Below are 115,343 nucleotides of genomic sequence, written 5' to 3'. Positions count from 1 at the left end.
ACCATTGGGGTTTTCATCCGAAATAGGTTTATAAATATCAATTTCTTGACCTATTTTATCTCCAGAAGTATAGAAGTATTTCAATCTAAAATAGGTATTATCGTCGCGCGTATCGTTAGCATCTTCAGCTATGAGCCCCAATAGATAACGGTTGGGCAATACTCTTGAAAACCCTCGGCCGCCTTGATTTATGTCCTCTTCAATTCCTGGTATTTGGAAATATTGCGTTATATAGTTGGCATTAATCATTGTAACGTCTCCACCGCCTAAAGCATCATCTTTGGATTGAATAACAAACAATTGTTCTGAATGGTCTCTATTTCCTTTAAAAACATCTGCAGTACTTGAAACTAAACTATGTGGCCCTTCATTTATTAACGAAACGGCCTGCGATTTGGCTTCTTCCCAATTACCTTGCCACATCGCCACTTTTGCCTTTACATGCTTTGCCGTGCCTTTTGATATACGTCCAAATGTAACATCCCAATTTAAATGTGCTACAGCAAAATCTAAATCATTATTTAATAGTGCGAATATTTCTTCTTCGGATGATTTATTATTAATCACATCAAATGCATTATCAACCGTAACAGATTCTGTGGTTACATAAATATTATTAAACATTCTGTACAGATAGAAATAAGAGTGTGCTCTGAAAAACTTCGCCTCTGCAATAATTTCATTTCTAACATCTTCATCTACGTCTTGTACAACCTCAGCGGCATTAATAATGTCTGTTGCTTTACTGGCAATATTGTAGTAATGCTTCCAGAATAGCGCAGATACAAATCTAGCACCCAGGTCTTCTGGAGAAATGCCTCTTTGGTATCTACCCATTAAGCCTGTATATCCTGTTCTGCTAAAAGCCAAATCACTTCTGGACGACATTAAAACTGCGCCCATATAATCTTCTGTACTTCTGTCATAACGATCTCTCTCGAACTTATATAAACTAACTACGCCAGATTTTAAACCTTCTTCTGTTGTGTATATATAGTTTGAATCTATGACGGTACTTGGTTGCTCTTCCAAAAATTCTTCACAAGACACTATGAATAAAAGTGCCATTATCAAGAGCAAACTACTTTTTGTTGTAATCAAATATTTTTTTGTCTTCATAATTTATTTTTTTGAAAATTATAATTTAACTTTTACTCCAAACGTAAAACTTGTTGCATCTGGATAACCCGTATCTGCATTAGAGAATGTGTTTCTAATATTTACCTCGGGACTATAGCCTATGTAATCTGTATCTGTAAATAAATTGGTTCCTGTTACATATAACTTAACCTCATTGATATTAAGTTTTGAGAATACGGATTCTGGTAATGTATAACCTAAGCTTAAAGTTCTTAACCTAATATACGACGCATCTTTAACCGCCAATGAATTTAGGTACAGCGGCGCAGAATCAAAGTTAGGCCTTGGATATGTGGTTGATGGATTTTCGGGCGTATAGTAGGGCACTTTTACACCGTTTAGCTTACTGGAAAGCGTGCCTCCGTTATTAAAATCTGATAAAAACGGATTTACTTTGGTTGCCCCTTCTACAGCGTAAAAGTCAATAAATAATTCGAACCCTTTGTATGATAACGTTGAAGATATCGACCCAAACCAATCTGGGTTACTATCGGTAAATACGCGATCTTCAGGTGTTATTTTTCCGTCTGGAACCCCTGTTACATTACCTTCATCATCCACACCATTGGTATCTTTAATCTTTATATCTCCTGGTGCTAAATTATCTTGAGGGATTGATGAATCTGGATTTGCCTGTGGTGCATTTGCAAAGTCATCTCCTTCTTGCCAAATACCATCGAACGCATATTGTCTGATAACGCTTGTAGATTGACCTACAAAATAACCATAGGTATCATCATCTAAAATAGGATTACCCTCTCCATCATTATATAGCTCAATTAGTTTGTTTTTATTATTTGACCAATTTGTAGATACCGACCATTTAAAATCGTCGGTATTAATTAGATTTGCGGTTATGCTTAATTCTATACCTGTATTCTGTAGTTCACCTGCATTAAAGAATGTATACTGATAACCGGTTATTGAAGGCACCCCGCGTCTTAATAATAAGTTTTTAGTTCTGGCATCATAATAATTGATGTCACCAGTTAAAAATCTTTTAAATAATGAAAAATCCAGACCCACATTTAAAGTGGTTATTTTTTCATGCTCTAAACCAGGGTTTGGTAATATTACAGATGGGGCATACCCTGAGGCTGTTATTCCATCATCAAATATGTAATTTTGTCCTTCTGCTGTAAACAGTGATGCGTATGGGACTTTAAGGGCATTAGCCAACGACCCATAACTCAATCTTAACTTTAATTCTTGAATGGCATCGACATTTTCTAAAAAGCTTTCTTTATGCATTTTCCATGCAAAAGCACCTGCCGGATTATCAGTCCATTTAAAGTCCTTTGCATTTACTGATGCTCCGTCTCTCCTAAATGTACCAGTAAATAAATATTTATCAAATAGATTATAACGTAATCTACCCATAAAAGAAGCAGTTCTGATAGTCGATTTATTACGCTCTGCCGTAATATTTCCTATCGCATTAGTAATGCCATCATACCCTAAGCTTTCATTTGGAAACCCAGTACCCACAGTAAATGTTTGTGTAAATTTATTTTCATCTACCGCTTGCACCAGTGTTAGGTTAAATTTGTGGTCGGCATTGAATTCTTTATCATAAGTTAATATGTTTTCAATAAAAAAGGCTTCCCTTAATTGATTATTAATACTTGCGATACCTCTATCTGTTTGTCCGCTAGAGTGTAATGAAGATAAATATCGGCCTCTTTCAGAATTTTTTCTGGTAACTGATGTTGTTAATTGATATTTTAAATTTTTTGTTATTTGATATGATGGTATAAAATTCACCACAAAATCGTTGCCTCTTTCATCATCATCAGATTCTCTTAAATTCCACAATGGATTAATGGCCGTACCGTCTTCTCCACTTGGATATTGTGTTAAGTTACCCTCGTCATCGTAAGCTCTACCTAATGGCGAAAAAGTAATGACATTGATATTTGCCGCACGTTCAGTTTTATCGTTAACTAAGTTAATATCAAATCGAGCTGAAATTTTATCGCTTATCTTTTGATCTACGTTTAACCGTAAATTCTTTCTAACATAGCTTGATGTTGGAATGATTCCATCTTGTCTAAAATAATTAATACTACCGAATACTTGTGTTGATTCGGTACCTCCATTCACACTAATAGATTGGCTGTTTATTGTTCCGTTTTTTTGCAATTCATCTTCCCAATCTGTAAACTCATTGTTTTCAATGGATTCCAATTCAATTGCTGAAAAGATATCCTCATCATCAAGATACTCTGTACCATCTCCATTGTTTGTTCTTCTGGCTTCCCTTCTTAATTGAGCAAATTCCTGACCACTGTATACATCAAAATTCCTTTCAATGGATTGTGTTGTAACATAGCCGTGATAAGCCACATTAACTTTATCGGTTTTTCCTCTTTTAGTAGTGATTAAAACCACCCCATTTACCGCTCTAGAACCGTAAATAGCCTGAGCTGAGGCATCTTTAAGAAACTCAACCGATTCTATGTCGTCTGGATTTATATCTTCAATACCGCCGTCTCTAACAACACCATCTACAACGTAAATACCACTTACATTACCTTCTATTGAACCACGACCTCTAAATATAATTTCGGAAGTACCTCCTGGTCTCAAACTACCACCGCCTACATCTACTTGTAAACCGGAAATCCTACCTCTAAGCATTTCGTTTACGTCGGATGTTGGTGTTTGTGTCGCCTTTCTTAAGTCTGTTGTCGCAACCGCACTAACCAAATCGCTTTTCTTTTGTGTACCGTAACCCACCACGACAACTTCGTCCAGCACATTTTGATCGATATTCAATAAAATGGTTAACGCTCCAGTGGTTATGGCAACCTCTTTTGTTTGGTAGCCTAAGTAAGAAACCATTAGTATGGTCGCATTATTACTTACAGAAAACGAGAATTTACCATCAAAATCCGTCGATGTCCCGTTTGTGGTTCCTTTAACAATTACCGATGCTCCTGGCAACGGCATATTATCTTCTGCTGAAAGTACTGTACCTGTAATTGTCTTTTCAGATTGTGCCCACGCAACTGCTGTGGCAAACAAAAATAATGACAAGAACAGCACTTTATTTTTTTGATTAAAAAGTTTCAATTTCATTCGAGTGTAGTTTAATGTTAGTTTCAAAAAAATAGTTTATACTGATTTTATGATCAGTTCAAAAAATCAATTAATGTAAACTTAACCTCAAATGCTGAGAAATCTGCAATATAAATGCCGATAAAAAACGAACACTGCAATAAAAACAACTAAAACCCATTATTTTATTAGCGTAAAACCCTATAAACACTGAATAATCAGAATTTCATATTTTTTATACAAAAGCTTAAAAAACAGGTGGTTTTAGTTGCTTGTCGTGGTAATGTCGTGGTAAAATAGCAACTTGTCGTGTTGCTAAAATTTTAAGATGTAATCAACAAGGCCATCATCGTGCTCTAAACCTAGTTTTTTTCTTAATCTGTAACGTTTGGTTTCAACACTTTTTATAGATATATTAAGCAATGGCGCCATTTCTTTTGAGGATAAATTCAACCGTAAATAGGCGCAAAAACGCAGGTCGTTTGGAGTTAAATCGGGATGGGAATTCTTGATCTTTTCTAAAAAATCTTTGTCGGCATTGTTAAAAGCCTGTTCGAAAAAAGACCAATCTTTTGTGTCATTCAAATTACTATTTATAAGTTCAATGGCCGTATTATTATCAATGTGTTTGGTTTTTTTAAGCTCCTTTTTAATCTTGTTTAAAACCCTATTCTTTTTAATAATACTCATGGTAGATATGGCCAACTCCCTGTTTTTATTGTCTATATCCTGATTTAGTTTTTCGTTTTTAATCTGCATTATCATTTGTTCATTCTCCATTTGCTCGTGCTTAAATTTTTCTGAATAATAACGTTTATATGCTTTATGCGTAATTAAAATAATGATTAAAAGCAACAGAAAATATAGCGACAAAGCCGTGTTTGACAGGTACCACGGCCTGTTAACCTTAAAGCTGTAGAACACCGTGTTTTTAGACAGCGTGTTCCCAACTTTAGCACGAACCATAAAGGTGTAATCGCCAAACGAGAGGTTTTCGAATGTTACTTGGGCATTTTCGGTCCACTTGCTCCATTTATTCGAATGCCCTTCAAGCATATATTGGTATTTAACATTTAAATATTTTTGGTACTCGGGCACTGAATACTTAAAAGACAACAAACCCTGCTTGTAATTAAACTCTCCATTGGCATGTAGCGCATAAACGCTACTGTTATCGTCAACATCTTGTATGGAAATTGAATTGAGATGAATATGATAATCTACGTCGTCATTAAATTTAGACAAGTCCAATGTCATGTAACCATTTGCCGTACCCAAAACATAAGTGCTGCGATTGATGAGCGAAATATTCTCGTAACCCAAAACGCCTTTTCTTAGTTTTGAAGGAATAGGAATATTGTTGATAACGGGTTTGTTTGTAACATCATCGTTTTCAATAAAGCTTATGTTGTCTTTTGAAAACGCCCAAAGTTTTTCGTTTTTATCGACCACTAATTTGCCCGAAATATAGTCGTCATTTTTAATGATTTTACTTAAAATTGAATCTCTTTGAAATACATTTTCGGTTTTATTATAAATAAAAAGCCCTTCTTCGGATGCGTAATGAATCTCGTTTTTATATTTAATTAAACTTGAATTTTTTCCTAAGGGCAAACTTGTTTCCATGTCCAGTTTTTGCACTTTGTTCAAACTGTCGTTAAGTTTTAATTTAAACACTCCTTTGTATTCATGGCTTACCCAAATTTGATTGGAATCATCGATTTCTAAATATCTCGATGAGTTTTTAAAGCCTTCAACCTTATTTTTTATGCGCCAAAGATTATCTGTTTTTTCAAGAATAAACAAACCATTATAATTTCCCTGAAGCAAAAGGTTGTCATGCTCTGGAATGCGTTTAAAAGTCCAGGCACCCAATTCGCTGCTTATTTTGTTTGCCTTGTTTTCTTCAATTAAAAACGTGCCTAAATGATGTCCGCAAAACAAGTATTCATCATTGTAATTAAACAAATCCCAAACCTGTCCTGCAGTTCCTTCAATAAATTTAAAGGTATCGTTAACAGCATTTAAATGTCTGTAAAACAAGCCTTGATTAGAGCCTATATACAACGCACCATTAAACACTTGCGTGGTATACACGGTACCCAAAACACCATCGTAATCAAAAAAGGTTTTTACGGCCGATTTTACGTTTATGCAGTTAATGCCGTTATCCAAACCCGCCCAAACGTTGTTTGCATTATCTTCAAATAGCGATAAAACGGTGTTGTTGCTCAGACCTTTTTTTTGGGTGATTTGGTAATCGATAATTCCATTTTCAGAAATATGCAACACGCCATCTGAGATGGTGCCTATCATAAAACTTCCGTCTTTTAACTGAATACTACTAAAAACACTTATGGTATTTAAAACGGTATCGGCTTTTATGTTCCACGGTATTAATTGGTTGTTTTGAATCTTAAAAAACCCTGCATTTCGCGTAATAATGATTAAACTTTCTTTATCGCTGAACATATTGATTACACGTCCCGATTTTACAACTTCATCGTTAATAATGAGTTTCGGTTTACCTTCTTCAATAGTAAAAATACCTTCATTGGCAACGTGATAATAGATTTGGTTTTTGACCTTGAAAATTTTGTAAATGATGTTAGTTGCCTTAACAATTTTAAAGGTTTCGGTTTGTGAATTATAAAAATAAATTTTGGCGTTAGACTGAAAAACCACCCATTCGTTGTGCTCAATTATATTCCAAATCTGTTCGTCTTCCAACATCTGTTTATCGAGTTTAGAAGACAACGACACATAGTTTAGGGCACCAAATTCGTTTTTTTCCCAATAGCCAAACTCGGCATAACAACCTGTGTATATTTTATTTTCAACAACATTCACAGCTCTTATTATGGTATTGTTTGGAGACGTGTACGTTGTCCATTCCGCGCCATTATATTCCAACAACCCTTTGTTATTTGCCACATAGATGAAATTGTTTGGGGCTTGCGAAAGCATCCAGTTTTGATTGTCTCCCAAATAATTTTCAGTCGTAAATTTTTCAATAGGAGGCAATTCCTGACCAAAAGACATCAGGCTTAGCAAGATTAAAAAAACGCTGTTTAAAATTTTCATTTTTTAATTAGAATTGAAACCAATGAACGATTTGCACGTTCTTTTGAATAAAGATAGTTTTAGAAAACGATTAAACAAAATAACCCGCTAAAGTTCTGAAACAGGCCGGATTCATTTGAAGATTTTAAGCCAAGGCCAACATCAATAAAGAAGCTAAACATGCGCCAATAATAGGGCCCAAAATAGGAATCCAAGCATAGCTCCAATCGCTTGCTGCCTTGTTTTTTATAGGAAGTAAGGCATGCATAATTCGTGGCCCTAAATCACGTGCCGGATTAATGGCATAACCAGTTGTGCCGCCTAACGACAACCCTATAGACCAAACCAAAAAGGCCACCGGCAACGCCCCCAAAGAGCCTAAGCCTATTACGGTTTCCGTCTCGTTTATAGTAGCATTGGTAAAATACAAAATAGTAAATATGAGTACAAAAGTGCCCAAGGCTTCACTAAAAAAATTGGAAAACGTATGCCTAATAGCTGGTGCTGTACAGAACACTGCTTTTTTGGAATCGGCATCTTCGGTTTCATCAAAATGATTTTTATAAAACACCCAAACTGCAGAAGACCCCAACATAGCACCAAGCATTTGTGCCAAAATATATAGAGGCACATCGCTCCAAGGAAATTTTCCTGCGACTGCCAAACTAATACTCACAGCCGGATTAATATGCGCACCACTATAAGGCCCTGCTATAACCACGGCAACGTAAACCGCCAAAGCCCAACCCGTAGTTATCACTATCCAACCGCTATTATTGCCAATGGTTTTGTTTAATACCACGTTTGCCACAACGCCACCGCCCAATAAAATAAGTATGGCTGTTCCTATAATTTCTGAGATAAATGGTGTCATAGATTTTTATTTTAGTTATAATTTTTCTTTTGTCCAATATTCCAAAGCATCAATAGCTTTGTACCATCCTTTTATGTTTTCATCAATAGCAGCTCTTTTATCGGTAGGTTTAAAATGGGTATCGGTTTGCCAAATCTCTTGAATTTCTTCAGGGTTATCCCAATAGCCAACAGCTAATCCCGCTAAAAAAGCAGCACCCATTGCCGTAGTCTCAACTATTTTAGGGCGTACCGTTTCGGTATTCAACACATCGGCCTGAAATTGCATAAGTGTATTATTTACCGTAGCACCGCCATCAACTCTTAATTCTTGTATCGAAATTCCAGAATCGGCTTCCATGGCTTTTAACACATCCATGGTTTGATAGGCGATGGATTCCAATGCTGCCCTAGCAATATGCGCATCGGTACTGCCTCGCGTCAATCCGAAAATGGTGCCTTGAGCTTGCTGATTCCAATGCGGTGCGCCCAAACCTGCGAAAGCGGGCACAAAATATACGCCTTCTGAACTCGACACCGAACTCGCCAGTGTTTCAACCTCTGATGAATTTCTAATAATTTTCAAACTATCCCTTAGCCATTGCACCACGGCGCCAGCAATAAAGATACTGCCTTCTAGAGCATAGGTTGTTTTTCCGTCTATTTTCCATGCTACCGTAGTGAGTAAGTTGTTTTTAGAAACGGTTGGTTTGTCGCCAATATTCATCAACATAAAACAACCCGTTCCGTAAGTGTTTTTTACCATACCCGGTTTAGTGCACATTTGCCCAAATAGGGCCGCTTGTTGATCGCCAGCAATTCCAGAAATGGGAATATTTGCATCGTAAAACGTAGATTTCGTATGACCATAAACCTCACTAGATTGTTTTACTTCCGGAAGCATGCTTTTAGGAATGGTTAATAACTCTAATAAATCATCATCCCAATCCATGGTATTTATATTGAACAATAAGGTTCGTGATGCATTGGTAACGTCGGTAATATGCTGATTGCCTTTTGTGAAATTCCATATCAACCAGGTATCAATGGTGCCCAAAAGAAGTTCGCCGTCTTCGGCTTTTTGTCTTGCACCTTTAACGTTATCTAAAATCCATTTTACTTTTGTTCCCGAAAAATACGAATCGATAACCAATCCTGTTTTTTCCCTTATTGTTTTTTCGTGTCCTTGTTTTTTAAGTTCATCGCAATAATTAGAGGTTCTTTTATCTTGCCAAACTATAGCATTGTAGATAGGTTTCCCTGTGTTTTTATCCCAAACAACCACGGTTTCGCGTTGATTGGTAATACCAATTGCGGCAATGTTTTCTACATTCAATCCCTGTTTGGCAATTGCTTCGGCCGCAACACCAGCTTGCGATGACCAGATTTCCAATGGGTCGTGCTCTACCCAACCCGGTTTAGGAAAGTATTGGGTAAACTCTTTTTGAGCTAACGAAATGATGCTTCCTTTTCTATCAAAAACTATGGCTCTGGAACTTGTTGTTCCCTGGTCTAATGCTAGTATGTATTTTTCCATAATAGGCCCCCTCTAGCTCCCCCATTGGGGGGAGAAACTCACTCGGGTGGAGTTTTTATTGGTTATAATTTAATTCTTAATAACGTAGCTTTCAGCAATTTCAATAAAATCAGAAATTTGTTGCTGTCTCCATTCATCGTTTTTATGTAATTCTTTTGACAAAATAGTGGCTATCATTGGAGCAATTTCAATGGCGGCTTTGGCGTCTAAAAATAGAATCCTTACACGTCTTGCCAAAACATCTTCAATAGTTCTGGCCATTTCATTTCGTATCGCCCAAACAACCTCTGCCTTTGTAAACTCCAATCTTTGATGCAGCTTTTCGCCTAATTCCGGATACTCACCAATGAGTTTCTTGATTTCTTTTTGGTCGCTTCCGTAAATATATAAATGCTGTGATTTATTCACGGTACCATCCGCGCCATGGATTAATAAATCTTTGGTTCGGCATTTGGCGTTTGCCAGTTTTCCTAAGGCTATGGCTTTATTTAAAACATCTTGTGCCATACGTCTGTAGGTCGTCCATTTACCTCCTGTTATGGTAATCAGCTCAGAATCTGATACTATAATTTTATGGCTTCGTGAGATTTCCTTTGTTTTTTCAGATTTATCTTTTGGTGCTGCTAATGGTCGTAATCCAGCAAATATGCTCAACACATCTTTTTTGGTGACTTTTTTTGTTAAATACCTGTTGGCGGTTTGCAAAATGAAATCGATTTCCTTGTCGAGTGCTTTGGGCTCCAAACTGTGGCTATCCAATAAAGTATCGGTTGTTCCAACCACCACACGATTATGCCATGGCACTAAAAACAACACGCGTCCGTCATCCGTTTTAGGAATCATAATCGCATCGTTTCCGGGTAAATAGGATTGATCTAAAACCAAGTGAATGCCTTGACTTGGGCGAATGCTGTTTTTAGCCAACGCATTATCCATTTTTAAAACTTCATCTGTAAAAACACCCGTGGCATTAATAACCACTTTAGCGTTTAAAGCATATGTTAAGTTGGTTTCTGCATCTGTGGCTTCAACACCATTAACCAGACCATCATTGTTTTTCAACAGTTTTTCAACCTTAAAATGATTAAGTAGGGTTGCCCCTTTTTCAATGGCCGTTTGCGCTATGTTTATGGCAAGTCTAGCGTCGTCAAATTGCCCATCGTGATAAACAACACTGCCTTTTAATTTATCGGATTTTAAGGTTGATAATCTTAAAATAGTTTTCCTTTTATTAATGCCGATAGATTTTCCAAAACTCAATTTACCTGCTAAAAAATCATATAATTTTAATCCGATTGTATATTTCAACATGTCCCAATGTTTATAATTAGGAATGATAAAGGATTGATTACTTACTAAATGCGATGCGTTTTTAAGCATTAAACCTCTTTCGTACAGCGCTTCTTTAACCAAATCGATGTTCCCTTGCGCCAAATACCTTACGCCGCCGTGAACCAATTTCGTGCTTCGGCTTGAAGTGCCTTTTGCAAAATCAACCTGTTCTAAAAGCAAGGTTTTAAATCCGCGTGTTGCACTATCTAAAGCAATGCCTAAGCCCGTTGCACCACCGCCAATAATGATGACATCCCAATGGGAAGATGTTTGTAGTTGACGAATTAAGGTTGGTCTATCAAACAAATTGATTTATTTTTGTTTTGATTGTTTATATTTAATTTCAAATGTATCAAAATTAATTTTAAAACGAAAGAAAACGAAAGTAAATTGTAAAAATAATTAACAAAATGTAAAATATTCACTTCGTTTATCTTCATTTACTTATATTTGATTTTATGCAACGACACGAAACCATATTAAACCTTTTAGCTAAAGAAAAACACGTTGAAGTTTTAGACTTATGCAAGCAGCTAAATGTTTCTGCGGTTACCATTAGAAAAGATTTAAAGCTATTGGAAGAAAAAGGCTTGTTGTTTAGAACCCATGGCGGTGCATCTTTGGAAAACCCATACATTAAAGAGAAAGCCGTAATTGAAAAAGAAAAAATTTCGGTTGAAGAAAAAAACGGTATTGCACAAGCCGCGGCAGCACAAATTGACGAAAACGACTCGATAATGATTGCTTCGGGAACCACTGTTCAAGCGCTTTCAAAATTCATAAAACCTAAAAACAAGCTTACCGTAATCACCTCATCCTTATATGCTGTTTTGCATTTAATCCACGATAAAAACATAGAGATTTTACAACTTGGTGGCTACATTCGGCATAGTTCCGCTTCGGTAATTGGCACTTATGCGTCCCAGATTTTAGATAGCGTTTCGTGCAGTAAACTTTTTTTAGGTGTTGATGGCATTGATTTTGACTATGGCTTATCTACCACGAGTTTAGAAGAAGCGCAACTCAACCAGAAAATGTTGGCATCGGCCCAAAAGACCATTGTTTTAGCTGACTCTTCAAAATTTGGAAAAAAGAGTTTCGCAAAGATTTGCAATTTAAACGCCATTGATGAAATTATTACAGACAGCGGTATTTCATCAACAATCAAAAAGAAATTAGAAGAAAAAGGCGTTAAAGTTACGGTTGTTTAGTGGCTGTTTTATTTTCTAACATTTAAATCAATCCAGTTTTTATAAGCCGCTTCCAAAGCTTTTACTTTTTCTGGATGTTGTGCCGCTAAATCCATACGCTCTCCCGGATCTTTAGCGATATTGAATAATTTCAACTCCATATTATCGACTATAGGTGCAATGTATTGCGCCGAAGGCTCACTTTTCCAATGGTTCTCTTTAGCATTGGTAAGTTTCCAATCGCCCTTGCGCACCGCCCAGGTTTTTTGCCATTTCCACACTAATAGTCGGTTGGCTTCCGGCTTTAAAAGATTGATGCCATCAATTGCATTATCGGTAAGCGCAATGCCAGCAATATTGGTTAAGGTTGGCAAAATATCGGTTGCCGAAACATAATTGGTTTCCACTCTTCCAGCATCAATTTCATTGGGCCAACTAATTGCCAAAGGCACGCGAATACCACCTTCCCAAAGTGAGTATTTGCCCCCTGTTAACGGTGTGTTATTGGCACCCGTAAGTGGCGAGCCACCATTATCTGAAATAAACACAACCACAGTATTTTCAACAAGTTTTTGTGTTTTCAAAGCATCTAAAACGCGCCCGATATTATCATCTAAACAATTAAGGTTAGCCAAATAATACTTGCGTAAATCTTCATGCTGAATGGCCCCAACACGCGAATATTTATCGTAGTAAGCCGAATAAGACCCGGGCTTGTGTTTTTTGAATGCCACCAAACTATCTGGATCGTAATTTGGTATTTCTTTTACATTGTATTTATCCAAATACTTTTTGGGCACCTGGTGAATTAAATGATGCACCGCATTGTAAGACAAGGTTAAAAAGAAAGGTTTGTCCCGTTTTCGTTTAATATAATCAACAGATTCATCTGTCAAAATATCCGTAAGGTAGCCTTGGTCATAACTTTTTTCGCCCATGTTGTGCATTAATGGCCCTAAAAGCGCGCTTGTACCGTAAGGATCTGGCGTGCGGTCTTTAATCTCTTGGGAATTCAACCAATAATCGTGCGCATGTGCACTAAAACCTAGAAACTCATCGTAACCGTGATTTAAAGGGTATTCGCGTACATTGTTTTTATGAAAATTGCGCCCCAAATCATTCTTGCCAATACGTGCCGTTTCGTAGCCAGCATCCTTTAAATACTCTGCAATGGTTTTTACATTATCTGGCAAACCCGGGCCCCAACTCGCCGGTTTATCCCATCTGAATTGATTTTTCCCTGTTAATATCCCTGCTCTCGACGGACTGCAAACCGGCGCCGTAACATAAGCTTGTGTAAAAACCGTACCGGAATTCCCAAGGCGCGTTATGTTTGGTGTTGAAATGCTTTTGTCGTGATTTTTAAAAGGCGAAAAATCTGCATAGCCTTGATCGTCTACAACAATTAAAAGAATATTGGGTTTTTTGTTTTCTTCTTTTTTAGATTTTGTTTGGCACGAAACCATACAAATCAACAGAAATAACACGACGATATTCTTCATGATTGGTTTTATTAAATTTTGTTTAGTTTCAAATTTACTAAAAAATATTTAAAACGAAACAAAGTGAAACCAATTTTGTTGTTTGCTGTTGCCAAATCTTGAATTGTGCACAAATAAGAAAGCTTCAAAAGTTAAACCTTTTGAAGCTTTTCTGTTACCGTGGAGAAGATCGGATTCGAACCGACGACCTCTTGACTGCCAGTCAAGCGCTCTAGCCAACTGAGCTACATCCCCAAACTTTATTTTGTGCTAAAAAACCATGTGTTTTTTAACAGATTCCAAAATTACATTTTTTTACGAACATTTCTCACTTTGTTTAAACAAAAAAATTAAATGTGTTTAATTCATTCTCGTTTTTGAAATTATTATAACCAACAATGCCACATTTTCTCGGAAGCAATTGAGAAAATCAACAAGGTTTAAAAGACTAAATTTGCAAAGTTATTTATGAAAAAAAGTTATAAAAATGATTCGAAAGGCAACGCTTAAGGATATAGACCGAATTATAGAGATTACAAAAGCATGCGCCGTCTTTATGATTGGCAAAGATATTTATCAGTGGAACGAGCATTACCCCAATGAAGCAGCTTTTGAAAATGATGTTTCAAGAAACGAGTTATACGTTATCGAAGAAAACAAAACAGTTATTGGCTGCGTAGTCGTTTCAACTTTTATGGACGAAGAATATATTCCAATCACTTGGTTAACCGAGAACAATCGTAATATTTACATCCATCGTTTAGCCATTCACCCAGAATATCAAGGCAAAGGTTATGCACAAAAGCTAATGGATTTTGCCGAAATTTTTGCCATAGAAAACAACTATACCTCTATAAGATTAGACACCTTCTCTCAAAACAAAAGAAACCAGAAGTTTTACGAACTTCGCGGCTATAAAAAATTGGGCAATATTTATTTCCCTAAACAAAGCGATTATCCTTTTTACTGTTACGAATTAGTATGGTGAGCACAAACATAAGTTTAAAGCATATAAATAAATTGGCGGTTCCTGCTTTAATAGCTGGCGTATCCGAACCCATACTATCGTTAACCGATGCTGCCATTGTTGGAAATATAGCATTTAACGCCACCGAGTCTTTGGCCGCGGTTGGCATTGTAACCACTTTTTTATCAATGTTAATTTGGGTGTTGGGGCAAACCCGAAGCGCCATTTCATCCATTGTGTCGCAATATGTTGGCGCCAATAAACTCGATAAAATCAAAAACCTACCTGCCCAAGCTATATTTATTATTACCTCGTTAAGTGTTTTAATAATATTGGGCACATATCCTTTTGCGAACTTCATTTTCAAACTTTATAATGCCTCTGGCTTAATTTTAGACTACAGTGTAGATTATTACAGAATCCGCGTTTTCGGATTTCCTTTTACGCTTTTTACCATAGCTGTTTTTGGTGCCTTTCGCGGTTTACAAAACACCTATTACCCCATGTTAATTGCAATTATTGGCACCATTACAAATGTTGTTTTAGATGTGGTTTTGGTTTACGGCATTGAGGGTTACATCGCGCCCATGAACCTTAAAGGAGCCGCCTACGCCAGCGTTATTGCACAATTGCTCATGGCCGTTTTCTCTGCCTATTATTTACTAAAAAAAACCGTAATTCCATTAAAATTAAGTTTTCCTTTTAATAAAGAAATCAACCGGTTTATAATAATGATTCTTAACCTGTTTGTACGCACTATTGCTTTAAACGTTACGCTTTATTACGCCAGTGCATTCGCCACCAGTTACGGCGCAACCTATATTGCGGCGTATACCATTGCTATTAATTTATGGTTTCTTGGGGCTTTTATTGTTGATGGTTATGCTAGCGCCGGCAATATTTTATCGGGAAAGTTATACGGCGGAAAAGAATACCTTTTACTTATTACGTTAAGCAACAAATTAATAAAATACGGCATTGTAATAGGTGTGTTAATTGCTGTAGTAGGCGGTGTTTTATACTATCCTTTAGGCAAAATATTCACCAACGACCCCAAGGTTTTAGAACAGTTTTACAACGTATTTTGGATTGTTTTGGCCATGCAACCGCTTTGTACAATCGCTTTTATTTTCGATGGTATTTTTAAGGGGTTAGGCAAAATGAAGGCCTTGCGCAACGTGCTTTTGGCCGCTACCTTTTTAGTGTTTGTACCTGTTTTGTTTTGGTTAGATTCGCTCGATTATAAATTACAAGCCATTTTTATAGCATTAACACTATGGATTATCGCACGCGGTTTTCCGTTAATTCTAATTTTTAGAAAAATATTTATACCGCTGTCAAAAATAAATTAACTTTGAGTGCATAATGCACATTTAATTAATACTAATTTTTATGACATTTTTAATGGCATTACAAGAATCAAACGCCCACGATGCCGGGTACAATATAGGATACGCCATTGGAAAATACCTGCCTTTGGTAGCCACTATTGCCATAGCGTATATAATTTTCAGATTAATCAAAAAAAATCCTAAAAAGTAAAAACTATGGATATCATGTCTTTTATTAGCGGAAGCGGATTATTTTTAATTCTAGGCTTAGCCTTAATAATCGTTTACTTTATAAACAGAAAAAAAAGAAGGTAGTATCTTTGCGCAGCAAATAGCATTACAACATGAGCAACATTCGCATAACAAAACAATTTTCTTTCGAAACCGGACACGCCCTTTACGGTTACGATGGCAAGTGCAAAAACGTACACGGTCACAGCTACAAACTTTCGGTAACCGTTTTTGGCAAGCCTATAACCGACACCAATCATGTGAAATTCGGTATGGTCATCGATTTCGGCGATTTAAAAAAAATCGTAAAAGAAGAAATTGTAAACGTCTTCGACCACGCCACGGTGTTCAACAAAAACACTCCCCATGTCGAGCTCGCCAAAGAACTTGAAAACCGCGGCCACAATGTGCTTTTGGTAAACTACCAGCCCACCAGTGAAATGATGGTTATCGACTTTGCGGAAAAAATAAAAAAACGCTTACCTAACCACATTATGTTGCATTCCTTAAAACTCCAGGAAACCGATACCTCATTTGCAGAGTGGTATGCCTCCGATAATATTTAGGGCGTTACCTTGCCCTTCGACTACGCTCAGGGTGGCAGGTCGGGCTTTCGGTAGTCGCTTTTTTGTGTTGCATAGGTGCAACAACACAAAAAGAGCTTCAACAATACCTCAATCCCTAACGCACATATCTGCTTACTTCAAGAAATATACCATGGTGTTTTTTCTCTGTAAAGCCCTGTGCTGTCACTTTAAAACTTTGTAAAATAACAATAAAGGCGCACATTCTTATTCGCGATAATTCGTGAAATTCGTGTCAAAAAACTATATTTACAACATGCAAATTCCCAAAGGAAAAAAAATATATTTCGCATCCGATAACCATTTAGGCGCACCCACACAAGAAGCCTCCCGCCCGCGCGAAAAAAAATTCGTAGCTTGGTTAGATGCTGTAAAACACGATGCCGCAGCCATATTTTTATTGGGCGATTTATTCGATTTTTGGATGGAATATAAAAAAGTAGTCCCAAAAGGGTTTACACGAACTTTGGGCAAACTCGCCGAAATATCCGATTCCGGAATTCCAATCTACTACTTTGTTGGCAACCACGACCTTTGGATGAACGGCTATTTTGAAGAAGAGCTCAACATTCCCGTTTACCACAAACCCAAAGAATTTACCTTTAACAATAAAACTTTTTTTATAGGCCACGGCGATGGTTTGGGCCCTCACGACAAAGGCTATAAACGCATGAAAAAGGTGTTTACAAATCCGTTTTGTAAATGGCTTTTTAGGTGGTTGCACCCCGATTTGGGCGTGCGGTTGGCGCAACACTTATCGGTAAAAAACAAATTGATTTCGGGCGACGAGGATGCCAAGTTTTTAGGTGAAGACAACGAATGGCTCGTGCAATATTGCAAACGCAAGCTAGAGGACAAACACCGCGATTACTTTGTTTTTGGGCACAGGCACTTGCCTTTAAATATCGACCTCAACGAAACATCAAAATATATTAATTTAGGCGATTGGATTTCGCATTACACCTACGCTGTTTTTGATGGGGAAACGATGGAGTTAAAAACATTTCAGGCCTAAAACTTTGATGGCAAGTACACCCCGCGAGAAGGATTGCAACGGCATCCTTTTTTGTGCGTGCTAAATCTTTAATTGATGTAAAAATTAGAGGGCTTACCATAGGCTTAATGGGATACTAAAACCACTTTGCACAAAAAAGATACAGTGGAAAGCCTGTTTGCCATTTTTATGGCAACTCGCCCAAAAAATCAATCTTCGTCTTCGTGCGCATCAATATCTTTTTGCAAGTCAAGTTCGCGTAACGGTTTGTTTTTTAAACCTATTACCCCAACAACGATAAGGGTTACTGTGCCGCCAAGAACCACGGCCAATGGTGCTCCAAAAATACGTGCGGCTATCCCGCTTTCCAGCGCGCCGAGTTCGTTGGATGACCCAACAAACATGGAGTTGACCGCACCTACGCGCCCGCGCATGGCATCTGGTGTTTTAAGTTGTAGTATGGTTTGACGCACGACCATTGAAATGCCATCGAAAACCCCCGAGAAGAATAGCGCCAAAATACTTAACCACAATAATTTTGAAGCTCCGAATACAATCATACAAGCTCCAAATCCGAACACCGAAAAGAGTAATTTTTTCCCAGTGTTTTTGGTTATTGGGATATAGGTTGTGGCCAGCATGGTAATAATGCTGCCCGAGGAAAGTGCGGCGTTTAATAAACCGAATCCTTTGGGGCCGGCATCTAAAATGTCTTTTGCGAATACGGCGAAAATGGCAACGGCTCCACCAAACAAAACGGCAATCATATCTAAGGTTAATGCGCCTAATATAACTTTGTCGTTAAACACAAAACGAAGTCCTGCTCTTAGGCTTTCTTTTACCGATTCGTTGGTGCCTTTATTTAAAACAGGTTTTTTAGTTATTTTAAACACTAACAATAGAGCCAGCATAACCAGCAAAAATATAATACCAAGCGTGTAGTGCACACCTATCCAAGCAATTAAAAATCCACCAACCAAAGCTCCAAAAACATTGGCGCCTTTCCAGGTGCTGCTGCTCCAGGTTGCGGCATTGGGATATATTTTTTTAGGCACAAGCAATGCGATAAGCGAAAAAATAGTTGGACCAAAAAAAGCTCTTAAAACACCACCAAAAAACACTAAAGCATAAATGCCGTATAAAATGGCGTTGGTTTCCCATGTGGCCTCAATTTGGTCGGAGGTTAGCCAAAACAACCCAAAACTAATTAACGAAAACAGGGCAATGCAAAGCGTGAATAGATTTCGCTTTTCTTTTTTATCTACGATATGTCCGGCAAAAGGTGCTAATAAAAATGCAGGTAAAAATTCGCAAAGCCCAATAATACCGAGTGACAGTGGGTCTTTAGTTAATGAGTATACTTGCCATTCTATAACGACAAATTGCATAGACCACCCAAAAACCAAAGCAAATCGCACCAATAAAAAAATATTGAATTCTTTAATACGCAATGCGGCATACGGATCGTTTTTTGCCATACTTTAATTTCCTGCGAAGGCAAGAGTCTTATTAATTAATACCTACAAGGTTTTTGAAACCTTGCAGGATTTAGTTGAAGATTATTTTAGATTACGCTTCAAATTTAAAATAAAGCCAGTTACTATTTTAGTTTTTTGTTAAATTCTAAAATAAGAAATGTTTATGTTTTTATATCTCTTAATTTAAGTTGTAGCGATACATTTCCCCTAAACTCATTTTCATCAATGGAATAGACTGCTTTGAATGGTTTTTTATCGGAAATCAATTCATACTTATCGCCCATGCCAAACCCAATACAAACAATACTTTTGGTAGAATTTGGTTGTTTTGCAGTTAAACGCAAGTGGGTTTTATCGGCGCCAACACATTTGCCGTAACCTGTATCGGTTAAATTTTCAGTCATAAAAACAGGCGTCATATTGGACGGTCCGTAAGGGGCAAACTGCTTTAAAATTCTATAAAACTTTGGTGTTATCTCTTTTAAATCGATTTTGGCATCAATTTTAATTTCGGGGATTAACAAACTCCTGTCGATTGTTTTTGATACTTCATCTTCAAAAGCTTGTTTAAAAGCTTCGTAATTTTCTTCTTTAAGCGTTAATCCTGCTGCATATTTATGTCCTCCAAATTGCTCGATATGCGCACTGCATGCTTCTATGGCATTGTACACATCGAACCCACGAACAGAACGTGCCGAAGCAGCTAAAAATTCACCACTGCGCGTAAATACAAGTGTTGGCCTGTAATAAGTTTCTGTTAATCGGGAAGCCACAATACCTATAACGCCTTTGTGCCAATCTTGGTGGTAAACCACTGTGGTAAGTCGGTCGTGTTCGTTGTTGGCTTCAATTTGTTGAAGTGCTTCTTCGGTAATTTGCTTGTCGGTTTCGCGCCTGTCTAAATTATACTCGTCGATTTCAGAGGCATACTGACGTGCTTTATCATCCTCTTCTTCGGCTAATAAAGTAACCGCATAATTACCGTGTTTCATGCGTCCCGCCGCATTAATCCTTGGGGCGACAATAAATACAACGTCGGTAATGGTGAGCTCGGTTTTTTCAACCTGGTCCAAAATCGCTTTTATTCCGGGGCGCGGATTGGTGTTAATAACCATGAGCCCGAAATAAGCCAAGGTTCGGTTTTCACCATCAATGGGAACGATATCCGCACCAATAGCTGTGGCCACCAAATCTAAATACTCGGTTAAATCTTCAACCGTTTCGCCGTCTTTTGATGCTAAGGCTTGTACCAGTTTAAAGCCAACGCCACAACCGCACAATTCTTTATACGGATAATTACAATCTTCTCGTTTGGGGTCTAAAACAGCTGCTGCTTTTGGGATTTCGCTTCCGGGTCTGTGGTGGTCGCAGATAATAAAATCAATGCCCAGTTTTTTTGCATGGGCTACTTTTTCAACCGATTTAATGCCGCAATCTAAAGCAATAATTAGCGAGAAATCGTTCTCTAAAGCAAAGTTTATGCCTTTATATGAAATGCCATAACCTTCATCATATCTATTCGGGATATAGGTATGAACCAACGGATATTTGGTTTTTAAATAAGTGGACATTAACGCGACTGCCGTAGTGCCATCCACATCGTAATCGCCATAAACCAAAATGTTTTCTTTGTTGGCTATGGCTTTTTCTATACGGGCAACAGCCAGATCCATGTCTTTCATTAAAAACGGATCGTGCAAATCGTTTAAACTGGGCCTGAAAAACGTTTTAGCCTCTTCAAAAGTTTCAATGCCACGCTGTAATAACAAGGTTGCAATAGGTGTATTTACTTTTAGTGCCTCCTTTAAAACTGCTAATTTACCGGCTTCGGGTTTGGGCTTTAGTGTCCAACGCATAAATTTCTTTTCAGAAAAAATTATAATTTCTTATTTATTGTGATAATGGATATCTATTTTAATTTCGGCAAAATGACGAAACATTTCCATAACCCCGCAATACTTTTCAACCGAAAGATCTACGGCACTCTTTATTTTATTTTCATTCAAATCCTTACCATAAAAATGATAATCGACCGATACTTTATGATAGTATTTTGGATGCTCATCGGTAAGCTCGCCTTCAACAATCATTTTAAAATCGTCAATTTTAATCCGCATTTTTTTTAAAACCGAAACAACATCCAAACCCGAACAACCGGCCAATGAGGATAGCATCATAGCCTTGGGTGCCATTCCGGAATTGGTGCCTCCAAATTCTTCTGAGGCATCCATCATTATGGAATCCCAACGTGGGTTATCCGATTCAAATACCATATCGCCTTTCCACTGTGTGGTAACTTTATCTGCCATTTTATAACTATTTTTGTTTCTTGTAGTTTCAAAAGTACTATTTATATACTTAAAACAATAATCCTGCTATTAATATGAAATCTTTTTTTAAGCTGATATTGCTGTTTATAACCGTATCTGTGGCTAGCCAAACCAACGATTTTACTTCTAAAATTTACGAAAATTACGAGACGTACAAAGAAACCAGCTTGGATAAAAGGCGCATAAAACATCAAGATATTCAGCCTATAATCAACGCGCTTAAAAACAAACCTGGTTTCACCGTAAACAAAGTGGGGCAATCTATTGAAGGGCGGGATTTAACCTTAATCAGTATTGGTTCTGGTAAAAACAAGGTGTTTTTATGGTCGCAAATGCATGGTGACGAACCCACGGCAACACAAGCTATTTTTGATATTTTTAATTTGTTGATTAGCAATGATTTTACCAGTGAAAAAGAAACCATACTAAATAGCGTAACGCTTCATTTTTTGCCGATGTTAAATCCTGATGGCGCCGAAAAATATACACGTCGGAATACGTTGGGCATTGATATTAACCGTGATGCGTTGCGCCTACAATCGCCTGAAGGCCGGACTTTAAAGCGTGTTAGGGACAGCCTAAATGCCGATTTTGGGTTTAATCTACACGACCAAAACATTTATTACAATGCCGAACGCACCGACAAACCTGCCACCATTTCGTATTTAGCACCGGCTTATAATTACGAAAAAGACATTAACCAAGTGCGCGGAGACGCCATGAAAATTATTGTTTTTATGAATGATATTATCCAAAAGTACGCGCCGGGGCAAGTGGGCAGATACAATGATGCTTTCGAACCCAGAGCTTTTGGCGACAACATACAAAAATGGGGCACCAGCACGATTTTAATTGAGTCCGGAGGCTATAAAAATGATGTTGAAAAACAGGAAATACGAAAACTGAATTACGTCTCTATTCTATCGGCAATTTATACCATTGCCAATGGGCGGTACAAAAATATCCCAATTGCTGATTACGAAAACATCCCGAGAAACGACAGCAAATTATTCGATTTAAAAATTGAAGGTGCCACCTATAATTTATTGGGCAAGCCTTATACCGTTGATATTGGCGTGAAGCGTTATGAGGTTGATAATGCCGATAATTCCGATTTTTATAACGTGGGCAGAATTGCAGATCTTGGCGATTTATCAACCTTTTATGGATACAACACTTTTAATGCTGACGGGTACACTATTGTTGAAGGAAAAATTTATTCAGAGGTGTTTAATGCTGTGGATGATATTTCAGATTTAGATGTTTTCAAGCTTTTAAAATCGGGGTTTACCTATTTACAACTGGAAACATTGCCTGAAAACAACTTAGAAGCCTCAAAGCCAATTCATTTGGTTAAAGCTGGACACCAAATACCTGAACTTATATTAAGACCCGGCGTTAATCCTACCTTTTTATTGCAGAAAAACGGGGTTAACGAATATGCCGTAATTAATGGGTTTTTAATTGATTTGAAAACTAAAAAGAATGTGCTTAAAAATGCTTTGGTTTATAGATGATTTTTTTGCAGCTAGTTAATAATTATCGCGAAGCCACTCAAAAATCAATTGCATGCGTTTTTTAACATCGGTTGTAGATTTCCGGTAATGGTTATTCATAAAACTAAAAATCAAGGTTCTTCCCGATTTTGTAATTAGGTAACCACTTAGCGAATAGTTATTCCCTAAAGTGCCCGATTTTGCATAAATATAAGGTTTCTCTCCGCCCGAATAATAGTTTTTTAAAGTCCCCGAATTGCCGCCTACAGGAAACAAATTAAACAAGCGCTCTTGCGGAATTTGGTTGTGCAATTTTGTGAGCACCTCAACAAATGAGGTTGGTGTAAATAAATTGTAGCGGCTTAACCCAGAGCCATCTACCCAGCGCGGTTTTTGTTTTAAGTCTTTTAATTGATTGTTTAAAATACTGTCTCGAATTCGTTTTGAACTCAATGTATCTGAAAGTGTTGATGATGCCAAAATTAACATCTGTTCGGCTAAAAAATTATCGCTAACCAACATCATCCGTTTGTATAACGAATCCGATGGCACACTATAGGCTGTATGTGTTAACGTTTTATCGGTAGGCTTGGAAATAGATACTTTGTTTGGGAGAATATCATCCCACAACTGCTTTATTAATGTAGTATCGATAACCATAGGAACTTCAATGGTGTCCCTGCGCTTTGGGTTGTAATAAAATGTGTTATCGTTAAATTGTCTTCTTTTATTGGATTCGGATAAATGAATTTCATCTTTTAATACATTCGGAATGCTTTGTAAACTATCTTGGTTACTAATGGTAACCACATTGCCATACATTGGAAAACTGCTTTTTTCGGGGCTAAAATAAGTGTCGTAGTCTTCCCAAGCCCAACCGGGGCCGAATTTATCATCTTCTAAATTATTTAAAACCAAATTAACATTTTTATAATGTTTTGCCATTTTTAACGCAGTACTGTCATTAAAAAACGGATGTAAGAAAGTGGGGTTTCCAACACCTTGAATGGTAATGGTGTCGTTTTCCACACCATATTTAAACGCAGGGATTTGTGCAGGCAACACTTGTAAAGCCGTATATAAAGTAAATATTTTGGTGTTGCTTGCCGGCGTAAAATATTTGTCGGCATTATACTTAAATACGGTGTCTTTTGTTTTTGGGTTGTAAACCAACAACCCTGTAAATTGGTTGTTATAAAAGGAATTATCTAAGTTTTTTGAAATGTAGTTTGATTTACAGCTAAGAAAAAGCAAAGCCAATAAACATAAATAAATCAGTTTGTTTTTAATAGCTGTCAACATTCTTAAAATGGTATTATTTTATTTCTTCCGGAAGGTATTCAAAATTCATTTCAAATAAAATTAGAATCATTGTTGATTAAATAATGACCGAATTAATGCCATTAAAATCTTCAAAAACAGGATCGGATGGGTCAATATCGGTAATGATGGCATCAATATCATTAATAGGAACAACGGTATGCCTTTTAACCGACATAAGTTTGCTGCTTATACACATAACCGTGACGTGGTTTGAAGCTTCAATCATCCTTCTTTTTATTCGAGAAACATCCCAATCTTGTTCCGTTAAACCTCTGTTGACGTTTATTCCGTCCACGCCCATAAAACAAATATCGGCACTGATATTATAGATTGAAGTTACCAAATCTATACCCACGGTAACTTGTGCGGCCTTATTTAATTTTCCGCCTAAAAAAATTACCTCAATTAAAGGGTGATACGACAGTTGTGTGGCAATGGGCAAACTATAAGTGTAAACGGTGGCGTTAATATCTGGTGGTATAATTTTAGCCAACTCCAAATTGGTTGAACTTCCGCTCATAATAATGGCTTGTCCATCATGTATTAAATTAACGGCTTTTTTCGCAATTTTCTTTTTCTTATCAATATCGGCAATACTTCGTTCGTCATAAGATAATATTCTGCTTTCTTTCAGCAAAGCGCCACCGTGTACTTTATATACTAGGTTTTTAGATTCGAGTTCTTTTAAATCCCTTCGGATGGTATCTTCAGAAACCAACAGCTCTCGGCTCAATTTTGTTGAGAGTACTTTTTTATTGGCCTTTAGCTTGTCTAAAATGGCATGTTGTCTTTCTTGCTTTAGCATAGTGTATATTAAAAACGCACTAAATATGCAATAAACATATTAATATTGCAAAAAAATGCATAAAAAACACTCATAAAAACGCAAACATTACTATATTTGAGAGACTATTAATTCAAACTCTTAATTTATGAACAAAAAAGCAACCCTCTCTTTTCTTGTTTTTTTTGCCGCTACATGCAGTTTTTTGTTTGCTCAAAACATAACGGTAAGTGGTGAAGTAACCGATGCGTCAAGCGTTCCGTTACCAGGTGTAAACATTCAAGTAAAAGGTACAAACAAAGGAACATCTACTGATTTTGATGGAAATTATTCTATTTCCGCAAATCAAGGCGATGTACTGATTTTTTCTTTTGTTGGTTTTAGAACAAAAGAGGTTTCCGTAACGGGAACAAAACTAGATGTGACTCTAGAAGAAGATGCAAGCAAACTGGATGAAGTGGTAATTACGGCGTTTGGTGTTGCTAAAAAACAGAAATCTTTGGGATATTCTGTAACCCAAGTGGATGCCAATGATGTTAATTTAACGGGGCAAACTAACGCTCTTGAAGCGCTTCAAGGACAGGTTGCCGGTGTGCAAATTAACCGAACCTCTGGATCTGCTGGTGGTGGTGTCGATATTCTGATTAGAGGTATTACCTCGGTTAATCCTTCCAGAAGTAATCAACCCTTAATTATTGTTGATGGTTTAGCGCTTAATAATGATACGTTTTCTGGTGAAGTAAGACCAAGTTCAGGTTCAAATTCACCAAATAGTGCAGAACAATTCGCGTTTTCTAACAGAGCGGGAGATATAAACCCTGAAGATATAGAAAGCTATAATGTTTTAAAAGGTGCAGCTGCAACCGCGCTTTATGGCGTTAGAGCATCAAATGGTGCCATTATTATCACTACTAAAAAAGGTAAATTAGGAAAGGCTAAAATAAATTTAACAGCCTCTACTTCTTTTAGGGAAGTTAAAACAACGCCTGATGATCAAACCGAATATCGCGAAGGTTTTAACAACCTGCCTAGAACCTTGTATACACCAGAAACCGATATTGGGTTTACAAGATTAGGAGGAACTTCTTTCTATTCTTGGGGACCAAGATTTAGCGATGATTCTGCAACTTTGGGCAATGGCGATGTTGTAGACCTTTCAAACGATGCCTATTATAGTCCTTATGATATTTTTAGAACTGGCGTTAACACACAAATAAACTTAAGTGTTAGTGGTGCTACCGGTGTTATGGATTATTTCTTATCTGTTGGTAATAGTAGCGACGAAGGTATTTTACCAAACACAGATTACGAAAAAACGAATCTTAGATTAAAAGCGGGTTATAAGGTGACCGACAATTTCACTATTAATAGCTCAATTGCCTTTACCAATTCTGGTGGTAGGCGTGCAAATGGTGGAGATAAATCGGTAATGAGTGCCCTGTCTTATTTTTCAGGAACATTCCCAATTAATGATTACCAAAATCCCGATGGGTCCGAGCGTGATTATTCCTTTGGAATTATTGATAACCCAAGATATTTAATGGAAACCAGCAGTCTTGTTGACGATGTTAACCGTTGGGTAGGTAATGCGACCTTTAATTGGCAACCAAAAGAATGGGTAAATATTACCTATGCTGCCCAAATTGATAATTATTCAGACAGACGTAATCGTTATGTAGGCCCCGATTTAGATGGTGGTTCGCAAGTTGGTGGTTTTATTTTAAATCAAAATATAAACTTCACAGCTTTAGAATCTAACTTATTGGTTGCATTTACCAAAGATTGGTCTGATGATTTTACTACAGATTTAACTTTAGGACATCAAGTTTCAGATACTAAAAGAGATTATGATGAAGCACGTGGTGAAGGTTTAAATATTGCAGGCGTTAACGAAATAGGTAACACAACCAATTTCTTTATAGACAATTCGTTAGTGCAGTTGCGCAACATGGGTGTTTTTGGCGAGCTTAAATTGGCTTACAAAGACAAACTGTTTTTAACCTTAACAGGCCGTAACGACTGGTTGTCAACCCTACCAAAAGAAAACCGGTCGTTCTTTTACCCATCGGCTAGTTTAGCCTACGATATCACTAGTCTTTTTGGAGATAGCGACATTTTCTCTTTTGGAAAACTTAGAGCCTCTTGGGCAGAAGTAGGTAAAGGTCCGGGGTTTGGCGATGTTGGACAATATTTTGTAGTTGATGGCGATTTTCCATTTGCTGGCTCTGGCGGATACAGAAGAAGCACGAGACTAGGAGATTTGGCAATTCAACCAGAAAGCAACAAGTCTACTGAATTTGGTGCTGATTTACGATTTTTCGATAGTCGCATTCGTGTAGATTACGCTTATTTTAAAACCAAGGTTCAAGATCAAATTTTCAATGTGGGCACAGCGTATTCCTCTGGATTATCTGCTATTACAAGAAATGCAGGAGATTACGAGGTTTTTGGACATGAGCTCTTATTAAGTTTGGATATTATTAGAAAAACAGACTTTAAGTGGAATATGATTTTAAACTGGTCTACAAGCGAAGGCAACGTACTTGATATTCCTGATGATATTGAGGCCATTATATTTGCCGATGCCGGTTTTGCTGGTGTAACTTCCGAGGTTAGAGAAGGCGACAAAATGGGTAACTTATATGGTTACAAGTGGCGCTACGAAAACGGACAGCGTTATATTGGAAGCGACGGTTTGCCCCGTGTTAACCTAGACGAAAGAGTTATGGTTGGTAATGCATTTCCAGATTTTATATCTTCCGTTAATAACAGTTTTAAATGGAAAGGTATCGGATTCAATTTTGTATTAGAATACAAAAAAGGAGGCGATCTTTACGATTCCGGAATGCGTAACTCTATTAGAAACGGTGTTCGTGGCATTACAGCCTATCGTAATGTAGATACTGTTTTAGATGGCGTTATGGACGATGGCAGTGGCGGTTTTACTCCCAATACCATCGAAACAACAATCGATCAAAACTACTACAGAAGTTCGACACGTTACAACAGGGCTTCAGAGATTTTAGTGCAAGATGCTTCTTGGGTAAAACTAAGAAACATAGGGCTGTCTTACGATTTTGGATCTAGTCTTACTGAAAAATTAAAAGTAGACAAACTTAGCTTTAACGTAAGTGCCAATAACATTTTGTTATGGACACCGTTTGATGGATTCGACCCTGAAGGAAATCAATATAGCGCAGGAAGTAATGTTTATGGATTTACCGGGTTAAGTATACCGTTAAGCCAGAGTTATTCATTTGGTCTTAATATTATATTTTAAAAAAAGAAATTATGAAAAAATTTAATATAACAACTACAATTTTAGCATTGTTCGTTATTGCGCTCGTAGGGTGTAGTGATGAATATTTTGATGTGAACACACCATCCAATACCGCTGCATTAGAGGAATTGGGGATGAAGGACTTAATAGCGCCTGTGATCCATAGTACCATGGAAGGGCAACGTTCGGCAGAATTAGCTTTTGGAAACTATACCCAGTATTTTGTTTCAACCGGTGGAGGTGCTGCAGGACAAACCTCAGCAAGTGGTCTTTGGACGCAAGTATATCTTTATATCTTGCCAAACTTAAAAGTGGTAAAAGAAAAGGCTATTGAAAACAATGCGCCACATATTGGTGCTATTTCAGATATTTTAGTAGCCATCAATTTAGGAATAGCAACAGACACTTGGGATAATATCCCATATTCTGAAGCAACCCAAGGACCAGACTCTAACTTTCCTGCATTTGATACGCAAGAGCAAATCTATACCGAGATTTTCAATCTGTTAGATAGTGCCATAGCGGCTTTAAGTGCTGCCGATACTTCTGGTTTCAATTTAGGCTCTGCAGATTTAATTTACGGAGGCGATTCAGATTCTTGGTTAAGAGCAGCCTATACCATTAAGGCGCGTTACCAACTACATGTAATGGGCAAAGGCGTTACATCGGCCAACGATGTTTTAACCACCATCGCCAACGGGTTTACATCTAACGCTGATAATTTCGCCATGTATTATGACGAAAAAAACATAAACCCTTGGTATTCGGCAGAGGTATTGTCTCGTGAAACCGGTAACCTAAGCAACGATATTGCCAGTCAAATTGTAAGTTCTACGAATGGCGATTATTACCCATTTAATGGGGCCATTACCATAGACCCGAGGTTACCCGAAATTGCAGAAATACCAGATGGCGATACCGAATATAGAGGTTTTATAAGTGGTGGCGCTGGTAAATCCCCAAGTGGTTTGGTAGATGCAAATACCCGATTTAAAAGCGATGGTTTTTACACAAGTATAGACTCGCCTTTAATTTTAATATCGTATGCCGAGGCTATGTTTATTAAGGCTGAAGCTGCATTTTTAGCAAACGGAGGCACCACAACCAGCGTAGGAACCAATGCCACAGCTTATACAGCCTATATGGATGGAATTGCTGCAAGCATGGACATGTGGGGTGTTGACGGGACAGATTATATCGCCGATACTTCTATAGACGTTGGTGAAGGTAGTTTAGCCTTGCATCACATTATGAAAGAGAAATACATCCACAACTATTTAAACCCTGAAACATTTGTAGATTTTAGAAGATACGATTTTTCAGATGATGTATTTACTGGTTTAACCATTAGAGAGGAAGAAGATAGCGATGGTGATTATTTCGGACAATGGTTTAGACGTGCCAATTATCCATCAACGGAATTAAACAGAAATGAAACCAATGTTTTAGCGAATCAGCAAGAACCAATAACACCGGTTTGGTGGGATCAATAGAGTAGTCTAATTTTTAAATAGAATTAAAACCGTTCTTCAATTTAATAGAAGAGCGGTTTTTTTATGCGCTTTATTATAGATTTTTCACAAAGAAACCAAGGCCTCTTTCAACCTTGTTAAATCTGCTTTAGTGTGGTTTGCAGTTATTACAATCCTATTCATGTCATCTATATAATTGGGGTATTTAAAGTTTGAAATGATGATGTCTTTTTTAAATAACTTATCATATATATCTTTAGAATTACAATATATAACAGGGTAGTTTTCATTAAACTTAAAAGCATCGCTCAAACTTAAATCTTTAAACAAAAACCTCAAATTGGCTTTAAGTTTTTCTTGTTGGTTTTTAATCAGGTTTTGCGATACCATATAACTTTCTAAATAAGCCGCATTGGCACAAGATGATGACACAAAAAGCACTTCGTTTTTAATAGCGTTAATAAAGTTTTCATCTGAAGCAATAACACCTCCCGAAAGCCCTAAAGCTTTTCCCAAAGAAGCTATCATTATTTTCCTTTTTAGGTTTTTATTTTGGATGGTTTTAAAAACACCTTCACCCTGTTTTCCCAAAACGCCCAAGCTATGCGATTCATCGACTAAAAGCGTTATCTGTTTTTCAGATGAAATTTCTTTTAAAAAACGAAATGATGTGGGCTCAACTTCCAAAGCTAAAATAGCATCGACTGTAATAACAACCGATTCCTTTGTGTTATTAAGAAGGTTTTTATGCAGTTTTCCGTTTTCAAATAAAGGCAAACTTTTGCTGTGTAAAATCGCCGGATGCGTTTTTGGGTAGTGATAAAATGTGCTTTCCGTTTTAGATAAAAACTCTAAAACCAATTTCCCCGCTAAAGTTCCAGAAGATGTTGTGAGCGATTTTTCAGTGCCTATTTGTGTGGCGAACAACTGTTCTGCTCTATCAAAAATCGATAATTTTATATTGGAATTTCTTGAGCTTCCGTAAAACGTGCCCCATTTCGCTATACTTTTTATGAGGGTGTTTTTATATTCGGCATGCGTTGGAAGCCCTAAATAAGCCGTACCGCCAAAGTATAAATATTCCTTTTTATCAATTGATATCGTTCTGTCCGGAAAGCTTTCAACAATCATTAAAACCTTAAATTAAAGAAACTCCCGTTCCGTTTAAATCGCTATATTCTACCTTCCCATTTTTAATCGTTACGCCCTGTGCAATATCTTCGGCCAACAACAACGGACCATCCATATCTACATAATCCAATAAGGGCAATAAATGTGCTATGGCCGAAATACCAACCGAAGATTCCGTCATGCAGCCCACCATGGTTTTCATACCCAATGTTCGGGCTTTGGTAAGCATTCGTCTTGCCGGAGTTAGTCCGCCACATTTTACCAGCTTCACATTAACCCCGTGAAAATGATTGTGGCATCTATCGATATCGGCTTCAATCTGGCAGCTTTCGTCGGCAACAATGGGCAACACCGATTTTTTAAACACTTCGTTATGCGCATCCCAATCATCGGCCTTTAAAGGTTGCTCTAAAAACTCAACACCTAGCGCCTTTAAGGCCACGGCGTTTTTAATGGTTTCATCAACCGTCCATCCGCAGTTGGCATCAATTCTAAAAACAGCATCGGTGTGTTGTCGCAAAGCTTTAACTATGGCGATATCTTCTTTTGTGCCCAGTTTTATTTTGTAAATAGGCCAGGGCAACTCTTTCATTTTAGCAACCATTTTATCAATGGTATCAATCCCAATGGTGTAATCTGTTAAGGGATTATTATCGGTAGTGTAGTCCCAAAGTTCAAAAAGCTTTTTACCTTTTTTCCGTGCGTACAAATCGTTATAAGCCAGATCCAAGGCACATAACGCAAACATGTTGTGTTTTAAATGCGGATACAAGGCGTCCCAAAATGCTTCGGGCGTTTTGTCGTTATTCGCTTTAATTACATGTTTTATGCGTAATATATCATCAGTCATTTTTTGAATGGTGATGCCGTAATATGGGTTTGAGGTGGCTTCGCCAAAACCAGAAAAACCGGCATCGTTCAACTCTACAATCAATGTGTTTTGTGTGTTGTGCGACTCTCTGGAAATGGTAAATGTGTGCTTTAATTTGAGTTCGAATGGTCTTAATATGAGATCCATAAATATGTTTTTATTTATATGGGAAAGTTAATAAAATTATATCTTTGAAGATACCGAAAAATCAAATTTATGCCATTAGTTACACCATTATCTGCAGACCACGATTTAGAAACGAAAGCGCTTGCCGAATTCTTTAACGAAACCTTGGGATTTTGTCCAAATTCTGTTTTAACCATGCAACGCAGACCAGCCATTAGTAAAGCTTTTATTAATTTGAACAAAGCCGTTATGGCGAATGAAGGTAGGGTAACTTCGGCGTTAAAGCGTATGATTGCCTGGGTTTCGAGTAACTCTACGGGTTGCAGGTACTGTCAAGCGCACGCCATTCGAGCTGCCGAACGTTACGGCGCAGAGCAAGAACAATTGGATAATATTTGGGAGTACCGCACGCATCCTGCTTTTAACGAAGCGGAACGCGTAGCATTGGATTTTAGTTTAGCGGCTTCTCAAGTGCCAAATGCTGTTGATGAAACCCTAAAAAAACGCTTATATGAATATTGGGACGAAGGCGAGATTATTGAAATGCTCGGTGTTATTTCGCTATTTGGATATTTGAACAGATGGAACGATAGCATGGGAACATCCATTGAAGATGGCGCCGTTGAAAGTGGAAATCAATATTTAGGGAAACATGGTTGGGAGAAGGGAAAACATGTTTAATTCCTGCGCAGGCAGGAATCTCATTATTTAAAGTTTTTCTCTTTAAAAGAACGAAATTAATGTCCCATTTATAATGAAAACAATATTTCTTACTCATTTTGTCTTGATACAAAACGAGCCAAAAAATCAAAACGATTATTAGGAAATTGCTAAAGCACCATTCGCTAATAACTTAATACTGAGGGATTTCATTTAATATTGTCGTTTCCAATCCTAAATATTAGCTTTAAATAAGCAGTATCGCTCATTATTTCTGAAAATCGTCGATTCCGACGTTGTCAGAACTTCAAGTTATTTTGAACTTTTAGTTTTAAGAAATAGAATTGGGTTAAGTTTAAAGATAAAAACTCTGAAACTCCCTGTAAACAATGACATAAAAAAAATTTGAATAGTTTTGTCCCGTAAAACAAGCTTAAACACTAGGATTTTAAGAGGCTAAACATCAACTTTTTTTGTAAAAATCTTATAATCAATTATTTATGTTTTCAGCAAAGTGTCCTTTTAAAATAGATCATTCCATTGTAAATTTAATTTAAATATTAAATTATGGAAACATATCTAGGTTATATAGCATTCGCAGCAATATTGAAATCAATAAACGCTGGAAAAGTTTTGCAAATTTTCTTTCTACGAATTCTTTATCCAAAAGCAGGAATTAAAGATATCGAAAGTTTTATAAAGAATACTAAAACAAAATTCAAGCTTCCTAAACTATGGAAGTAAATTTTTAACTCTCTCGCTCAACTCCGGCAACACCTCAACCTCAAACCAAGGAGGTTACGTTAAATTCTATTCCTCTGAAAACCACATTATCTCCAACAGTTTTTCCCATTAACAATTGCCCAATGGGTGTGTTTGGAGAAATGGCGTAAAACAAATGGTTTTCAACTTTTAACTGTCCTGCACTTACAGCCATATAATAGTTAGCACCCGACGTATAAACGACGCTGCCTAAACCAACCGTTTTGGATTTCTTTTCCGTATCGATTTTAGAAAGTGCTTTTTTGATTTTAACAATTTCAGCAAGCTGATGTCCTGCTTTTTCGCGTTCCAATTGTAACATAGCTCGCCCCGTTTCGTGCTTATCGCCTGCACTACTTTTGGTTTCAGAGAGCAAAGATTCTTGGATTTCGCTTATAGCGTGCTGAACGGTTTGATAACGTTTTTCTACAAACTGAACACATTGGTTGTAAAGTTCTTCTTTTATATTCAATTTATTATTATTAAAAGTGGATTCCGCATCAAGTGCGGAATGACAGATACGTTAAATTAAATCTGCTAATTCTTTTCCAATTACACTACCAATGGCAACGCCCATACCACCAAGTCTTACACCACAAAACACATTGTTACCAAGTTGTTTTACAATGGCTTTTTTTTGATTTCCAACACCCATAATCCCACTCCAACGGTGGTCAACTTCAAATGGGATTTCCGGTAAAATGGTCGTTTTAAGTAACATTTCAAGTTTGTTTTGAACAAGATCGGTTTGATTTAATTCGGTGGTTTCCTCTGCTTTAAAATCAAGATTGCGTCCACCACCAAGTAAAATTCTGTCATCAATATTTCTGAAATAATAATACCCTTTATCCAAATGAAAAGTGCCTTTTATATGCAGGTTTTTAATGGGCTTTGTTATCAATACTTGGGCGCGTGCCGGTTTTACCTTTTCGTTAATTAACTCCGAGGAAAACCCATTTGTAGCAATGAGCAATTTAGTGCTTGAAAACTCGAACAAATTGGTTTTTATTTTAACCGAATGAGTGCCTTCTGAAAAAGCTTCAACCTTTATATTATTCAATATTTTTACGCCACTTTTCAATACCAAATGCATCAATGAATCCATCATTTTTCCAGTGTCAATTTGCCCTTCAAACGCATTAAAAATATATTGGCCTTGTATATTCTTAAAGTTGAAACTATTGCCTTTTAAGCTGAAAACCTCCTGATTAAAAACGGGTTTCAACAACTTATTTATATGTTCTTTTTTCGAAAGACAGTCTTCAAATAAATCTGAATCTGTTTCTGTAAACAACTCAAAACCGCCCAATTGCTGATAATCAATGTTTGCATCTCCTAATGTGTGGCGTAAAAGTTTTAAGCCGTTGGCCCGCTTTTTTACCAAATTAACAACGGCTTCTTCGGAGTGTGATTTTAAATCGTCAAGAATCTCACTTAAACTCCCAAAACACGCAAATCCTGCATTTTTGGTACTTGCGCCTTGTGGCAATATGCCCTTTTCCAAAACGAGGATATGGGCTTTTGGGAAACGCCGTTTTAGTTGTAGCGCGCAATTTAAACCCACAATGCCGCTACCCACAATAGTAAAATCTACATGGGTTAGCCACGATTTAATTTCCCAATAGGATAAGTTCAAAATATTATTGTTTTTCTAGCTCTAAAGCCTGTATTAAAGCCTCTAATTTTTCGGGATGCGTTTCTGCTAAATTATGTTGTTGCGCCCGGTCTTCTTTTAGATTATAAAGCTGATAAACAGTGTCTCTCCCTGTTTCAATATTTACCCATTTGTTTGTCATTTTATTGCCTTTATGCGGTGGAATTAAAACCCAATCACCATGTCGGTAAGCCATAATATTATTCTGTCCCAAAATAAGTCCTTCACGTCCTTTATCGGATTTTCCTAAAAAGGCATCTAATATATTTTTACTGTCTGGCGTCGTATTATCCTGTCCCGTTAAAGCGGCAAACGAAGCTGTGAAATCCATTTGGGAAACCAACGCATCGGATACGCCTGGTTTTATGGCGCCTTTCCATCTAATCATAAATGGCACGTGGGTTCCGGCATCAAAAAGACTGTACTTTCCGCCTCTAAGTCCACCTGCTGGTGTATGTTTTCCGTTTTTTTCTAAGGCATCATCTTTATAGCCATCATCTAAAACGGGGCCATTATCACTTGAAAATATAACGATGGTATTTTCAGAAAGCCCTAATTTATCAAGCTCATCCAAAAACCGGCCAACAGCCCAATCTGCCTCAACAATAACGTCACCTCTTGGACCCAATCCTGAAGCGCCAACAAATCTAGGATGTGGGACTCTGGGAACGTGCGGTTGGTGCAAGGCATAAAACAAGAAAAACGGATTGTTTTTGTTTTTATTGATGTATTTAATGGAAGCTTTTAAAAAATCATTATTCATATCTTCGTCTATAAATAAAGCTGATTTGCCGCCTTTCATATATCCAATTCTCGAAATGCCGTTATGAATGCTCATATCGTGCCCGTGGCTTGGGTGTACTTTTAATAACTCAGGATTTTCTCTTCCGGTAGGTTCGCCTTCAAAATTCTTTTGATAACTTACATAAATTGGGTCTTCTGCTGTTAAGCCAACAACCTTATGGTTTTCTACATAAATGCTGGGTACCCTATCGTTTGTTGAGGCCATAATATAGGCGTAATCGAAGCCAATTTCCAAGGGGCCGGGGGCGATTTTTTTGTTCCAATCCATATTGGCGTCGCCCAATCCCAAATGCCATTTCCCAATAACACCTGTTTTATAGCCAGCTTGTTGCAACATTGACGGAAGCGTCTGTTTTCCCAATTCGAAAAGTAAGGGCGCATTTCCGGGCAAAACCTGTGCTCGTTTTGTTCTAAACGGATAAGTGCCGGACAATAATGAATATCGGCTTGGTGTACAGGTTGGCGATGTGGCGTATCCGTTTGTAAACCGAATACCTTCGTTCGCAATGCGGTCAAAATTTGGGGTTTTCAATTCTGTTGAGCCATAAGAACTTACATCTCCAAAACCTAAATCGTCTGCATAAATAACAACGATATTGGGTTGTGATTGGTTTGTGGCTTCTTCCTGGTTTTTATTGTTATCCTTTTTACAGCTAACCAAAGCTATTAAAAGAATTAAGCTCAAAATTTTACCGTATACCTGTTTCATAAACTAAGTTGTTTTATGTGTTTTTAGATTAAAATCTAAATTAAAAAAAAACTCCGAAATTGCTTTCGGAGTCTTATTCTTTATTCTTCTATTGGCTTTTCTATTACAAAATCTTCCATAAACTTGGTGGTATAATTACCTGCCAAGTAATCTGGATGATCCATTAATTGCCTATGAAAAGGAATGGTTGTTTTAATGCCTTCAATTACAAATTCATCTAAAGCACGCTTCATTTTGCTAATCGCTTCCTCTCGGGTTTGCGCCGTTGTAATTAATTTAGCAATCATTGAATCGTAATTTGGCGGAATGGTGTAACCTGCATATACATGCGTGTCTAAACGGATGCCATGGCCTCCTGGGGCGTGCAATGTTGTGATTTTCCCTGGTGATGGACGGAAGCCGTTAAACGGATCTTCAGCGTTTATTCTACATTCTATGGAATGTAGTTTTGGTGTGTAATTTTTTCCGGAAATTGGCACTTTTGCCGCCACAAGAATTTGCTCGCGAATTAAATCGAAATCTATAACTTGCTCTGTAATGGGGTGCTCTACTTGAATACGCGTATTCATTTCCATAAAGTAGAAATTACGGTGTTTATCCACCAAAAACTCTACAGTTCCTGCGCCTTCGTATTTAATAAATTCTGCCGCTTTTACTGCTGCTTCTCCCATTTTTTTACGAAGTGCATTCGTCATAAATGGAGAAGGAACTTCCTCTGTTAATTTTTGATGACGACGTTGGATGGAGCAATCTCTTTCGGATAAGTGACAAGCTCTCCCGGTAGAGTCGCCTACAACTTGAATTTCAATATGCCTTGGCTCTTCAATAAGTTTTTCCATGTACATATCGTCGTTGCCAAATGCGGCTTTAGATTCCTGTCGTGCAGAGTCCCAAGCGTCTTTAAGGTTTTCTGGTTTCCAAACGGCACGCATACCTTTACCGCCACCACCTGCAGAAGCTTTCAGCATAACCGGATAACCAGTTTCCTTGGCCAGTTTTTTACACTCTTCAAAGTCTTTAATTATACCCTCGCTTCCCGGTACACAAGGCACACCTGCAGCAATCATGGTTGCTTTGGCATTGGCTTTGTCTCCCATTCTGTCTATCATCTCGGGCGAAGCGCCTATAAATTTAATATCGTGCTCTTCGCAAATTTTTGAAAACTTAGCGTTTTCAGATAAAAATCCATATCCGGGGTGAATGGCATCGGCGTTGGTGATTTCCGCTGCAGCTATAATATTAGAGACTTTTAAGTAAGACTCGCTACTTGCTGGCGGACCAATGCAAACAGCTTCGTCTGCAAACTTTACATGTAAACTCTCAGCGTCGGCAGTAGAATATACCGCCACGGTTTTAATGCCCATTTCTTTACAGGTTCTAATAACACGTAATGCTATTTCTCCTCGATTGGCTATCAATATTTTTTTAAACATAACTTAGAATAAATTATGAATTCAGAATTCTGAATTCCGAATTTTTAAGATGGATCAACTAAAAATAGTGGTTGATCGAATTCTACAGGCGAAGAGTCGTCAACTAATACCTTAACTATCTTTCCGGAAACTTCAGATTCAATTTCATTGAAAAGTTTCATGGCTTCAATAACACACAGAACATCGCCTTCGGCAATAGTTTGCCCCACCTCTACAAATAACGGTTTATCCGGTGCTGGCTTTCTGTAAAATGTTCCTATTATTGGAGATTTTATGGTTATGTATTTTGAATCATCTGATCCTGCTGCTGCAGGTGGTGGTGTAGCGGCCGGAGCACTTGCTTCAACTACCGCGGGAGCTGCTGCCACTTGTGGAATTTGAGCAGCGGGAACTTGATGCACTATTGTAGTGTCTGAATCCGACCCCGTTTTGATGGTGATTTTTATATCGTCCATCTCCAATTTAACTTCGCTAGCACCAGACTTGGCAACAAACTTAATTAAATTTTGAATTTCTTTAATATCCATAATTTTGCTTATTAGTTAGTGGTTAGTTTTATGAATTATATGCCCATTTTAAATAAATCGAGCCCCAATTAAATCCGCCCCCAAAAGCGGCAAATATTAAGTTATCCCCTTTCTTTAATTGCGATTCGTAATCGCTTAAAAGCAAAGGTAAGGTAGCCGATGTGGTATTGCCATACTTATGTATGTTCATCATTACCTTTTCATCTTCAAGTTCTATTCTGCTGGCCGTAGCATCGATAATGCGTTTGTTTGCTTGATGTGCTACTAACCAATCAACGTCGTTTTTACTTAAGTTATTTCGTTCTAATATTTTTACGGTAGCATCGGCCATATTAAAAACCGCGTTTTTAAATACGGTTCGACCTTCTTGAAATGCACAATGTGCCCCTTTTTCAATGGCCTCTGGTGTTATTGGATATGACGAACCGCCATAGGTAGCTTGCAAAAACTCTCTGCCCGTACCATCGCTTCGCAGGTACTCATCTTTTAGGCCTACATCTTCTTGAGTTGGCTCAAATAAAACGGCACCTGCGCCATCTCCAAAAATAATACAGGTAGCCCTGTCTTTATAATTAATCATAGAAGACATTTTATCGGCTCCTATCAATAGTACATTTTTATAACGTCCGGATTCAATATAACTGGCGGCAACCGACATACCGAAAAGGAAACTAGAGCAGGCCGCATCTAAATCAAAAGAAAAAGCGTTTACAGCTCCTATCTTTGAGGCCGTATATGCTGCGGTTGATGCTGCTTTCATGTCTGGTGTTGCCGTGGCAACTATAACAAGTTCGATATCTTTGGGATTGATGCCTTTTTTATCAATGAGGTTTTTAGCTGCATTAATAGCTAAAAAAGAGGTGCCTTTACCTTCGCCTTTAAGAATGCGACGTTCTTTTATCCCGGTTCTGGTAGTTATCCATTCGTCGTTTGTATCAACCATCGTTTCAAGAATTTGATTGGTTAATACATAATCTGGCACATATGCGCCTACAGCTGTAATCGCCGCCGAGGTTTTACTCATAATTTTATAGTTATTTCGACCAAAAAAAACATTAAAATTGGACAAAAACGTTCAAAATTTTGTGAAAACTACTAAATTTTGGCTAATTAATACGCAAATTAATCATTTTTGTCTTGTTAGAAAATACTTGTCATAAAAAAAACGCTCACAGGTGAGCGTTTTATAATATGCGTGCATAATATTTATGCTACGTTTTCTACTTCTTCCGAGTTATCAATTAAAACTTGACCTCTGTAGTATAATTTTCCTTCATGCCAATGCGCTCTGTGATATAAGTGAGCCTCACCGGTTGTTGGGCAAGTTGCAATCTGTGGCGCAGTTGCTTTGTAATGTGTTCTTCTTTTATCTCTTCTTGTTTTCGAGATTTTTCTTTTAGGATGTGCCATTTTTTATGTTATTTATCCGTTAATAGTTTCTTTAATGTATTCCATCGAGGGTCAATGTCCTCGTTAGTCTCTTTATTTTCTTTTAGCTTTGGGCTTAACTCGTCGAGTTTTTCAAGTATATCAGAATGCAATGTGCCGTTTTCAATTCCAGGGTGTATACGCTTAATTGGTACGGCAAGTACAATTAATTCGTAAATATATTGTTGGATATTAACCTCGTAAGTGCCGTGTGGAACGATGAGGATATCAATGTTTTCATCGTTAAACTCATCTCCAAACTTAACCACTAAATCAAACTCATTTTCAATGGATTGATTGTACGGCTCGTTGGTTATATCGCAATTAATATTAACAAATCCTGAAGTTTTAAATCGTAATTCCAGCAATGTTGATTTCTTTTCAAACTCAACATCAACCTGAATGTTTACATCATTAAACTCTTCATACTCAAAATGCTCAAAGAACTTTTGTTCGATTTCAAAATTAAAATGATGTTTCCCTATCTTTAACCCTACAAATGGAATTGTAAACTCTTTCAACGGCTTCATTATCACATCTATTTTGAGCCTGCAAATATATAACTTTTTTATTTACGCAACTCTACTTATAAACATTTTTTTGTTTATATCTTTTTTGGTGCTTTTTTTAACCGATTTGATGTAATCTCATCGTACTCCAATCTGTTTCTAAAAATCTTTATTGCCGTAAAAATAGCCTCTTTAAATGAGTTTTCATCGGCTTTACCTTGTCCTGCAATTTCGTATGCCGTACCGTGGTCTGGCGAGGTTCTAACCTTGTTTAAGCCCGCGGTATAATTAACACCTTGGCCAAAAGACAGCGTTTTAAAAGGAATTAAGCCTTGGTCGTGATAGCTGGCTATAATGGCATCGAAATTTTTATAATTGTTGGAGCCAAAAAAACTATCGGCGGCATAAGGCCCGTAAACCAGTTTGCCACCATCTTTAATTTTTTTAAGGGTTGGCCTTAAAACAGCATCATCTTCATTGCCAATAACACCGTTGTCGCCGGTATGCGGATTGATTCCTAAAACTGCAATTTTCGGTCTTCGTATTTTAAAATCTTTTTCAAGCGATTTATAAACGGTATTTATCTTTTTAATGATGAGTTCTTCAGAAATATGATTAACAATGTCTTTTACAGGAACATGATCGGTTAGCAAACCAACTCTTAAGCTGTCGTTTACCATAAACATTAGGCTTTCGCCTTCTAATTCTTGTGCCAAATAATCGGTATGTCCCGGAAAATTAAAGGTTTCAGATTGTATGTTATGTTTGTTTATTGGCGCGGTTACCAAAACGTCAATAGCATCGTTCTTTAATGCCTTTGTTGCCGCTTCTAACGATTTTATGGCGTATTCCCCAATTTTAGGGTTTTCTTTTCCAAACTCGATTTTTACAGGCTCGTTCCAGCAATTAAACACATTAACTTTTCCAATAGCTAATTGTTCTATATTATTAATGTTATTAAAATGAATTTCCGATTTAAAATGTGTTTTTAAAAAGCCCATGGTTTTGGCAGAAGCAAAAATTACAGGCGTGCAAAAATCCAGAAACCTATTATCTTCAAATGTTTTTAAAACAATTTCGCCACCAATGCCATTTAGGTCACCTATCGATATGCCTACAATTATATTTTCTGCGTTCTTCATAAAAAATAACAACTATTGTTTGTAATTTTGACTTTCATTTAAATGAACTCATTTATAGATGCAAATTTAACCAAATAAACAGATAATATTATGTTTACAGGAATTATTGAAGATGTAGGTGTTGTAACGCATTTGAAAAAGGAATTGAATAACCTTCACATTTCAGTACAAAGTGCGATTACTTCTGAGTTAAAAATAGACCAAAGCGTTGCGCATAATGGTGTTTGTTTAACGGTTGTTGAAATTAATGATGATGTATACACCGTTACGGCGATTAAAGAAACTTTAGACAAATCGAATTTAGAAACGTTGAAGATTAACGATAAGGTAAACCTTGAACGCGCCATGAAACTTGGCGATAGGCTTGATGGACATATTGTACAGGGTCATGTAGATCAAACAGCGGTTTGCACCGATATTAAAGAAGAAAAGGGAAGTTGGGTGTTTACCTTTAATTATGATGCCACCCTAAATAATATCACTATTGAAAAGGGTTCGATAACCATTAACGGCACGAGCTTAACCGTTGTTAACTCTAAAAAAGACAGCTTTAGTGTTGCCATTATTCCGTACACTTATGAGCACACAAATTTTAACACCCTAAAAATTGGGACTGTTGTAAATTTAGAATTTGATGTTTTAGGAAAATACGTTACAAAACTCTTAGAGCTGAACCTGCTAAAATAACTACTAGCTTTTTTTAAGTAGTTTTTTAACACCGTAAAATAAGGCAAAACAAGCGCCCGTAAGTAACCCTCCATCTATTGGAGTACCAGGTGGTGGTGGCGGTCCGGGTGGTGGTGGTTCACTGCCTTGGGCAACACACACAAAACTTATTAATACAAATAAGATTGAGGCAAATATTCTTTTATTTTGTATCGTCATTGGTACGCAAATGTATAAAAAAAAGCGAGTTAGCAAAACAAATATACAATTATTAACGGAAAAACATCCATGAAACGTTAAAAATCATCGATGAAACACACTATTTACCTTGTAACTCGTTTATTGAAAAACGCACATTTTCTTATAAAATTATATGAGCCAAAAAAATGATCCCTCAATTTTTTTATTCACAAAACAAATATATATAATTTGCTAACAAAACAAAATTTAATTACAGGTTTGATTAACACCATGTTATAAAATAAAAAAGCCCCACATTTCTGTAAGGCTTTTGCAATTTCTAGAAGTGGTCCCACCTGGGCTCGAACCAGGGACTTTCTGATTATGAGTCAGATACTCTAACCAACTGAGTTATAGGACCTGTTGGCTTTCGCTAACATTTCTCTTTAAAAGAGGGTGCAATATTAATACATATTTTATAACTCTACAAGAATTTTTAAGGCTTTATAGTTTGACACAACTCAATTAACACACCATTTGAAGATTTTGGATGTAAAAAAGCCACCAACTTGTTGTCCGCACCTTTTTTGGGTGTTTCATTCAACACTTTAAAGCCTTCATTTTTAAGGCGTTTAATTTCGGCATCAATATCATCTACATCAAAAGCTATATGGTGTATGCCCTCGCCTTTTTTGGCAATAAACTTGGCGATGGGACTGTCTTCATGCGAGGCTTCCAATAGTTCAATTTTGTTTTCGCCCACTTTAAAAAACGAGGTGTTTACGCCTTCGCTGGCTACTTTTTCTATTTTATAGTGTGATTTTCCGAATAATTTAGAGAATAATTCATTCGAATCATCAAGGTTTTTTACAGCTATGCCAATATGCTCAATCTTATTCATGTAAACTTCTTTTGGTTTAAAATACATATTTTACAAATCAAAAGTAAGATAATCTTTAAATATCCGCTATTTTTGCATTTTTAATAGTAATTTTATTCTGTGGAAGAAGAAAGTCAAAGACAAAAAAAAATAGGATCGGTTTTACAACGCGATTTGGTTGATGTGTTACAAAACGCAGCGACCCAAGGCGGCATGCAAGGCGTACTGATTTCGGTAACCAAAGTAAAAGTTACGGTAGACCTCTCTGTGGCTAAAGTATATTTAAGTATTTTTCCCAACAACAAAGGCGCAGCACTTATTGATGGCATAAAATCCAATGCGCCATTAATTAGGCACGAATTGGCGCAGCGTACCAAAAACCAATTAAGGCGCATGCCTAGATTAGAGTTTTTTATTGATGATTCTTTAGAGTATATCGACCAAATTGATAAGTCATTAAAAGGCGAGGAAAACCCAATAAAAGACCCTTCAATTCTCGATAAACGAAAAAAATCGTAGTCGGTTTTTAAATTCCTAAAAGTAAAATACTTTAAAGTAAACCAATCCCGTGCAGGCACACGAGCGTATTTGCCGGAAACCAATTTTGATTTCGAGTAAGTATGTGAGCATTTCAAATCTCCATTATCGAGTAAAACTCATTTTTCTTTTTATATTTAAATCATGAATGTTTCACTGTATATCGCTAAACGTTATTTACGCTCAAAAAGCAGCAACAACGCCATAAATATTATTAGCATTATTGCGGTTATTGGCATAATTCTGGGTGCAGCGTCTTTATTTATAGTGCTTTCTGGTTTTGCGGGTTTAAAAGATTTTACACTGCAATTCTCAACTATTGTCGACCCCGATTTAAAAGCCGAAACCGCCGTTGGGAAATCTTTTTTTATCACTGACGAAGACCTTAACAAATTAAACGATTTAGAAGCGATTGCAGAATTCTCACAAGTTATTGAAGAACGTGTTATTGTAGCCTCGAACGATAAAAACTATTTGGCCACCATAAAAGGTGTTGATGCCCATTTTAAAAACGTTGTTGCCATCGATTCCGTGATCTCACAAGGCAGTTGGCTTGAGCAAAAAACCAACCAGATTGTAGTGGGCTGGGGCATTTCCAACAACCTGTCTTTTGGCGTTTTAAATTATGCCAAACCCATAAACCTATATGTGCCCAAACCCGGAACAGGGCAAATTACATCGGCCAAAAACGCCTTTAACACCGTTAACGCCACTAATGTTGGGGTTTTTGATATTAACGAAACCCTAAACGATACCTATGTTTTTACGTCTATAAATTTAGCGCAAAATCTTTTAAACTATAAGCCCAACCAAGTATCATCAATTGAATTTAAACTAAAACAAGGGGCAGACGAGCTTCAGGCTAAAGAAGCCATCCAAACCGTTTTGGGCGACAGGGTTGTTATAAAAAACCGCGCCCAACTTAACGACGCCCTGTACAAAATGCTCAACACCGAAAATTTAGCGGTTTACTTAATTTTCACCTTGGTTTTAATCATCGCTTTATTTAATGTGATCGGGTCTATTATTATGATGATTTTAGACAAAAAAAAATCGCTCAACACCCTTTTTAATTTAGGTGCTACGATTAAGGATATTCGGAAAATATTCTTTCTACAAGGCACATTAATGTCGGTTTTGGGCGGATTGGTTGGCCTGGGCTTAGCCTTAATAATTTTGGTGCTTCAAATCATGTTCGATTTGGTCATGATAACACCATCGTTGGCTTATCCCGTAACCATTAAAACCGAAAACTTATTTATCGTATTTATAACCATTTCTGTTTTAGGGATTTTGGCCTCAAAAATAGCATCGGCGCGCATTACAAAAGCACTGGTGCAGACGCAATAATTAAAACGGTTTATGGCGAGTTGCCATAAAAATGGCAAACAGGCTTTCACAACTCGCTTTTTTTGAAAAAACAAAAAAGAGCTCAAACAAGTTACTCAATCCTTCTCGCGAGCGTGTTTGTAAACTTTGTTTTTTAATAGAATCTTAGTTTCATTTGTTATAGCAAACGCTTATTTTTGTTCTTAATAAACCTAACTCAAAAAAACCTGCTTATAAATTGAAAGTAATCGGAACAACAAAAATTTCCAATGAAATAGAGGAAATATTAAATAGCGCTGAAAAAAAGCTAATTCTAGTATCACCATACTTAAAACTAAACCAAAGACTGAAAGTTAGACTTTCAGACGCTTTTAAAAAAGTCGATAACGCTTATTTAATTTACAGAGAGAATCAACTTAAAAGTCAAGATTTGATTTGGTTAAAATCATTCAAAAATTTAAAAATATTCTCAATAAAAAACTTACATTCAAAAATCTATCTCAATCAAGATGTTGCTGTAATTTCTTCAATGAATTTATACGAATATTCTCAAATAAACAATCATGAAATTGGGGTGAAACTAGAATTCAATGAGGATCAAAATGAATATAAAGATACTCTGAAAGAAATAAGAATTATGGTAGAATCCGAATATAATGACAATTGTTTTTCTCAAATTTTAGAAAGTATTGAAAATTATTCAATGGGAAGGTTATTTTGGGAACTAAGTGAAAACTATTCATTTAAAAACTATAGAAGTGGCTCACAATATCTTTATGAGTTCATAAGCGATAAAGCTAGAGAAATAACTGAATTTAAAGACTACGAGCTTTATCAAGATAAAACAGCTGTTTTGAGGGCTACCGATTTAGGTAAAGAAAGATTTAACCTTCTGAAAAAAAGATTGAAAGAAATAGCAAATTAAAAATTTAAACCAAACCTTAGCAAACACGCGCAAAAGCGATAGCAGTGGTTAGCTTTTGGCGAGGCGAGCATCGAACCAAAACTAGTAACGGATAGCGCGGTGGCTTGCCATTTGCCCAAAAACATATTGAAATTTTTATTCGTGAAAATTAGTGAAATTCGTGTCCTAAAAACTACTCCACAAACTCATAGCCCGCAAACTTTTCCAACACGGCATCAAAAGCAGCAAACACATCTTTGGAGGCGTCGCTGGTTACCATTTTCATGCGGTGCTCCTTAAAATGCGGGATTCCTTTAAAGTAGTTGGTGTAATGGCGGCGGGTTTCAAAAACACCCAAAGTTTCGCCTTTCCAATCTATAGCCATTTGTAAGTGGCGGCGAGCCGCTTCAACACGTTCTTCCAAAGAAATGGGTGCTAAATGTTCGCCGATTTTAAAAAAGTGTTTTACCTGTTTAAAAAACCACGGGTTGCCAATGCTGGCACGACCAATCATGGCGCCATCCAATCCGTAACTATCGCGCATTTCCATGGCTTTTTCGGGCGATGTAATATCACCATTTCCAAACACTGGAATATGCATGCGCGGGTTGTTTTTTACATCGGCAATCGGTTTCCAGTCGGCATCGCCTTTATACATTTGGGCTCGTGTACGCCCGTGTATCGCAATAGCTTTACAGCCCACATCCTGCAAACGTTCGGCAACCTCAACAATTTTTATGGAATCGTGGTCCCAGCCCAAACGCGTTTTTACGGTAATGGGAATGTTGGTGCGCTTTACCATTTCGGCAGTAAGGCTTTCCATCAGGCAGACATCTTTTAAAATTCCTGCGCCCGCGCCTTTGCTCACCACCTTTTTTACGGGGCAACCAAAATTAATATCGATAATATCCGGGTTTGATGCCGAAACAATATCGATGGTTTGCAGCATACTGTCTAAATTCGCACCGAATATTTGAATACCAACAGGCCGTTCTTTTTCATAAATATCAAGCTTCATAACGCTTTTCGCGGCGTTGCGTATTAAGCCTTCGCTCGATACAAACTCGGTATACACCACATCGGCGCCCTGTTCTTTGCACAACGCACGAAATGGCGGATCGCTAACATCTTCCATAGGCGCTAAAAGCAACGGAAAATCAGGGAGTTCTATGTTATCTATTTTTACCACTAGTATATTTTGGATTGCAAAAGTATTGAAAATGAATGAAATATTTATAAAAGTGCCCTTCAATACCCTAAAAACAATAAATATATCCAGATAAAATCATCTATATTTGCAAAATCTTTTTATGAAGATTGTTGACTATGAAGAATATTAGAAACTTTTGCATTATTGCACATATAGACCACGGTAAAAGCACCTTGGCAGACCGTTTGTTGGACTACACAGGCTCTGTTACCGCTAGGGAAAAACAGGACCAATTACTGGATAGCATGGATTTGGAGCGCGAACGTGGGATTACCATAAAATCGCACGCCATTCAAATGGATTATGAGCTTAATGGCGAAAAATATGTTCTCAATTTAATTGACACCCCTGGGCATGTCGATTTTAGTTACGAGGTATCACGATCCATTGCAGCCTGCGAAGGGGCGTTGCTTATTGTTGATGCGGCACAAAGCATACAAGCGCAAACCATTTCCAATTTATATTTGGCGTTGGAAAACGATTTGGAGATTATTCCAATTTTAAACAAAGTTGATTTACCGAGTGCTAACCCAGATGAAGTTACCGATGATATTGTAGATTTATTAGGTTGCGACCCCGAAGAAGTAATTCACGCCAGTGGAAAAACTGGTTTTGGTGTCGACAATATTTTAAAAGCCATTATCGATCGTGTTCCTGCGCCAAAAGGCGACCCCAATGCACCATTGCAAGCTTTAATTTTCGATTCGGTTTACAACACATTTAGAGGTATTGAAACGTATTTTAGGGTTTTTAACGGCGAAATAAAAAAAGGCCAACACATAAAATTTGTTGCCACAGGTAAGGATTATTATGCCGACGAGGTGGGAACCTTAAAACTAAGTCAAGTTGCCAAACAAAGTGTAAAAGCTGGTGATGTTGGTTATTTAATTACCGGCATTAAAACCGCCAAAGAAGTAAAAGTAGGTGATACCATTACCGATTTTGCCAAACCAACCACCAATATTGTTGAAGGTTTTGAAGATGTAAAACCTATGGTATTTGCTGGTATTTACCCTGTTGACACAGAAGATTATGAAGAGTTGAGAGCCTCGATGGAAAAGCTTCAGTTAAATGATGCTTCCCTGGTATTTCAACCTGAAAGTTCAGCGGCATTAGGTTTTGGTTTCCGTTGTGGGTTTTTAGGCATGCTTCACATGGAAATTATCCAAGAACGTTTAGAGCGCGAGTTTGATATGACGGTGATTACAACCGTACCCAACGTATCGTACTACGCCTATACAAACAAAAACCCAGACGAGGCTTTTGTTGTAAATAACCCGTCCGATTTACCAGATCCTTCAACCATAAACCGTGTTGAAGAACCCTATATAAAAGCCACTATTATTACCAAAGCGGATTTTGTTGGAAACGTCATGTCGCTGTGTATTGAAAAACGCGGTATCATTATCAATCAAACCTATTTAACGCCAGAGCGTGTTGAATTGACTTTTGAAATGCCTTTGGCGGAAATTGTTTTCGATTTCTACGATCGTTTAAAAACGGTTTCAAAAGGCTACGCATCCTTTGATTATTCGCCTATAGGTATGAAAACATCAAAATTGGTGCGTTTGGATATTCTGTTAAATGCATTGCCTGTTGATGCCCTTTCGGCTTTAATACATGCCGATAACGCTCAGAACATTGGTAAAAAAATGTGCGAGAAACTCAAGGAATTAATTCCACGCCAACAGTTCGATATTCCTATTCAAGCGGCTATTGGAGCCAAAATTATTTCCAGGGAAACCATTAAAGCACTCCGTAAAGATGTAACCGCTAAATGTTACGGTGGCGATATTTCGCGAAAGCGTAAACTTCTTGAAAAACAGAAAAAAGGTAAAAAACGTATGCGACAAGTGGGTAATGTAGAAATCCCACAACAAGCTTTTATGGCGGTTTTAAAGCTGAATGATTAAATACGCTTGCAAGTACTTAAAACTTTAAGGGTTTACCTGTTAATTCATTAAATTATTGGCGATTTATTTATTTTTAAAACCCAATAGTCCCTACCGGATGTGCCTTAATATTTGATTGCAGGAATTAAAGTAAAAATGGAATTTTCCAATCTTTTTTTATTGATAATTTCCTTTAATCGGGCGAATACCTTTTTTTTCGTAAAAATAAAATTACCCTAAAATTGTTAACAATTATTTTGTATGTTTATAACATAGTAAACATCATTAATGGTTAAACTTTCAACAAACACTTAAAAACACTGTGTTTAACTCATGCCAAATTTTAAATTTTTTTTACATCAAGCCATTCATTGTTATTAACATTTTTTATTGTTTTAAGGAAACCCATAGTTTGGTTTTCAATTGATTTATAGCTTTTGTAATTGCATTTTTTTGATGTTTTACTGAACCATTTGATATGAAATGGGCATAACTAAATGAGTTTGAAAATATTATTTTGTTTTGCGCATGGCATCTTTATTAATTCAATAAAAACAATTAAAGACCAATAGATGAAAGCACTTTTTTACACTAGAGAATTTCCACCTTATGTTTATGGTGGCGCAGGAGTTCATGTTGAGTATTTAGCAGGCGAATTGGCCAAACTCATGGAAGTGGATGTAAGATGTTTTGGAGACCAAAATAGCACATCGGATAATTTAACAGTAAAAGGCTTTCCGTTTGATGACGGTGTGTTTAAAAACTCGGAGGATAAACTAAAATCCGTATTTAAAACACTGAGCACATGCTTACACATGAATGCAGACCCCATTGATGCCGATGTGGTGCATTGCCATACTTGGTACGCCCATTTTGCAGGTATAGTTGCTAAATTGTGCTACGGCACGCCGCTTGTTATTACAACGCATTCCTTAGAACCTTTAAGACCTTGGAAAAGAGAGCAGTTGGGCAGAGGTTACGATGCTTCTTCTTGGGTTGAAAAAACAGCCATAGAAATGGCAGATGCCCTAATTGCGGTTTCAGAAGAAACCAAAGAGGATGTTATCAAACATTTTAATGTTGACGAAAGCAAAATACATGTTATTTACAACGGTATTAACCTGCAGCAATACATAACGACTTCCGAAACCTCAACCTTAGATGAATATGGCGTTGACAAAACAAAACCTTACGTCCTTTTTGTGGGTAGAATTACGCGTCAAAAAGGCATCATTCATTTGGTAAATGCCATAAAATACATCGACCCAAACACGCAAATCGTACTTTGTGCCGGAGCGCCGGATACGCCTGAGATTGGTAAAGAAATGGAAGATGCCGTTAACGAGGTAAAAAAGACAAGGGACAACGTTATTTGGATTGACAAGATGGTTACCAAAGAAGAAATCATTCAGTTATATTCTCATGCCGATGTATTTTGCTGTCCCTCAATTTATGAGCCATTTGGAATTATAAATATCGAGGCCATGGCTTGTAACACGGCTGTTGTAGCCAGTGCGGTTGGCGGTATAAAAGAAGTGGTTGTACATGGCGAAACAGGACTATTAATTCCTTTGGAACAACAAAAAGAAGCCCCTTTTGAGCCTATTGATCCCGATAAATTTTCAAAAGACTTAGCCGATGGCGTTAACAAGGTCATTAACGATAAAGCCTTAAGGGAGACTATGGCCAAAAACGGGAGGAAACGCGTTGAAGATCATTTTGACTGGATTGCCATTGCCAAACAAGTCGAAAAATTATACAAATCTTTAATATAAAAGTTGTAAATTACAGAAGCACAAGTCTTCTTAAAAACTATATTTTATAACATACAAAACCACAGCTGAAAATGATAAACAACAAAGTATTAGCCATAATATTAGGTGGCGGCCAAGGCTCAAGATTATACCCATTAACACAAGCAAGATCTAAACCGGCCGTTCCCATTGCCGGAAAATACAGATTGGTAGATATTCCAATCTCAAATTGCATCAATTCGGATATTAAACGCATGTTTGTATTAACGCAATTCAACTCGGCCTCGTTAAACAAGCATATTAAAAACACTTATCATTTTAGTTTTTTTAGCAGTGCTTTTGTCGACATTTTAGCCGCGGAGCAAACGCCAAACCACAAAACCTGGTTTCAAGGTACTGCCGATGCCGTGCGCAAAAGCATGCACCATTTTTTAAACCATGAATTCGATTACTTTTTAATACTATCCGGCGATCAATTATACCAAATGGATTATGAAAAAATGATTGAAGCCCATGAGGAAGCCAATGCTAAAATATCAATAGCCACCATTCCGGTTACGGCAAAAGAAGCCACGGAATTTGGAATTTTAAAAGCAGACAACTCCAATATCATAACCTCATTTATTGAAAAGCCCGATGCCAGTTTATTACCAGATTGGACATCGGAAGTAAGTGACGACATGAAAAACCAGGGTAGAGATTACTTAGCATCAATGGGTATTTATATCTTTAACCGGGATTTACTAACCGAGTTAATGAAAAACCCGGACACCAATGATTTTGGAAAAGAAATCATTCCTCAAAGTATAGAAAGCCAAAAAACACTAAGTTACCAATACGAAGGGTACTGGACCGATATAGGTAACATAGATTCATTTTTTGAAGCCAACATTGGGCTTACTGCCGATATTCCAAAGTTCGATTTATACGACAAGAAAAAACGCATTTACACCCATGCGCGCATGCTGCCCACTACAAAAGTGGCAGGCACCATGTTAGAAAAAGCCGTAATAGCCGAAGGTTGTATTATCAGTGCTGCTAAAATAGAGCAATCTGTTATTGGCATTCGTTCTAGAATTGGTGACGAATCTACGGTTATAAACACCTATATGATGGGTTCGGACTACTATGAAAATAATTTAATTATTGATAGAAATAAAACTCCGGTTTTATTGGGTATAGGACAACGCTGCTTTATAAAAAATGCGATTTTGGATAAAAACTGCCGCATTGGCGATGATGTTAGAATAAACGGAGGCACTCATTTAGAAGAAGTTGAAACAGATACCTATATGATTAAACAAGGCATTGTAATTATCAAAAAAGGAGCTACAATCCCTCCAGGATTTGTAATTTAAAAAAAGCTTCTCATAATTCTGATAACTGAAAAAAAACCAAGACTAAAAAAACTTTTATTTTTCTTATGCCAATATAGTTATACCTTGGTGTACCGTTAAATTGGCAATATATATTATCTACTAACATGCAAGACCAAAGAAGAGTTGTAATAGACCATGTTTCGCCCAGCGTTAATGGCGGCGAATTTTATATTAAACGCGTAGTAAACGAAATTGTTAACATAGAGGCCTACATTATGGCCGATGGGCATGATGTGCTTGGAGCATCTGTATTATATAAACACGAAAAGGCCAAAAATTGGCAGGAAACAAGAATGCGTTTGTTGTCAAATGACGAATGGCAAGCCGCTTTTACTGTCGAAAAACAAGGTTTTTATACCTATAAAGTACAAGCATGGGTAGATTACGCCCTTAATTGGAGGCATGGTTTAATCCGAAAAATTAATGACGGGCAGCACGTGCGTTCAGAATTATTGGAAGGCGTTCAGTTTATTGAGGCCATTGTAGATAAAGTAAATGCCGAGGATAAAACTTATTTAAATCACCTGCATCGTATTTTTCAAGATGAAAACGATTATGGCGAAGCCATTACCGAAGCCAGCACAAAAAGACTGTACGACCTGTTTTATAACAATCCTGTAAAAATCCTTGATAACGCATCAAAGGAATTTCGCGTTTATGTCGATAGAAAAAAAGCACGATTTAGTACGTGGTACGAATTCTTTCCGCGTTCGGCATCAGAAAAAGAAGGTGTTCACGGCACATTTAAAGATTGCGAGCGTTTGCTTCCCAGAATAAAAAACATGGGGTTTGATGTGGTGTACCTGCCCCCTATCCATCCCATTGGCGAAGTTAACCGAAAAGGTAAAAACAACACCACAGAAGCCAAAGATGGCGATGTGGGCTCCACTTGGGGCGTAGGTTCTAAACATGGCGGACATAAAGACATCCATCCTGAATTAGGTTCGCTTGACGATTTTAAATCCTTAATTAATAAGGCCAAAGAGAACAACTTGGAAATTGCCATGGATTATGCGCTACAAGCCGCTCCAGACCACCCTTGGGTTAAAGACCACCCAAAATGGTTTAAATGGCGACCGGACGGCACCGTGCAATATGCTGAAAATCCCCCAAAAAAATACCAGGATATTTTACCCATTTACTGGGAAAGCGAAGATTATAAAAACCTTTGGAAAGAATGCTTGGATATTTTAATGTATTGGATAGATTGCGGCATTCACATTTTTAGAGTGGATAACCCACATACCAAACCCTTTTATTTTTGGCATTGGATAATTACCAAGGTTAAGGCAAAACACCCAGATGTTATCTTTTTAGCCGAAGCTTTTACGGCACCTAAAGTAATGCAGCAACTTGCAAAACAAGGTTACACACAATCTTACACATATTTTACTTGGCGAGAAAGCAAACACGAACTTATTGAATATATTGAAGAATTGACCAAAAGCGAGTTAAGCCAATATATGCAGCCTAATTTCTGGCCAAATACACCAGATATCAACCCGTATCATTTACAAGGTGCAAACGAGTCAATGCACATACTGCGCTATGCGCTGGCTGCAACTTTAAGTTCCTGTATTGGTATTTACGGTCCTGTTTTTGAATATATGCTTTCAAGCCCTTTGCTTGGGAAAGAAGAGTATCTCAATTCAGAAAAATTCCAAATAACACATTACGATTGGAACATTCAAAACAAACTGATTACTATTATAGCAAAAATAAACTATATCAGGCACACCAATCCTGCGCTTCAGCAAACCAATAACATTAAATTCTGCCACATAGCAAACGATAACTTAATGGCTTTTTACAAATGGAACGACGATCGTACCAATGAAATTTTTGTGGTTATAAGCCTGGATTCGCACCGATCGCAACAAGGCACCGTTCAAGTACCTCTGCACGATTTAAAGGTACACGCGGGTCAGAATATTGAAATGCACGATTTAATTACAGATAGCCGCTACAATTGGAATAGCGAATGGTGCTATGTAGAATTGCACCCTACCATGCCCTTTCATATTTTCAAGATTAATAAATAGTATGCCAGAACAAGCGTCTATATCGGCCATAAACCAACCTTTTAAGTTTCATAAAAGTTGGAACGAACTGCTTGATAGCAACGAGTTTGTCAAGGTTTTTCTATCGGATGTTTTAGAAGATTATATGGTTAAGCAACGTTGGTACGGCGGTAAGTCGAGCCAGTTGAAATATATAGAACTCGCTGAATATTTTAAAATTCAACAACATGGCGAAATTTATTTCGGACTGATATTGGAGGTTAATTTTGTTGAAGCTTTTTATCAGCACTATTTTTTACCTATTGCATTTGTAACAGATGAAAACTTTGCACAAAACGACAGGATTCTTCCTATTGAAATAAACAACAGAAAAGGCCATATTATTGATGCCGTAAACTTAGAAGCGTTTAGAAAACTGGTTTTTGAGCGTATTGCTACGGCAGAACCTAAAGACACCACAAAAGTACAATACCACAAAAGCCACTTGTTTGAAAACAAAACCTACGAATCGTCAAGGTGTATGGGTGTGGAACAGAGCAACACCTCGCTGGTTTACAACGAAAAGTATGTGTTAAAGTTTTTCAGACGCATTTTTGCAGATAAAAATCCCGATTACGAAATGAGTCGGTTTTTATCAGAAAAAAAAGAGTACAAAAACACCCCTTCTTATTTGGGAAGTATAAATTTAGTGGATTCTGAAAACACCAACCTAACCATCGGCCTTTTGCAAGAATTAATCCCTAACGAAGGCGACGCTTGGACCTATATGCTAAAAGAATTGCATAAGGTATTTTCAAATTTAGAATACAAAAACATAAATATTGATACCCTTCCAAACACCGAATTGTATCAACGCTTAACCATTCAAGATATACCACCACAAATTATAGATTGGGCTGGTTTAAACTTATTTAATCAAATTAAAACCTTGGCGAAGCGCACCGCGGAAATGCACATTGCTTTGGGTTCGGAATTTGAAGAAACCGCGTTTACCCCGGCACATTATAACGGCGATTATTCGGTTTGGTTGAAAAACAAAATGCTCCATCAGTTTCAAAACAGGCTCAATGCCATTGAAAACAACATGCACAAATTAGATGGATTGGCCTTGGTATTGGCCAACGAATTTCTCGATAAAAAAAACCGCATCAGAAAACGATTTGTAGATTTTGATTGGACCAAATTAAAGGGCGAACGCATACGCATTCATGGCGACTACCATTTGGGCCAGATTTTAGTAAAACAGAACGATTTCTATATTATAGATTTTGAAGGCGAACCCGAAAGCACCATCCGAGACCGGAAAGTAAAACAGCCCCCGTTAAAAGACGTTGCAGGCTTATTTAGGTCCTTTCACTATGCTATTTACGCTACCGTATTCAATAATGGCAAAACCCATTACAAAGCTAATCAAGAAGCGTTATTTAAAGCTTCAGAAGTACTGTACCGCTACATTACAGGTTTGTTTTTAGGCACCTATGTGACCGAAACACAAAACGCAAATCTGAATTTAGGATACAATCAAGAACGTATATTTATATTAAAATACTGCTTATTGGAAAAGGCAGTTTACGAATTGGGTTACGAGCTCAATTCGCGCCCCGAATGGGCAGTGATTCCATTAAAAGGAATATCTAACATAATAAATCATTAATCTATGGCACAAGTAAAAGTACACAGTCTATTTACAGAATTCGATATCAACCTTTTTAAAGCCGGAAAACATTTTAGACTTTACAAAAAATTTGGTTCTCATCTTATTACGGTTGATGGTATTGATGGTGTATATTTTGCAGTTTGGGCACCTACGGCAAAACAGGTTTCTGTAATTGGCGATTTTAACTATTGGATGGAAGGCGAGCACCAATTAAACGTGCGTTGGGATTCCAGTGGTATTTGGGAAGGTTTTATCCCGCTGGTTGAAAAAGGAGCGATATATAAATATAAAATACAAAGCAACAACAACGATATTAAAACCGAAAAAGCCGACCCCTATGCAAGACGTTACGAGCACAACCCAAAAACGGGGTCCATAGTTTGGGACGACGATTATAAATGGAAAGACAAAAACTGGATGAAAACGCGTAAAAAGCACAATGCCTTAGATGCGCCTTATTCGGTTTACGAAGTCCATTTGGGCTCTTGGAAAAGGCAGGTTGAAGAAGACCGGTTTCTGTCTTATTACGAGCTTGCCGACGATTTGGTTAACTATGTAAAGGAGATGAATTTTACACACGTTGAGTTGATGCCCATTATGGAGTTTCCCTACGACCCTTCCTGGGGTTATCAAGTTACAGGATATTTTGCACCAACATCGCGCTTTGGCTATCCCGAGGAATTCAAATATTTAGTCGATAAATTCCATCAAGCCGGTATAGGTATCATTCTAGACTGGGTACCATCACATTTCCCGGAAGATGCCCACGGACTAGGGTTCTTCGATGGTTCAAATCTATACGAACACCCCGATAAACGCAAGGGCTACCATCAAGATTGGAAAAGTTTGATTTTTAATTATGAGCGCAATGAAGTGCGTTCGTTTTTAATAAGTAATGCCGTGTTTTGGATGGATCAATACCACGCCGATGGTTTACGTGTTGATGCCGTTGCTTCCATGCTGTTTTTAGATTATTCGAGAGAAGATGGCGAGTGGGAACCAAATATATATGGTGGCAGGGAAAACCTAGCCGTGATAAGCTTTTTAAAGGAATTGAATGAAGAAATTTACAGCTCTTTCCCCGATGTGCAAACCATAGCCGAAGAATCGACGGCATTCCCGGGTGTTTCCAAACCCGTGTTTTTAGGTGGTTTGGGCTTTGGAATGAAATGGATGATGGGTTGGATGCACGATACCTTAGAGTATTTTGCCAAAGACCCCATTTACAGAAAATTCCACCAAAATGATATTACTTTCAGTTTGGCATATGCCTTTTCAGAAAACTTTATGTTACCGCTTTCGCACGACGAGGTGGTGTACGGCAAAAAATCTATTTTAGGAAGAATGCCCGGTGACGAGTGGCAGCGCTTTGCCAACCTTCGTCTTTTATATAGCTATATGTTTACGCATCCCGGAACCAAATTAGTGTTTATGGGCGGCGAATTTGGGCAACAAAACGAGTGGGACTTCCAAGATAGTTTAGATTGGAATTTACTGGAATACAAATCGCATAAAAACTTTCAGCACTTTTTTAAAGCCCTGAACACCTTGTACAAAACCACGCCGGCTTTATTTGAAAAAGCCTTTACTAACGAGGGATTTGAGTGGATTAGTTTCGATGACCACGAAAACTGCGTACTATCGTATATCAGAAAAGGAAAAAAATCAACCGATGATGTGGTTGTAGTTTGCAACTTAACACCAACGGTAAGGGAAAAATATCGTATTGGCGTCACCAAAAAAGGCCAACTTACCGAGGTTTTTAATAGCGATGAAAAAGCCTTTGGAGGTAGCGGTATTTCAAATTCAAAAGAAATTAGCATAAAAAAACAAACTTGGAACGGGAAGGATTATTCGGCAGAAATTACGCTTTCGCCGCTTGGTGTTTCCATATTCAAATTCAAACAATAATCAACCCTTACATAAAACACAATTATTTTGCTGATTGATTGTGTTTTATGTAACCAATCCCCCGTATTTTTATTGAAATTTCATCTTTAAAATATAATGATTTTAGTACTTTCGGCAATTAATTAAATTGCTAATCATTTATGATTTTAAATACCCAATTAGAATACAAAGGAGACTTGTTTCCTGCAACCATAAAAGCCTACAAAAAAGATGTGGATGTTCTGCATTTTTCAACTACAAATAACGTTATCCTTCAACTTACGGTTTTAAGGGATAGCGTATTGAGATTTAGATATACCACCGTTGGTAAATTTGAAAATGATTTTTCGTATGCTATTGATGAAAATGCAAGTAGAGGCTACAACCATTTGGAAATTTCAGATGATGATGAAAAATACATCGTTACCACATCAAAGTTAATCTGCTTCATTTACAAATCCGATTTAAGAAAATCCATTTTTGATGCCATAGACAAATCCCTTATCTGCGAAGACGAAAAAGGCTTCCATTGGGAAGAAAGTTACGAGTTAGGTGGCGATATTGTTAAAATGAGTAAAGCCGCCCAAAACGGAGAAAGCTATTTCGGTTTAGGCGATAAACCAAATCACTTAAACCTAAAAGGAAAGCGATTTGAAAACTGGGCTACCGATTCTTATGCCTACGGAAAAGACACCGACCCTATTTACAAAGCCATACCGTTTTACACGGCATTGCACGACAATAAATCTTACGGTATTTTCTTTGACAACACCTTTAAAACCTATTTCGATTTTTGCCACGAACGCAGAAACGTAACCAGTTTTTGGGCACAGGGAGGCGAAATGAACTATTACTTTATTTACGGCCCTAAAATGTTGGATGTGGTTTCAAATTACACCGATTTAACCGGTACACCCGAATTGCCACCACTTTGGGCATTGGGCTACCACCAGTGTAAATGGAGTTACTACCCGGAATCAAACGTTAAGGAAGTCACCTCAAAATTTAGAGAATTAAATATTCCCTGCGATGCTATTTATTTAGATATCGATTACATGGAAGGATTCCGTTGTTTTACATGGAACAAAGATTATTTTCCAGATCCAAAACGCATGGTTAAAGAACTGGCCGATGATGGATTTAAAACCGTGGTTATTATCGATCCGGGCATTAAAATCGATATGGATTACGATGTATTCCGCGAAGGTTTGGAAAAAGATTATTTCTGTAAGCGCGCCGATGGCCCATACATGAAAGGTAAAGTATGGCCCGGGGAATGTTATTTCCCGGATTTCACAAGACCAGAAGTTAGAAAATGGTGGGCTGGATTATTTAAAGAGCTCATAGAAGATATTGGCGTAAAAGGTGTTTGGAACGATATGAACGAACCCGCCGTAATGGACGTTCCCGGAAAAACCTTTCCTAACGATGTAAGGCACGATTACGATGGTAATCCTTGTAGCCACCGTAAAGCACATAACATTTATGGAATGCAAATGGCACGCGCCACTTACCATGGTTTAAAAAAGTTTAATTACCCAAAACGCCCATTTGTAATTACACGATCGGCTTATTCGGGTACACAGCGTTATACCTCAACTTGGATGGGAGACAACGTAGCATCATGGGAGCATTTACAAATAGCAAATATCCAAGCGCAGCGTTTAGCCATGTCGGGCTTCTCTTTTGCCGGATCGGATATTGGTGGATTTGCCGAACAACCCAATGGCGAATTATTCGCACGTTGGATTCAACTTGGTGTTTTCCACCCATTCTGTAGAACACATTCCTCTGGAGATCATGGCGACCAAGAACCTTGGGCTTTTGATGACGATATAACAAATATTGTACGCAAGTTTATTGAGATAAGATATCAATTATTACCTTATTTATATACCGCGTTTCATCAATATTCGCAGGATAATGTGCCTATGTTAAAATCGTTGGTTTTATTTGATCAAGACGATTCTCAAACACATTACAGAATTGATGAGTTTATTTGCGGTAACCAGCTGTTAATTTGCCCTGTTAACGAGCCAAATGCAAAAGGAAGACGTATGTACATTCCTAAAGGCGAATGGTTTAATTTCTGGACCAATGAGTTGGTTTCAGGTGGTAAAGAAACTTGGGTAGATGCCGATTTAGACAGTATGCCCATTTTTGTAAAAGCAGGTGCTATTATTCCTAAATACCCCATACAGCAGTATGTTGGCGAAAAAACAATTGATGAGTTAACACTTGATGTGTATTATAAACACGGTAAAGAGGATTCTGAATTGTACGAAGACGCCAATGACGGGTTTGATTACAAAAAAGGACGTTACAGTTTAAGAAAGTTTAACTTGACTGGAAATGATAATAAATTGGTTATCAGAATCCATAAAAGAGGAAAGTTCTTTACATCGTACAATACCTTTAAGCTCAATTTAATCGGATTGCCATTTAAAGTGAAATCCATCAAGATTGATAACGAATATATTGATTTAAAAGATGTTAAATTTAATGGTGAGAACTCTCTTGTTGTAAGTAAAGAGGTTACAAACATTCAAATTAAAGGATAGATAATTCTTAAAATTCGACTTTCAAAAAAGCCCTTTCAAAACAATTTTGAAAGGGCTTTTTTTATACCTCTTCCACATCAAAGGGTTTTCCTAAATACACCAACTGAAATCCTTCTTCAATGGCATCAACCTCCAAATTATAAGACGATATAATATGCAGCTCACCTTCATTGTCTTTTATAAATAGAGGAATAATATCCTTGTCCTCATTGGTTATGCTAATCAAGCTTTCGTAGTGCTCTTTATCCTGTAAATCAATCTCCTGTATTGATGGGTGCCTTCTTGTTAAATCTAACAACGAACTAAAATCATCCGTATGGGAAAACAAACCTTCTCTTGGGTTGTTGTTTTCGTCTAGCATTTCATTTGTGGTTACCAATCTAAAAGAACCATTTTCACCAAATTGTTGGCTAAATTTATTAATGGCGTATTTGTTTATATCCGGATTTCCGGTGAGCGCCATTAAATAGCCCATATCATTTAACTCAATATTATCCATTAACCGATCCGAATAAATATTTGTGCTCAAAGCCTCTAGTCCCAGTTCTTTGGCTTTTTTAATGTTTCGTTCGTTACTGTCAATTAGCACCACGTGCCTCCCGTTTGTTGCCAGATAATGCCCAATCAATCTAGATATTTTTGAGGCTCCAACTATTAAAATACCTTCCGATTTTGTTAAAAACACTCCAACTAGTTTTGCAAACCGACGCGCTGTTGTAGCGTTTAATAAAACGGTTCCTAAAACAATCATAAACACTAAAGGTGTTATGTATTCGGCACCAGCAACACCCTGTCGCAATAATTTACTGCCAAATAACGAGGCAATTCCGGCAGCCACAATACCACGCGGGCCAACCCAACTAATAAACAGTTTTTCGTTAAGCTTTAAATTGGATCTGAGCGTGCTTAAAAACACCGCCAATGGCCTAATTACAAATACAATAATGGCAAAAAGGATGACGGTTTTCCAGGTGTACAGCAGCTTTAAATCATCAATATCAATATTTGCCGCCAACAGAATAAATAAAATGGAAATTAGTAAAACACTTAGAGATTCTTTAAAATAGAGCAGTTCTTTTAGGTTTTCCAACTTGCTATTGCCCAAAACCATACCCATTACAACAACAGCTAAAAGCCCAGATTCATGGGCAAAAATCTCGGACTCTACAAAAACCAGCAACACCGTGGATAGCGATACAACGTTTAATAAATAGTGCGGAATGAGCTTTTTGTTAATCGCGAAAGCCAAGGCGTGGGCAAAAGTAAATCCGAAGGTTGTGCCAAAAAGAATAATTTTGCCAAACTCCATTAAGGCCGTTTTTGTAAAACCGCTGTCCCCACCAACGCTTATAAACTCAAATACCAATACCGCCACCAAAGCGCCAATGGGATCTATTAAAATACCCTCCCACTTTAAAACGGCAGAGACATCTTTTTTAAGCGGAATGTTTCTTAAAATAGGGGTAATTACTGTTGGTCCGGTAACAATAACCAATCCTGCAAACAAAAAGGAAAGTTCCCAACTTAAGTTAAAAATAATACGGGCCAATATGCCGGCACCAAAAAAAGTAATGGCAGAACCCAAGGTGATTAATTTGGTAATTACAGGACCTACATTTTTAATTTCCGCTCGTTTTAAGGTTAAGCCACCTTCAAAAAGAATAATGCTTATGGCAAGCGATACAAAGTAGTATAATCCGTCTCCCGGGAAAAGCCCTTTTTTACCATTCCAAATAGGCTCAATCCATTTGGTACCATCTGCACTTAAATATTCGGCAGCTATTGGACCAACAAATAATCCGATTAAAATTAAGGGTAAAATGGCGGGGATTTTAAATTTCCATGCCACCCATTGTGCTAATATGCCTAAAATGATAATACCTGCTAATTCTAACATAAATATTTTTTAAGGCACTAATTTAAGTAAAACAGATGATTCCATGTTTTTAAAAAAATACTATCTTTCACCTTTCAGCAAATAATCAAAATAAACCGTGTCATTAAAACCCTTTAAAAGTATTGGAATTGGTGTAGCTTATTCGCCCAACTTAAAAGCCAATCTCTTTGAGGCCGCTCGTTTAGCTATTTTTTTTAGCTCCAAGTTGATTTTAATCCATGTTGGCGAAAACTCCGAGGAAAAAATAAACATGCTTAAAGTTATTCTTAATAGTTTTAAAAAAGATAACTTAAATTACGAAGTGGTTTTTAAAACGGGTAATCCTGTCGATGTGATTTTATCGACCACAGAAGAAAAAAAGATAGACCTTTTAATTCTTGGCGCCTTACAACGCGAGCAATTTTTAAAATACTACGTTGGCTCAATTGCCAGAAAAATTACCCGCAACGCCAAATGCTCTGTTTTACTGTTGATAAAACCTGCGGTTGAACGCGTACCTTGCGAGCATATTGTGGTTAACGGTTTAAAAGACCCAAAAACAGAGCAAACCATAAAAGTGGCTTTTTACGTAGCCACAAAGTTAAGTTCTGAAAAAATTACTATTGTTGAAGAAATTAAACAAGACCAAATAGCCGTAAAAGTTGATGACGATAAATCGCTAAGACGTGCCAATATTATTAAAGAACGTATCAAGCTAAGGGAAAACTCCAGAATTAAAGAGATTATAAGCCATATTCCCGAAACTTACACCAAAAGCAAAGCCATAAAACTACAACCTATTTTTGGTAAAAAAGGCTATTCTATTGGGCATTATGCACAAATTTCGCGTGCCGATTTACTCGTGATGAATGCACCCTCGAAAATGACCTTTTGGGACCGCCTGTTTCCGCATGATATCGAACATATTTTAACCGAATTACCAACCGATGTTTTAATTTTACAATGAGTCCGAAAAAAAATAATTTAAGAGCCTTTGTTAAGGACTTACCTAAAAATATTTTTTCGGGGTTTGTGGTAAGCCTTATTGCCTTGCCTTTGGGTTTAGGACTTGCTATGGCCAGTGATGCGCCACCCATTTCTGGAATTATTGCCGCCATAGTTGGTGGCATTATGGTATCTATTTTAGGCGGAAGCCACGTTACCATAGCGGGGCCAGGAAACGGATTGGTTGGTGTGCTTTTAGTTGCTATTACTACTTTAGGTTTAGAAAACGCTTATGTTGCCGTTATTTTTTCTGGCGTACTTATTATGGGCTTGGGTTTCTTTAGAATGGGCACCCTTGCCGATTTTTTCCCGTCGTCTGCCATTCAGGGTATGCTTGCAGCCATTGGGCTTATTATTCTTGGCAAACAGTTTCATATTATGCTTGCCCATAAAATTAAGCGCGAAGACACGGTTGATTATCTTTTTGAAATCCCTTTTTCCATCAACGATGCTGTGAATTACGAAAACACAGGCTTAATTTACGCTGCTTTGGCCGGTGTTTTAAGTTTGGTAATTATGCTGTTCTATTCAAAAATCAGGAATAAATATTTACAGCTTATCCCTGCGCCCATGTGGATTGTTATTTTGTCCATTGGGTTTAGTTATTATTTCGAGTTGGGTTTGCACGAACCAAATCCCATAGCAAAAGAATATATGATTTCCGGCATTCCATCCATTCAAAATATAATTTCGGATATTCCAACGCCTAATTTCAGCAATATTTGGTCGTTTTCCTTTTGGGGAAGCGTTTTGGCCTTAACCCTTATTTCGGGCATTGAATCATTGTTAAGCATTAAGGCAGTTGATAAACTAGACCCGGAAAAAAGACGCTCCAATGTAAACAAAGACCTTAAAGCCTTGGGTTTGGCCACGGTTGGCAGCGGTTTTTTGGGCGGATTAAATGTGGTAACCGTTATTGCGCGTAGCTCGGTTAACGTAAATAATGGTGCCAGCAACCGCTCGTCAAACTTTTTTCACGCCGTTTTTTTGGTGTTATTTATTGTTTTGTTTAGCACGCAACTTACCCGAATTCCGTTGCCTGCATTAATGGCTATATTAGTGTATGCTGGGTATAAATTAGCGTCGCCTCGCGTTGTCACCAAAATATTTTCAATAGGAAAAGAGCAACTTATCATCTTTTTTGTAACCTTAATCCTGACTTTAAAAATAGGGTTGATTACCGGCATAATTGCTGGGGTTATTACCACATTAATCATTCATTTTATTATTAGTAAAAGTGTTGGACTGTTTTTTAGAAACGTTTTAAAACCCAATGTTTTAATGTTTAAGGAAACCGCTGACGATAACAATTATTACGTTAGTGTTAAACATTTTTGCAGTTTTTTAAATTACTACAGACTTAAAAAACAACTTGATGCCGTTCCTGAAAATGAAGATGTTATTGTAGATTTTTCGTTGTGCGAGTTTGTGGATCATACCGTGATGGAAAACATGCACAGCTACCAAGAATTATTTAATAAACGCGGTGGTCATTTTGATGTGATTGGTTTAGACATGCACGATACCGACTCCAAACACCCGTTTGCTTTAAGGCGCATGCTTCCGGTGCCAAGAATTATTAAAAATAGTTTAACAAGGCGCCAAACCAATATGGAGGTTTTGGCCGAAGACTACAACTTTAATTACAGCCCTAAAAAAGAAAAAGAAGTATCGGCTTTAAACCTATTTCAGTTTTTCAGCACCAAACACATCAATCATATTTACAATAAATTAGTGCATAAAAAAAACACTATTTCGTTGTTCGATATTGAGTTTTCAGAAGGTGAACTTATCACTAAAGAAGTGGTGCGTTCCACCATGCTTCATATCGAATTAAATCATACCATCCCAAAATTCACCTTGGATAGGGAAGGTTTTTTGGAAAAAGTATCGGCGCTTGCCGGCTTTAAAGATATTGATATTGAAAACCACGACGATTTCTCCGATCGTTTTTATTTGCAAGGCGAAAACGAAAAGGCAATTAGTGCCTTTTTTAATGACGATTTAACACATTTTTTTGAAAGCAACCCGTACTACCATGTAGAATCTAACGGAAGCTCTTTACTCATTTTCGGAAAGGAACGTTTGGCAAGTATAAAGGAAATTAAAGCCTTGTTCGACTTTGGAAAGCGTTTAAAAGATGTTATTGCACCAAACTAGCCCTCTGAATTCTTAATATATTCTTAACCTTCATAAGAATTCACAATAGATTTCTTAATTTTACGCCGCTATGAAATGAGTCTTATTAAATTTTTGATACCGCCCGTAAAATTTAATGACGAATTACATCTGACATATAAAAAACAACAACTATTAACAGATGAACTTATACCCCATAAATGCCGGTAATTTTAAGCTAGATGGTGGCGCCATGTTTGGTGTGGTCCCTAAGTCATTGTGGCAACGCAGCAATCCTGCCGATTCCAATAATATGATTGATCTCACTGCCAGATGCTTGCTTATTGAAGATGGCAATCGCCTTATTTTAATAGATAACGGTATGGGCGATAAACAATCCAGTAAATTTTTTGGCTACTATCACCCTTGGGGAAACGAAACTTTAGACAACTCGCTTAAAAAATACGGGTTTCATAAAGATGACATTACCGATGTGTTTATGACGCATTTGCATTTTGACCATTGCGGCGGAAGCATTACATGGAACAGCCAAAAAACAGGCTACGAAACAGCCTTTAAAAACGCTCACTTTTGGAGCAACAAAAACCATTGGCAATGGGCAACCCAACCCAATAGGCGTGAACGCGCCTCGTTTTTAAAAGAGAACATTTTACCCATGGAAGAAAGCGGACAGCTAAAATTTACCGCGCTCCCAGATACCGATTTACTTAAAAACTCAGCCCTTGGGTTCGATATATTTTTTGCCAACGGCCACACCGATAAACAAATGATTCCCATGATTAACTACAAGGGGAAAACCATTTGTTTTATGGCCGATTTATTGCCAACCGTAGGCCATTTGCCTTTACCCTATGTAATGGGTTACGACACTAGGCCGCTTTTGACTTTAGACGAAAAAGAAAAGTTTTTAAACCTTGCTGCCGATAATAATTTCTACTTGTTTTTAGAGCACGATGCCCATAACGAAATTATTACCGTAAAACACACCGAAAAAGGCGTGCGATTAGCAAGCATATTATCTACAAACGATATATTCAATTAACCTATAATTTATTACAAATGAACTTTACAAAATCATTCCTACTTACCGCATTAATAGCGTCTATATTTTATGGCTGTGGTAGTACAGCAAGCATCATATCAACACCGGTTGAAAACATTGATGCCATTCCTTTAAAGGTTTCAGAGCTAACCGAAGCCGAAAAACAAAACTGGGGTCATTTAGACTTGGTACAAGACACCATTCCCGGCATGAGTGTAGATAAAGCTTACGCTGAAATTATTAAAAACAAAAAAGGAAAATCCGTTATTGTGGCGGTTATCGATTCAGGCATTGATATCGATCACGAAGATTTGAACGCCAACATTTGGACCAACACAAAAGAAATTCCGAATAACGGAAAAGACGATGATAATAATGGATACGTAGACGATATACATGGGTGGAATTTTTTAGGAGATGCCTATGATGAGCAATTGGAATATGTGCGCTTAATTGCAAGCGGAGATACATCAAATCCTCGCTATAACGAAGCAGTCGCTTTACATGAAAAAGAATCAAAAAAATATTTGGAAAGAAAAACCCAGTACGACCAAATTGCGCAGGCTGTAAAAAATGCCGACGATATTTTAACCCAACATTTGGGAAAAAGTGATTATACCATTGAAGAGGTAAATAAAATTAAAACCGAAGACCAAAATTTATATCAAGCCATTCAAATCGCTAAGAACATGAATCTTAATGGGTTGACTTTAGCTGAAGCAAAAAAAGAAATTAATGATGCTTTAGAAAGCATTAACGAGCGTTTAAACTACCACTTTAATAAAGATTTTAAAGGGAGAACCACGGGTGATGACATTAATGATTTATCTGATGTAGGTTACGGTAACGGCAATGTTAAACCCGTAAAAAAATCTGAATCACACGGTACACATGTGGCAGGTATTATAGCCGCTGTACGCAACAACGGAAAAGGCGCTAATGGAGTTGCCAATAACGTTGAGATTATGTCTATAAGAGCTGTACCAAATGGTGATGAATACGACAAAGATATCGCGTTAGCCATCCGTTACGCCGTAGATAATGGCGCAAAAGTAATTAACGGTAGTTTTGGTAAATCGTTTTCACCACACGCCCAATGGGTAAGAGATGCTATAAAGTATGCTTCAGATAACGATGTGGTATTTGTGCATGCCGCCGGTAACTCTGGCGAAAATGTTGATATTGAGCCTAACTTCCCTGATGATAATGTGGATTTTGTTGAAATTTCAAATACATATATTCGAGTTGGTTCCTTAACTTCAAAATACGGGTCGAACATGATTTCCAGCTTTTCAAATTACGGAAAAAAGAATGTAGACGTATTTGCACCCGGATCGGCAATCTATTCTACATTCCCGGAAAACGAATACAAAAGCATAAGCGGAACTTCTATGGCTGCTCCTGCTGTTGCCGGTGTTGCGGCTTTAATTCGTTCGTATTTCCCAAAATTAAGTGCTGCACAAGTAAAACAGGTTATTTTAGATTCCGGACTTGCGGTTAAAACCAAAGTTATTGTTGGTGGCGATACCAATAACGTGAAACCTTTTGCCGATTTATCAAAATCATCAAAAATGGTTAACGCTTACAATGCCTTAATTATGGCATCAAAAATTTAAACCTTTAAAAATTGATTTTAAAGAGGCTGTCGAAATAGTCTAATTCGACAGCCTCTTGTTTATAATTCTATCAAAAAAATTCAATAAAAAAATAATCTATCATGAAAAAAATAATGCTTCCTTTTTTCAGTTTTTTACTAGTGCTATCCTGTAATAGTCAAAAAAATATAGCCGTTGCCCAAACACCAACGCCCACAATGCCAGCATCAGCACCAAACTCAGGTTATTGGCAGCAACATGTAGATTATAAAATGCATATTGATATGGATGTAAACACCTATCAATACAAAGGAAAACAAGAATTGATATATACCAATAACTCGCCAGATGTTTTATACCGTGTCTATTATCATTTGTATTTTAATGCCTTTCAACCCGGAAGCGAAATGGATGTGCGCTCCAGAACCATTGCAGATCCAGATGCTAGGGTTGGCGATAGAATAAGCAAATTAAACCCTAACGAAATTGGTTATATAAAAGTAAATTCTTTAAAACAAAACGGTGTAAATATTAAACATGAAACCGTTGGTACTGTTTTAGAAGTCGATTTAGCAAAGCCTATTCAACCGGGTGAAAAGGTGACTTTTAACATGGATTTTGATGCCCAAGTTCCGGTTCAAATTCGCCGTTCGGGCAGAAACAGTAAAGAAGGTGTGGCACTATCCATGGCGCAATGGTATCCTAAAATGGCGGAATACGATTTTGAAGGTTGGCATGCCGACCCATATATTGGAAGGGAATTCCATGGCGTTTGGGGCGATTTTGATGTTAAGCTCAGTATTGATAAAAACTATATTGTTGGCGGTACGGGCTATTTACAAAATCCCAATCAAATTGGTTATGGTTACGAAACCGGCACGGTTAATAGACCCAATACCGATAAACTCACTTGGCATTTTAAAGCTCCTAACGTGCACGATTTTACATGGGCTGCAGACCCAGATTATATACACGATGTGTTACAAATGCCCAATGGCCCAACACTTCATTTCCTGTACAAAAAAGATTTGAATGCCAATGAACTGGAAAATTGGAAAAAACTTCAGCCTAAAACAGCTGAACTCATGCAGTTTTTCAATAAGCACATTGGTAACTACCCGTACAAACAATATTCTGTAATTCAAGGTGGCGATGGCGGTATGGAATATGCCATGAGCACATTAATAACAGGAAAAAGAAGTTTTGGTAGCTTGGTTGGTGTAACAGCACATGAGCTAGCTCACAAATGGTTTCAGTTTTTACTGGCCACAAACGAAACAAAACACGAATGGATAGACGAAGGCTTTACGGTATACATAAGCAATCATGCCATGAATGAGGTTATGAATCAGGGCAAAAAAAACCCTTTAACAAGTGCGTACAACAGCTACATAGGTTTGGCAAAATCTGGATTAGAACAACCGCTTACCACACATTCCGACAGATACGAATTTAACAGCGTTTACAGTACTCAAGCGTATAGCAAAGGCGCTGTGTTTTTAGCCCAATTAGGTTATGTTATTGGCGAAGAAAATTTACAGAAAACCATTAAAAAATATTTTAACGATTTTGCCTTTACACACCCAAAACCCTTTGATATAATACGAACTGCTGAAAAGGTTTCGGGCTTGGAACTCGATTGGTATTTTATAGATTTTGCACAAACCACAAATACTATTGATTACGGTGTTAAATCCGTTGAAGGGAACACGATTACTTTAGAGCGTATCGGGTTAATGCCCATGCCTATTGATGTAACGGTAACCTATAACGATGGAAGCAGCGAAGATTTCTATATCCCATTAAGAATGATGCGTGGCGAAAAACCAACAAAGGCGACGATAATAAAAGATTGGGCTTGGGCTTATCCCACCTATGCGTTTGAAACCTCAAAGGCCATAAAATCGGTTCAAATAGACCCTTTGGAAATGATGGCAGACGTTGATAAAACGAATAACAGAATCAGTATTTAAAGTTACTATAAAAAAGCGTTGAATAACTTAATTGCATATCGGTTATTCTTTTAATAGGTTTGGATATACTAATGTTGGCAACCATAACAAAAAAATGCAATTAAAAGATAAAACGGTTTTAATAACAGGTGGAGCATCTGGAATTGGCAAAATAATGGTTCGTTTAATGTTAGAACGAAAAGCCAAAGTAATTATTTGGGACATTAATCAAGAAAGCATTGATAAAACCATAGCTGAATTTTCAAACATTGGAGAGCTATTTGGGTACAACGTTGATGTTTCAAACCTGAAACAAATTCAAGATACCGCTAAAAAAGTTAAATCGGAACAAGGTGTTGTTGATGTATTAATCAATAATGCCGGCATAATAGTAGGCAAATATTTCAATGAGCATACAGCCTCCGATATTATGAAAACAATGGAAATTAATGCAACTGCCCCCATGTTTATCACCATGGAATTTCTTAAGGATATGTTGCATCAAAATTCAGGACATATTTGCAATATTGCTTCGTCTGGCGGGTTGGTTTCAAACCCTAAAATGTCTGTTTACGCAGCAAGCAAATGGTCGCTCATCGGTTGGTCGGACAGTTTGCGTTTGGAGATGAAGCAATTGGATAAAAAAATAAATGTTACCACAATAATGCCCTACTACATCAATACAGGTATGTTTGATGGCGTAACATCCAAAATTCCAATTCTTGAACCGGAAACCGCAGCGTTAACAATTGTTAAGGCGATTGAGAAGAATAAAAAATTAATAAGCATCCCGGGCTACATTTACAGATTTACACGTTTCGGTCAAGCCGTAATGTCGATTAATATTTTTGATTGGTTTGCTGGAGATGTGCTCGGAATTTATAAAACCATGGAGCATTTCACAGGTCGTAAAAAGTAACGTTTAAATGGACTAGTCCTAAATCAAATCCACACAAATTATTACAGTTATTCTATCTTTTCTTTTAAAAAAATTTGTCGGATTACACATTAATCGTAATATTGCAATTAACTAATAAAAGGAAAGTGGGACTCTCAAAAACCGAAATGTTTACAGACCAACAAAATGAAATTGCACTTTTCGCAAAAGTTTTTGGTCATCCTGCCAGAGTAGCAATCTTACAACAACTCTTTAAAATTGACGCTTGCTATTGTGGTGATTTGGTCAACGAAATTGGATTGGCACAACCAACCATTTCGCAACATTTAAAAGAATTGAGACATTTAGGATTAATTAAAGGGAATGTTGAAGGAACAAGCGTTTGCTATTGCATTAACGCCGAAAATTGGATAAAAATGAAAGAGACTATGCTGCAATTTCTAAATCAAGATATCTCCAATAATGAAGACTGTTGTTAAAAAAAATTGACTAATAAACCGTTTAATCGCAACAAACATGATAACCGAAAAAACAACCTTGTACACCGAAATTAAACGTGTAATTAACGCTTTAAATATTGATGGTATATCCAATGAACGTAAAGCAATTTTACAACCGCTAGCGGATTTTATTCAGGCAAAAGTTTCAAATCATCAAGAAATTCGCATCAACTTTATCTGCACGCACAATTCACGAAGAAGTCATTTATCACAAGTTTGGGCGCAAACCCTGGCTTATTATTTAAATATTAAAAATGTGTTTTGTTATTCAGGTGGCACAGAAACCACGGCGCTTTTTCCAATGGTTGCAAAAACATTGCGGAACTCGGGATTTCAAATAAAAACCATTTCAAAAAGCGAAAATCCCATTTACGCTATTAAATATGCCGACAACGCGCATCCAATCATCGGTTTTTCAAAAAAAATGGATGATGATTTTAATCCAAAATCCGGACTTGTAGCGGTTATGACTTGCGATTCGGCAAATGAAGCCTGTCCTTTAGTTCCAGGCGCAGAACAACGCGTCCCGATAACTTTTGTAGACCCAAAAGCTTTTGACAACACCCCACAACAGGTTGAAAAATACCATGAAAGAAGCCTGCAAATCGCCACCGAATTGTTTTACGTTTTCTCGCAAATAAACCCCTAAAAAATGGCAGCAAAAAAACTAAGCTTTCTCGACAGAAATCTAACCTTATGGATATTTGTAGCCATGGCCATTGGTGTTGCGCTTGGCTATTTTATACCCTCATTTCCCAACATTATAAACTCGTTTAATAGCGGAACAACAAATATTCCGATTGCCATCGGGTTGATTTTAATGATGTATCCACCTTTGGCAAAGGTCAATTATTCTTTGTTACCAAAGGTATTTAGAAACACAAAAATACTTTCCATTTCGCTTATCCTTAATTGGATTATCGGTCCTGTTTTAATGTTTGTTTTGGCCATAACCTTTTTACGTGATTATCCCGAATATATGGTCGGACTCATTTTAATTGGTTTGGCACGTTGCATCGCTATGGTTTTGGTGTGGAACGACCTCGCGGAAGGCAGCAGCGAATACGGCGCGGGTTTAGTGGCGTTAAATAGCATTTTTCAAGTGTTTGCCTACAGTTTTTATGCCTGGGTTTTTATCACGGTTCTGCCGCCTTATTTTGGATTTGAAGGCGCTATAGTAGATATTTCCATAGGAACGATTGCTGAAAGCGTCGCCATTTATTTGGGAATTCCTTTTGTAATGGGCATATTGAGCAGACACATTTTAGTAAAATTAAAAGGCGAGGCATGGTACAGCAATACATTTATTCCAACCATTTCGCCAATTACCTTAATTGCCCTTTTGTTTACCATTGTGATTATGTTCTCGCTGAAGGGCGAATTAATTGTTAAAATCCCGATGGATGTCCTCATCATTGCAGTGCCGTTGCTTATCTATTTTACTTTAATGTTTATTATAGGTTTCTTCGTTACCAAGGCATCAGGCGCAAAATACGATAAAACAGCTTCGGTGGCATTTACAGCGGCAGGCAATAATTTTGAATTGGCAATTGCGGTTGCCATTGCGGTTTTCGGACTAAATTCTGGCCAAGCATTTGCCGGAGTTATTGGGCCTTTGGTTGAAGTCCCCGCATTGATTTTATTGGTTAAGGTTTCCTTTTGGTTACGGAAAAAATATTACGATAAAACCAACGAATAAAGCCGTACTTACTATCAATTCAATACATATTTCTGCATTAAGGTTATTTGTATAATTATTCGTTTAATGTTCTTAAAGTAGCTTGGAAACCACCAATTGACCAACTAACAAATACATATTTTACTACCTTTGGCTTTTAAAACCATTGTTGTTGAAACTTACCTACTCAAAAAAAGAAAAACTTAAAAGCAAAAAACTCATAGACCAGCTGTTTGTAGAGGGGCAATCGGTTTCTGCGTATCCACTGCGTTTGGTGTATTTGCAAACCAATTTTGATGATGGGATTGTTGCAAAAACCGGGGTTTCGGTAAGTAAACGCAACTTTAAAACCGCCGTTGATAGAAACCGTATAAAACGTTTATTAAGAGAAGCTTATAGACTAAATAAAGCCGATTTTTTTAACAATTTAACAACACAACATGCGTTTATGATTTTGTACATTGGCAAAGATAAACCCACATTTACCCAAGTTGAAACCAAAATGAAACACGTATTTAAAAAGTTTTTGGACAAGGTTTCAGAATAATATAAAAGACCCACAACATGAAAAATCTCCTAAAAAAGAACGTAATTATTCCAGTTCTAGCATTAACTATCCTTTTTACGGGATCGGCTTTTAAAAACGATTTTTTTGAAATCGCCAAACAAATTGAAATATTCACCACTTTGTTTAAAGAACTCAACATGAATTATGTTGACGAGACCAATCCGGGTGATTTAATGGATACCGCCATAAAAAGCATGTTGGCCGATTTAGACCCCTATACCAACTTTTTAAACGAACAAGATGTTGAAGCCGCCAGAATCAATAATACCGGCGATTATATTGGAATTGGAGCCAAAGTGCGAACCCTTAAAGACAAACTCGTTATTGTTGAGCCTTATAAAGATTATCCAGCCGATAAAGCGGGTTTAAAAGCCGGAGACGAAATTATTAAAGTGGGCAATACCTCTGTTGAAAGCTATAAAGATGATGCGGGCAATTTACTAAAAGGTGCCCCGGGAACTTCGGTTGAAGTGACTTATAAACGACAAAACCAAACCAAAACAGCCACCATAAACAGAGCGGAAGTAGAGATTAATGCGGTACCTCATTTTTCAATGATTAATGAAAAAACCGGGTATATAGTGCTGTCGCAATTTAATAACAAGGCAGCCTCACAAACCAATTACGCACTTCGGGATTTAAAGGCTCAAGGTGCCGAACGCATAATTCTGGATTTACGCGGCAACCCGGGTGGATTGCTAAACGAGGCCATAAAAATTGTTAATTTATTTGTGCCAAAAGGGCAATTGGTGGTAACCACAAAATCTAAAGTAAAAAAATATAACCGAACCTATTATACACAAAAAGATCCGATTGATACCGAAATTCCTTTAGTGGTCGTAATCGATGGCGGTAGTGCATCGGCAAGCGAAATTGTTTCCGGCGCATTACAAGATTTAGATCGCGCCGTAATTGTGGGCTCCAGAAGTTTTGGTAAAGGTTTGGTGCAGCGCCCAAAAATTCTAACCTATGGTACGCAGGTTAAAATAACCATTTCCAGGTATTATACGCCTTCGGGCCGATGTATCCAGTCTTTGGATTATTGGAATAGAAACGATAAAGGCGAGGCCGTTAGGGTAAAACAAGAAAATTACAATGCTTATAAAACCAAAAACGGTCGACAGGTTTTTGATGGCGGCGGCGTGTTCCCTGATGAAAACTTAGGCACCTTAAAAAACTCTGCGGTTATTAATGCCATAGCAAACGAAAACCTGATCTTTGATTTTGCCACACAATATTATTACAACAATCAAATCACCGATATTGATGATTTTAAACTATCGGCTTCAGATTTTTCAGATTTTAAAAACTATTTAAAGGCCAATAATTTTTCCTTTGAAACCCAAACCGAAAAAGTCCTTTTAAAAGCCTTTGAAACGGCTGAAAAAGAAGATTTAGGTGATGCCATTAAAGCGGATTACAACACCTTAATTTCAAATTTAAGCACTTCAAAAACCAAAGCTATTGACGAGAATAAAGACTATTTGTTAACGCTTTTAACCAAGGAGATTGTAAAACGCTATGTTTACAGAGAGGGTTTATACGACTATTACAAAATTAACGACCCAAAAATAAAGAAAGCTACCGAAATTCTTAATAGCCCTTTAGCCTATTCCAATTATTTAAGATAAAACAGTATCTTTATACTTATATTCTATTCCCCCAAGTAATGAATAAATTAATTAGACTTATACTAATTGTACTTTGCTGTAATATCGCTTCTTCTCAAAGCAAACTTACGCACGATGTGTATTTTGATACCGATAAACACGTTGTACCATCTACCGAAGAAAACAGATTGCTGCTCTTTATCTCTAATTTAACCGATATCGATATTGAATCTATTTCCATTTATGGTTTTTGTGATGATGTTGGGGCCGATGATTATAACTTAATACTATCGCAACAACGCGCCGATGCTATAAAATCTATTTTTTCCAATAACGAAATAAGCGAATCATTAATTTCCAATGTTGATGGAAAAGGTAAAATTTTACTCAAAATAGTTAATGAAAAGAACCTTTTGAAAATTAGGGGTTTAAACCGAAAAGTAGAAATTATTGTAAAGCCAAAGCCGAAAATTGTTGAAGAAGTAAAGCCCATTGCGGAAACTGACAAAAAGAAAGATGTCCCGGAACAAATAAAAAGCAAACTTAAAGTTGGCGATAAAATAACTTTTGAAAATATTTTATTTAAAACGGGGTATGCTACGGTTACCCCCGGTTCTAAAAAAATACTAAACGCTATTGCCAATGCTTTGGTTGAACGCGACGATATTTATTTTACCATTCAAGGGCATGTTTGCTGTACGCAATTTTCGCGAGATGCCGTAAACAGAAAAACCAAAAAACGTAATTTATCTGAAGCTAGGGCGAAATATGTATATAATTATTTTGCCAAAAAAGGCGTTAGTAAAAAAAGGATGCGCTATATGGGTATGCGCCGAAAATTTCCACTTGGTGGCGACCCAAAATTTGATAGACGTGTTGAAATTTTAATTACGTATGTGGGTAATGAGAATTAAAAATGTATGGTTAATAAAATTAACTTTTTTACCTTATACTTATTTTTAATAAGTACCTATTGTATTTCTCAAAACACCTTTGTGCCTGATGATAATTTTGAACAAGCTTTAATCGATTTGGGCTACGATATAGGTCCTTTAGATAATTTTGTACCTACTGCAAACATTAATACCGTAACCAATTTAGATGTCGCCTCATTAAACATTTCCGATCTAACCGGGATTCAAGATTTTGCAGCCTTATCTATTCTTGATTGCTCGGATAATAATCTTTCCAGCTTATCAATTAGCTCCAATTTAAACCTTACCGAATTATTTTGTAACAACAACGCCTTAACCAGTTTAAATGTTTCGGCACTTTCGCTTTTAAAAATACTGTGGTGCGATTTTAATCAGCTTACAGCCATTGATGTTAGTAATAATTCAGATTTAATTTCATTAACCTGTGGTGATAATTTGATAACCAGTTTAGACGTAACACAAAACTTAAATCTAAATGTTTTGGTGTGCGAAAACAATCAAATACTAAATATAGATGTGACCCAGAATTTAACCCTAAACTCTTTACTTGTAAGAGGTAATCTGCTCACCACTTTAGATGTTACCAAAAACACCAATTTGGCTTTTTTAGATTGTGGCATCAATCAGCTCACTAATTTAGACGTCACCCAAAATTCCAATTTGCGTGTTTTACTCTGCTTTAATAACCTATTAACAAGTTTGGATGTTACCCAAAATACACTGCTTAGCGATTTAAGTTGTGTGCATAATCAAATTACACAATTAGATATGTCTAAAAACACTTCATTGGTAAATTTAGATTGCAGTCATAATGATTTGTGCTGGCTAAACATTAAAAATGGCACCAACGAAAATGCAACCATTATGCATTTTGATTTTAATCCTAATTTAACCTGTGTGGTAGTGGACGATGCCTCACTAAGTTACCCAAATTGGAAACCTTATCCGTATTCAAACTTTGTTAACGAATTATCCGAGTGCTCAAATTTTGTTCCGGTTGACACGTTACAGAATTTTATTGGTACAAACTATACTTTACCTGTACTTAACGACGGAAATTATTATACCCAATCAGGCGGAAACGGTACGTTATTACAGGCTGGAGATGTTCTAAACAGTTCTCAAACAATTTATATTTACAACGAAACAAGTTGCGATAGCAACGAATCCAATTTTACGGTTACCATTACAACCGAAGATTATTTTATTCCTAAATATTTTACACCAAACAACGATGGTAAACACGATTATTGGGTCGTTACAGACATAAATAACAGTATAAATAACATTTCAATTTATAACAGGTATGGGCAATTACTAAAGTTTTTGCTTCCTAATTCCCAAGGTTGGGATGGGATTTATAATGGTGAATTATTACCAACAGATAGTTATTGGTACAAAATTACCTTAAACAACAGAGAAGTTTTACGAGGTTATTTTGCTTTAAAAAGATGATTTTTTTATCTTTTTGTTTCTCTACTTTTAATAGTCATCTATGAAGTGTATTTAAAAACAGCCGATTAACACTCTGTTTTGTCGGTATTAGCGTGTGCTTCATCTAAGTTCGTGTATTTTAACCAAATAAATTTGAGAATAGTCTAAAAATTTCGTGCTAAAATCTTTGTTGCTATAGGTTTGGGGTACCCAATAAATAACAAATCTATTGAACATGAAAAAAATTACTTTATTATTCGTTTTAATTTTTACATTAAATAATGTTTTTGCATCAGATCATGTAAAAGAAGACAATCTACAAAAGACAAATACTGATAATAAAAAAGAAGCAGCTACAACAAATAACTCCAAATTAATAGCTGGTTCTTTTTACGGTGAAGACTTATCAGAAGGAGATTTAGTTAGCTTAAAAAACCTAAAGTTTAAAACAGGATATCGTTATTTAACGCCAGAATCTAAAGACGTTTTAAAAGAATTAGCTGAATTTTTAGTTCAACGTACAGATATTTACTTTACAATAAATGGTCATGTTTGTTGTACCAGTGGAGGAATTGATGCTAAAAATAAAGAAACAGGAATTGCAAACTTAAGTATTGTAAGAGCAAAATACATTCGTGATTATTTAGTAAAGTATGGTGTAGATGCTAAAAGAGTTAGATATAGAGGTTTAGCTGGAAAATATAACTTAGAAGAAGAAGGAAGAGTAGACTTATATATTAGACGTGTTGCTGATGTTTTATACTACTAACTAATTGAAAAACCGACCGTATAAAATTGCTAGTAATGTACATTTTAAAAATCTGAATACATTTAAAAAAATCTTCGCTTTATTTTTAAAACACAATTGTAAAAAAGGTTTATTTATTGGAACACCATAACAATATGAGGTATATTATCTTCAAGATATTCATCACCAATAGCCTTAAAACCTAAATTATTATAAAATTTATTCAAATATGTTTGAGCCGAAATTTTAATTTTTGTTTCATTAAAATGATTTTTCACGGCCTCAATTGAAGCTTTCATTATAGCATATCCATATTTATATTGGCGTTCGTTTTTTGCAACCACTACACGACCAATACTGGCTTCATCAAAATAATAACCTGGTTTAAAAATACGCGTGTAAGCTATTATTTTATCATTTTTAATACCTAAAACATGCAGTGCTTTTTCGTCTTTTCCATCTAAATCTTGATACACACAATCTTGCTCCACTACAAAAACTTCGCTACGTAATTGTAATAAATAGTACAACTCGTCGATTGATAATTCTTGGAATTTTTTAACTTTTATTTCTAACATGAAATTCGTTATTGTGAGTTTTTTTAAGGCGTAAAAATATTTTTAACTCATCTTATTTTAAACTATTTTAAACAGATTACCACGTCGTAAACTTCTTGGAATGACGTTTTAATTTAATCTTGAACGATAACATCTTTCGCATCATCTTTTCCAAATTCCGGTTGGATATTTACGTGGTTGATACCGTATTTATCCAACAAAAAATCTTCAATTTTATGTAAAATAATATCAAATTGAGATAGGGTTATATCTTCTTTAAAATCGATGTGTGCTTCCAAATGAATTTCATCTTCGTTCAGTTGCCAAATGTGTACATGATGTACATTTTTAATGTTCTCAAAGGTATTGATTTCATCTACTATTTTATGGATAGGCGTTGAATCTGGTGTAAATAACATGAGTACTTTAGTGGAATCCTTTAGCAAATCAAAACCCATCCAAATTAAATAAACCGCAATAGCAAAAGTAAGCACACTATCTACCCAAAATAATTGGTAGTATTTCATAAGCAACCCACCGATAAAAACCGCAACACTCGCCATCATATCGGTTAATAAATGGAGGTAGGCGCTTTTCATGTTCATATTGGATTCAGCATCTTTTTTCAATAAAAGAACACTAAAACCGTTTCCTAAAATAGCGATTAAAGACAACCAAATCACTAAATTAGATTCGATTTCCTGTGGGTTTTGAAAACGTTCAACCGCTTCAATAATCAACAAAACAGCAACAATAATTAAGGTGGCTGCATTTATAAAAGCCGCTAATATTTCGGCCCTTTTATACCCAAATGTTTTTTTAAATGAAGCTTTTCGTTTTGATAGTTTATCGGCTACATAACTAATAATAAGCGAAATAACATCGCTAAAATTATGCAGCGCATCGCTTAAAAGTGCCAAACTGCCAGACATTAAACCGCCAACAACCTGAGCTATTGTTATAGCTATATTTAATAAAATGGATATAAAAAGATTGCGTCCTTTTAAGTCGGGATGTGCATGTGTGTGATTATGAGAATGGTGATGACCCATTTAACACGATAATGGAATTTTATCTACCCTATTTTGATGTCTACCACCTTCAAACTCGGTATTTAAAAACGTATCAACCATCTCAACAGCTTGATGTATAGCAGTAAATCGTGCAGGAATACACAAAACATTAGCGTTATTATGCTGTCTGGTTAACGTTGCTATTTCTTTATTCCAACATAAACCAGCGCGAATTTTTTGGTGTTTGTTAGCTGTCATCGCAACACCGTTGGCGCTACCGCAAATTAGTATTCCGAATGTGGATTTGTTAGTTTCAACAGCTTCGGCAACCGGATGTACAAAATCTGGATAATCTACGCTATCGCTAGCATCGGTCCCAAAATTAATAACAGTATAACCTTTGGTTTCTAAATGTTTTTTTATAGCGAATTTATAATCGGTCCCCGCGTGATCGTTTCCTATAGCAATTGTCATTTTTTATATATTAGTTTGTAATAACACAAAGGTAATAATAATTAACATTGTCAATTACTATATTCATTACTTGTTAATAAGTGTTCATTATTTTTTAAAAGAAAAACATGGTATATCCAATTAATTTTACAAGCAAAAACCCATGTCAATCCACCAAAAATTTAAGTCACTTTTTTTAGCAATGTTATGAGATTAAAAAATGGTACCTATAAACATGAAATTTTAAAAAGTTATGAGTAAAACACTGTTAATTTTGGTTGTTAACAACTGTGCATATAAAATTTAAATCAGCTAAATATTAAAGTTTTAAGGACAAATAGTATGTTAATAAACTATTAATAGAATGCTATTGTAATACCATCAAAATAAAACGTAAAAAAGTTATACCGCTATTAACACACTATAATAACCATCATTTATTTTTTTAAATTTTAAAAGAAAAATTATTATATAATATATAATGTGGATAAGTTGAATTTACCTAAGCTTAACATTAAAAAAATGCTATTTAATATTAAAACCCTAACTTTGCACAAAACAAATAGCGATCTTCTCCTAAAAACAAAGCTATTTAATAACAAAATTTTCTCCCGACACTTCGGGATTGGAAATTAAAATGATTACAAAAAATTAAATGACAAGAAAGAAAAAAGGGAAATCCAAAAATAAAGGCATTTCCAACTTAACAAATACCATTCTAAGTATTTTAAAAAAAGATAGAAACCAATCATTCAACTACAAACAAATTGCTGCAAAACTTGGTGTAAACGATGCGAGCAGCAGAAATCAAATTATAAAAAAATTACGCGATTTACAAGGAAAACAGGAAATTGAAGAGGTTGAGCGCGGTAAGTATAAAGCCATTGTAAATACCGAATATCACATAGGTAAATTAGATTTGGCCGCAAAAGGAAATGGTTATATAATTTCCGAAGATTTTGATGATGATGTGTTTATTGCATCAAACAATATCAATAAAGCCCTAAACGGCGATGAAGTAGAATTTTATGTTTATAAACGACGTAAGCGCGGAAATCTAGAAGGCGAAATAACAAATATCATCAAACGCGAAAAAAGCGAATATGTTGGCGTTATTCAAATTCAAGAGAAAAAGAACTTTGCCTTTGTAGTGGCGGATAGCAATAAAATGTACAAAGACATTTTTGTGCCTATTGATAAAATCAATAAAGCTGAAAATGGCGATAAAGTATTGGTAAAACTTGAAGATTGGCCGGAAAAAGCCGATTCTCCTTACGGAAAGGTCATTCAGGTTTTGGGCAAACCGGGAGATCATAATACCGAGATACATGCCATACTTGCAGAATATGGATTACCACACGATTTTCCCCAGGAAGTTGAAGATTTTGCTAATAAAATAGACACGTCAATTACTCAAGAAGAAATAGCAAAACGACGCGATATGCGTCAGGATTTAACCTTTACTATCGACCCTAAAGACGCTAAAGATTTTGATGATGCCCTATCATTTAAAATGTTGGAAAACGGTTTGTACGAAATAGGTATTCATATCGCCGATGTATCACATTATGTGCAAGAAGGTACTATTTTAGATGATGAAGCTTACGAGCGCGCCACCTCGGTTTATTTAGTCGATAGAGTGGTACCTATGTTACCAGAAGTATTATCGAATAATGCCTGTTCGTTACGTCCGCACGAAGAAAAGTATACCTTTTCTGCAGTGTTTCAAATGAATGATGCCTGCGATGTTAAAAACCAATGGTTTGGCAGAACAGTAACCTATAGCGATGCCCGTTTTGCTTACGAAGAAGCACAGGCTGTAATTGAATCTAAAACCAACACGATTCCCGCAGAAGTTTCATTAACAGGAAAAACTTATAAAACAGATCAAGCCATTGCAGATGCTATATTAAAAATGGACGAATTAGCTAAAAAAATGCGTCGTAAACGTATGAGTTCTGGAGCCATTTCGTTTGATAAAGTAGAAGTAAAATTTGATTTGGACGAAGAAGCAAATCCAATAGGGGTGTTCTTTAAAACCAGTAAAGATGCTAATAAAATGATTGAAGAATTCATGTTATTGGCCAATAAAAAAGTAGCTGAGTTTATAGGTAAACAATCACCAAAAAAGACTTTTGTATATCGTGTGCACGACAAACCGGACGATAGCAAATTATCTAATTTACAAAGTATTGTTTCTAAATTTGGGTATAAACTTAATTTTAAAGACCGTAAAACAACATCGGCATCACTTAATAATTTATTAAAGGAAGTCAATGGGAAAAAAGAACAAAATTTAGTTGATACGCTTACCATTCGAAGCATGAGCAAAGCCGAATATACCACGAATAATATTGGGCATTACGGATTGGCTTTCGATTATTACAGTCATTTTACATCGCCCATTCGAAGGTATCCCGATGTGATGTCGCATCGCTTGTTACAACACTATTTAGATGGCGGAAAATCGGCTAACGAAGCTATTTACGAAGATAAATGCAACCATTCCAGCAACATGGAAAATTTGGCCACTAAAGCTGAACGCGATTCTATAAAATACATGCAAATTAAGTTTATGGAAGACCATAAAGATGAAGCATTTGTAGGCGTAATTTCAGGGGTAACCGATTGGGGAATTTACGTAGAAATTATTTCAAATAAATGCGAAGGCATGGTAAGTGTTCGCGATATGAAAGACGATCATTACGCCTTCGATCAAGACCAATACGCCATGGTTGGCAGAAATACCAAAACCATGTATCAGCTGGGAGATGAAGTTGTTGTAAAAGTTAAAAACACCGATTTGGTCAAAAAACACCTCGATTTTAATCTTATCGGAAAACATGAAAATTAATTTAATTTAGCTATAGTTTAAGTTCGGATATAAGCTTTTTTAAAAAGCACAATGAATTATACTAATATAAAATACAACCCATGATACTAACAACAACAAACACCATTGAAGGGCATAGCATTCAAGATTATTTAGGTATTGTAACAGGAATTAGTGTAAATATGCCAAAAGCAACGTTTTCATTTAAAATGGAAAAATATTACCAATCTTACGAAGTAAAAATCAATGATGTTAAAGAAGACGCCTTTCAAAAACTTAGAGATAACGCCATTAAACTAAAAGCCAATGCTGTAGTGGGCATTAGGGTAGATGTTGAAACTTCACCAACATCGGGCTTAATATTTGTTTCCATTACAGGAACCGCTGTTAAGGCTGTTTAATTTTCTACTCATCTTTTTCTATTTCCTAAAAAGTCAAGATGAGTTCATTATAAAATTTTCATAAATAAAGTAACAACGGAATAATTATTGATAATTTTACGTTTAATAAAAAAACAATTAATAAAAATGTTTATGAAACGTATAGTAACAATTCTCGCTATTTGTATTTCAACACTTTCAATGGCCCAAAAACCCATAGAAAAATCAATTGGTGAATTTTCAGAACTTAAAGTCTACGATTTAATTGAAGTAGAGCTCATTAAGGCTAATGAAAACAAAGTGGTTATTTCAGGAAAAAACAGAAGTAGCGTTTTGGTTAATAACAAAAACGGAAAGCTAAAGATTAAAATGAATTTAGAAGAAATTTTTGATGGCAATAACACAACGGTAAAATTATACTACACCAATGTTGACGTTATAGATGTTAACGAAGGCGCACTGGTGCACTCCAATGATAAAATAAAACAATTCGAGATAAATTTAAAAGCCCAAGAAGGTGGCAAAATAGACGTTAAATTAAATGTAAATTATGCTAATATTAAATCGGTTACAGGCGGCGTAATTACCACGGATGGAAAATCGGAAAATCAAAAAATATCGCTATTAACCGGTGGTGTTTATAAAGGCGAATCCTTAAAAACGAAAAACACCGAAGTTGCCATTAGAGCAGCAGGTAAAGCTTATATAAATGCATCCAAATTAGCAGAGATTAAAATACGGGCTGGAGGCGACGTCTTTATTTATGGCGATCCGGAATATGTAAATGAAAGTCGAGTATTTGGTGGTCGTGTAAAGCGAATGAATTAAAATACAATACATTATAAATTTTAAACCCACTGTTTACAGTGGGTTTTCTTTTAAATAGTGAGCAAAGCTATTAAATAATCATAAAATATTTCTTTACTTTGTGTAAAGCTTCTCTCAATTATGTTTGATGATATTTTAACAGCAGTTCCATTTGGTATTATACTTGCCTTTACCATAGGTCCTGTATTTTTTGTGCTTTTGGAAACTAGTGCAACAAAAGGTTTTAAAAGTGCATTGATTTTTGATTGCGGCGTTATGTTTGCCGATGTTTTATTTATTCTCGTTGCGTTTTACAGTACAAATAGGCTGTTGGAAAAAGTAAAAGACGACCCTGGGTTTTTAATTTTTGGTGGTGTTTTACTGGTTACTTATGGTATCATTTCATTTGTAAAAACCTCAAAGTCTTTTCGGGAAATAGTAAGGGAATACCATAAAATTCAAATAAAAAAAGGTTACGGTAAATTATTCCTTAAAGGGTTTTTACTCAACTTTATCAATATTGGCGTGTTGTTGGGCTGGATCGCTTTTATTGTATTGGCAAACTCATTAACCGAAACCAAAACTGGGGTTATCACTTTTTTATCAACTATATTAATCGTTTATTTTTTAGTGGATTTGGTTAAAATAGCTATTGCAAAAAAACTGAGAAACAGGCTAACGCCCAGGCTCATTTTTAAATCTAAAAAAATAATAGCATTGGTTATTCTCGGGTTTGGTATTTTGCTATTGGTTCAAGGTTTTTTTCCAAATGAAAAGGAAATGATAAAAGAACGATTGGAACAAATCAACCCTATAAAAGATAGGCTTTCAGAATAAGTAAAAATCTTGTATTAGTACGGTATTATTTTTTGGGCGTTACCACAACCCTTCGACTGCGCTCAGGGCATGTGGTCGGGCTATTCGCTGCAAGTCCTCGCTACCTGCGTCGCTGTGGGCTTTCCACTGCTATCCCTAACGCAATTTACAGCGTAATTCAACAGTTTACAAACATTCAAAAACCCTTAAGTTCAATCGAAATGAATTCCTCAAGGCTATGCCTAGGAGTTTCCATTGTCCCGAAATTCCGGGAGTCATTCTCAAAAAATTAATAATCTAAAATAACTTCAAAGGTAGTGCTTGAAGGCTCTTAGAGGCGTCGAGCGGATTCAAATATATTCATTAGAAGGTTTTGCGCTACTTTAATATAATTTTTTCTAAAAATTTAAAATAAAAAAACCTCCAAGTTTCCTTGAAGGTTTTTAGAGGCGTCGAGCGGATTCGAACCGCTGTAGAAGGTTTTGCAGACCTCTGCCTAGCCACTCGGCCACGACGCCTTAATCGTTTGCAAATGTAAAAAAAATAAACTTTTTACACTACTTGTCTTTGGTTTTTCTTTTATCACTCATTTTTATAGTTACTCTTGCCACATCCCCACCAATTGGCGGATTTAGTTTGCTTACCCAAACGGTGGCTTTTTCAACTAATTTATCTTCTGCAAAAATTCTATTTAAAATACGTTTTGCTACCGTTTCAAGCAAATGGGATGGCTTTTCCATTTCCTCTTTTATAATCCTGTTTAAAAAAACATAGTCCACCGTGTCTGTTAATTTATCCGTTTTTGCAGATTCCTGTAAATTGGCTTTAACCTGTAAGTCCACACGATAATCACTTCCAATTTTGGTTTCTTCCTTTAAGCAACCATGGTAAGCGAATACACGAATATTTTCAACTTTTATAATTCCCATGAGGTTCATTTTAAGTCGTCAAAATTACCTAATTTTGCACAATAATTTGTTTAATATCATTAGTTTTTAAAAGCTAATACATAGCGTTGTAAATTTTTATGTCTGAAGAAAAAAAATCACTTAACTTTTTAGAGCAAATCATAGAAGAAGATTTAGCTAACGGCATGTCGAAAAACGATTTGCGCTTCCGCTTTCCACCCGAACCCAATGGTTATTTGCATATTGGGCATACTAAAGCAATTGGAATAAGTTTTGGTTTGGGCGAAAAATACAATGCGCCGGTAAACCTTCGTTTTGATGATACCAATCCCGCAAAAGAAGAGCAAGAGTATGTTGATGCTATAAAGCGTGATATTGAGTGGTTAGGGTATACTTGGGCTAACGAGCTGTATTCTTCAGATTATTTTCAACAACTTTACGATTGGGCCGTTTTGCTTATTAAAGACGGAAAGGCCTATGTAGATTCGCAATCTAGTGAAGCCATGGCCGAACAAAAAGGCACGCCAACCCAACCAGGAGTGGATGGCCCTTATAGAAATAGAACTGTTGCCGAAAATTTAGACCTTTTTGAACGCATGAAAAATGGCGAATTTGAAGCTGGGTCACACATTTTACGCGCTAAAATTGATATGCAGCACACCAATATGCTCATGCGCGACCCGATTATGTACCGTATTTTAAAGAAGCACCATCACAGAACAGGAAATGATTGGTGTATTTACCCGATGTACGACTGGACGCATGGCGAAAGCGATTATATTGAACAAATATCACACTCTTTATGCTCGCTTGAATTTAAGCCTCATAGAGAGCTTTATAATTGGTTTAAACACGAAGTGTACGCTTACAGCAAAAACAAATACCCATTGTTGCCCAAGCAACGTGAGTTTGCCCGTTTAAATTTAAGTTATACCATAATGAGCAAACGCAAGTTGCTTCAATTGGTTGAAGATGGTGTTGTAAGCGGTTGGGACGATCCGAGAATGCCTACCATCTCTGGCTTGCGCCGTCGCGGATATACCCCAAATGCTATTAGAAAATTTGTTGAAACCGTTGGTGTGGCAAAACGCGACAATGTGATTGATGTGTCGCTTTTAGAGTTTTGTATTCGCGAAGATTTAAACAAAACAGCGCCTCGGGTTATGGCGGTTTTAAACCCTGTTAAGCTTGTAATTACCAACTATCCGGAAGACAAAGTGGAATGGATGGAAGCCGAAAACAATCAAGAAGATGAAAGTGCAGGTTTTAGAAAAGTGCCGTTTTCTCGTGAACTCTATATTGAAAAAGAAGATTTTAAAGAAGAGGCTGGGAATAAGTTTTTCAGACTGAAATTAGGTGGCGAAGTCCGACTAAAAAATGCTTATATTATTAAAGCGGAAAGTGTTGTAAAAGACACCCGCGGAAACATTACTGAAATTCGTTGTACCTATACCGAAGACACTACTAAAAAAGTAAAGGGCACCTTGCATTGGGTGTCTATAAATCATGCGATTAAGGCTGAAGTTAGAGAATACGATAGGCTGTTTATGGACGAAGCTCCAGATAGTCATCAAGATAAAAACTATATGGATTTTATCAATCCAAATTCATTAAAAATCATTGAAGCTTTTGTCGAGCCAAGTTTGAAAGAAGCTCAAATAGGCGATAGGTTTCAGTTTCAACGTTTAGGTTATTTTAATGTTGATGACGATTCTATTTCAGAAAAATTAGTATTCAATAAAACGGTTGGTTTACGAGATTCTTGGGCGAAGCAATCCCGAAGTGTCGAGACTAAAAATAAAACCAATCAAAACCAAGCGAAACCCCAACAACAAAATAACCGTCCGGCGATTGAACAAATAAAATCGTACGGTAAAAAATACGATAGATTACCAGAAGATGCACGGGAAAAGGCCAAAGCAGAAATTATAGAATTGGCAAAACACGTGGCTTATGATGATTTAGAACCGCTGTTCAACACATCTGTTAAAAAATCCGGAACACGAATTATTACCATGATTACACTCGGAGTTTTGTTAAAAAACGGCTTGAAAAAAAATGAGGCTATAAATGCGTTTATTTCAAAAGCTTTAGACGATAAAAATGCGTTATTGGTTGCTGAGGCTAAGCAAGTGTAACACCCATTAAAGTGTTAAAAAAAAATACGTGATTAATATTTTTACCTATATTTAAGTTCTAACTATAAAACTAAAATATATGGAAATGCCAATTAACCCCATAGCAATCCCAATTGCTGCAGTTGCTGCACTGGTTGTAGGATTTATATGGTACAACCCAAAAGTATTTGGAAACGCATGGATGCAAGCTTCTGGAATGACGGAAGAAAAAATTAAAGGCGGAAATATGGCCAAAATATTTGGATTAGCCTTGTTTTTTGCAGCCTTATTAGCCGTACAGCTTATGCAAATGACCAATCACCAATGGGGCGCCTTAGGAATGGTTGGTGGAGATCCAACCATAGCTTTACCGTCATTTGAAGCGTTTATGGCAGATTACGGAACGGCTTACAGAACCTTTAAACACGGTGCGTTTCATGGCACACTGGCAGGAATTTTTGTAGCGCTTCCCATTATTGGAACCAATGCCTTATTTGAACGCAAAAGCGCCAAATACATTTTTATAAATGCAGGATATTGGATTGTTACGCTTGCGGTTATGGGCGCTATCCTTTGTGGTATGTAAAATTTTGTAATTTTTTAACACATTTAAAGACTGAGGTATTTAACTTCGGTCTTTTTTCTTTTTGTATTGATACACTATAAAATCTATAACACGGTTAGTCAGCTTCCAAATTCTTGGGATGCTTTACCAAATAACGATATTTTCTTAAAAACCTATTTTTTAAAAGGGCTTGAGCTATCGTCGCCTTATAACATTACACCCTATTATTTGGGCGTTTTTAAAAATGAAAAATTAGTTGGCATTGCTATAATTAAGCGTGTGGAAATGTATGCCGATGATATTTTTAGAAACAATAAAAGCCCAACATTAAAGCAATTGGCCAAACAATTGGTTTCTAAAATTATAAAAGGAAACGCCTTAATTGTTGGTAGCTTAATGCATACGGGGCAACACGGAATTTATTATAACCCCCAAGACATATCGCAAAAAGATTATTTGAATCAGCTTGAAAAATCACTACAAGATTTAACGGCCAGAATCAAATCTGAGTTTAATAAAAAGATACGCATTATTGCTTTTAAAGATTATTTTGAAAACGATACCATTCATAAAAGCCCTGAATTCTTCAAAAGGAATAATTTGTACAAAGTCCAGGTACAACCCAACATGGTACTTTCAATTTCAGAAAATTGGAAATCGCCTGAAGACTACGTATCGTCATTAAATAAAAAATACAAAAGGCGTTACAAAACGGCTCGAAAAAAGGTATCGAACATAGCTTGTAAAGAACTAAACGAAGATTTTATCAAGGCAAATTCCGAAATCCTTTTTGAATTATATGAAACCGTTTCGGATAATGCCAGAGTCAATTCCTTTAAACTACACAAATCGCATTTTTATAATTTAAAAGTCAGTTTAGGCGAAAAGCTTAAAGTTTTTGGTTTCTTTTTAAATGAAGATTTGATTGGGTTTTATACCTTAATTTTGAATAACGACGTTTTGGAAACCTACTTTTTAGGCTATAATAAAGAGCTGCAGCACAAGCATCAAATGTATTTGAATATGCTGTTTAACATGGCATTTTTTGGTATTGAAAACGGCTTTAAAACCATTGTATATGCCAGAACTGCTATGGAAATTAAAAGCTCTATTGGCGCAAAACCCAAAACGATGCATGTGTATTTAAAGCACACCAATAATTTTATAGCGAACACCATTTTAAAGTGCATTGTAAAATACATGAACCCGATTAGAAAATGGGAAGAGCGGCATCCGTTTAGCTAATCTAAATTAATAGTATAACCCATTATTTATTATGGATTTCATCGCTTTTTTTTCATGGGCAACCAATTTATTGTAAGCTACTATACTTAGATTAGATTCCACTCCATGAAACTTCAATTCAAAAGATTTTAAAACTTCATTAAAAATTAACTTTACGCGTGCTAAGTGGTAATCGGAAGTAATAATAGTTAAACCTACATGGTTTAATTTTTCAACAATGGGCTTTATTTTTACGGCATCGTCAACCGTATTTGATGAAATAGCGTGCTCTAAAAAAGCATCTTTTAAAACTCCTTTTTTAAGTAGATATGCTTTTGCATAATAGGCGTGAGGTTTAGGGGATGTATTAAAATGATTGCCCCAACCGCCAGTGCAAAGCACAAGGTTTTCTTTTGAAAATATGTTTGCACAAAAATCCAATCTACTTGTAGAAATGGCACTTAATTCCCCTTTTGGGGAATTTGGAGATCCTAAAACGATTAAAACGGTTTTTTTCATGCGCTTGAGCAATGTAAAAACCCTCTAAAAATAAATTCAGAGGGTTGATTTTATAAATAGAATATCTTATTCTTTTTTCTTCCTAGCTTCTTTCATGGCCTCCCCAATTTGATTGCTCGCAGCAAAACTAGCAACCATATCGTTTAGCATATTGCTTCCGGCCTGTGGCGCATTGGGTAAAAGAATTAAATTACTATTGGTTTCTTCACCTAAAGATTGAAGGGTATCGTAGTGCTGTGTAACCACAATTAACGCCGAAGCTTCCTGACTGTTAATGCCAACGCGATTTAAAACCTCGACAGATTCCTCTAAACCACGCGCAATTTCGCGACGCTGGTCTGCAATACCTTGACCTTGCAAACGTTTGCTTTCGGCTTCGGCTTTTGCTTTTTCAACAATTAAAATACGCTGTGCATCACCCTCAAATTGGGCTGCGATTTTTTCACGTTCGGAAGCATTAATTCTATTCATTGCCTGTTTTACCTGCGCATCCGGATCAATATCGGTAACCAGGGTTTTTATAATATCAAAACCGTAATCGGACATGGCGTCGTTCAATTCAGCTTTTACGGCCAATGCAATATCATCTTTTTTCACAAAAACATCATCCAATTTCATTTTTGGTACCTCGGCACGCACCACATCAAATACATAAGAGGTAATTTGGTCGTGTGGATAATCTAATTTATAAAACGCATCGTACACTTTATCACGAATTACCTTGTATTGCACCGATACTTTTAAACGCACAAATACATCGTCCAGTGTTTTGGTTTCGATAATAACATCCAATTGCTGAATTTTTAAGCTTAAACGACCGGCAATTCTATCTACTAAAGGGATTTTTAGCTGCAAACCAGACTGACGAATACTATGGAATTTACCAAAGCGTTCTATAATGGCAGCCGTTTGTTGTTTAACAACGAAGAAAGCAGAGATTAATATGATTAATCCGAAGATAATAATGGGAATAAAAAGAAAATTGTTCATGGAAATATTTTTAATGGTTAAGAAAATGAACTACTAATTTAAGCTATATTTGAATATTTAACCCTAAATAAGCAATGAATAATAACGGATATTTCTTATTAGTAGCACTAACACTGTGTTTTGTTACAAAAAGCTTTTCTCAAAAAGGAAATTATCGCATACAAAATGGCTTTGGAATTGGTGGAGGAATCACCCAATTTGATATAACCACAGATAATTTTATAACCAAATCGTCCAATGGATTTTTGGGCGGTATGTCTTCAACCGTTAATATTCCTACCAGATGGTACGATATTAGTTTTGGGATGCAACTCTCTGAAAACCGAATTGAAATTTCTGCGAGACCAACGCCGTTAAGCAACAGTAATCCGGACGAATTTATTGCGTATAAAATGTTTGCCGCCCAAGTGGCAATGTTGATGCATATTAAAGTGATTCCGGATTATTTAACCATCGATTTGGGGCCGATGTTGCAATACAACGGAAAATTGGAACTTAAAGATGACACTAAAAAAGGCTACTACATCAATAATTATAACCTTTTAACCGCCGAAGACATCACAACTATTTCCCAGTTTAACGTCAATGGTGCTATTGGTGCATCGGTTGGCATTAAAAACTTTAAGCTAAAAGCCCAATATATTTACGGATTTACCAATATTTTAAAGAAATTAAATTCTGAAAATGTGGATGTTTCCGGTGGAACCCCTCGTTTTAAGGGTAATCAAACGATGTTGGTTTTGGGCGGAATAATTTCGTTTTAACTTTTTTTCGGCATCTTTATTGCGCCACTTTTTAAACCTGCTTAAAATTAAATAGACCTGTTTTATTTATTTCCCTTCATAATTTATAACCTAAAACACATAAAACTGCATTTTTTCAATTTTAACGGTCGAATTTTTAAGTATTTCCCATTCACCAAGGTTTTGATATTCATTCTATTTATCGCATTTTTGTGCCATAAATACCGAGTCGCTAATCAACTAATTTAATATGAACACCATGGGTTATAAATTACAAACTCCAAAAGGATACTTTCCGCAATTAAATATACAAGAGACAGAGCAAGCCATTAAATTGATTAAGGATTTTTTTGAGCTTAGTTTATCTTCGGAATTGCGATTAAGAAGAATCACAGCGCCGTTGTTCGTGAAAAAGGGGTCTGGAATTAATGATGATTTAAGTGGGATAGAGCGCCCTGTTTCCTTTCCTATAAAATCGATGAATGACGCTGAAGCTGAAATCGTGCATTCGCTGGCAAAATGGAAAAGATTGGCCTTGGCCGAATTAGGCATCGAGTCGGGCTATGGCGTATATACAGATATGAATGCCATTCGTCCGGACGAAGTATTTACAAATATACATTCTATATATGTAGATCAGTGGGACTGGGAACGCGTCGTTACTAACGAAGAACGAAATATTGATTTTCTTAAACACGTTGTTACTAAAATTTATAGCGTTTTAAGAAGGGTAGAATATGTGGTATTTGAAAATTACCCACAATTAAAACCCGTTCTTCCTAATAAAATCACATTTATTCACACCCAAGAATTAGCAGAACAATACCCCGATCTTACGCCTGATGAAAGAGAAACCGAAGCCACAAAAAAGCACGGTGCCGTATTTATAATTGGAATTGGAGCGCAACTTCCGGAAGGGCGAAAGCACGATGGAAGAGCACCAGATTACGACGATTGGAGTACCGAAACCGGAAATGGTAATAAAGGCTTAAATGGAGATATCCTGCTTTGGAACCCTGTACTTGAGCGCGCATTTGAGATTTCGTCGATGGGGATTCGAGTTGATAAAGATGCCTTAAATAAACAATTGGCCATAGAAAAAGCTGAAAACAGAAAAGAATTAATGTGGCATAAAATGCTGCTTAATGATAAATTGCCACTATCTATTGGTGGTGGTATTGGGCAATCGCGTTTATGTATGTTTTTCTTAAAAAAAGCGCATATAGGCGAAATACAAACCAGTATCTGGCCCGAAGAAATGATTGAAAAATGTAAACAGGCCAATATTCCTATTTTAAAATAAGACTTAACACATTTAAATAAAAAATGGCTGTCAATTACATTTGTCAGCCATTTTTTTGATAAAATCTTAGTTTAGTGAGCTAATCACTTTTTCAATCCGTTTAACCGTTTCGGCTTTTCCAATCATAAACATAATATCAAACACTTCGGGACCTTGCAACGCACCAACCAAAGCTAAACGTAGGGGCATCATAACTCTTCCGAAACCAATTTCGTTACTTGTTATCCAGCCTTTTATTTCGGTTTGAAGGTTTTCTACGGTAAAATCTTCAACCTTGTTTACTATTGATGTGACTTCTTCTAAAATGGCTTTGGTGTCGTCTTTAAACGCTTTTTTTGAAGCTTTCTCATCATAAGAAGTTGGGGCAATGAAGAAGAAATGACTCAACGCCCAAAAATCGGATACAAAGGTCGCACGTTCTTTAATTAAACCAATAACCATGGCGATGTAATTAACATCAATTTGGACTAACTCAGAGCGTTCTGCTTTAAACAATTCAGCCAATACATCGTTATCTTGCTCTTGCATATAATGGTGATTGAACCACTTGGTTTTATCCGGATCAAAACGTGCCCCGGATTTGTTTACCTTTTTCAAATCGAAAGCTTCAATCAATTCATTTAAAGAAAAAATTTCTTGTTCCGTACCGGGATTCCAACCTAAAAAAGCCAAAAAATTTACCATAGCTTCGGGGAAATATCCATCTTCTTTATAACCTCTTGAAACGTCTCCGGTTTTTGGGTCTTTCCATTCCAAAGGAAACACTGGAAAGCCCAATTTATCGCCATCGCGTTTGCTTAATTTGCCTTTTCCGGTAGGTTTCAATATTAAGGGTAAATGGGCAAATTCTGGAGTTTCCCAACCAAAAGCTTTGTATAATTGATAGTGTAATGCTAAACTTGGCAACCATTCTTCGCCACGGATAACGTGCGATATTTCCATAAGGTGGTCGTCCACAATATTGGCTAAATGATAGGTTGGCATACCATCGCTTTTAAACAAAACCTTATCATCTAAAATATTGGTATCGATTTTAATCGTACCGCGAATCATATCATTTAAGTGCAGCGTTTCGTCTTGTGGCGATTTAAACCGAATCACATAATCGTCGCCAGCCTCTAATTTGGCTTTGGTTTCTTCCGCCGAAAGCGATAAAGAGTTGTTTAATTTAAGCCGGTTATGCCAATTGTAAATAAAGGTTTTGCCTTTGGCTTCGTGGTCTTTTCTGTGAAAATCCAATGTTTCAGCCGTATCAAAAGCATAATAGGCGTTACCCGAAGCAATCAACTCATCGGCATATTGTTTGTATAAATGTTTACGTTCGCTTTGACGATACGGTCCTTTTTTCATTTCCGCTTCCGCGGAAATCCGTGGCCCTTCGTCAAAAGGCATATTACACCAATTTAATGCATCAATAATGTATTGTTCGGCGCCTTCAACATAACGGTTTTGATCGGTATCTTCTATCCTCAAAATAAAAGTACCATTGTGTTTTTTAGCGAATAAATAGTTGAAAAGCGCGGTTCGAACGCCGCCAATATGTAAAGGCCCGGTTGGACTTGGTGCAAAACGCACACGAACATTTTTGGTCATGTTTTATAAATTTCTTCAAAGATACAATTATCGAGATTTTTAAAGACACAGATTGCACTGATTTTCGCGGATAAGGTTTTGCATATAGTAAATCTGTGAGGGGCCAAATAAACCTTGTAAACTCTAATTTGCCTTTAAACCTAAATTAACAGACAGTTAAGACGCTTATAAAAATAAAATTGTAATTTAGTAAGTTATAAGCCTTAAACATTACAATTGAACAATTTTAAAACCATACAAACCAAATTAGAGCAATTTATTAGTCGGTATTACACCAACGAATTAATAAAGGGTGCTATTTTGTTTTTCGCCATTGGCTTGTTATATTTTTTATTTACGCTGTTTATCGAGTATGTTTTATGGCTAAACCCTTTAGCGCGAACCATTTTATTTTGGGTTTTTATTTTAGTTGAGGTTTTGTTACTCGCTAAGTTTATAGCTGTACCGTTGGCTAAATTATTTAAGCTAAAAAAGGGAATAGATTATGTGGATGCTTCTAAAATTATAGGCAATCATTTCCCTGAAGTTAGCGATAAATTGTTGAATGTTGTTCAGCTGAAACAAAACCCATCGCAATCTGAATTATTGTTGGCGAGTATTGAACAAAAATCGATGGAACTGAAACCCATTCCGTTTAAATTGGCCGTAAATTTTAAAAAGAATTTGGGCTATTTAAAATATGCCGCCATTCCTGTTTTGATCATTTTAGCTACCTTTTTGACCGGCGAATCCAATTGGTTTAGCGACAGTTATAAACGCGTTGTACATTACAAAACGGCCTATGAGCCACCAGCGCCATTTCAGTTTTTTGTAGTTAATAACGATTTAAAAGCCATTGAAAATAAAGATTTTAAATTAGAAATTAGAACTGCCGGCGATGTTGCTCCAGAAAGCGTGCAAATCGTTTACAATAACGAAACCTATTTTTTAAACAAAAAAGGAATAGGCGAGTTTGAATATGTGTTTTCCCAGCCTAAAACCAATATCGAATTCCAGTTAACGGCAAACACCGTAACCTCAAAACCATACACCTTAAATGTTGTTGAAACACCATCATTATTGAGTTTTGAGATGGTTTTGAATTTTCCGAAACACACCAAAAAGAAGAATACTACTTTAAAAAGTACCGGCAATGCCGTTGTTCCGGAAGGCACCAATGTAACGTGGCGACTTAAAACAAAATCGACCGATATTGTGCGCTTATACGCCACTGACACGGTGGATTTTTCTTCGGATAAAATGGATAATTTTGAATTATCCAAACGTCTTTACAAGCATTTCGATTATAGCTTAAGCACAAGTAACGCCAACCTTAGAAACTACGAAAATTTGGCTTTTAGAATTGATGTTGATAAAGATGAGTATCCCGAACTCAACTTAAAAGTGCAGGTGGATAGCCTGGATTTACAAACCCTTTATTTTTACGGTCAAATTAGTGACGATTATGGGTTTAGCAAACTTCAAATGGTTTATTATCCCGTTAATGATGCGTCTAAAAAGCAAGTGGAGAACATACCTATTTCCAACACAAATATTGATGAATTTATTACGGCTTTCCCCAATAATTTAAATATTAAAGCTGGCATTGCTTACGAATTATATTTTCAAGTATTTGATAATGATGTGGTTAACAATTATAAGCGTACAAAAAGCGATGTGTTTACCTATAGAAAACGCACCAAGGCTGAAGAGGAACAAAAACAACTGAATGAACAAAACGAAACAATAAAAGACTTAAATAAATCCTTGGAAAAGTTCGAAGAACAAGAAAAAAACCTAGAAGAATTATCTAAAACCCAAAAGGAAAAGTCGAGCTTAAATTTTAACGATAAAAAGAAATTGGAATCATTTTTAAAGCGTCAACAACAACAAGACGAAATGATGAAAAATTTCAATAAAAAACTCAAAGATAATTTAGAGAATTTTCAAAAAGAAAACATAGAGGAGGACACCTTTAAAGAAGATTTAAAAAAGCGGTTGGATGAAAATGAAGAGCAACTTAAAAAGGACGAAAAACTTTTAGAGGAATTAAAAAAACTTCAAGAAAAAATAAATAAGGAAGAGTTAACCGAAAAACTTGATGAATTAGCAAAACAAAATAAAAACAAAAAGAGAAGTCTTGAGCAATTAATTGAGTTAACCAAACGCTTTTACATTGAAAAGAAATTGGAAAAGCTAAAAGAGGATTTAATGAAGTTGGCCATCGACCAAGAAAAATTATCCAACGAACCTGAAGTGAAAAACACCAAAGAAAATCAAGATGGTTTAAACGAGCAGTTTGAAGAATTTAAAAAACAAATTGAACAACTTGAAAAAGACAGCAAAACATTAAAAAAGCCCATTGATATTCCCCGGGATAAATTGGATGAAAGGGAAGTAGACGACGAACAGCAAAAAGCTACGGAATCATTGGAAAAAAGCAAAGAGGAAAAAGCGTCAGACAAGCAAGAAAGTGAGCTCAAGAACAGTGAAAATCAAAATCAGAAAAACGCTAAAAAAAGTCAAAAGAAGGCGGCAAAAAAAATGATGGAGATGAGCGAGAAAATAAAAAGTTCCATGGGAGGGAGTGATGCCAATCAAATGCAAGAAGATGTTGAAATGCTTCGACAAATTCTAGATAATTTGGTATTGTTTTCTTTTGATCAAGAAGCCCTAATGAATCAGTTTAGAACCATTGAAGCCAATAACAATAAGTATGCCTCTTATTTAAGAAAACAGCATAACCTTAAAGAACATTTTGAGCATATTGACGACAGCTTATTTGCTATGTCGTTGCGTCAGCCCAAACTATCCGAAACGGTAAACAAAGAAATTACCGAGGTGTTTTATAATATTGATAAAGCATTAAGTTTATTAGCCGAAAACCAATTGTATCAAGGGGTTTCAAATCAACAATTCACCATTACAGCCGCGAATAATCTGGCCAATTTTTTAAGTGATGTTTTAGACAATATGCAAGAAAATATGAGCATGGCTCAAGGCAAGGGTGGAGAGGGCGAAATGCAACTTCCAGATATTATTATGACACAGGAAGAGCTCAATAAGATGATGGAGGAAGGCTTGAAAAAAGGAGAAGGACAAAAACCTGAAAAGGGTGAAGGCGATAAAGAAGGTGAGGGCGAAAAAGAGGGAGAAAAAGGAAAGCAAGGACAAGAAGGAAATAATGAGGGAAAGGGAGAAAACGGCAACCAAAATGGTGGTGACGGTAAAGGAGAAAACGATGATTTGAATGGTAAACTATACGAGATTTATCAGCAGCAACAGGAATTGCGAAAAGCCTTAGAAGAACGTTTGGCAAAAGAAGGAAAGGGATCAAAAGGAGATGGCGATGCGCTGTTAAAAAAAATGGAAGAGGTAGAGTTGGATTTATTAAATGAAGGATTTACAAATCGAACCCTTCAAAAAATGATGGAATTAAAACATCAATTATTAAAAATGGAGAACGCTACGTTTCAACAGGGCGAAGACAATAAACGAGAATCTGAAACCAACAAAAATGATTTCGACAATAACACAAACAATCAAATTCCATCGGCTAAACAATATTTTAATACTACCGAAATATTGAACAGACAAACCTTACCTTTGCGTCAAATTTACAGAAAGAAAGTTCAAGAGTACTTTAAAAAAACAAATGATTAGTTTTAATTACGAAACCGATTTTTCATTGGAAAACGAAGAGGCTGTTTCCTCATGGATTTCACAAACTATTTCCACAGAAGGATTGAAAGAAGATGATATAAATTATGTGTTTTGTGATGATGCCTATTTACATAAATTAAACGTTGAATTCCTCAATCACGATACTTTAACCGATATAATTAGTTTTGATTATTCAGTCGGAAAAATTATACAAGGGGATATTTTTATATCTGTGGAACGGGTAGCGGATAATGCCAAAGATTTCAACACTCCTTTTGAAGAAGAATTACATCGCGTTATAATCCACGGTATTTTACATTACTGTGGCTACAAAGATAAAACTGAAGAGGACGCCAAGGAAATGCGCAATAAAGAAAACCACTACTTAAAGCAACTGGTTTAATATTCAAGAATTCAGCGTATATTTGCAAACCAAAAATATTAAGATGTTCCACGTGGAACGTTTTATGATTATAAAATGAATGAGACATTGAGCTTGCCGAAATGTGTATCATTCAAAGCAATAAAAAAAACAATAGGATGTTTAACGACCTTTATGATGTTATAGTTGTTGGTGCTGGCCACGCAGGAAGTGAAGCTGCCGCTGCCGCTGCCAATATGGGAAGCAAAACATTGCTGGTTACCATGAATTTGCAAAACATTGCGCAAATGTCCTGCAACCCAGCTATGGGCGGTATTGCGAAAGGGCAAATCGTTCGTGAGATTGATGCGCTTGGTGGCTATAGCGGTATTGTATCCGACACTTCGGCCATTCAGTTTAAAATGCTTAACAAATCCAAAGGGCCTGCAATGTGGAGTCCCAGAGTGCAGAGCGATAGAATGCGTTTTGCGGAAGATTGGAGATTACTTTTAGAAGGCACACCAAATCTTGATTTTTATCAAGAAATGGTTTCTGGGTTATTGGTAGAGAATCATAAAGTTGTCGGAATAAAAACGTCGCTTGGATTAGAAATAATAGGCAAAACCGTTGTGCTTACGAACGGCACTTTTTTAAACGGTTTAATTCATATTGGCGACAAGAATTTTGGAGGAGGAAGAGCAGGTGAAAAAGCCGCAACTGGAATCACGGAACAATTGGTTGGTTTAGGTTTTGAATCGGGTAGAATGAAAACCGGAACGCCTCCAAGGGTTGATGGAAGGTCATTGGATTTTTCTAAAATGATAGAACAGCCTGGGGATGAAAACCCCGAAAAATTCTCTTTTTTAGATATTACAAAAACATTGGGGAACCAGCGCTCTTGTCACATGACTTACACAAGCGAATTGGTACATGATTTGCTACGTGAAGGTTTTGATAGATCACCGATGTTTAATGGTAGAATTAAAAGTTTGGGCCCTCGATATTGTCCGTCTATTGAAGACAAAATTAATCGTTTTGCAGATAAAGACCGGCATCAATTATTCATTGAACCCGAAGGCTGGAAAACTTGCGAGGTTTATGTAAATGGGTTTTCTACTTCGCTTCCTGAAGATGTTCAGTTTAAAGCATTGCGCTCTGTTGTCGGTTTTGAAAACGTTAAGTTTTTTAGACCAGGTTATGCCATAGAATATGATTATTTTCCACCGACACAATTAAAGCATACTTTAGAAACCAAGTTGGTAGATGGATTGTATTTCGCTGGTCAAATTAACGGCACTACGGGATACGAAGAGGCAGCTTCGCAAGGATTAATGGCAGGTATAAATGCCAGTTTAAAAGTTAAGGAAAAAGAACCTTTTACCTTGAAAAGAGATGAAGCTTATATTGGTGTTTTGATTGATGATTTGATTACAAAAGGCACCGAAGAACCGTATCGTATGTTTACATCTCGTGCGGAATACAGAACGTTGTTACGTCAAGATAATGCAGACAAAAGATTAACACCAAAAGGTTTTGAAATTGGTTTGGCTTCAGAAAAGCGTTTAAAGCGAATGGAAGAAAAACATGAAGCAGCTGAAAAATTCGTGAATTTTTTTGAAACACAAAGCGTCAAGCCAGAGGAAATAAATCCGATATTGGAATCAAAAAAATCATCACCGGTTAATCAATCGGGAAAACTATTTAAAGTGTTTGCTCGACCAAATATTGAAATGGATGATGTTAGAAAGATAGAAAGTGTTGAAGCTTATATTCAGGAAAACGATCTGGACAGAGAGGTTATTGAGCAAACTGAAATACAGGTAAAATACTCTGGGTATATTGCTAAAGAAAAGAACAATGCAGACAAACTAAGCCGATTGGAATATGTGAAAATCCCGCAAAATTTTGATTACTCTCAAATTAAATCCATGAGTTTTGAGGCGCGCGAAAAGCTTAAAAAAATCCAACCAACTACGGTATCGCAAGCATCAAGAATTAGTGGTGTTTCTCCAAATGATATTTCGGTGTTATTGGTTTATATGGGACGCTAAGTTCCTGCGAATGCAGTAATCTAATTATTGAAAACAAGTAAACGTTGTTATTTAAAACGCGAATTACTTACAAACGTTCCACGTGGAACATTCGTTTTTTTGTCATTCCTGCGAAAGCAGGAATCCACTTTTGAAAACAAAACAAGATCGTCATAGTGCGATTTATTTTTAGAAAACAACTTGCTAAAACATTCGTGTATTCGTGGCTAAAGAAAATTTAAAAGTAAAAGACCATTCTGTTTCAGGGGAGGAATTTGAATTAATTCTAAATTCAGAATATGGATTTTTAGAAACCTCGCCACAACCAGATTCAGATAAATTACCCGAATATTATAAAAGTGAAGATTATATTTCGCATACGGATTCACAACGCAATCTATTTGAAAAAGCATATCATTTAGTTCGGCAATTTTCACTTAAAAAGAAGTTGAATTTGATAAACTCTTTTTCCTCAACCGAAAAAAACCTATTGGATGTTGGATGCGGTACAGGTGATTTTTTGCAAACCGCAAAACAAAATAATTGGACTGTTTTCGGAATTGAGCCCAACAAAAAAGCCCGGGACATTGCCAATAAAAAAACAAACCATTCCGTTTTTAAAACCGATGAGCTTTTTAAGATTGAAGAACACCGTTTTGATGTCATTACACTTTGGCATGTTTTAGAACATTTACCAAATTTGGAAGAACAGATTTCAATATTCAAAAAAATATTAAAACCCAATGGCACTTTAATAATAGCCGTTCCTAATTATAAAAGTTACGATGCCAAACATTACAAACAGTTTTGGGCCGCTTACGATGTTCCGAGACATCTTTGGCATTTTAATAAAGAATCAATTTCAAAATTAGTTTCAAAACAGGATATGCAAGTTGTTAAAATGAAACCCTTGCTTTTTGATGCGTTTTATGTGAGCCTACTTTCGGAAAAATACAAAACAGGAAAAATGAACATGCTTAATGGTTTTTGGATAGGATTGCTTTCAAATTTAAAATCCTTACGCACTAAAGAGGCATCTTCCTTAATTTATATCATAAAAAACAGGTAAAATTTGTTTTCGTGTACGCATTTAAGCGATTAACCATACAAACAGCTATATGCTAGTCCTATTTAAAAAAGGCTCTTAAATCGCTTTAAACGATTCTGTTTTCAATAGACACTGACTATTTTAATAGATACATTCTATAAAAATTACTTATACGTTAAATTCAAAATAATTCCGCTTTAAATTATCACTTACTTTATTACATTTGTGCGAATTCTAAAAACAGAAAAACCAAACCCATGAAAAATATAGTTTACCTCGTATTAGCAATGATTGTTTTATCCTCTTGCCAAAAACAAGCAAAAATCGGATATGTAAATAACGGAACGCTTATAAACGAATTTCAAGAAAAAAAGGATCTTGAAGCAAAATTTCAGATTAAGGAAGAAGCTTTTAAGAAAAGAGCCGACAGTATTGGTAAAGCATTTCAAGCAGAAGTGCAAGAAACCCAAAAGGAAGCTCAAAGAGCTTCTCAAAAAAAGCAACAAGAATTAATGGGCGGTTTGCAGCAAAAACAACAGCAATTGCAACAGCAAATGCAATATGAGAAGCAATTGTTAACACAATCTTTTCAAACAGAAATCGATTCTGTAATTATTAAAGTAAAGGATTTTGTAAAAGATTACGGCGAGAAAAACGGTTACACCTACATTTTAGGTACTACCGATGCCGCATCAACCGTTATGTACAGCACGGAAGAAAACGATTTAACCCAAACCATTTTAGAGGCTTTAAACGGAACCGAAAAAGAAGTTGCTAAAGAAACTGACAAAAAGGAATAAGTCTTAAAACACTAATAAACAAATAGTTAAACGCTTTTGGAGTCATTTCTGGAAGCGTTTTTCTTTTTATCCCAATTAGTGGCTTATGCTTCCTTTTTATGAAGCAAGCGCGTTAATTTAATAGACAAATCGGTTAAAATAATTTTTGAATTTCCGTTGCGCTCAATATGGTAAATCGCATCTTGTAGCTCGTTGCTAATATCCATAATGTTATTTCCGTGCACAAAAGGCGCAAAATTTTCAAGTTTGAATTTTTCGGTTTTAGGCTCTAAAAAAACAAGATCGGTAGCTTTGTAGTTTAGCAATAATGCTTGACGAAAAAAATCCAAACAAAAATTTAAGAACTGCTTTTGCGTTTCGCGCCCTGTTTTTGCAATATCGGCACTCCACGAAATTAAATCGTGTATGGCCGCTTTGTTGCCTTTGGCCTTAAAAGCACTACGAATCCAGAAAATAAACCAAGTTTCAAATTGGATGTCTTCAGAATCCCGATACACCAAATCGCAAGCTTTGTTGTAATTCCCGTCCGATTGATGCGCTATTTTTGTAGCAACAGAAAGCTCTAAACCATACTTTTTCACCAAAGCATCTTTTATCACATCTTCAGCCAATGGCGGAAACTGCAGTAGTTGGCAACGCGATTTAATCGTGTTGATTATTTGCTCATCGTCTTCGGTAATTAAAATAAAAACGGTTTTGCTTGGCGGTTCTTCAATCAGTTTTAAAAGTTTATTGGCACAGGCGGTATTCATTTTTTCTGCCATCCAAATCAGCATCACTTTATAGCCACCTTCGTAAGATTTCAGCGTAAGCGATTTTACAATCTCATGGGCTTCATCAACCCCAATTTGCCCCTGTTTATTATCAACCCCAAGCAATTTGTACCAATCAAACAAATTTCCGTAAGGTTGCTCTTTTAACAACTGGCGCCACTCTTCCAAATAAAAACTCGAAACTGGTTTGCTTTTCACCTTATCGCTCGTGGTTACTGGAAATGCGAAATGTAAATCGGGATGCGAAAAATTCTTGAATTTTAGGTTACACACATCATTTCCAGTATGGTTTTCACCGCCCGAATTAGAGCATAAAATGTACCGCGCATAAGCAATGGCCATGGGTAAAGTGCCAGAGCCCTCTTTACCAACAAACAATTGGGCATGCGGTATTCGGCCATTATCAACACTTTGTGTTAAATGGTTTTTAATGTGTTCTTGTCCTAAAATATCTTCAAAAAGCATAAAGCAAAAGTAAACGAATTTTATTAGAAGTTAAGCACCAAAAAAGCAGTAAAATGTCATTCTTGTTTTTAATTTGGGCGTTACCGCACCCTTCGACTGCGCCCCGGGCAAGCGGTCGGGCTTTCCGCTATATCTTTTTAGTGCTGTACGTGCTTCAGTCTCTCATCAAGTTAGTTTTCCATATTTTAAATGGGTTTCAAGTTAAACTTATGGTTAAGCACAAAAAAGGATGCCACTTCAATCCCTAACGCAAAAGACGTAACATATTAAAATTAAATATTTCTTTCAAGCTACATCGTTTTCGTTAAAAAACACATTTTAATTGGCTGTATAATTGGTTACATTTGTGTTTCAAATAACTAAGAAACAAAAACATATATACAATGAAAACCCTTAACGACTTTAATTTCGAAAATAAAAAAGCACTAATCCGAGTAGATTTTAACGTGCCATTAAACGACAATTTTGAGGTAACCGATGCCACAAGAATTGTATCGGCAAAACCAACCATAATTAAAATATTGGAAGATGGCGGGAGTTGTGTTTTAATGTCGCATTTAGGTCGCCCTAAAGGATTTCAAGAAGAATTTTCGTTAAAGCACATCGCATCAAAAGTTGAAGATGTGTTGGGTGTTGACGTTAAGTTCGTACCCGATTGTGTTGGAGACGAAGCAGAAAACGCCGTGGCAAACCTAGAACCGGGTCAAATTTTATTGTTGGAAAACCTACGGTATTATAAGGAAGAAACCGCTGGCGATATCGAGTTTGCCAAAAAATTATCGAAACTGGGCGACATTTACGTAAACGATGCCTTTGGTACAGCCCACAGAGCACACGCATCAACCACTATTATAGCGCAGTTTTTTAAAGATAAAAAATGCTTCGGAAATTTATTGGCGCAAGAAATTGAAAGCATTAAAAAAGTCATGGAAACAGGCGAAAAACCAGTTTTAGCTGTTTTGGGCGGAGCAAAGGTTTCTTCAAAAATTACAATTATCGAGAATATTCTGGATAAAGTAGACCATTTAATTATTGGTGGCGGTATGTCGTTTACCTTTGTTAAAGCTCAAGGAGGACAAATAGGAAATTCCATTTGTGAAGACGATAAAATGGAACTGGCATTGGATATATTAAAACAAGCCAAAGCTAAAAACGTTCACGTGCACATTCCTGTTGATGTGGTTGCTGCAGACGATTTTAGTAACGATGCAAACACGCAAATTGTGGATATTAATGCCATTCCTGACGGATGGGAAGGTGTTGATGCCGGACCAAAATCGATTGAATTATTTCACGATGTTGTTATGGATTCCAAAACCATTTTATGGAACGGTCCTTTAGGTGTTTTCGAAATGGAAAGCTTTGCAAAAGGCACCATTGAGTTAGGGAATTCTATAGCAGAAGCTACTAAAAATGGAGCGTTTTCACTTGTGGGTGGTGGCGACTCTGTTGCCGCGGTAAAACAATTTGGTTTTGAGAACAAAGTAAGTTACGTTAGTACTGGCGGCGGCGCGATGCTTGAAAGTTTAGAAGGTAAAACATTACCTGGAATTGCCGCTATTTTAGAATAAACGAAATTAAGTTTTCAAATTACATTAAAAAATACGATTTTAGCCATACTATCGTTAAACCTTATCTAGGTTAGATAACAAACAGAACAGATTTTATGGCTTTTCGATTTTTTATAATATGCTTGCTTTTTAATTATGGTGTTTGTGTTGCACAAACTCAAGACTCCATTTTGCCTAAAAAAGAATCCATTAAAGATTCAATAGTTGATGGGAAACCCCATGGTGTTAAAAAAATTGAAGCTGAAAAAGATAGTACCTCCATTAAGAAATTGGAAGACTTGGAGTTTGCGGCGAAAATAGATGAAAAATGGCTTGAAGAACTGTACAGCAATAATCTGTTCGACACCATTTACAAATCGGTTACCGAGCTTACTTACGAGCCCATCGACTATCCGGAATTGCCTACCGACACCTTAAAAAAACGCTTAAAAGAACTCGATGCCAGAACGCCTTTTAATGTGGAGTACAATCCGTCGTTGGAAAGCGTTATTAAATCGTATTTAAAACATCGCAGAAAGCATTTGCAAAAGTTAATGACTTTAAGTGCATTTTACTTTCCTATGTTCGAGGAGGAATTGGATAAACATAACATTCCATTAGAAATAAAATATTTAGCCATTGTTGAGTCGGCATTAAAACCCAGAGCCAAATCCAGAGTGGGAGCAACAGGTTTGTGGCAGTTTATGTTTGGTACGGGCAAAGAGCACGGATTGGATGTAAGCAGTTATGTTGATGAGCGTAGCGACCCTATAAAATCTACCAAAGCTGCCGCAGAATATTTAACACGCTTATATAAAATATTTGGCGATTGGGACCTAGCTTTGGCCGCCTACAATTCCGGGCCCGGAAATGTTACCAAAGCCATTAGGCGCTCTGGCGGTTATGAAAATTATTGGAACATTAGGCATAATTTACCACGCGAAACCGCAGGTTATTTACCGGCGTTTTTAGCGAATATGTATATTTTTGAATATGCCGAAGCCCATGGTTTTAAAAATCTTAAACCCCAATTCACATTAATTGAAACCGACACGGTTATAGTAAAACATATGATAACGCTCGATCAGGTTTCAGAAGTTACGGGCACACCAATTGAAGAACTTCAGTTTTTAAACCCTTCGTATAAATTAGATATTATTCCTTTTATAGAAAAAGAAAATTATGTGTTGCGATTACCACGAGAGGTGGTTGGTACCTTTGTAAATAACGAAGAAAAAATATATGCCTTTGTAAAAGAAGAGTTTGCACAGCGCGAAAAACCATTACCGCAGTTTTTTAATGCGAATGATAAGGTACGATACCGCGTAAGATCTGGTGATTACTTAGGAAAAATAGCCAGAAATTATGGTGTTCGCGTAAGCCAGATAAAACAATGGAACGGCTTGAGGAGTAACAATTTAAGAATTGGCCAGCGATTAACCATTTACCCGCGAAAACCTTATGTTGCAAGCGCAACGGCAACCAATACAACACCTAAATCAAAGCCTATTTCCGGCAATGTAACAACCTATACTGTAAAAAGTGGCGACTCGCTTTGGAGCATCGCCCAAAAATTTCCTGGAGTTTCTGTTCAAAATATTAAAGATTGGAACGATATTAGTGGTAGTAAATTAAAACCGGGAATGAAACTTAAAATATCAAAGGGTTAAGTTCCTAAAAAACCAAAAACTTAATGATGCGTAATTTTCTTTTAACAGCATTAGCCATTGTGCTACTAGTCTCTTGCGGAGACAAAAAATCTTCCAACGACAGAATACTTTTCGATTCGTCTGGAAACGTTAATCACATTTCGGTTGTAGTTAGTAACGAACTATGGAACGGTAGTGTTGGAGAAGCCATTAGAAACGTGCTTACCACGCCAATTTATGGGCTGCCACAAGACGAACCCATGTTTAATATTAACCAAATACCAACCAAGGTGTTTTCCGATTTTATTACGAGAAACCGAACCATTTTAAAAATAGAAATGGGTAAACCCTCAGGGTTTAAAGTCGTTAGAAATGTATACGCGCAACCTCAAAAAGTAATTGTTGTTTCAGGAAATACCAAAGACGATGTTATTGGGTTGCTTAAAGACAATTCGGAAAAAATATTGGAAGAATTTAAAAATGAAGAGCTAGCAGAACAGCAGCGACGTATGAGCAAATCGCTTCACCGTACAAAAAAGATTGAAGAAAAACTGGGGTTGAGTATTAAGTTCCAGACGGCTTACCGAATCGCCAAAGAAATCGATAATTTCTTTTGGATACGTAAAGATATTTCAACAGGAACAACCAATTTAATGATTTACGAGTTGCCTTTGAGTGCTATTAAAAGAAATGATAGTGTTGTAAATCAAATTATTAAAATTCGAGATTCTATTGGTAAAAAGTATATCCCAGGCCCTACAGATGGCTCTTATATGGTTACCGAGAATGCTTATGCGCCATTCCATTCTGAAACCATTTTAGACAACAAACCCGCTTTAGAGACCAAAGGACTTTGGGATTTAAAAGGTGCTTTTATGGCTGGTCCCTATATTAATTATGCCATTGAAGATAAAATTAATAACAGATGGATTATTGCAGAAGGCTTTGCATTTGCGCCATCTGTTGAAAAACGGGATTATATGTTCGAGCTAGAAGCCATAATTAAAACGATTAAAATTAATTAACGGTTTGCGTGTAAACAGAGCATCCTTAAGACCTTTATTTAAAAAATTCAGTCATAAAAAAAAACCAGCTTTTTAAGCTGGTTTTTCATTACTAGTAAAATACACTTTTACTGTTTTTTATCTTTTGCAGGCTCATCGCCTTCTTCTTTGCTAGCGTCTTTAAATTCCTTAATGCCGCTACCCAATCCTCGCATTAATTCCGGTATTTTTTTACCGCCAAACAACAGTAAAACAACAACAACAATTAAGGCTATTTGCCAAGGACCAATCGCTAATGGTAATATATAAAAACTCATAACTTTAAAATTTAAAAAGCAAAGTTAATAATTAAAGTTTAATAATGGCGTTTTAAAGCTAACTTTAGTACAAAGAGAAACTACTCGTGCCATAATTTTATATATTTTTGTTTTCAACATGAAGAACGAAAAGAAAGAACCTAAAAAAATAAAACGAAAATTACTCGATAAGTATCGCTTAGTCATTTTAAACGAAAACACCTTCGAGGAACGCCTGTCTTTTAAACTAACAAGACTAAACGTTTTTGTGTTGGCTTCAATCTCAATAATTGTTTTAATAAGCGCTACATATGCATTAATTGCTTTTACACCGCTTAGGGAGTATATTCCTGGGTATTCTTCAACAGCTTTAAAAAAGAAAGCCGTAGAGCTTAATTATAAAACCGATTCGTTGCAACAGGTTATTTCTATGAACGAAAGGTATTTTTCATCGATAAAAAAAGTATTGCAAGGCGATGTAAGCGTTGTGGATTTTAATAAGGATTCTATAGTAGAAGCCATAAAATTAGAAGATACCGAAATAGACTTAAGTCCAAGTTTGGAAGATTCCTTATTGCGTGAAAAAGTGGCCAAAGAAGACAAATACAACCTCTTTGAGTCGGCTATATCGGCTTCAAATTTTGTACTGTTTCCCCCTGTTAACGGTACCATTAGCGAGCCTTATAATCTTAAGGAAAAACATTATGCGGTAGATGTTGTAGTGCCCAAGGACGCCCCCATTAAAGCCACGGCCGATGGTATTGTAATTTTTGCCGAATGGACACCAACTACGGGACATGTAATAATTATTGAGCACAGTTACGGTTTAATTTCTGTGTACAAACACAATGGTGCATTAACAAAAACACAAGGCGATTTGGTAAAGGCAGGCGAGGTTATAGCCACAGCGGGAGATTCTGGAGAGCTTTCAACGGGTCCACATTTACATTTCGAGCTTTGGAACGACGGTTACCCAATAAACCCAACAAACTTTATAGATTTTGAATAAAAGCGGTTCCCTCGAGCGCAGTCGAGAGGTTAAAAACAAAATTAATAAAAGGTCTCGACTGCGCTCGATGTAATATTTAACTATAAATTAAATGCTATCAATAAAATCGGCTTTAGCAAAACCCTTTGCAAAACGTGCTTACAAGCGCATTAAAAAATGGGCAGAAAAGCCTATTGAAACACAAGAGAAGGTTTTTCAGGAATTAATAAGTAAAGCGGCTGCAACTTCCTTTGGGAAAGACCACGATTTTATTAGTATAAATAACCATTCAGATTTTGTAAAACGCGTTCCTGTAAGAGATTACGAAGCGCTTAGATCCTATGTTGAAAAAGCAGTATCGGGCGAAGAAAATGTACTTTGGACAGGAAAACCTATTTACTTTGCAAAAACCTCGGGCACAACCTCCGGTTCCAAATACATACCTATTACCAAAGAAAGCATGCCCACCCATGTTGAGGCGGCAAGAAATGCTATTTTAATGTACATTCACGAAACCGGGAATGCTAAATTTGTTGACGGGAAAATGATTTTTTTACAAGGCAGCCCAATTTTAAAAGAGCAAAATGGCATTCAACTAGGTAGGCTTTCGGGTATTGTGGCCCATTATGTGCCCAAGTATCTTCAAAAAAACAGATTGCCATCCTGGGAAACCAATTGCATTGAAGATTGGGAAACCAAAGTGGATGCTATTGTTGAAGAAACCTTGCCCGAAAACATGACGGTTATTTCAGGTATTCCGTCGTGGGTGCAAATGTATTTTGAAAAACTGCAACAAAAAACAGGCAAAAAGGTTGGTGATATTTTTAAAAACTTTAATCTTTTTATTTTTGGCGGTGTAAATTACGAGCCCTATCGCGCAAAATTTGAAAACCTAATTGGCAGAAAAGTAGATAGTATTGAACTGTACCCCGCCAGCGAAGGTTTTTTTGCATTTCAAGATAAACAAAACGAAAAAGGCATGTTGCTTCAATTAAACTCTGGTATTTTTTATGAGTTTATTAAAGCCGATGATTTTTTTAACGACAACCCCAAGCGCATCACGATTGCAGATGTAGAAATAGGGGTAAATTATGTGATGATAATCTCTACAAATGCCGGACTTTGGGCCTACAATATTGGTGATACGGTTGAGTTTACGTCAACAAACCCGTACCGTGTAATCGTTTCAGGAAGAATAAAGCATTTTATATCGGCTTTTGGTGAGCATGTGATTGGTAAAGAAGTTGAGCAAGCCATGAAGGAAGCCACTTTAAACACAGCGGTTAGGGTTTCAGAATTTACGGTGGCGCCTCAAATTAACCCAACTGAAGGTTTGCCGTATCACGAATGGTTTGTTGAGTTTGAAAATGAACCAGAAAATCTTTCCGCGCTAGCGAAAAATATAGACCAATCGCTTCAAAAACAAAACAGTTATTATTTCGATTTAATAGAAGGTAAAGTTTTGCAACCGCTTAAAATCACTAAAGTTAAAAAAGACGGTTTTCAAGAGTATATGAAATCTGTTGGGAAATTGGGCGGGCAAAATAAAATTCCGCGCCTATCAAACGACAGGAAGATTGCTAAGCATTTTTCGACGGATTAAAAATTTAAGGACCGGTTATGTGTAGAATTGACCAATACCATTGCAGCTTTCATGTTTAAAGTAATACAAATAGTATTATCTTTGCAAGAATTTAATAAGTATGAGTAAAAAGAAACGTCACGAAAGAACGAGAGCTCAAGAAAGCTCGAATGCCATTGAGAGAATGTACATTACAATGCGCCATTTGTTTAACCGTGGTTTTTATAAACCCATGGGGGTTTCGGGCGAAACGTTAAGACAATCGTTGTTGTTGCTACGACCAGAAATTTACGGATCAATTGGCGATGAAAAGGCAGAATTGGAAGGTTTACTTTATGTTATTGATAGATTGCCAATTGGTATTGAAGAGTGTACTTTTATCAATTTAACGAGTGATGAGGGTTATGCGAACTCTCATTTCAAACCTATAATCCCACCCAAAAGGCGTCGAAATTGCTATAGAATAGATGCCGAACAAATGAATATTGAGATTACCAGAGGACGATCGGACATCTACGATATTTTAACCCACCTTACCTTTCTTTTTATCGAATCGCACAAAATTAGTAATCGGGTCATTATTGATGAAAACGGCGCTACCACAAGAGATTGGATTAAGTTGGAAAAAGCGGTTTTATCAACTAAAAAGTTAACACAACCCGAACGTGAAATTGCAATTACGCATACGGCAAACATATTGGGGCGCACATTTAACGAGTTAACTAATGTGTATTCTAAATTTGCAACACCCAAACAACCGGAGCGCCTGTTGCATATTGTGTACTGGCTGGGTAAACTTGCCATTGAAGAGCAAATAAATAACAATAAGCGCACGGTTACTTTTAGTCCGGTGCTTAGGGAGCGCCTTGGCCACCATATACACGGTGAGATTTGGGCAAATACGATTAAGGAAACCTTACATAAAAACAATTTATTAGAACGGCCAATACATATTATTAGCGCCAATATGCACAGTGTTATGAATACGCTTTTCGCTCCAACGGCCTTGAAATCTAAAAAAGATATTTTTGAGGTCTATGAGTCTTTAAGTCAAAAAGAAAGCGAAAGCCTGCGAAATAAAGTCACTAAAGAGGCCTTGCTTAACGGGATGATTTATATTAAGGACAGCTCGGGTACCAATATCGACGTTCAAATTTTCGATACCGATAAAATAGATGCTTCTAAAATTGACGTAAAAACCAACGAAGCCGCATTAAATTCAGAAAAACCAGTGGTGTTTGTAATGGATTATGCTTTTGGTGAACAAGCCTACGAAACGATTGATGAATTATTGAAACCTTATATCGTAAAAGGAAAAGATATCCATTTAAATGTAGAATCCATTTCTATAATGGGTAAAGCTGGAATTTTAGAAGGCGGGAAAGGCGATATTATGATTCCCACGGCGCATATTTTTGAAGGAACAGCAGATAATTACCCTTTTAAAAATGAATTGAAAAAAGAAGATTTTGAAGGTGAAAACGTTAATGTTTGCGAAGGCTCAATGATTACTGTTTTGGGCACATCGTTACAAAACAAGGATATTTTAAAGTTTTTCCATGACTCGACATGGCACGTTATAGGCTTGGAGATGGAAGGTGCCCATTACCAAAAGGCCATTCAAGCGGCTTCCAAGGTGAGAAATAGCATAAACCCAAACGTAAAAGTGCGTTACGCTTATTACGCCAGTGATAATCCTTTAGAAACAGGAAGCACTTTAGCATCTGGCGGATTGGGAACTTCGGGCGTAAAGCCAACCTATTTAATAACCAGAAAAATATTAGAACAACTATTTAATTAACACAATAAAATTATGAGTAAAGATTTGCCACAACAAAACCCGTCTGAAGAAGTCGATTTAGGACAGTTGTTCAAACTTATAGGAAATGCTTTTGACCGCTTTTTTAAGTTTATAGGTAGCATATTGAACAGTCTTTTTTTGGCGTTTGTTTGGATTGTGTTTTTTCTAAAAAAACACTTTATAAAATTTATAATTGCTGGAATTGTTGGAGTTGCTCTAGGCATATTATTGGAAAAAACTTCCGAACCGGTTTACAAATCGTACATCACTGTTAAGCAAAATTATAATACTGGAGAAAATTTATACAATGCTATTAGCTATTATAATGATTTAGTAGAGCAACAGGATATAAGTACTTTGGAAAGTGTTTTAGGTGTTGAGCAGGACGCGTTGTCTTCTATAGACAAAATTGAAATTGAATCAACACTTAGTGAAAATCAAAAAATACAAGCTTACGATGCATACATAAAAACACTCGATTCTACCGTAGCATCAACAATTGATTATGAATCGTTCTTAAAAAATGATAAGGATTACAATCATAGGTATCAGCAAATTACCATTAAAGCTAAAGAAAGAAATAGTTTTAGTGCCGTTTTTAATAATATTATAGAAAATATAAACTCTAATCCATACTTTAAAAGAGAACAAGAAAAAGATATAAAAGCATTAAATGAACAGGCGTTGGCAATCAATAGGTCGTTGATTAAATCTGATACTTTACTTAATGTTTACCAAAAAGCCATTATAAAAGCTGCAGAAAACAACAATAATTCACAAGCTAGAATTACAATTGACAACAAAGATACCGGAAGTTCTACAAAAGAGTTTGAATTGTACTCTAAAGACTTGGAATTAAGAGAAAAGTTAGTGGAAATTGAAAGAAACATTGCCGACAAGCAACACATTATAGAAATAACATCAAGTAAGCAAGACAGTGGCTCTATAGATAACAGCAAAGAACTTTTAGGCAAATCAATGGGCTTAAAAAGCTATTACGCCTTGATTTTGTTAACACTAACTTTTTTAGTTTTAATGGGTTTAGAGTTTATTAAGTTTTTAGGACGCTATAAAGATAAAATATAGACTATGACTATTTTAATAACAGGTGGTGCCGGATTTATAGGATCAAATTTCATCCTATATTATTTAGAAAACAACCCAGATGTTAAAATAGTAAACATTGATAAATTAACCTACGCCGCTAATGTATCAAATTTAGCTAGCGTGGAAAACAACGATAGATACACTTTTATTAAGGGTGATATTTGTGATAGAGCCTTAATTGAACGTTTATTTACTCAATACGAATTTAAAGGTGTTATACATTTTGCGGCAGAATCTCATGTTGATAATTCTATCAGTAAACCTACAGCTTTTATTAACACCAATATTGTAGGAACATTTAATTTAATTGATGTAGCTAAAAACCATTGGATGGATGCTCCAAAATCGCCAAAACCACAGCATAAAAACTCAAGATTTCATCATATTTCTACCGATGAGGTTTATGGTACATTGGGAGAACATGGCTTATTTACAGAACAAACACCTTATGCACCAAACAGCCCGTATAGTGCCTCAAAGGCATCATCAGATTTTATAGTTCGAAGCTATTTTCATACTTACGGCATGAATGCGGTTACCACCAATTGCTCAAACAATTACGGCCCCAATCAGCACAACGAAAAACTTATTCCAACCATAATTAGAAAAGCACTTTCTGGAGAAAACATTCCCATTTATGGCGATGGAAAAAACATTCGAGATTGGTTATATGTTAAAGACCATTGCACCGGGATAGACCTGGTTTTTAAAAAAGGCATTGCGGGTGATACCTATAATATTGGAGGCAAAAATGAACGTAACAATTTATATATTGCAAATAGAATTTGTGAGATATTGGACGAAATGAAACCTAAAACGAAGTCGTATAAAAATCAAATTTCGTTTGTTACAGACAGGCCGGGGCATGATTATAGGTACGCCATTGATGCGTCAAAAATTGAAAC

93 protein-coding genes and 3 tRNA genes (2 of these 96 only partly in view) are annotated in these 115,343 nt (G+C 36.5%); 57 read left to right on the top strand and 39 right to left on the bottom strand.

Going from position 1 to position 115,343, the window contains the following annotated elements; translation table 11 throughout:
• The 6 genes from RNZ47_RS03225 to RNZ47_RS03200 all read right to left on the bottom strand — a co-directional run.
• Positions 1–1,119 carry the 5' portion of a RagB/SusD family nutrient uptake outer membrane protein gene (locus RNZ47_RS03225; RefSeq protein WP_311936265.1) on the bottom strand. It extends 483 nt beyond the left edge of the window, so only the first 1,119 of its 1,602 coding nucleotides appear in the window; it begins with the start codon at positions 1,117–1,119; its stop codon lies off the left edge, out of view.
• 18 nt (positions 1,120–1,137) lie between these two features.
• On the bottom strand, positions 1,138–4,221 hold the full coding sequence (locus RNZ47_RS03220; RefSeq protein ID WP_311936262.1) for a SusC/RagA family TonB-linked outer membrane protein: 3,084 nt from the start codon (positions 4,219–4,221) through the stop codon (positions 1,138–1,140).
• Positions 4,222–4,515: 294 nt separating this feature from the next.
• The gene (locus RNZ47_RS03215) at positions 4,516–7,284 is read right to left on the bottom strand and encodes a triple tyrosine motif-containing protein (RefSeq protein ID WP_311936260.1); all 2,769 of its coding nucleotides are present in this window, start codon (positions 7,282–7,284) and stop codon (positions 4,516–4,518) included.
• 124 nt (positions 7,285–7,408) lie between these two features.
• Positions 7,409–8,137 (bottom strand): MIP/aquaporin family protein, encoded by a 729-nt coding sequence (locus RNZ47_RS03210; RefSeq protein ID WP_311936258.1) that lies wholly within the window; start codon positions 8,135–8,137, stop codon positions 7,409–7,411.
• 15 nt (positions 8,138–8,152) lie between these two features.
• Positions 8,153–9,652, bottom strand: a complete 1,500-nt coding sequence (gene glpK, locus RNZ47_RS03205; RefSeq protein WP_311936256.1) for a glycerol kinase GlpK — start codon at positions 9,650–9,652, stop codon at positions 8,153–8,155.
• 69 nt (positions 9,653–9,721) lie between these two features.
• Positions 9,722–11,290, bottom strand: a complete 1,569-nt coding sequence (locus RNZ47_RS03200) for a glycerol-3-phosphate dehydrogenase/oxidase (protein ID WP_311936253.1) — start codon at positions 11,288–11,290, stop codon at positions 9,722–9,724.
• A 152-nt stretch (positions 11,291–11,442) separates the two neighbouring features.
• On the opposite strand from RNZ47_RS03200, the gene RNZ47_RS03195 reads away from it, so the two are divergent.
• Complete coding sequence (locus RNZ47_RS03195; RefSeq protein WP_311936250.1) at positions 11,443–12,195, top strand: DeoR/GlpR family DNA-binding transcription regulator; 753 nt, start codon at positions 11,443–11,445, stop codon at positions 12,193–12,195.
• 8 nt (positions 12,196–12,203) lie between these two features.
• Here the strand turns inward: RNZ47_RS03195 and RNZ47_RS03190 are convergent, their stop codons facing one another.
• Positions 12,204–13,676: a sulfatase family protein gene (locus RNZ47_RS03190; protein WP_311936248.1), complete on the bottom strand. Its 1,473-nt coding sequence runs from the start codon at positions 13,674–13,676 to the stop codon at positions 12,204–12,206.
• A 160-nt stretch (positions 13,677–13,836) separates the two neighbouring features.
• Positions 13,837–13,910: transfer RNA gene (locus tag RNZ47_RS03185), tRNA-Ala, on the bottom strand.
• Between the two features lie 232 nt (positions 13,911–14,142).
• Here RNZ47_RS03185 and RNZ47_RS03180 point away from each other — a divergent pair.
• The 5 genes from RNZ47_RS03180 to RNZ47_RS03160 all read left to right on the top strand — a co-directional run bounded on the left by RNZ47_RS03180 (position 14,143) and on the right by RNZ47_RS03160 (position 17,783).
• Positions 14,143–14,643: a GNAT family N-acetyltransferase gene (locus RNZ47_RS03180; protein WP_311936246.1), complete on the top strand. Its 501-nt coding sequence runs from the start codon at positions 14,143–14,145 to the stop codon at positions 14,641–14,643.
• Complete coding sequence (locus RNZ47_RS03175) at positions 14,640–15,974, top strand: MATE family efflux transporter (RefSeq protein WP_311937476.1); 1,335 nt, start codon at positions 14,640–14,642, stop codon at positions 15,972–15,974. The genes RNZ47_RS03180 and RNZ47_RS03175 overlap by 4 nt, the downstream gene beginning before the upstream one ends.
• A 40-nt stretch (positions 15,975–16,014) precedes the next feature.
• Positions 16,015–16,164 carry a hypothetical protein gene (locus tag RNZ47_RS03170; RefSeq protein WP_311936244.1) on the top strand — a complete coding sequence of 50 codons (150 nt, stop codon included), beginning with the start codon at positions 16,015–16,017 and terminating at the stop codon, positions 16,162–16,164.
• 133 nt (positions 16,165–16,297) lie between these two features.
• Positions 16,298–16,750 (top strand): 6-pyruvoyl trahydropterin synthase family protein, encoded by a 453-nt coding sequence (locus RNZ47_RS03165; protein WP_311936239.1) that lies wholly within the window; start codon positions 16,298–16,300, stop codon positions 16,748–16,750.
• A 274-nt stretch (positions 16,751–17,024) separates the two neighbouring features.
• Positions 17,025–17,783, top strand: coding sequence for a UDP-2,3-diacylglucosamine diphosphatase (locus RNZ47_RS03160; RefSeq protein WP_311936237.1), 759 nt, complete (start codon positions 17,025–17,027; stop codon positions 17,781–17,783).
• 188 nt (positions 17,784–17,971) lie between these two features.
• Here RNZ47_RS03160 and RNZ47_RS03155 read toward each other — a convergent pair whose 3' ends face one another.
• The 3 genes from RNZ47_RS03155 to RNZ47_RS03145 all read right to left on the bottom strand — a co-directional run bounded on the left by RNZ47_RS03155 (position 17,972) and on the right by RNZ47_RS03145 (position 21,549).
• The gene (locus RNZ47_RS03155) at positions 17,972–19,240 is read right to left on the bottom strand and encodes an MFS transporter (protein ID WP_311936235.1); all 1,269 of its coding nucleotides are present in this window, start codon (positions 19,238–19,240) and stop codon (positions 17,972–17,974) included.
• Between the two features lie 161 nt (positions 19,241–19,401).
• Positions 19,402–21,096, bottom strand: a complete 1,695-nt coding sequence (recJ, locus tag RNZ47_RS03150) for a single-stranded-DNA-specific exonuclease RecJ (protein WP_311936233.1) — start codon at positions 21,094–21,096, stop codon at positions 19,402–19,404.
• Between the two features lie 30 nt (positions 21,097–21,126).
• Positions 21,127–21,549: an OsmC family protein gene (locus RNZ47_RS03145; protein ID WP_311936231.1), complete on the bottom strand. Its 423-nt coding sequence runs from the start codon at positions 21,547–21,549 to the stop codon at positions 21,127–21,129.
• Between the two features lie 74 nt (positions 21,550–21,623).
• Between RNZ47_RS03145 and RNZ47_RS03140 the strand changes: the two genes are divergently transcribed.
• Entirely contained in the window at positions 21,624–23,087 is a 1,464-nt protein-coding gene (locus RNZ47_RS03140; protein WP_311936229.1) for a M14 family metallopeptidase, read from the top strand.
• Positions 23,088–23,102: 15 nt separating this feature from the next.
• Here RNZ47_RS03140 and RNZ47_RS03135 read toward each other — a convergent pair whose 3' ends face one another.
• Complete coding sequence (locus RNZ47_RS03135; protein ID WP_311936227.1) at positions 23,103–24,368, bottom strand: D-alanyl-D-alanine carboxypeptidase/D-alanyl-D-alanine-endopeptidase; 1,266 nt, start codon at positions 24,366–24,368, stop codon at positions 23,103–23,105.
• Between the two features lie 76 nt (positions 24,369–24,444).
• Complete coding sequence (locus tag RNZ47_RS03130; RefSeq protein ID WP_311936225.1) at positions 24,445–25,194, bottom strand: DeoR/GlpR family DNA-binding transcription regulator; 750 nt, start codon at positions 25,192–25,194, stop codon at positions 24,445–24,447.
• A gap of 127 nt (positions 25,195–25,321) precedes the next feature.
• On the opposite strand from RNZ47_RS03130, the gene RNZ47_RS03125 reads away from it, so the two are divergent.
• The gene (locus RNZ47_RS03125; protein WP_311936224.1) at positions 25,322–28,453 is read left to right on the top strand and encodes a SusC/RagA family TonB-linked outer membrane protein; all 3,132 of its coding nucleotides are present in this window, start codon (positions 25,322–25,324) and stop codon (positions 28,451–28,453) included.
• Positions 28,454–28,464: 11 nt separating this feature from the next.
• Entirely contained in the window at positions 28,465–29,946 is a 1,482-nt protein-coding gene (locus tag RNZ47_RS03120; RefSeq protein ID WP_311936221.1) for a SusD/RagB family nutrient-binding outer membrane lipoprotein, read from the top strand.
• An 84-nt stretch (positions 29,947–30,030) separates the two neighbouring features.
• Here the strand turns inward: RNZ47_RS03120 and RNZ47_RS03115 are convergent, their stop codons facing one another.
• Positions 30,031–31,056: an aminotransferase class I/II-fold pyridoxal phosphate-dependent enzyme gene (locus RNZ47_RS03115; RefSeq protein ID WP_311936218.1), complete on the bottom strand. Its 1,026-nt coding sequence runs from the start codon at positions 31,054–31,056 to the stop codon at positions 30,031–30,033.
• A gap of 7 nt (positions 31,057–31,063) precedes the next feature.
• Positions 31,064–32,074: a dipeptide epimerase gene (locus tag RNZ47_RS03110; RefSeq protein ID WP_311936216.1), complete on the bottom strand. Its 1,011-nt coding sequence runs from the start codon at positions 32,072–32,074 to the stop codon at positions 31,064–31,066.
• A 69-nt stretch (positions 32,075–32,143) separates the two neighbouring features.
• Between RNZ47_RS03110 and RNZ47_RS03105 the strand changes: the two genes are divergently transcribed.
• Positions 32,144–32,734: a carboxymuconolactone decarboxylase family protein gene (locus RNZ47_RS03105; RefSeq protein ID WP_311936214.1), complete on the top strand. Its 591-nt coding sequence runs from the start codon at positions 32,144–32,146 to the stop codon at positions 32,732–32,734.
• A gap of 763 nt (positions 32,735–33,497) precedes the next feature.
• Here RNZ47_RS03105 and RNZ47_RS03100 read toward each other — a convergent pair.
• The 9 genes from RNZ47_RS03100 to pdxA form a co-directional block, all read right to left on the bottom strand.
• On the bottom strand, positions 33,498–33,947 hold the full coding sequence (locus RNZ47_RS03100) for a 3-oxoacyl-ACP synthase (RefSeq protein WP_311936211.1): 450 nt from the start codon (positions 33,945–33,947) through the stop codon (positions 33,498–33,500).
• Between the two features lie 51 nt (positions 33,948–33,998).
• Entirely contained in the window at positions 33,999–35,111 is a 1,113-nt protein-coding gene (locus RNZ47_RS03095; RefSeq protein WP_311936209.1) for an NAD(P)/FAD-dependent oxidoreductase, read from the bottom strand.
• Between the two features lie 4 nt (positions 35,112–35,115).
• Positions 35,116–36,642, bottom strand: a complete 1,527-nt coding sequence (locus tag RNZ47_RS03090) for a sulfatase family protein (protein WP_311936208.1) — start codon at positions 36,640–36,642, stop codon at positions 35,116–35,118.
• An 80-nt stretch (positions 36,643–36,722) separates the two neighbouring features.
• Complete coding sequence (accC, locus tag RNZ47_RS03085) at positions 36,723–38,075, bottom strand: acetyl-CoA carboxylase biotin carboxylase subunit (protein ID WP_311936206.1); 1,353 nt, start codon at positions 38,073–38,075, stop codon at positions 36,723–36,725.
• Between the two features lie 44 nt (positions 38,076–38,119).
• Positions 38,120–38,602: an acetyl-CoA carboxylase biotin carboxyl carrier protein gene (gene accB / locus RNZ47_RS03080; RefSeq protein ID WP_311936205.1), complete on the bottom strand. Its 483-nt coding sequence runs from the start codon at positions 38,600–38,602 to the stop codon at positions 38,120–38,122.
• 28 nt (positions 38,603–38,630) lie between these two features.
• A complete protein-coding gene (locus tag RNZ47_RS03075; protein ID WP_311936203.1) occupies positions 38,631–39,626 on the bottom strand; it encodes a beta-ketoacyl-ACP synthase III in 996 nt (331 codons plus the stop codon).
• 182 nt (positions 39,627–39,808) lie between these two features.
• A complete protein-coding gene (rpmF, locus tag RNZ47_RS03070) occupies positions 39,809–40,012 on the bottom strand; it encodes a 50S ribosomal protein L32 (RefSeq protein ID WP_034042489.1) in 204 nt (67 codons plus the stop codon).
• Between the two features lie 8 nt (positions 40,013–40,020).
• The gene (locus RNZ47_RS03065) at positions 40,021–40,560 is read right to left on the bottom strand and encodes a YceD family protein (RefSeq protein WP_311936195.1); all 540 of its coding nucleotides are present in this window, start codon (positions 40,558–40,560) and stop codon (positions 40,021–40,023) included.
• Between the two features lie 74 nt (positions 40,561–40,634).
• Positions 40,635–41,681, bottom strand: coding sequence for a 4-hydroxythreonine-4-phosphate dehydrogenase PdxA (pdxA, locus tag RNZ47_RS03060; protein WP_311936193.1), 1,047 nt, complete (start codon positions 41,679–41,681; stop codon positions 40,635–40,637).
• A 90-nt stretch (positions 41,682–41,771) separates the two neighbouring features.
• On the opposite strand from pdxA, the gene RNZ47_RS03055 reads away from it, so the two are divergent.
• Complete coding sequence (locus tag RNZ47_RS03055; protein ID WP_311936190.1) at positions 41,772–42,368, top strand: riboflavin synthase; 597 nt, start codon at positions 41,772–41,774, stop codon at positions 42,366–42,368.
• A gap of 3 nt (positions 42,369–42,371) precedes the next feature.
• Here the strand turns inward: RNZ47_RS03055 and RNZ47_RS16290 are convergent, their stop codons facing one another.
• The 3 genes from RNZ47_RS16290 to mce form a co-directional block, all read right to left on the bottom strand.
• On the bottom strand, positions 42,372–42,566 hold the full coding sequence (locus tag RNZ47_RS16290; protein ID WP_512699391.1) for an Fjoh_0651 family PID-CTERM protein: 195 nt from the start codon (positions 42,564–42,566) through the stop codon (positions 42,372–42,374).
• Between the two features lie 308 nt (positions 42,567–42,874).
• Positions 42,875–42,948: transfer RNA gene (locus RNZ47_RS03050), tRNA-Ile, on the bottom strand.
• A gap of 75 nt (positions 42,949–43,023) precedes the next feature.
• Positions 43,024–43,428 (bottom strand): methylmalonyl-CoA epimerase, encoded by a 405-nt coding sequence (gene mce, locus RNZ47_RS03045; protein WP_311936188.1) that lies wholly within the window; start codon positions 43,426–43,428, stop codon positions 43,024–43,026.
• A 99-nt stretch (positions 43,429–43,527) separates the two neighbouring features.
• On the opposite strand from mce, the gene rbfA reads away from it, so the two are divergent.
• The 3 genes from rbfA to RNZ47_RS03030 all read left to right on the top strand — a co-directional run bounded on the left by rbfA (position 43,528) and on the right by RNZ47_RS03030 (position 46,198).
• Positions 43,528–43,926: a 30S ribosome-binding factor RbfA gene (gene rbfA / locus RNZ47_RS03040; RefSeq protein WP_311936185.1), complete on the top strand. Its 399-nt coding sequence runs from the start codon at positions 43,528–43,530 to the stop codon at positions 43,924–43,926.
• A 162-nt stretch (positions 43,927–44,088) separates the two neighbouring features.
• Positions 44,089–45,294, top strand: a complete 1,206-nt coding sequence (locus RNZ47_RS03035) for an ABC transporter permease (RefSeq protein WP_311936183.1) — start codon at positions 44,089–44,091, stop codon at positions 45,292–45,294.
• Between the two features lie 217 nt (positions 45,295–45,511).
• A complete protein-coding gene (locus RNZ47_RS03030; protein ID WP_311936181.1) occupies positions 45,512–46,198 on the top strand; it encodes a phospholipase D family protein in 687 nt (228 codons plus the stop codon).
• Positions 46,199–46,370: 172 nt separating this feature from the next.
• Here the strand turns inward: RNZ47_RS03030 and dusB are convergent, their stop codons facing one another.
• A complete protein-coding gene (dusB, locus tag RNZ47_RS03025; RefSeq protein ID WP_311936178.1) occupies positions 46,371–47,366 on the bottom strand; it encodes a tRNA dihydrouridine synthase DusB in 996 nt (331 codons plus the stop codon).
• Between the two features lie 137 nt (positions 47,367–47,503).
• On the opposite strand from dusB, the gene lepA reads away from it, so the two are divergent.
• From lepA to RNZ47_RS02990, 7 genes are all read left to right on the top strand, one after another.
• Positions 47,504–49,300, top strand: a complete 1,797-nt coding sequence (gene lepA / locus RNZ47_RS03020; protein ID WP_311936175.1) for a translation elongation factor 4 — start codon at positions 47,504–47,506, stop codon at positions 49,298–49,300.
• Between the two features lie 551 nt (positions 49,301–49,851).
• On the top strand, positions 49,852–51,054 hold the full coding sequence (gene glgA, locus RNZ47_RS03015; RefSeq protein ID WP_311936173.1) for a glycogen synthase: 1,203 nt from the start codon (positions 49,852–49,854) through the stop codon (positions 51,052–51,054).
• Between the two features lie 71 nt (positions 51,055–51,125).
• Complete coding sequence (locus tag RNZ47_RS03010; protein WP_311936170.1) at positions 51,126–52,391, top strand: glucose-1-phosphate adenylyltransferase; 1,266 nt, start codon at positions 51,126–51,128, stop codon at positions 52,389–52,391.
• A gap of 125 nt (positions 52,392–52,516) precedes the next feature.
• Positions 52,517–54,454, top strand: coding sequence for an alpha-1,4-glucan--maltose-1-phosphate maltosyltransferase (locus tag RNZ47_RS03005; protein ID WP_311936166.1), 1,938 nt, complete (start codon positions 52,517–52,519; stop codon positions 54,452–54,454).
• Between the two features lies 1 nt (position 54,455).
• Positions 54,456–56,087, top strand: a complete 1,632-nt coding sequence (locus tag RNZ47_RS03000; RefSeq protein ID WP_311936162.1) for a trehalose synthase — start codon at positions 54,456–54,458, stop codon at positions 56,085–56,087.
• Between the two features lie 3 nt (positions 56,088–56,090).
• A complete protein-coding gene (gene glgB, locus RNZ47_RS02995; RefSeq protein WP_311936157.1) occupies positions 56,091–58,001 on the top strand; it encodes a 1,4-alpha-glucan branching protein GlgB in 1,911 nt (636 codons plus the stop codon).
• 140 nt (positions 58,002–58,141) lie between these two features.
• Positions 58,142–60,541, top strand: a complete 2,400-nt coding sequence (locus RNZ47_RS02990) for a glycoside hydrolase family 31 protein (RefSeq protein ID WP_311936155.1) — start codon at positions 58,142–58,144, stop codon at positions 60,539–60,541.
• Positions 60,542–60,602: 61 nt separating this feature from the next.
• On the opposite strand, the gene RNZ47_RS02985 is transcribed toward RNZ47_RS02990, so the two are convergent.
• Positions 60,603–62,438, bottom strand: a complete 1,836-nt coding sequence (locus RNZ47_RS02985; protein ID WP_311936152.1) for a cation:proton antiporter — start codon at positions 62,436–62,438, stop codon at positions 60,603–60,605.
• A 97-nt stretch (positions 62,439–62,535) separates the two neighbouring features.
• Here RNZ47_RS02985 and RNZ47_RS02980 point away from each other — a divergent pair, with 97 nt between their 5' ends.
• The 14 genes from RNZ47_RS02980 to RNZ47_RS02915 all read left to right on the top strand — a co-directional run bounded on the left by RNZ47_RS02980 (position 62,536) and on the right by RNZ47_RS02915 (position 78,542).
• On the top strand, positions 62,536–63,384 hold the full coding sequence (locus RNZ47_RS02980; RefSeq protein WP_311936149.1) for a universal stress protein: 849 nt from the start codon (positions 62,536–62,538) through the stop codon (positions 63,382–63,384).
• Complete coding sequence (locus tag RNZ47_RS02975; protein ID WP_311936147.1) at positions 63,381–65,582, top strand: SulP family inorganic anion transporter; 2,202 nt, start codon at positions 63,381–63,383, stop codon at positions 65,580–65,582. Before RNZ47_RS02980 ends, RNZ47_RS02975 begins: the two co-directional genes overlap by 4 nt.
• A 160-nt stretch (positions 65,583–65,742) precedes the next feature.
• Complete coding sequence (locus RNZ47_RS02970; RefSeq protein WP_311936145.1) at positions 65,743–66,603, top strand: MBL fold metallo-hydrolase; 861 nt, start codon at positions 65,743–65,745, stop codon at positions 66,601–66,603.
• Between the two features lie 17 nt (positions 66,604–66,620).
• Positions 66,621–68,219: a S8 family peptidase gene (locus RNZ47_RS02965; RefSeq protein ID WP_311936141.1), complete on the top strand. Its 1,599-nt coding sequence runs from the start codon at positions 66,621–66,623 to the stop codon at positions 68,217–68,219.
• A gap of 101 nt (positions 68,220–68,320) precedes the next feature.
• Positions 68,321–70,171, top strand: coding sequence for a M1 family metallopeptidase (locus RNZ47_RS02960; RefSeq protein ID WP_376717809.1), 1,851 nt, complete (start codon positions 68,321–68,323; stop codon positions 70,169–70,171).
• Positions 70,172–70,265: 94 nt separating this feature from the next.
• Entirely contained in the window at positions 70,266–71,069 is an 804-nt protein-coding gene (locus RNZ47_RS02955) for an SDR family oxidoreductase (protein WP_311936139.1), read from the top strand.
• A gap of 125 nt (positions 71,070–71,194) precedes the next feature.
• Complete coding sequence (locus tag RNZ47_RS02950) at positions 71,195–71,527, top strand: ArsR/SmtB family transcription factor (RefSeq protein ID WP_311936136.1); 333 nt, start codon at positions 71,195–71,197, stop codon at positions 71,525–71,527.
• Positions 71,528–71,564: 37 nt separating this feature from the next.
• Entirely contained in the window at positions 71,565–72,197 is a 633-nt protein-coding gene (locus tag RNZ47_RS02945; protein WP_311936133.1) for an arsenate-mycothiol transferase ArsC, read from the top strand.
• 3 nt (positions 72,198–72,200) lie between these two features.
• Positions 72,201–73,247 carry an ACR3 family arsenite efflux transporter gene (arsB, locus tag RNZ47_RS02940; protein ID WP_311936130.1) on the top strand — a complete coding sequence of 349 codons (1,047 nt, stop codon included), beginning with the start codon at positions 72,201–72,203 and terminating at the stop codon, positions 73,245–73,247.
• A 151-nt stretch (positions 73,248–73,398) separates the two neighbouring features.
• The gene (gene rnpA / locus RNZ47_RS02935; RefSeq protein ID WP_311936127.1) at positions 73,399–73,773 is read left to right on the top strand and encodes a ribonuclease P protein component; all 375 of its coding nucleotides are present in this window, start codon (positions 73,399–73,401) and stop codon (positions 73,771–73,773) included.
• A gap of 17 nt (positions 73,774–73,790) precedes the next feature.
• Positions 73,791–75,425 carry a S41 family peptidase gene (locus RNZ47_RS02930; RefSeq protein WP_311936124.1) on the top strand — a complete coding sequence of 545 codons (1,635 nt, stop codon included), beginning with the start codon at positions 73,791–73,793 and terminating at the stop codon, positions 75,423–75,425.
• Between the two features lie 38 nt (positions 75,426–75,463).
• Positions 75,464–76,318 carry an OmpA family protein gene (locus RNZ47_RS02925; RefSeq protein ID WP_311936122.1) on the top strand — a complete coding sequence of 285 codons (855 nt, stop codon included), beginning with the start codon at positions 75,464–75,466 and terminating at the stop codon, positions 76,316–76,318.
• A 6-nt stretch (positions 76,319–76,324) separates the two neighbouring features.
• Positions 76,325–77,794, top strand: coding sequence for a T9SS type B sorting domain-containing protein (locus tag RNZ47_RS02920; protein ID WP_311936119.1), 1,470 nt, complete (start codon positions 76,325–76,327; stop codon positions 77,792–77,794).
• 214 nt (positions 77,795–78,008) lie between these two features.
• A complete protein-coding gene (locus tag RNZ47_RS02915; RefSeq protein WP_311936114.1) occupies positions 78,009–78,542 on the top strand; it encodes an OmpA family protein in 534 nt (177 codons plus the stop codon).
• Positions 78,543–78,655: 113 nt separating this feature from the next.
• Here RNZ47_RS02915 and RNZ47_RS02910 read toward each other — a convergent pair whose 3' ends face one another.
• From RNZ47_RS02910 to rpiB, 3 genes are all read right to left on the bottom strand, one after another.
• A complete protein-coding gene (locus tag RNZ47_RS02910) occupies positions 78,656–79,099 on the bottom strand; it encodes a GNAT family N-acetyltransferase (RefSeq protein WP_311936111.1) in 444 nt (147 codons plus the stop codon).
• A gap of 113 nt (positions 79,100–79,212) precedes the next feature.
• Complete coding sequence (locus RNZ47_RS02905; RefSeq protein WP_311936109.1) at positions 79,213–80,130, bottom strand: cation diffusion facilitator family transporter; 918 nt, start codon at positions 80,128–80,130, stop codon at positions 79,213–79,215.
• Positions 80,131–80,565 (bottom strand): ribose 5-phosphate isomerase B, encoded by a 435-nt coding sequence (gene rpiB / locus RNZ47_RS02900; protein WP_311936104.1) that lies wholly within the window; start codon positions 80,563–80,565, stop codon positions 80,131–80,133. It abuts the gene before it with no gap.
• 634 nt (positions 80,566–81,199) lie between these two features.
• On the opposite strand from rpiB, the gene rnr reads away from it, so the two are divergent.
• The 4 genes from rnr to RNZ47_RS02880 all read left to right on the top strand — a co-directional run bounded on the left by rnr (position 81,200) and on the right by RNZ47_RS02880 (position 85,401).
• Positions 81,200–83,398, top strand: coding sequence for a ribonuclease R (gene rnr, locus RNZ47_RS02895; protein ID WP_311936101.1), 2,199 nt, complete (start codon positions 81,200–81,202; stop codon positions 83,396–83,398).
• An 80-nt stretch (positions 83,399–83,478) separates the two neighbouring features.
• Entirely contained in the window at positions 83,479–83,778 is a 300-nt protein-coding gene (locus RNZ47_RS02890; RefSeq protein ID WP_311936097.1) for a YbjQ family protein, read from the top strand.
• Between the two features lie 132 nt (positions 83,779–83,910).
• Complete coding sequence (locus RNZ47_RS02885) at positions 83,911–84,585, top strand: head GIN domain-containing protein (protein WP_311936094.1); 675 nt, start codon at positions 83,911–83,913, stop codon at positions 84,583–84,585.
• A gap of 120 nt (positions 84,586–84,705) precedes the next feature.
• Positions 84,706–85,401, top strand: coding sequence for a LysE family translocator (locus RNZ47_RS02880; protein ID WP_311936091.1), 696 nt, complete (start codon positions 84,706–84,708; stop codon positions 85,399–85,401).
• Positions 85,402–85,827: 426 nt separating this feature from the next.
• Here RNZ47_RS02880 and RNZ47_RS02875 read toward each other — a convergent pair.
• Both RNZ47_RS02875 and folB read right to left on the bottom strand, forming a co-directional pair.
• Positions 85,828–85,898 (bottom strand) — tRNA-Cys (locus RNZ47_RS02875).
• 39 nt (positions 85,899–85,937) lie between these two features.
• Positions 85,938–86,309, bottom strand: a complete 372-nt coding sequence (gene folB / locus RNZ47_RS02870) for a dihydroneopterin aldolase (protein WP_311936088.1) — start codon at positions 86,307–86,309, stop codon at positions 85,938–85,940.
• 98 nt (positions 86,310–86,407) lie between these two features.
• Between folB and RNZ47_RS02865 the strand changes: the two genes are divergently transcribed.
• The 3 genes from RNZ47_RS02865 (at position 86,408) to RNZ47_RS02855 (ending at position 90,215) form a co-directional block, all read left to right on the top strand.
• A complete protein-coding gene (locus RNZ47_RS02865) occupies positions 86,408–88,426 on the top strand; it encodes a glutamine--tRNA ligase/YqeY domain fusion protein (protein ID WP_311936085.1) in 2,019 nt (672 codons plus the stop codon).
• Positions 88,427–88,511: 85 nt separating this feature from the next.
• Positions 88,512–88,991, top strand: a complete 480-nt coding sequence (locus RNZ47_RS02860) for a DUF1761 domain-containing protein (protein WP_376717815.1) — start codon at positions 88,512–88,514, stop codon at positions 88,989–88,991.
• Positions 88,992–89,057: 66 nt separating this feature from the next.
• Positions 89,058–90,215 (top strand): GNAT family N-acetyltransferase, encoded by a 1,158-nt coding sequence (locus tag RNZ47_RS02855; RefSeq protein WP_311936078.1) that lies wholly within the window; start codon positions 89,058–89,060, stop codon positions 90,213–90,215.
• A gap of 6 nt (positions 90,216–90,221) precedes the next feature.
• Here the strand turns inward: RNZ47_RS02855 and RNZ47_RS02850 are convergent, their stop codons facing one another.
• Positions 90,222–90,713, bottom strand: coding sequence for a YdcF family protein (locus RNZ47_RS02850; RefSeq protein WP_311936075.1), 492 nt, complete (start codon positions 90,711–90,713; stop codon positions 90,222–90,224).
• 66 nt (positions 90,714–90,779) lie between these two features.
• Positions 90,780–91,703, bottom strand: a complete 924-nt coding sequence (locus tag RNZ47_RS02845) for an SPFH domain-containing protein (protein ID WP_311936073.1) — start codon at positions 91,701–91,703, stop codon at positions 90,780–90,782.
• A gap of 74 nt (positions 91,704–91,777) precedes the next feature.
• On the opposite strand from RNZ47_RS02845, the gene RNZ47_RS02840 reads away from it, so the two are divergent.
• Complete coding sequence (locus RNZ47_RS02840; RefSeq protein WP_311936069.1) at positions 91,778–92,467, top strand: porin family protein; 690 nt, start codon at positions 91,778–91,780, stop codon at positions 92,465–92,467.
• A gap of 238 nt (positions 92,468–92,705) precedes the next feature.
• Positions 92,706–93,749 (top strand): aspartate--ammonia ligase, encoded by a 1,044-nt coding sequence (gene asnA / locus RNZ47_RS02835; protein WP_311936066.1) that lies wholly within the window; start codon positions 92,706–92,708, stop codon positions 93,747–93,749.
• 66 nt (positions 93,750–93,815) lie between these two features.
• On the opposite strand, the gene gltX is transcribed toward asnA, so the two are convergent.
• Complete coding sequence (gene gltX / locus RNZ47_RS02830) at positions 93,816–95,342, bottom strand: glutamate--tRNA ligase (RefSeq protein ID WP_311936061.1); 1,527 nt, start codon at positions 95,340–95,342, stop codon at positions 93,816–93,818.
• Between the two features lie 216 nt (positions 95,343–95,558).
• Between gltX and RNZ47_RS02825 the strand changes: the two genes are divergently transcribed.
• The 5 genes from RNZ47_RS02825 to RNZ47_RS02805 all read left to right on the top strand — a co-directional run bounded on the left by RNZ47_RS02825 (position 95,559) and on the right by RNZ47_RS02805 (position 103,223).
• Complete coding sequence (locus RNZ47_RS02825; RefSeq protein ID WP_311936058.1) at positions 95,559–98,984, top strand: DUF4175 family protein; 3,426 nt, start codon at positions 95,559–95,561, stop codon at positions 98,982–98,984.
• Complete coding sequence (gene ybeY, locus RNZ47_RS02820) at positions 98,977–99,387, top strand: rRNA maturation RNase YbeY (RefSeq protein ID WP_311936055.1); 411 nt, start codon at positions 98,977–98,979, stop codon at positions 99,385–99,387. Before RNZ47_RS02825 ends, ybeY begins: the two co-directional genes overlap by 8 nt.
• Positions 99,388–99,524: 137 nt before the next feature.
• On the top strand, positions 99,525–101,396 hold the full coding sequence (mnmG, locus tag RNZ47_RS02815) for a tRNA uridine-5-carboxymethylaminomethyl(34) synthesis enzyme MnmG (RefSeq protein ID WP_311936050.1): 1,872 nt from the start codon (positions 99,525–99,527) through the stop codon (positions 101,394–101,396).
• A 202-nt stretch (positions 101,397–101,598) separates the two neighbouring features.
• Entirely contained in the window at positions 101,599–102,444 is an 846-nt protein-coding gene (locus RNZ47_RS02810; RefSeq protein ID WP_311936047.1) for a class I SAM-dependent methyltransferase, read from the top strand.
• 236 nt (positions 102,445–102,680) lie between these two features.
• On the top strand, positions 102,681–103,223 hold the full coding sequence (locus RNZ47_RS02805) for an OmpH/Skp family outer membrane protein (RefSeq protein WP_311936044.1): 543 nt from the start codon (positions 102,681–102,683) through the stop codon (positions 103,221–103,223).
• An 83-nt stretch (positions 103,224–103,306) separates the two neighbouring features.
• Here the strand turns inward: RNZ47_RS02805 and RNZ47_RS02800 are convergent, their stop codons facing one another.
• Positions 103,307–104,461: a DNA polymerase III subunit gene (locus RNZ47_RS02800; RefSeq protein ID WP_311936041.1), complete on the bottom strand. Its 1,155-nt coding sequence runs from the start codon at positions 104,459–104,461 to the stop codon at positions 103,307–103,309.
• Positions 104,462–104,844: 383 nt separating this feature from the next.
• Here RNZ47_RS02800 and RNZ47_RS02795 point away from each other — a divergent pair, with 383 nt between their 5' ends.
• The 3 genes from RNZ47_RS02795 to RNZ47_RS02785 all read left to right on the top strand — a co-directional run bounded on the left by RNZ47_RS02795 (position 104,845) and on the right by RNZ47_RS02785 (position 108,685).
• Entirely contained in the window at positions 104,845–106,032 is a 1,188-nt protein-coding gene (locus tag RNZ47_RS02795; RefSeq protein ID WP_311936036.1) for a phosphoglycerate kinase, read from the top strand.
• 95 nt (positions 106,033–106,127) lie between these two features.
• Positions 106,128–107,681, top strand: coding sequence for a LysM peptidoglycan-binding domain-containing protein (locus RNZ47_RS02790; protein WP_311936035.1), 1,554 nt, complete (start codon positions 106,128–106,130; stop codon positions 107,679–107,681).
• 23 nt (positions 107,682–107,704) lie between these two features.
• Complete coding sequence (locus RNZ47_RS02785) at positions 107,705–108,685, top strand: DUF4837 family protein (RefSeq protein ID WP_311936032.1); 981 nt, start codon at positions 107,705–107,707, stop codon at positions 108,683–108,685.
• A gap of 107 nt (positions 108,686–108,792) precedes the next feature.
• Here the strand turns inward: RNZ47_RS02785 and tatA are convergent, their stop codons facing one another.
• Positions 108,793–108,981 carry a Sec-independent protein translocase subunit TatA gene (gene tatA / locus RNZ47_RS02780; RefSeq protein WP_311936029.1) on the bottom strand — a complete coding sequence of 63 codons (189 nt, stop codon included), beginning with the start codon at positions 108,979–108,981 and terminating at the stop codon, positions 108,793–108,795.
• A gap of 118 nt (positions 108,982–109,099) precedes the next feature.
• On the opposite strand from tatA, the gene RNZ47_RS02775 reads away from it, so the two are divergent.
• The 5 genes from RNZ47_RS02775 to rfbB all read left to right on the top strand — a co-directional run.
• Entirely contained in the window at positions 109,100–109,969 is an 870-nt protein-coding gene (locus RNZ47_RS02775) for a M23 family metallopeptidase (RefSeq protein ID WP_311936025.1), read from the top strand.
• 91 nt (positions 109,970–110,060) lie between these two features.
• Positions 110,061–111,551: a GH3 auxin-responsive promoter family protein gene (locus RNZ47_RS02770; RefSeq protein ID WP_311936022.1), complete on the top strand. Its 1,491-nt coding sequence runs from the start codon at positions 110,061–110,063 to the stop codon at positions 111,549–111,551.
• Between the two features lie 100 nt (positions 111,552–111,651).
• Positions 111,652–113,331, top strand: a complete 1,680-nt coding sequence (locus RNZ47_RS02765; RefSeq protein ID WP_311936019.1) for a DUF6909 family protein — start codon at positions 111,652–111,654, stop codon at positions 113,329–113,331.
• A gap of 12 nt (positions 113,332–113,343) precedes the next feature.
• Complete coding sequence (locus RNZ47_RS02760; protein ID WP_311936016.1) at positions 113,344–114,417, top strand: YveK family protein; 1,074 nt, start codon at positions 113,344–113,346, stop codon at positions 114,415–114,417.
• Between the two features lie 3 nt (positions 114,418–114,420).
• Positions 114,421–115,343: the 5' portion of a dTDP-glucose 4,6-dehydratase gene (rfbB, locus tag RNZ47_RS02755; RefSeq protein WP_311936013.1), read on the top strand. 85 nt of this gene lie beyond the right edge of the window; 923 of the gene's 1,008 nt are visible here — the first part of the coding sequence; it begins with the start codon at positions 114,421–114,423; its stop codon lies beyond the right edge, outside the window.

The organism is Hwangdonia seohaensis (assembly GCF_031932625.1).
Lineage (GTDB): Bacteria > Bacteroidota > Bacteroidia > Flavobacteriales > Flavobacteriaceae > Hwangdonia > Hwangdonia seohaensis.
Note: the sequence above shows the minus strand (reverse complement) of the source record. Positions and strands in the feature narration are given on the sequence as shown.

Coding starts and splice junctions, on each gene's coding strand:
- RNZ47_RS03145 (WP_311936231.1), bottom strand. CDS start 21,549: ATGGCAGATAAAGTTACCACACAGTGGAAAGGCGATATGGTATTTGAA.
- RNZ47_RS03155 (WP_311936235.1), bottom strand. CDS start 19,240: ATGGCAAAAAACGATCCGTATGCCGCATTGCGTATTAAAGAATTCAAT.
- pdxA (WP_311936193.1), bottom strand. CDS start 41,681: ATGAAGAACGCAGAAAATATAATTGTAGGCATATCGATAGGTGACCTA.
- recJ (WP_311936233.1), bottom strand. CDS start 21,096: ATGCGTTGGACACTAAAGCCCAAACCCGAAGCCGGTAAATTAGCAGTT.
- RNZ47_RS03010 (WP_311936170.1), top strand. CDS start 51,126: ATGATAAACAACAAAGTATTAGCCATAATATTAGGTGGCGGCCAAGGC.
- RNZ47_RS02930 (WP_311936124.1), top strand. CDS start 73,791: ATGAAAAATCTCCTAAAAAAGAACGTAATTATTCCAGTTCTAGCATTA.
- RNZ47_RS02990 (WP_311936155.1), top strand. CDS start 58,142: ATGATTTTAAATACCCAATTAGAATACAAAGGAGACTTGTTTCCTGCA.
- folB (WP_311936088.1), bottom strand. CDS start 86,309: ATGGGAATTATAAAAGTTGAAAATATTCGTGTATTCGCTTACCATGGT.
- rpiB (WP_311936104.1), bottom strand. CDS start 80,565: ATGACAATTGCTATAGGAAACGATCACGCGGGGACCGATTATAAATTC.
- RNZ47_RS03190 (WP_311936248.1), bottom strand. CDS start 13,676: ATGAAGAATATCGTCGTGTTATTTCTGTTGATTTGTATGGTTTCGTGC.
- RNZ47_RS02890 (WP_311936097.1), top strand. CDS start 83,479: ATGATACTAACAACAACAAACACCATTGAAGGGCATAGCATTCAAGAT.
- RNZ47_RS03105 (WP_311936214.1), top strand. CDS start 32,144: ATGCCATTAGTTACACCATTATCTGCAGACCACGATTTAGAAACGAAA.
- RNZ47_RS02770 (WP_311936022.1), top strand. CDS start 110,061: ATGCTATCAATAAAATCGGCTTTAGCAAAACCCTTTGCAAAACGTGCT.
- RNZ47_RS02795 (WP_311936036.1), top strand. CDS start 104,845: ATGAAAACCCTTAACGACTTTAATTTCGAAAATAAAAAAGCACTAATC.
- RNZ47_RS02805 (WP_311936044.1), top strand. CDS start 102,681: ATGAAAAATATAGTTTACCTCGTATTAGCAATGATTGTTTTATCCTCT.
- rpmF (WP_034042489.1), bottom strand. CDS start 40,012: ATGGCACATCCTAAAAGAAAAATCTCGAAAACAAGAAGAGATAAAAGA.
- RNZ47_RS03065 (WP_311936195.1), bottom strand. CDS start 40,560: ATGAAGCCGTTGAAAGAGTTTACAATTCCATTTGTAGGGTTAAAGATA.
- RNZ47_RS02925 (WP_311936122.1), top strand. CDS start 75,464: ATGAATAAATTAATTAGACTTATACTAATTGTACTTTGCTGTAATATC.
- RNZ47_RS03165 (WP_311936239.1), top strand. CDS start 16,298: ATGAGCAACATTCGCATAACAAAACAATTTTCTTTCGAAACCGGACAC.
- RNZ47_RS03195 (WP_311936250.1), top strand. CDS start 11,443: ATGCAACGACACGAAACCATATTAAACCTTTTAGCTAAAGAAAAACAC.
- RNZ47_RS02905 (WP_311936109.1), bottom strand. CDS start 80,130: ATGGGTCATCACCATTCTCATAATCACACACATGCACATCCCGACTTA.
- arsB (WP_311936130.1), top strand. CDS start 72,201: ATGGCAGCAAAAAAACTAAGCTTTCTCGACAGAAATCTAACCTTATGG.
- RNZ47_RS02765 (WP_311936019.1), top strand. CDS start 111,652: ATGAGTAAAAAGAAACGTCACGAAAGAACGAGAGCTCAAGAAAGCTCG.
- RNZ47_RS03180 (WP_311936246.1), top strand. CDS start 14,143: ATGATTCGAAAGGCAACGCTTAAGGATATAGACCGAATTATAGAGATT.
- RNZ47_RS02885 (WP_311936094.1), top strand. CDS start 83,911: ATGAAACGTATAGTAACAATTCTCGCTATTTGTATTTCAACACTTTCA.
- RNZ47_RS02920 (WP_311936119.1), top strand. CDS start 76,325: ATGGTTAATAAAATTAACTTTTTTACCTTATACTTATTTTTAATAAGT.
- RNZ47_RS03160 (WP_311936237.1), top strand. CDS start 17,025: ATGCAAATTCCCAAAGGAAAAAAAATATATTTCGCATCCGATAACCAT.
- RNZ47_RS03170 (WP_311936244.1), top strand. CDS start 16,015: ATGACATTTTTAATGGCATTACAAGAATCAAACGCCCACGATGCCGGG.
- RNZ47_RS02840 (WP_311936069.1), top strand. CDS start 91,778: ATGAATAATAACGGATATTTCTTATTAGTAGCACTAACACTGTGTTTT.
- RNZ47_RS02850 (WP_311936075.1), bottom strand. CDS start 90,713: ATGAAAAAAACCGTTTTAATCGTTTTAGGATCTCCAAATTCCCCAAAA.
- accB (WP_311936205.1), bottom strand. CDS start 38,602: ATGGATATTAAAGAAATTCAAAATTTAATTAAGTTTGTTGCCAAGTCT.
- RNZ47_RS02960 (WP_376717809.1), top strand. CDS start 68,321: ATGAAAAAAATAATGCTTCCTTTTTTCAGTTTTTTACTAGTGCTATCC.
- RNZ47_RS03035 (WP_311936183.1), top strand. CDS start 44,089: ATGAATGTTTCACTGTATATCGCTAAACGTTATTTACGCTCAAAAAGC.
- glgB (WP_311936157.1), top strand. CDS start 56,091: ATGGCACAAGTAAAAGTACACAGTCTATTTACAGAATTCGATATCAAC.
- RNZ47_RS03000 (WP_311936162.1), top strand. CDS start 54,456: ATGCCAGAACAAGCGTCTATATCGGCCATAAACCAACCTTTTAAGTTT.
- RNZ47_RS02865 (WP_311936085.1), top strand. CDS start 86,408: ATGTCTGAAGAAAAAAAATCACTTAACTTTTTAGAGCAAATCATAGAA.
- ybeY (WP_311936055.1), top strand. CDS start 98,977: ATGATTAGTTTTAATTACGAAACCGATTTTTCATTGGAAAACGAAGAG.
- mce (WP_311936188.1), bottom strand. CDS start 43,428: ATGAATAAGATTGAGCATATTGGCATAGCTGTAAAAAACCTTGATGAT.
- gltX (WP_311936061.1), bottom strand. CDS start 95,342: ATGACCAAAAATGTTCGTGTGCGTTTTGCACCAAGTCCAACCGGGCCT.
- RNZ47_RS02860 (WP_376717815.1), top strand. CDS start 88,512: ATGCCAATTAACCCCATAGCAATCCCAATTGCTGCAGTTGCTGCACTG.
- RNZ47_RS16290 (WP_512699391.1), bottom strand. CDS start 42,566: ATGACGATACAAAATAAAAGAATATTTGCCTCAATCTTATTTGTATTA.
- lepA (WP_311936175.1), top strand. CDS start 47,504: ATGAAGAATATTAGAAACTTTTGCATTATTGCACATATAGACCACGGT.
- RNZ47_RS03215 (WP_311936260.1), bottom strand. CDS start 7,284: ATGAAAATTTTAAACAGCGTTTTTTTAATCTTGCTAAGCCTGATGTCT.
- RNZ47_RS02965 (WP_311936141.1), top strand. CDS start 66,621: ATGAACTTTACAAAATCATTCCTACTTACCGCATTAATAGCGTCTATA.
- rnr (WP_311936101.1), top strand. CDS start 81,200: ATGACAAGAAAGAAAAAAGGGAAATCCAAAAATAAAGGCATTTCCAAC.
- asnA (WP_311936066.1), top strand. CDS start 92,706: ATGGGTTATAAATTACAAACTCCAAAAGGATACTTTCCGCAATTAAAT.
- RNZ47_RS03210 (WP_311936258.1), bottom strand. CDS start 8,137: ATGACACCATTTATCTCAGAAATTATAGGAACAGCCATACTTATTTTA.
- RNZ47_RS03120 (WP_311936221.1), top strand. CDS start 28,465: ATGAAAAAATTTAATATAACAACTACAATTTTAGCATTGTTCGTTATT.
- RNZ47_RS02955 (WP_311936139.1), top strand. CDS start 70,266: ATGCAATTAAAAGATAAAACGGTTTTAATAACAGGTGGAGCATCTGGA.
- RNZ47_RS02985 (WP_311936152.1), bottom strand. CDS start 62,438: ATGTTAGAATTAGCAGGTATTATCATTTTAGGCATATTAGCACAATGG.
- RNZ47_RS02785 (WP_311936032.1), top strand. CDS start 107,705: ATGATGCGTAATTTTCTTTTAACAGCATTAGCCATTGTGCTACTAGTC.
- RNZ47_RS02775 (WP_311936025.1), top strand. CDS start 109,100: ATGAAGAACGAAAAGAAAGAACCTAAAAAAATAAAACGAAAATTACTC.
- RNZ47_RS03125 (WP_311936224.1), top strand. CDS start 25,322: ATGAACAAAAAAGCAACCCTCTCTTTTCTTGTTTTTTTTGCCGCTACA.
- RNZ47_RS03115 (WP_311936218.1), bottom strand. CDS start 31,056: ATGATTGTTGAAAGCTTTCCGGACAGAACGATATCAATTGATAAAAAG.
- accC (WP_311936206.1), bottom strand. CDS start 38,075: ATGTTTAAAAAAATATTGATAGCCAATCGAGGAGAAATAGCATTACGT.
- RNZ47_RS03135 (WP_311936227.1), bottom strand. CDS start 24,368: ATGTTGACAGCTATTAAAAACAAACTGATTTATTTATGTTTATTGGCT.
- RNZ47_RS03130 (WP_311936225.1), bottom strand. CDS start 25,194: ATGCTAAAGCAAGAAAGACAACATGCCATTTTAGACAAGCTAAAGGCC.
- RNZ47_RS03140 (WP_311936229.1), top strand. CDS start 21,624: ATGAAATCTTTTTTTAAGCTGATATTGCTGTTTATAACCGTATCTGTG.
- RNZ47_RS03055 (WP_311936190.1), top strand. CDS start 41,772: ATGTTTACAGGAATTATTGAAGATGTAGGTGTTGTAACGCATTTGAAA.
- RNZ47_RS03090 (WP_311936208.1), bottom strand. CDS start 36,642: ATGAAACAGGTATACGGTAAAATTTTGAGCTTAATTCTTTTAATAGCT.
- tatA (WP_311936029.1), bottom strand. CDS start 108,981: ATGAGTTTTTATATATTACCATTAGCGATTGGTCCTTGGCAAATAGCC.
- RNZ47_RS02915 (WP_311936114.1), top strand. CDS start 78,009: ATGAAAAAAATTACTTTATTATTCGTTTTAATTTTTACATTAAATAAT.
- RNZ47_RS02975 (WP_311936147.1), top strand. CDS start 63,381: ATGAGTCCGAAAAAAAATAATTTAAGAGCCTTTGTTAAGGACTTACCT.
- glgA (WP_311936173.1), top strand. CDS start 49,852: ATGAAAGCACTTTTTTACACTAGAGAATTTCCACCTTATGTTTATGGT.
- RNZ47_RS02790 (WP_311936035.1), top strand. CDS start 106,128: ATGGCTTTTCGATTTTTTATAATATGCTTGCTTTTTAATTATGGTGTT.
- RNZ47_RS03075 (WP_311936203.1), bottom strand. CDS start 39,626: ATGAGTAAAACCTCGGCGGCGATTACAGCTGTAGGCGCATATGTGCCA.
- RNZ47_RS02945 (WP_311936133.1), top strand. CDS start 71,565: ATGATAACCGAAAAAACAACCTTGTACACCGAAATTAAACGTGTAATT.
- RNZ47_RS02800 (WP_311936041.1), bottom strand. CDS start 104,461: ATGCTTTTTGAAGATATTTTAGGACAAGAACACATTAAAAACCATTTA.
- RNZ47_RS02880 (WP_311936091.1), top strand. CDS start 84,706: ATGTTTGATGATATTTTAACAGCAGTTCCATTTGGTATTATACTTGCC.
- RNZ47_RS02910 (WP_311936111.1), bottom strand. CDS start 79,099: ATGTTAGAAATAAAAGTTAAAAAATTCCAAGAATTATCAATCGACGAG.
- RNZ47_RS02845 (WP_311936073.1), bottom strand. CDS start 91,703: ATGAACAATTTTCTTTTTATTCCCATTATTATCTTCGGATTAATCATA.
- glpK (WP_311936256.1), bottom strand. CDS start 9,652: ATGGAAAAATACATACTAGCATTAGACCAGGGAACAACAAGTTCCAGA.
- RNZ47_RS02760 (WP_311936016.1), top strand. CDS start 113,344: ATGAGTAAAGATTTGCCACAACAAAACCCGTCTGAAGAAGTCGATTTA.
- mnmG (WP_311936050.1), top strand. CDS start 99,525: ATGTTTAACGACCTTTATGATGTTATAGTTGTTGGTGCTGGCCACGCA.
- RNZ47_RS03220 (WP_311936262.1), bottom strand. CDS start 4,221: ATGAAATTGAAACTTTTTAATCAAAAAAATAAAGTGCTGTTCTTGTCA.
- RNZ47_RS03005 (WP_311936166.1), top strand. CDS start 52,517: ATGCAAGACCAAAGAAGAGTTGTAATAGACCATGTTTCGCCCAGCGTT.
- RNZ47_RS02970 (WP_311936145.1), top strand. CDS start 65,743: ATGAACTTATACCCCATAAATGCCGGTAATTTTAAGCTAGATGGTGGC.
- RNZ47_RS03110 (WP_311936216.1), bottom strand. CDS start 32,074: ATGGATCTCATATTAAGACCATTCGAACTCAAATTAAAGCACACATTT.